The sequence below is a fragment of the Streptomyces sp. NBC_00663 genome, assembly GCF_036226885.1.
Classification (GTDB): Bacteria; Actinomycetota; Actinomycetes; order Streptomycetales; family Streptomycetaceae; genus Streptomyces.
Map to the genome: position 1 here is coordinate 5471073 of NZ_CP109027.1, position 114544 is coordinate 5585616.

The window sequence follows — 114544 nt, forward strand, 5'->3', positions numbered from 1 at the left end:
CGCCACGGCCGGGGCCCGCTGCCCCGCTTCCGTGACCGCCAGGCGACGCCGACCGTGGCCTGACCGGCGGCGATGGCGGCGGCGAGGTGCGCGACGGTGGCGCAGGAGCCGCCGCCCCCGTACCCGACCCGGCTGAAGTAGGTGAGATCCCCGAACCCGACGGCCTTCGCCAGCTCGACCTCGTCCGTCTCCTCCATGGTGAAGGAGGCGAGGGCGTCGACCTCGCCGGGGGCGATGCCGGCGTCGTCGAGGGCGGCGACCACGGCACGGCAGGCGAGGGTGCGTTCGTCCTCGGGGAGTTGCTTGGCGAAGGCGGTCTGTCCTATCCCGACGATCGCGGTGGCGTCCTTGATCCCGGCCATGCGCGCACACCTCCACACTGCTGAAGGGCTGCTGACAGGCCGTCAGGGTACAGCTAATCTGACGGGTAGTCAGCTCCGGGGTTGGGAGGCCTGCGATGCGCGGTGATCTGGAATGGGGCGGCATTCCGGGACTCGTCCGGTCCGCGGTGGAGCGGTACCCGGACGTCGAGGCGGTGGTGGAGGGCCGTACGCGGGTGTCGTACGCCGAGTTGGGCGCCCGTGTCGAGCGCGCGGCGGCGGCCTGTCTCGCGAACGGCGTCGAGCCCGGCGACCGGGTCGCGATCTGGGCGCCGAACAGCCTCGACTGGATCGTGGCGGCGCTCGGCGCCGTGTCGGCGGGCGCGGTCCTCGTCCCCCTGAACACCCGCTTCAAGGGCATGGAGGCGGCGGACGTGCTCCGTCGCAGCGGGGCGCGGCTGCTGTTCGTGACGGGGACGTTCCTGGGGACGTCGTACGTGGCCTCGCTGCGCCGGGCGGTGGGGGAGGCGCTGCCGGCGCTGGGCGGCTCCCTGGAACAGGTGGTCGTCCTCTCGGACGACGCCCCGGCGGAGTACCGCACCTGGAAGGACTTCCTGGCGAGCGGGGAGGGGGTGGGGACGGCGGAGGTGCGTGAGCGGGCCGCCGGGGTCGACGGCTCCCGCCCCTCGGACATCGTCTTCACGTCCGGTACGACGGGCCGACCCAAGGGCGCGGTGATCACCCACGCGCAGACCCTGCGGGCGTACGAGATCTGGAGCGACCTCGCCGGCCTCCGCCAGGGCGACCGCTATCTGATCGTGAACCCGTTCTTCCACACCTTCGGCTACAAGGCGGGCGTGATCGCCTGTCTGATGCGGGGCGCGACGATGATCCCGCAGCCGGTGTTCAACGTGGACACCGTGCTGGCGAACGTGGCGTCGGAGGGGGTGTCGGTACTGCCGGGCCCGCCCACCCTGCTCCAGTCCCTCCTCGACCACCCGGCGAGGACGTCGTACGACCTCTCGGCCCTGCGCCTGGTGGTGACGGGCGCCGCTGTCGTCCCCCTGACCCTGGTCGAACGTCTGCGGGACGAGCTCGGCGTGGCGACCGTCCTGACCGCGTACGGCCTCTCGGAGGCGAGCGGCATCGTCACGATGTGCCGCCGCGGCGACCCGCCGTCGGTGATCGCCTCGACCTCGGGCCGCGCGATCCCGGGCACGCAGGTCCGCGTCGAGGCCCCGCTCGGCACACCCGGCGAGGTCCTGGTCCGCGGCTTCAACGTCATGCGCGGCTACTTCGAGGACGCGGCGGCGACGGCGGAGGCGGTCAGCCCGGACGGCTGGCTGCGCACGGGCGACGTGGGAGTCCTCGACGCCGCCGGGAACCTGCGGATCACCGACCGCCTGAAGGACATGTTCATCGTCGGCGGCTTCAACGCCTACCCGGCGGAGATAGAGCAACTCCTCGGCCTGCACCCGGATGTCACCGACGTCGCGGTGATCGGCGTACCGGACGCCCGGCTGGGCGAGGTCGGCAAGGCGTACGTGGTCCGGCGCGAGGGCGCTGTGCTGACCGGCGACGACCTGATCGCCTGGGCGCGGCGGGAGATGGCGAACTACAAGGTGCCGAGGGCGGTGGAGTTCGTGGGGGAGCTGCCGCGGAACGCGAGCGGGAAGGTGGTGAAGGGGGAGCTGCGGCGGGTGTCGGCCGGCTGAGCCGGCTCCGGGGCCCGGCCCTCGGCGCCGCCTGGACATGCATCGGCCGCGGCGGCTCCCCCTCCGCGCCGCCGCGGCCGATCCCCGTGTGGGAAAAGGTTCGTGTGGGTCAGGCCGGGTTGTCCGTGGCGTGGACGTTGTCCGTGGTGGCCTCGCCCGTGTCGCCGCTCAGCTTGAGCGGGTCGCTCGTGGCGTGCACGTTCTTGATGGTGACGGGCTCCGTGGTGGCGTGGACGTTGTCGGTCGTCGCGTCGCCGGTCGGCTCGTCCGTGGCGTGCACGTTGTCCGTGCCGGTCTCGTCGCTCATGTCGCTGGCTCCCCTGACAGTGTGGTGCGATGGATGGGCTGGGTCCGCCCGGCGACTCCCCCGAGTGTTTCCGGGCGGACCCAGCTGGGCCGGTTCACCTTAGAGGCCCGGCCCGTTGTCGCTCCGTCTGCCCCCCGACGCGACGGCTCGACACAGTTGAGAGTGCCGGGCGGCGATAAACGAATGATGAACGTGCGTTCTCGCCGGTCAGGGCGGTCCGGCTCGGCTGACTCAGGCAACCGCCCTCGGGTGCAGCAGGCTTCGGGCCTCTTCCGCCTCCGCCGAGCCCAACGCCTCGAAGATCTCCAGGGCTTCACGCCAGCACACCTGGGCCCGGCCGAGCTGCCCGATCCCGGCGAGGGCCCGGCCGAGCACCGTCAGCACGTTGCCGTGCCGCCACTCGCCGCCGATGCCGCGCAGCAGACTCAGTGCCGTCTCCGCGTGTGCCGCGGCCTGAGCCGGCCGCCGGGCCGCCAGGTCGAGCTCGGCGAGCCGGAACAGCGCCATGCCCTCCCAGAGGCGCTGCCGGCTGTCGCGGAACACCTGAAGGGCCTGCTGGAGGCACTCGGTCGCCTCGGTCAGCCTGCCGCTCTGGGTGAGGGCGAGGCCCAGGGCGTACCGGCCGTTGGCGCCCTTGAAGGCGTGGTCCATGTCGTCGTACATCGCCGTGCCCTGCTGCGCCAGCTCGACCGCGCTCTCCGTCCGCCCGGTGGCCAGATGGATGCGCGACAGGTTGCACAGGGCGCTCGCCTCGCCGGGACGGTCGCCGAGGGCGCGGAAGCTCTCGATGGCATGGGTGAAGTACGCCATGCCCTCAACGTTCCGGTTCTGGTAGAGCGCGATCACACCGCCGATGTTGGCGGCCCAGCAGCCCGTGAGCGGGTCCTCGGCCTCACGGGCCAGTTCGGAGGCGCGCTCCGCCTCCTGGGAGGCGATGTCGAACCTGCTGTCGGAGTGCTGGTGGACAAAGGCGAGCGCCACCGAGGCCCGTGCCTCGGTCCGTGTGTCGGCGGATTCCTGGGCGACCTCCCGCAGCAGCGCCGCGACCGCCTCGTACTCCTTGGAGTTGGCCCCCGACTCCGCCAGGTCGACGGCCGCCCACAGGACGTCGACGGCGCGACGCAGGGTGTCCGGCCGTGCGGACTGCCGTACGCAGGCGAGCAGGGGCACCGCCTCCGCGTACAGCCAGTCCTGCGCCGCATGCCGGTCCGAGAACGTCAGCCCCGGATAGCCCGCCGGCTCCAGGTGGTCCACCAGCCGGTCCCCGGGGCGCTCGATCAGGTAGACCCCGCCGACCGTCGCCAGATAGAAGTCCAGCAGCCGCGAGAGCGCCGCCCCCCGCTCCTCCGGCGGCCACTCGTCCCGTTCGGCGCACGCACGCGCGTAGAGCCGCACCAGGTCATGGAACCGGTACCGGCCGGGAGCCGCCGACTCCAGCAGGGACGTGTCGACCAGGGACTCGAGTACGTCCTCGGTGTCCTCGACGCCCAGGTTCAGCATCGCCGCCGCGGCGGCGAGGGAGATGTCCGGGCCGTCCGCCAGGCCCAGCAGCCGGAACGCGCGGGCCTGGGCGGGCTCCAGGGCCCCGTAGCCGAGCTCGAAGGTCGCCTTCACGGCGAGGTCGCCGGCCTGGAGCTCGTCCAGCCTGCGGCGTTCGTCCGCGAGCTTCGCCGCCAGCACCGACACCGTCCAGGTGCGGCGGGCCGCCAGCCGCGACGCGGCGATGCGGATCGCGAGGGGCAGGAAGCCGCACGCCGCGACCACGTCCAGCGCCGCCTCCCGTTCCGAGGCCACGCGTTCCTCGCCGACGATCCGTATGAACAGCTGGAGCGCCTCGTCGGGGGACATCACGTCCAGGTCGACCAGATGGGCGCCGGCGAGGTCCACCATCCGCACACGGGACGTCACCAGCGCAGCGCAGCCCTCCGTGCCGGGGAGCAGGGGGCGGACCTGTGCCGCGTCCCGCGCGTTGTCCAGCAGGACCAGCACCCGTCTGCCGTCCAGGACCGAGCGGTACAGCGCCGCACGCTCCTCCAGGGAGTCGGGGATCGCCGAGTCCGCGGTGCCCAACGCCCGCAGGAACGCGCCCAGTACCGTCTCCGGTTCCGCGGCACGCTGGCCCGCGCCCTGGAGGTCGACGTACAACTGGCCGTCGGGGAAGGCGGAACGGGCCTGGTGGGCGACGTGCACCGCCAGGGTCGTCTTGCCCACGCCCCCGATGCCGGCCAGCGCCGACACCGCCATCACCCGGCCCTCGGAGGACGCGAGGACGTCGCCCAGTTCGGCGACGAAGGAGGCCCGCCCGGTGAAGTCGGGGACGGTCGCCGGGAGTTGCGCCGGGCGGACCGGGGCGGCGGCGGGCTCCGCCTTCGGGGAGGACGGTTCCGCGAGGCCCGGGTCGGCCTGGAGGATGCGCTGCTGGAGCTCCTTCAGTCCGGGCCGCGGGTCCACGCCCAGTTCGTCGGCGAGCAGGCGCCGCGTGTCCGCGTACACGGCGAGGGCCTCCGCCTGGCGGCCGCTGCGGTACAGCGCCAGCATCAGCAGCTCGCGCAGGCGTTCACGGAGCGGGTGCGCCGCGGTCAGTGCCGTGAGTTCCGAGACCGCCTCGGCGTGGCAGCCCTGCTCCAGGTCCATGTCGAGGCGCGTCTCGAGGAGTTGCAGCCGCCACTCCTCAAGGCGGACGCGCTGCGAGGACGCGTACGGGCCCGGTACGCCCGCCAGCACCTCGCCGTCCCACAGGGCCAGGGCGCGGCCCAGCACCTCGCGGGCGTGGCACAGATCCCCGGCGGCCCGCGCCTTCTCCGCCTCCGCCGCCCACTCCTGGGCCACGGTGACGTCCAGCGCGCCCTCGCCGAGCGAGCGGATCGCGTAGCCGCCCGCGTCACTGGCCAGGACGCCGGGGTCGAGGACCTTGCGCAGCCGGGACGCGTACGTCCGGACCGCGGCGAGGGCCTGCGACGGGGGCTCCTCGCCCCACAGGGCGTCGATCAGCTCGGCCGCGGTGGCCGTCCGGCCCTCCCTCAGCAGCAGGGCCGCGAGCAGGGCCCGTTGCTGCGGGGAGCCCATGGCCAAGGGCTCGTCGCCGCGCCAGGCGCGCACCGGTCCGAGCACGCTGAAGCGCAGCGGCAGCATGGGCTCCGTCGCGGAGCCGGGGCGCCGCTGCTCAGGCACCCGCGGTACACCGTCCATCGCCGTCCCCTCAGACACAGTGAGCAACCCGGTCAGACACAGTGAGCAACCTCGCCAGACACAGTGGGCAACCCCGCCAGTTTGCCTTGTTCATGGCAGATGCGTCAGCTGTGGAGAGAGTGATCACAGGTAGGCGCGCGGTAAATCACAAGCCCCTCACGCTCCCTCCGCACAATTCCGCGCACAAACCATCATGACCGGGCACCGTCACCGCAGCTGACGGGTCGTCAGATCGGCGCTACCGTGGCTCACATGGAGACCACCCCGGAATTTCCGAAGATCATCTCCGTCGACGATCACACGGTGGAGCCCGCCGACGTCTGGCAGAACCGGCTTCCGAAGAAGTACCTGGACGTCGGTCCCCGCATCGTCCGCGCCCCGCTGAGGGAAATGACCTTCCTGGGCGGCCGGTTCAAGCCCGTCATGGGCCGCCGGGGTGAGGAGGGCCCGCTCGGCGACTGGTGGGTCTACGAGGATCTCCACCGCCCCCTCACCCGCCTCGACACCGCCGTCGGCTACAGCAGGGACGAGATCAAGCTGGAGGTCATCACCTACGAGCAGATGCGGCCGGGGTCGTACGACGTCCCGTCCCGCCTCGCCGACATGGACGTCAACCACGTCCAGTCCGCCCTCTGCTTCCCCACCTTCCCGCGCTTTTGCGGCCAGACCTTCACCGAGGCCAAGGACCACGAGCTGGGGCTGCTGTGCGTCCAGGCCTACAACGACTGGACGGTGGAGGAGTGGTGCGGACCCCAGGCCCACGGCCGTCTCGTACCGCTCACCCTCATCCCCCTCTGGGACGCCGAGCTGGCCGCCGCGGAGGTCCGCCGGATGGCCGCGCGGGGCGTCCGTGCCGTCGCCTTCTCCGAGATACCCCCGCACCTCGGTCTGCCGTCCATCCACACCGACGCCTGGGACCCCTTCCTCGCCGCCTGCGACGAGACCGGCACGGTCATCGCCATGCACATCGGCTCCTCCAGCCGGATGCCGTCCACCTCCGCCGACGCCCCGCCCGCCGTCGGCTCCACCATCACCTTCGCCAACTGCTGCTTCTCGATGGTCGACTGGCTGATGAGCGGTGCGTTCGAGCGCTTCCCGAACCTCAGGGTCATGTACGCGGAGGGCCAGATCGGCTGGATCCCGTACATCCTCGAACGCGCCGACGTGGTCTGGGAGGAGAACCGCGGCTGGGGCGGGGTCGCCGACAAGGTCCACCGCCCGCCCTCCGAACTCTTCGCCGAGCACGTCTACGGCTGCTTCTTCGACGACGCCTTCGGCCTCCGGAACCTGGATGCCATCGGCGTCGGCAACGTCCTCTACGAGACCGACTACCCGCACTCCGACTCCACCTGGCCCAAGTCGAGGGAGGTGGGCGAGGCCCAGATGGGTCACCTCGCCCCTGACGTGGTCGAGCGGATCGTCCGGGGCAACGCCATCGAACTGCTCGGGCTGACCCCCGACGGACTCTGGGGCGGTCCCCGGTGATCGAGTACGGCATTCAGCTCCCCGTCCAGTCCCAAAGCACGATCTACACCGAGCCCTGGGAGACCGCCGCCGGCCCGGACGACCTGGTCGCCGTGGCCCGCGCCGCCGAACGCGCCGGTTTCGCCTACATCGCGAGCTGCGACCACGTCGCCGTCCCGCGCCGCCTCGCCCCCGCGATGAGCACGGTCTGGTACGACCCCGTCGCCACCCTCGCCTACCTGGCCGCCGCGACCGAGGACATCCGGCTGCTGAGCCATGTCGCCGTCGTGGGGCTGCGCCACCCCCTCCTCACCGCCAAGCAGTACGCCACCCTCGACCACCTCTCCGGCGGCCGGCTGATCCTCGGGGTCGGGGCCGGGCATGTGGCGGAGGAGTTCGAGGCGCTGGGGCTCGACTTCCGGCAGCGCGGCGCCCTGCTCGACGAGTGCATGGACGCACTGCGGGCCGCGCTCGGCCCCGAGGAGTTCCCCGAACACCACGGCAAGTTCTACGACTTCCAGGGCCTGGGCCAGCGCCCCCGCCCCGCCCAGCCGCGCGTCCCCCTGTGGGTCGGCGGCTCCTCGCCCGCCGCCGTCCGCCGGGCCGCGCTCAAGGGCGACGGCTGGCTGCCGCAGGGCGACCCGAGGGACCGGCTGCCCGCGCAGATCGCCGAACTGACCCGGATCCGCGAGGAGGCGGGCATCGGGGAACCGCTGACCGTCGGCGCCCTCACCGAGCCCCTCCACATCGGCCGGCCCGCCTGGGACGTCGGCCGCCGCACCCTCACCGGCAGCCCCGAGGAACTCGCCGAGTCCCTGCGCGCCTACCGCGCGATGGGCGTCCACCAGATCCAGGTGCGGTTCCGCTGCCGCGACCGCGCCGAACTCACCGACCAGATCGAGGCGTTCGGCGCCGACATCGCCCCCGACCTCTGAGGAGACCCCGCATGGGCAAGCTGGACGGACGCGTCGTCATCGTCACCGGCGCGGCACGCGGACAGGGGGAGCAGGAGGCACGGCTGTTCCGGGCGGAGGGGGCGGAGGTCGTCGTCGCCGATGTGCTGGACGAGCAGGGAGAGGCGCTCGCCGAGGAGATCGGGGCGCGGTACGTCCATCTCGACGTCGGCGAGGAGGAGCAGTGGCGGTCCGCGGTGAGCGCGGTCAAGAACGCCTTCGGCCGCGTCGACGGCCTCGTCAACAACGCCGGCATCCTGCGCTTCAACACCCTCGTCGACACACCCCTCGACGAGTTCATGCAGGTCGTACGGGTCAACCAGGTCGGCTGCTTTCTCGGGATCAGAACCGTCGCACCGGTGATGGAGGACGGCGGCACCATCGTCAACACCGCCTCCTACACGGGGGTGACCGGCATGGCGGCCGTCGGCGGCTACGCCGCCACCAAGCACGCCGTCCTCGGCCTCACCCGGGTCGCCGCCCTGGAACTCGCCGACCGGCGCATCCGTGTCAACGCCCTGTGCCCCGGCGCCATCGACACCGCGATGTCCAACCCGGCCCAGCTTGACCCGGGGGCCGACGCGGAGGGGATGAGCCGGGCCCTGGACGAGCTGTACCGCAAGCTCGTGCCGCTCGGGCGGATCGGGCGCCCGGAGGAGGTGGCACGGCTCGCGCTGTTCCTGACGTGCGACGACTCGTCGTACATCACCGGGCAGCCGTTCGTGATCGACGGGGGGTGGCTGGCGGGGGTCAGTGTCGTCTGACCATCGTCTGACTGGCCGTCAGGTATTGACCTTTCTGACGGTACGTCAGAAAGTCGTAGGACTCAGCAGCCTCACCTGACGTGGAAGGGTGAACCGCCGTGGAATTCGGGCTCTTTGTACAGGGATACGTGGGCAAACGCGCCGAGACCGACCCGCTCGCCGAGCACAAGGCGCTGATGGAGGAGACCGAGTACGTCATCCAGGCGGACAGGTCGGGCTTCAAGTACGCCTGGGCCTCCGAACACCACTTCCTGGAGGAGTACTCGCATCTGTCGGCGAATGACGTCTTCCTCGGGTACTTGGCCCACGCGACGGAACGGATCCATCTCGGCTCCGGCATCTTCAACCCCCTCGCCCAGGTCAACCACCCCGTGAAGGTCGCCGAGAAGGTCGCCATGCTCGACCATCTCTCCGAGGGGCGCTTCGAGTTCGGGTCGGGCCGCGGGGCCGGCTCGCACGAGATCCTCGGCTTCCTGCCCGGCATCACCGACATGAACTACACCAAGGAGATCTGGGAGGAGACCATCGCCGAGTTCCCCAAGATGTGGCTCCAGGACGAGTACGTCGGCTTCCAGGGCAAGCACTGGCAGCTGCCGCCGCGCAAGATCCTGCCGAAGCCGTACGGGAAGTCGCACCCGGCGATGTGGTACGCGGCCGGGTCGCCGCCGTCGTACGCGATGGCCGCGAAGAAGGGGCTCGGGGTGCTGGGGTTCAGCATCCAGAAGGTCTCCGACATGGAGTGGGTCCTTGAGCAGTACAAGAACTCCGTCGTGAACGCCGAGCCGGTCGGGGACTTCGTCAACGACAACGTGATGGTGACGACGACGGCGATCTGCGCGCCCACGCACGACGAGGCGATCTCCATCGCCGTGAACGGCGGGCTGCACTATCTGCCCTCGCTGGTCTTCCGCTACCACGACACGTTCCCGCGGCCCGAGGGCTTCCCGGTGTGGCCGGAGACGCTGCCCGAGTACACCGCGGAGTTCGTGGAGCTGCTGATCGAGGAGGAGCTGCTGATCTGCGGCGATCCGGCGGAGGTGCGGACGCAGTGCAAGCGGTGGGAGCAGGCCGGGGCGGATCAGTTGAGCTTCGGCTTGCCTGTGGGGGTGCCGAAGGAGGAGACGTTGCAGACGATCCGGCTGATCGGGGAGCACGTGATTCCGGAGATCGACACGGATCCGGTGCATCGGACGTCCCGGTTCCGGGCGGCTGCTTGAGCGCCGTTGCGGGGTGCGGGTGTGTGGGGGCTGGTCGCGCAGTTCCCCGCGCCCCTGGGTGGATCACCGGACCGTACGCCTAGGAGGCAACCGGCATGTTCGATCACGTCATCAAGGGCGCCACCGTGGTGGACGGCACCGGGGCGCCCGGCCACACCGCCGACGTCGGCATCCGTGACGGGCGTATCGCCGCGATCGGAGAAGAGATCACCGGCGAAGCCGCCACCACCGAGGACGCCACCGGGCTCGTCCTCGCGCCCGGGTTCGTCGACCCGCACACCCACTACGACGCCCAGCTCTTCTGGGATCCGTACGCCACGCCCTCCCTCAATCACGGTGTGACGACGGTCGCCGCCGGGAACTGTGGGTTCACGCTGGCCCCGTTGAGGGCGGGGGACGCGGACTACACCCGGCGGATGATGTCCAAGGTCGAGGGCATGTCGTTGGTCGCTCTCGAAGAAGGGGCGCCCTGGAGCTGGGAGTCGTTCGGGGAGTATCTCGACGCGCTCGAAGGGCGGATCGCGGTCAACGCCGGGTTCATGGTGGGGCATTGCGCGCTGCGGCGGTATGTCATGGGGCCGGACGCGGTGGGCGGGCAGCCGACCGATGAGCAACTCGCCGCCATGCTCCGGCTCTTCCACCAGGCCATGGACGCCGGCGCCTGGGGCCTGTCCACCACCCAGTCGAGCACGCACTCCGACGGCGACGGGAAGCCCGTCGCCTCCCGGCACGCGCTGCCCGCCGAACTCGTCGCCCTCGCCAAGGCCGTCGGCGAGCACGAGGGCACGCAGATCGAGGCCATCGTCGCCGGGTGCCTCGACCAGTTCAGCGACGCCGAGATCGATCTGTTCGTGGAGATGAGCGCGAGCGCCGGACGGCCGCTCAACTGGAACGTGCTCACCATCGACGCCACCGTCCCCGAACGCGTCCCGCGGCAGCTGTTCGCGAGCGAGCAGGCGCGCAAGGCGGGCGGCCGGATCGTGGCCCTCACCATGCCGATCCTCACGCCGATGAACATGTCGCTGGGCACCTTCTGCGCGCTCAACCTCATCCCCGGCTGGGGACCGATCCTCGGCCTGCCCGTCCCCGAGCGGATCGAGAGACTCCGCGACGCGGACGTACGGGCCGGGATGCTGGAGCGCGCCCGGTCCAAGGAGGCGGGCGTCTTCCGGCGGCTGGCCGACTTCGGGCGGTACGTCATCGGCGACACGTACAGCGAGGCGAACCGCGGGCTCGGCGGGCGGGTGGTCCGGGACATCGCGGCGGAGCGGGGGCAGGACCCCTTCCACTGCCTGGTCGAGATCTGCGCCGCCGATGAGTTGCGTACGGTCCTGTGGCCCATGCCCACCGACAACGACCCCGCCTCCTGGGCGCTGCGCGCCGAGACCTGGCGGCACGAGGACGTGCTGCTGGGCGGCTCGGACGCGGGGGCCCATCTGGACCGGATGTGCGGGGCGCCGTACACCACCCGGTTCATCGGCGACTGTCTGCGCGGACGCAGGCTCGCGACGCTGGAGCAGGCGGTGAAGATGCTGACCGACGATCCGGCTCAGCTGTTCGGACTCAGGCAGCGCGGCCGGATCGAGGAGGGCTTCCATGCGGACCTCGTGCTCTTCGACCCGGAGCGCATCGCCGCGGGCACGGCCACCCTGGTGCACGACCTGCCGGGTGACAGTCCGCGGCTGGACTCCAGGGCGATCGGGATCCGGGCCGTGTGGGTCAACGGGGTCGAGGCGATCCGGGACGACGTGGTGAGCGGGGCGGTGCCCGGGAAGGTGCTGCGGTCCGGGCGGGACACCCGGACGGTGAGCACCCGGTGAGCGAGCGGCTGTTCATCGGGGGCGAGTGGACCGAGCCGGAGGGCGGCCATTACGCGGTCGTCGACCCGGCGACCGAGGAGCCCGTCGGGTGGGCGCCGGAGGCCTCGCGGGATCAGGTGCACGCGGCGTGTGCCGCGGCCCGCGAGGCCTTCGGGCCGTGGTCGCGTACGTCGGCCGAGGAGCGGGCGGCGATCCTGGGCCGGGCGGCCGACGTCATCGCCGACCGCTTCGGCCCGTACGCCGAACTCGCCCAGGCGGAGACCGGCGCGACGACCGGCACCGCGCGGGCCATGCAGGTCGGGGTGGGCGTGGCCCGCTTCCGCCGGTACGCGCGCGTGGAGAGCGCCGAGTGGGCGATCCCGCCGCAGATCAACGAGGCCGGGCCGATGGGGAGGGCCGGGGTGATGGGCGCGCTGGCCGTCCGCCAGCCCGTCGGGGTGGTCACCTGCATCACCTCGTACAACAACCCGTGGGCCAACCCGGCCGGCAAGATCGCCCCCGCCCTGGCGATGGGCAACACGGTCGTGGTGAAACCGGCCCCGCAGGACCCCCTGTCGGTCTACCGGATGGCGGAGGCGCTGGAGACGGCCGGGGTGCCCAGGGGGGTGCTCAATGTGGTCTCCGGCCGCTCGGCCGAGGTCGGCGAGGCGGCCGTGGACTCCCCGGACGTCGACATGGTCAGCTTCACCGGCTCGACGGCGGTCGGACAGCGCATCGCCGAGGTGTGCGGGCGCGGGATGAAACGGCAGCTGATGGAGCTGGGCGGAAAGGGCGCGGCGGTCGTCCTCGACGACGCGGACGTCGGATCGGCGGTGGCCGGTATCGGGACCACCTTCTCCTTCTACAGTGGCCAGATCTGCACCGCACCGACCCGGGTCCTGGCCCAACGGGGGGTGTACGACCGCCTGGTGGCCGGTCTGGCGGCGTACGCGGCACGCCTCAAGGTCGGCGACCCACGCGACCCGGCCACGGTCGTGGGCCCGGTGATCTCGGCGGCCCATCGCGAACGGGTCGAGTCCTACGTGGAGTTGGGTCGCAAGGAGGGCGCGACGCTGGTGACAGGCGGCGAACGCCCGCCACTGGACCGGGGTTTCCACGTCACCCCCACCCTCCTCGCGGACTGCACGCCCACGATGCGCGTCGCCCGCGAGGAGATCTTCGGCCCGGTCGTCTCCGTCATCCCCTTCGACGACGAGGAGCAGGGCATCGCCCTCGCCAACGACTCCGAGTACGGCCTCATCGACTACGTCTGGTCCGGCGACATCGCCCGAGCCTTCCGCGTGGCCCGGCGGCTGCGGGCGGGCGGGGTCGGCGTGAACACGGTCGGGCGCAACATGGAGGCGCCGTTCGGCGGGTTCAAGAAGAGCGGTGTCGGACGGGACGTGGGCTCGTACGCCCTGCACGCGTACAGCGAGGTGCAGGCGATCGTCTGGCCCGGGTGAGGCCGGACCGGCTCGGGGCCACCGTTCAGAGCACGGCGAGCCGGTCGACCAGCAGTTTCACCCTCTGCTCGGTTTCCTCCGGTGGCAGCCTTCGTGTGCGGGTCAGGGTCGCGATGCCGTGCAGGGACGCCCAGAACAGTTCCGTGAACAGCCCGGGTTCCACGCCGTCCCCGGCGACCTGGGCGAGAGTCTCCAACAGTGCGGCGAAGGCGTCCTTCAGCGGCTCGGGGGTGTCCTCCTGCGCGTACGGCAGGCCGCCGTCGAGCTGGAACAGGGCGTCGTAGACCGCCGGGTTGCGCTCGGCGAAGTCTAGGTAGCCGCGGGCGAGGGCGGTGACCCGCGCGCGCGGGCCGTCCGCGGCGGCCGTCGCGGCCCGTAGCGCGACGGCCAGCTCGGTGGCGCCCTGGAGGGCGACGGCACCGATGATCTCCCGCTTGCCCCGGAAGTGGCTGTAGAGGACGGGCTGGCTGTACTCGATGCGCTCGGCGAGCCTGCGGGTGGTGACCGCGTCCCAGCCCTGCTGCTCGGCGAGTTCACGGGCTGTGGCCACGATGAGGCGCTCCCGCTCCGCCCGTTCGCGCTGCTTGCGTTCCTGTACCGACATGACTGGATCCTAGCATCGCTAGACAATCGAGCGGCAGTAGGTCTAGCGTTGCCTCAACAGCTAGCGGCGCTAGATTCGCCCAGCGCCCAGCGCCCAGCGTCCGGCATTTCAACAGGGGGTCGTCATGCTCAGCACACTCGAGGTCGTCACAGTCGTGGTCGTCGGTGTGATGGTGGGGGTGGAGTTCGCCGTCGCCTTCGTCATGAACCCGATACTCAACGCCCTCCCGGAGGACAGCGGCCAGCAGGGCCACGCTCACGGGGGCCGGATGCTCGGCGCGGTGATGCCGGTCTGGTACATCGGCTCGCTCGCCCTCGTCGCGCTCTGGGCCGTCGCCGGACGGCACCACGACGGCACCGGTCTCGTGGTGACCGCCGGCGCGCTGCTGGTCCTCAGCGTGGTGATGTCGATCCTGCTGCTGGTCCCGATCAACAACCGGAACAAGACGTGGACCGCCGAGAACCGGCCCGCCGACTGGAAGCAGCAGCTGAACCGCTGGCTGCGCTGGCACTACGTCCGCGTGGCCGTCATCGTCACGGCCTTCGCCCTGCTGGCCGCCGCCCTCGTCTGAGCCCGCCCCGGCCCGTCCCTGACTCGTCAGAACAAGGAGAAGACAGTGTCGCTGAAGAAGATCAACACCGTTCTGTCCGCCGCCTTCATCCTCTTCATCCTCTGGTTCGGTACGGGGTTCATCCTGGACCCGGAGACGTCGGTGCAGGGCTTCGGCCTGCCGCACCCAGCGACCGGCGACGGAGGCGGCTTCCTGGTCGTCAAGGGAATCCGCGACGTCGTCCTGGCCCTGGTCCTGGGCGTCCTGCTGGTGACGGGTCACCGCCGGGCACTGGGCTGGGCGCTGCTGGTGGAGTCCCTCGCCGCGTACGGCGACATGGCCACCGTGCTCGGCCACCACGGCTCCGTGGCCACCGCGCTGGGCGTCCACTGCCTGACCGCGACCGTGATGGCGGGCAACGGCCTGCTGATCCTGCGCGAGACCCGCAAGGCCGCGGCCACCGCCGCTCCGACGGCGAGGCCCGTTCCGCAGCCGGTCTGACGCCGACGCGGGTCAGTCGGTCAGATCGACCCGCACCGTCAGCAGCCCCGCCCCCATGGCCCGTACCCCCACACTGTTCACCCGGGGCAGACCGCGCAGCCGGGCGACCGGGTCGTCGTCGGGGAGCAGATGGGCGACACCGGTGTGCCAGCGCCCGCGCAGCCGCACCCGCACCCGCGGATCGGCCTTGATGTTGCGGACGTACTGCGACCGCTCCCCGAACTCCGAGACCAGCCAGAAGGAATCACCGACCCGCCGCCCGCCGAGCGGGGTGCGGCGGGGGAGTCCGGAGGTGCGGCCGGTGGTCTCCAGGAGGGTCTGGGTCGGCAGCCGGCGCATGACGGCGTTGAGCCTGCGCTGAAAGGCGGAGACGGCTCGATACTTGCGTTCGTTGTGACGGGGCATGGTTACCAAGTCTGCTGTAGGGGCTGGTGAGGTGATCGTGCGGGTCGTGACGTGGAACCTGTGGTGGCGGTTCGGCCCGTGGGCCGAGCGGCAGAAGGCGATTCTCGCCGTCCTGCGCGACCTGCGCCCGGACGTGGTCGGTCTACAGGAGGTGTGGGCGGACCGCCGCACCGGCGAGAACCTCGCGGAATGGCTGGCCGCCGAACTGGACCTGCACTGCGCCTGGGCGGCGTCCCCCGCCCCCGAACGCTGGCGGCGCCGCATATCCGACGACTCCGTGGACATCGGCAACGCGGTGCTGAGCCGCTGGCCGGTGACGGACCAGGCGGTGCTGCGCCTGCCCGCCCCGCCGGACCTGGACGACGGCCGACTGGCCCTGTACGCCCGCCTCGACGCGCCGGGCGCCCCCGTCCCCTTCTTCACCACCCACCTCACCTCCCCCCTCCACGCCTCGGCGACCCGCCGCCAACAGGTCACGTCCCTGGCGGAGTTCGTGGCCGCGCATCGCGACAGCACCCCCCACCCGCCCATCGTCACCGGCGACTTCAACGCCTGGCCCGACTCCGACGAGATCCGCCTCTTCGGCGGCACCCGCACCTCCCCGGCCGTCCCCGGTCAGGTGTTCTTCGACGCCTGGGAGTACGCCGCCCAGGGCACCCCCGGAGCGACCTGGACCCCGGAGAACCCCTACGTCCACCCCGGCCTCGGCCCGGGCGTCCGCGTCGACTACATCCACGTGGGCGCACCGGCGGGCCCGGACGGCGAGGGCACGGTACGGGGCGTACGGCGGGCCGGGCACGGGCCGGTGGACGGGGTGTGGCCGTCCGATCACGCGGCGGTCGTCGCGGACTTGCAGGGCGCGGAGTAGCGCGGCGGGAAGGACGGGGCGGCGCGCGCACGTCACTGCGTGAAGAGCGACGCCGGATGGCGGGGGTTCGCCGAGCAGACGTACAGGCCCGCGTGCCCGCCCCGCCCGACCGTCATCCCCGTCGGCTCACGCGCCGCCCGGCCCGCTTCCGACCGGGGGTCCAAGTGCCGTTCCTCCAGCGGGCGGAAGCGATCATCGGCATCCATGTCGTACTCGTACGTGTCCAGTTGGAGGAACAGCTCCAGCGGCGCCCGGCACCGCCCGCACTCCATCGTCCCCGGCAGGTCCGTCACACCCCAGCGCATGCTGCCGCCGAGCTTGCAGCCGGGGATCGTCGAGACGTCGTCGTACAGCCCCCGTTCCTCCAGCCAGGCCTCGTGGCGGCCCGCGAGTCCTGGGGGGAGTTCCTCGTGCCAGGGGTACTCCGTCAGCCGCTCGGGGTGCAGTACGCACGCCCTCGGGACCATGTCCTCGTCCTCGCCGGGGTCCGGCCGGCCGCCGGGCGGGCCGGCCACGTCGTCCGCCCGGCGCCAGACGAGGACACACGCCTGACCCCACCCCTCCGGATGCGGCTGGTCGTGCCAGTCCGTGCACCACAGCACCTGCACCAGGTCCGTACCGTCCGGGAAGCGCAGCTCCGGAAAGTCCGCCGCCGTCAGCTGGGCCACCGCGACCAGCGGGTAGGGGCCCAACTGCCGTCCGTTCACGTCCCGGTGCTCCCCGCACGACGGCCACGGCTCGGCGGCCGGCCACCACAGCGGGCCGCCGATGTGACTGTCCCGGGCCCCCGGCACACCCCGGCGCGGGTGCAGCCGTACCGTCGTGCGGGCGTACGGCGCGAGCTCCGGGATGTCACGGGCGGGGTCGTGAGAGGCGGGGCCGGTGGTGAGGATCATGCCGGCGACCCTAGGTCCTCCTCGCCCCAGACCTCCTCCCCCTCCTCACCTGCCCAGGAAGATCGGGTTCGTGAGGGCCGCCAACGCCCCCGGCAGCGGACCCGCCGCCGTCTCGTGCCGCACCTCGGCGCGGACGTACGCCGCGTAGGCCGGAGTCGTCCGCCACTCCACCACCCCGGAGCCGGTCACCGGCAGTGCCGCGCCGGTGAACAGCACCCCCTGGTCGGTGACGAACCGGACGGTGCAGCGCGGTGCGCCCGTGACGTCGAGGCGGACGGTCACCGGGGTGTCCGCCGCCGCCTTCAACCGGCCGCCGATGCCCGCGTGTTCGCCCTTGCCGCCGACGGCGGTGAAGTCCAGCGAGATCCGCGAGGACTCGGCGATGTACGACCGCCCCGCCCGGATGCCCTCCTGGATCGCCTCCCGGGTGAGGTCGTCGGCCAGGACGACGGTCTGCGGCGAGCCGACCACGTCCGGATCCCGGTGCGCGTCACTGCTGCCCATCGCGGGAAGCCACGCACGCCCCTCCCGCGTGGAGGCGACCAGCACGCTGTCCCAGTCCGCCAGCGCCACCTCGTCGTCGGGCGTGTAGGGCCCGTTCCAGACCTCCACCGCGTCCGCCTCGCCGAAGCCGAACCGCCATCCGCACCCCACGCAGGTGGCGTGCGGATGGGCCGGTACGACCAGGCCCCCCGCCCTGCGGACACGGCGGGCGAAACGGCCGAAGCGGTTGTCGCGGGCCCGGTAGCGCCAGTCGATGAAGGTGCCGGGGTCCGTGCCGAGGGCGACCACATGGCCGTTCCTCGTCGTGATCTCCTCACCCAGCATCACCAGCAGGTCGTCACCCGCCACGTCCGCCCAATGGGCGTGCGCGGAATGGGTGTTGTGCTCGGAGGTGTTGATGAAGTCCAGCCCCGCGGCACGGGCCAGCGCCCCGATCTCGGCGGGGGTGCGGCGGCCGTCGGAGTGCCAGGAGTGGAGGTGGCAGTCGCCGCGGTACCAGGCCCGGCCCCGCCCCTTCGCGCGCTGCGGCGGATAGACGGGCTCGACGACCTCACCGGGCTCGCCGTACGTCAGCGTGATCGTGATCTCGTACGACAGGCCCTGCGGCGCCACCGTGTACGGCCCCAGCGCGATCGACCAGGTGCCTTCGCGCACCGGGCCCGGGATGTACCCCGGCGTCGCGTCGTCGGCCCGGATGAAGAACTCGGTCCTGGCCCCTCCCGACCAGCCCCGGAAGCCCTCGCCGCCCAGTTCGGTGCCCCGTTCGTCGAAGACGCCGATGTCCAGGGCGTTGCCGGCGGTGCCCGTCGGGACGGCCGGGCGGTCGTAGGTGTAGGCGACCTTGAGCTCCCGTACGCCGGACGGGACCTCGACCGGCACGTACACGAAATCGGGGGACCCGGTGGGCAGCGTGCCCCGGATCGTCCGCGTCTCCTGCTCGCCGTCCGCCGCTGAAGCGAAGGTCACGCTTCCCAACGTAAGTGCGGCGGCGGCTCCCGTCACGACGAGTGTGCGTCTTTTGATGTCGTGCTCGTCATCACACATGCGCTCCACTCTCGGGTACGACCGTGAACTCCCGTGGAAGAAAAGGGAATCAGCGGCGGCCGGGCGCTTTCGCCGTCGATGCCGACCAGTCGGTATCGACATCTCTCATCCGGCGCGGTAGAGATGCGGTCATGCGTATCTCCGCCACGATCTTCCTCACCGACGAGACCATCACCCCGACCCGGCTCGCCCGTGAGCTGGAGCAGCGGGGCTTCGCCGGCCTCTATCTCCCCGAGCACACCCACATCCCGGTGGAGCGGACCACCCCGTACCCGGCGGGCGGCGACCTCCCGCCCGAGTACGGCCGCACCCTCGACCCCTTCGTCGCCCTCGGCCAGGCGGCGGCCGTCACCGAGACGCTGGGCCTCGGCACCGGCATCACGCTCGTCGCCCAGCACGACCCGATCGACCTCGCGAAGCAGATCGCCACGGTCGACCATCTGTCCGGTGGCCGCCTCACCCTCGGCCTCGGCTTCGGCTGGAACGTGGAAGAGGCCGCCGACCACGGAGTGGACTGGCGTACCCGGCGCGAGCTGGTGCGGGACCGGATGGCGCTGATGCGGGCGCTGTGGTCGGAGGAACCGACCGCCTACAAGGGGGAGTTCGGCAGCGTCCGCGCCAGCCATGCCCACCCCAAGCCCATTCGAGGCCACCTCGGTCCCCGCACCCTCATCGGCGGCGCGGCCGGCCCGAAGCTCTTCACCCACATCTGCGAGTACGCCGACGGCTGGATGCCGATCGGCGGACGGGGCCTGACGGAGACGCTGCCGGTGTTGCGCACGGCATGGGAGGAGGCGGGCCGCGAGCCGGGCGCGCTACAGGTCGTCCCGTACGCGGTGTTCCCCTCACCCGGCAAGCTCGCGCACTACGAGGAGCTGGGTATCGAGGAGATCGTTGTCCAGCTGCCCCCGGCGGGGGAGACGGAGGTGCTGCGGACGTTGGATGAATACGCCGGGCACCTGTAACCCCCCAGGGGCGCGGGGAACTGCGCGACCAGCCCCCACGCACCCGCACCCGGCAAAACCCCACAGCACCCCTGATCACCCCGAACGTATGCTCAAACAATGACGACTTCCGCGACCGGAACCGGCCCCACCGAAAACTCCATGCGGCGCGCCCTCAAACGCGCCCGCACCGGCGTGGCCCTGGACGTCACCGAAGCCGCGGTCCTCCTCCAGGCCCGCGGCGAGGCTCTGGACGACCTCACCGCGACCGCGTCCCGCATCCGGGACGCCGGCCTTGAGGCCGCGGGCCGCCCCGGCGTCATCACGTACTCGAAGAGCGTCTTCATCCCCCTCACCCGGCTGTGTCGGGACAAATGCCACTACTGCACCTTCGTCACCGTCCCCGGCAAGCTCCGCCGTGCCGGCCACGGGATGTTCATGTCCCCGGACGAGGTCCTGGACATCGCCCGCAAGGGCGCGGCCCTCGGCTGCAAGGAAGCCCTCATCACCCTCGGCGACAAGCCCGAGGACCGCTGGCCGGAGGCGCGCGAGTGGCTCGACGCGCACGGCTACGACGACACGATCGCGTACGTCCGCGCGATATCGATCCGCATCCTGGAGGAGACGGGCCTGCTGCCCCATCTCAACCCCGGGGTGATGTCCTGGACGGACTTCCAGCGCCTCAAGCCGGTCGCGCCCAGCATGGGCATGATGCTGGAGACCACGGCCACCCGCCTCTGGTCGGAGCCCGGCGGCCCCCACCACGGTTCCCCGGACAAGGAGCCCGCCGTGCGCCTGCGCGTGCTGGAGGACGCGGGCCGCTCCTCGGTCCCCTTCACGTCCGGGATTCTGATCGGGATCGGTGAGACGTACGAGGAGAGGGCCGAGTCCCTCTTCGCGCTGCGCCGCGTGTCCCGCTCCTACCATGGCGTCCAGGAACTGATCATCCAGAACTTCCGCGCCAAGCCGGACACCGCGATGCGCGGCATGCCGGACGCGGAGCTGGACGAGCTGGTCGCCGCCGTGGCGGTGGCCCGGCTCGTCATGGGCCCGGCGGGCAACATCCAGGCCCCGCCGAACCTCGTGGACAGCGAGTACGAGCGGCTCATCGCGGCGGGCATCGACGACTGGGGCGGGGTGTCCCCGCTCACCATCGACCACGTCAACCCGGAACGCCCCTGGCCGCAGATCGAGGAACTGGCGGCGAAGTCGGCGACGGCCGGGTTCCAGCTGCGCGAGCGCCTCTGCGTCTACCCGGAGTTCGTCCAGCGCGGCGAGCCCTGGCTCGACCCCCGGCTGCTGCCGCACGTGCGGGCGCTGGCGGACACGGAGACCGGCCTCGCGCGCGAGGACGCGGTCGTCGAGGGACACCCCTGGCAGGAGCCGGAGGAGGTCTTCGTCCCCTCCGGCCGCACCGATCTGCACACCACCATCGACACCGAGGGCCGTACGGCCGACCGTCGCGACGACTTCGACGTGGTCTACGGCGACTGGGGCGCCCTGCGGGAGGCGGCGGCGCCGGGGATGGTGCCCGAGCGCATCGACACGGACGTACGCCAGGCGCTGGCGACGGCGGCCGACGACCCGACGAAGCTCACGGACGCCGAGGCCCTCGCGCTGCTGCACGCGGACGGTCCGGCGCTGGACGCCCTGACCCGCATCGCGGACGACGTCCGTAAGTCGGTGGTCGGCGACGACGTGACGTACATCGTCACCCGGAACATCAACTTCACCAACGTCTGCTACACCGGCTGCCGCTTCTGCGCGTTCGCCCAGCGCCGCACGGACGCCGACGCCTACACCCTCTCCCTGGACCAGGTCGCCGACCGTGCCCAGCAGGCGTGGGAGGTCGGCGCGGTCGAGGTCTGCATGCAGGGCGGCATCCACCCGGACCTGCCCGGCACGGCCTACTTCGACATCGCCAAGGCGGTGAAGGAGCGCGTCCCCGGCATGCATGTGCACGCCTTCTCGCCGATGGAGGTCGTGAACGGCGCCACCCGCACCGGCCTGTCCATCCGCGAGTGGCTGACGGCGGCGAAGGAGGCGGGCCTGGACTCGATCCCCGGCACCGCCGCCGAGATCCTCGACGACGAGGTCCGCTGGGTCCTGACCAAGGGCAAGCTGCCGACGGCGACCTGGATCGAGGTGATCACGACGGCCCACGAGGTGGGCATCCCGTCGACCTCGACCATGATGTACGGCCATGTCGACCAGCCCCGCCACTGGCTGGGCCACCTGCGCACCCTGGCCCGCATCCAGCAGCAGACGGGCGGCATCACCGAGTTCGTGACGCTCCCCTTCATCCACACGAACGCCCCGGTCTACCTGGCCGGCATCGCCCGCCCCGGCCCCACCATGCGGGACAACAGGGCGGTGACGGCGATGGCCAGGCTGCTGCTCCACCCGCACATCCCCAACATCCAGACGAGCTGGGTGAAGCTCGGCACGGAGGGCGCGGCGGAGATGCTGCGCTCGGGCGCGAACGACCTGGGCGGCACGCTGATGGAGGAGACGATCTCGCGCATGGCGGGCTCGTCGTACGGGTCGTACAAGTCGGTGAAGGACCTGATCGCGGTCGCCGAGGCGGCCGGCCGCCCGGCGAAGCCCCGCACCACCCTCTACGGCGAGGTCCCGGAGGAGCGGCGGAAGGCGGCGGAGGTGTCCGACGGCCATCTGCCGCAGCTGCTGCCGGTGCTGGACTGAGAAGAAGAGGGCGGGCGCACGGCAGTACGATGATCCGACGCTGTCGGTGAGCTGAGGAGATACGTGCCGTGCCTGCCTCGAAGGTCTGGGTGACCGGTCTGACGGTGGGAGCGATAGCCGTGGTCGCCGCTCTCGCCGTACAGGCGGACAAGGGCGCGAAGCCCGAGGCCGCGGCCACCCGCCCCACCGCCTCGGCGTCCGCGCAGCCCTCGGCCGGGCCCACGAAACCGGCGGCGACCGCCGTGCCGGACAGCTCCGGCACCGGTCGCCGGATCGTCTACTCGCTCGGCGAGAAGCGGGTGTGGCTGGTCGACGCGAGCGACGCGGCCCGCCGCACCTTCGCGGTGTGGCCCGGGACGGTCTCCCCCGACCCGGGCGCATACACGGTCGGGACCCGCTCCGGGGACCCGATCACCGGCTCCGACGGCGTCAAGATCGAGCACGTCGTCTACTTCGCCGCGAAGTCCGGCAAGAACATCGCCTTCTCCAACGCCGTCGACGGCTCCTCCCCGCCCCCCGCCGCGTCCGGCACCCAGACCGGCGGCATTCGCATGAAGAAGGCGGACGGGTCGGCGCTGTGGACGTTCGGCGAGACCGGCACCGCGGTTGTCGTGGTCAAGTAGCCGCGTACGGCGTGTACTTGGCCCGCCCGGCTCCGTACGGTGACCGGATGGACAGCTCTGTCGTCTTCAACATCGTCACCACGGGCATCGCGGTCGTCGCCGTGGTGACCTCCGTCGTCTTCAGCGCCCGGCAGGCCCGGATCGCGAAGCACGCCAACCACATATCCGTGATGATCGACCTGCTCGCGGAGTTCCGGTCGGTGGAGTTCCACGACCAGCACGACTACGTCACCCAGCGCCTCGGCGCCGAGAACGACCCGGCGGCCGGGGTGCGCGGCCTGCCCGCCGAGCCCAGGGCCGCCTTCTACAGCGTCGTGTACTACTACCAGTCCTTCGCCAACCTCGCCGTCTTCGGACTCCTCGACGAGACCCTGCTGGCCACGGTCCTGCGCACCCGGATCGTCTCGGTCTGGCAGGCGGTCCGGCCCTTCGTGGAACGCGAGCGGGAGCTGCGCGGCGAGGCGGGTGGCGGCACGTACATGTCGATCTTCGAGGAGCTGGCCCGGCTGGCGGCCGAGCTGCCGCCCGAGCACGTCCGCGACCGGATGACCGAGAACCGGCGCAGACGGCCGCGCGCGCTGAGCTGAGTCAGGCCTCCCGCGCCCCGGCGGGCAGCTGTACGACGATCAGCACCACCCCGCTCAGCACGAACACCCGCAGCGCGGCGTCGAGCCCGTTCCAGTCCTGCGACTGCCACATCGAGAACCACTCCCCGCCGATCGCCATGAACCCGGCGCCGAAGAGCAGCAGGACCATGAGCAGTCCGTACGTCGAGAAGCGCCGGGCGCGCAGATCGTCGCGCCGGGCGTAGAGCCAGGTGCCGAAGACCAGCACCAGCGCGGCCACCGTCTCCCAGACGATGATCGCGACGTACGCCGCGTCCTGAAGTCCCTTGCTGGTGACGGCCCGCCACATCAGGTCGTCGTCCTTGAAGGTCGTGTCCATCGCGAGGACATGCCGGACGAACTGCTGGTTCGTCCCGAAGTCCGTGATGTTCCCGAAGGCCACGAGGGCCATGTACAGGGCGACGGTCGCGGTGAGGAGGGTGCTGGTGAGGTGGAGTGCGCTGCGTGGGGGTGTGGTGGCCATGGCGATCATTTTTCCCTGTGAGGGTGAAGTCGCGCCGTACGCATTGAGCCAGAATGAAGGAGAGACGCCACGACGAGGGGGACGTACGGGGATGGCGCAGTCGTCTGGGCGTGAGCCGGATGAGGGTGGATTTGTCGGCCGGGAGGCCGAACGGGCCCTGTTCCTGAGGAACTTGAACCTTCCCCCGGACGATCCAGGCCACCGCCGCCGCTTCCACGTCCGTGGCGACTCCGGCGTCGGAAAGACCTTCCTGGTGGAGGAGTTGAAGCGGCTCGCCCGGGAGCAGGGGGCGCTCACGGTGTATGTCGACGAGGACACCGGAAGCGTGCCGGACGCGCTGGAGGCGATCTGCCGTCAGTTCGCCGCGCGGGGACGGAGACTGAAGCCGCTGGAACGCCGGCTGGCCGTGTACCGGGAGCGGCGGCGCGAGGCGGAGGCGGCGATGCGCGCACAGGATCCACCCGCGTCCGCCGGGAGCAGGGCCGTCGTCCAACTGGGCATGGGCGCGCTGGAGACCGCCGTACCGGGGTCCGCCCTGCTCACCCGGGCGCTGCCGGCCGATCTGATCGCCCAGGGCGCCGACCGGCTGCGCGCCGGTCTCAGCGCCCGCTTCCGCAACGCCGACGACATCGACCTCGTCCTGCACCCGGAGGCCGCGCTCACCCCGGTCCTGCTCCGCGAACTGCGCGCCGCCGCCTCCGCGGTGCCGCGGATCGTCCTGTTCTTCGACACCTACGAACAGACCGGACCGTTCCTGGACCCGTGGCTGCGCGGTCTGTTCCGGAAGGAGGACGAGCACGGCGGTCTGCCGGACACGGCCGTCGTCGTCACCGCAGGGCAACTGCCGCTGCCGTCAGGCCGCTGGAACGGTGCCGTGGAGCTGCCACTGACCCCCTTCACCGACGCCGAGACACGTCAACTCCTCGCCGGGAAAGGGGTGGTGGCCGAGCCGGTGGTCGCCGAGGTGCTGCGGGTGACCGGCGGGCTGCCCGTCCTCGTGTCGACCCTCGCCGAGAAGCGGCCCGACGGCCCGGAGCAGGTCGAGGACCCCAGCGCCGACGCGGTGGACCGGTTCCTGAGCGCCGAGCCCGAGGTCCGTCATGACGTCGCCCGGCTCTGCGCGCTGCCGCGCTGGCTGGACGGCGACGTCTTCCGCGTCCTGATCGACCTCCCGGACGGTGAACTCGACGCGCAGTACCGGTGGTTGCGGGGGCTGCCCTTCGTGGGGGAGCGCGGCGGACGGGTCCGGTACCACGATGTCGTACGGGAGCCGATGCTGCGGCAGGAGCGGCTGCACTATCCGCGCCGGTGGCGGGAGCGGCACCGGAAGCTGGCGGCGGCGTTCGCCGAGTGGCGCGAGGACGTGGCGGAGGACCGCGAGGGCGACGGGCTCTGGTCGGACGAGGAATGGCGCGCCCTGCGCCTGGAGGAGACGTACCACCTGCTCTGCGCCCGCCCGACGGCCGCCCTCGCCGACGCGCTGCGGCTGTTCGTCGAGGCCTGCCGCGAGGACGAGGCCGAAGGACGCCGCTGGGCCCGGATGCTCCAGGACGCGGGCGGCGCCACGGACCACACCCAGTCGGCCGACTGGGGACGGGAGTTGGGTGAGGCTCTCGACGACGAGGCGGGCCTGGCCCGCGCGCTGGACCTGCTCCTGACCCGCCCCGGCCTGGACCCGCGCGGCCGGGCGGCGGCGCACGCGCTGCGGGGCCGCGAGTGGCGCCACGAGCGGGAGTACGGGCGGGCGCTGGAGGAGTACGACCGGGCCATCGAGCTGGCCCCCGACACGGTCCTCGCCCACTACGGCCGGGGCCTCACCCTCCAGCTCATGGACGACTACCCTGCCGCCCTGATTGCCTTCGACCGCGCCGACGCCCTGTCCCCCGACACCGGCTGGATCATCGCCGAACGGGCCGAGACCTACCGCCTGGCGGCCCGCTACGACGAGGCCCTCACCGACTTCGACCGCGCCCTCGCCCTCGACCCGACCGACGCGGGCGCCCTGACCGGGCGGGCGGTGTGCCGGCACGTCCTCGGCCGGTACGACGAGGCCCTCGCCGACTTCAACCGCTCCCTCGCCATCGACGACGACCTGTGGACGCTGGTCCGCAGAGCCCGACTGCGGCGCAGCAGAGGGGAGTTGACGGAGTCCTTCGCCGACTTCGACCTCGCGGTCGCCCGTGCCCCCGACGCGGCCTGGGTCGCCTCGGAACGCGGCGACTCCTACCGGCTCGCGGGCCGCTACGACGACGCGGTCACCGAGCTGGGCCGTGCGGTCGCCCTGGACCCGGACCACGCCTCGGCATGGGCCAGCCGGGGCGCGGCGCTCGGCGAACTCGGCCGGGGCGAGGAGGCGCACGCCGACCTGGACCGCGCGATCGAGCTACGCCCGGGATACGCCTGGGCCCTGGTCATGCGGTCCCGGGCGAAGTACATGACCGGCGACGAGGCGGGCCACTTCGCCGATCTGGAGGCGGCGGTGGCGGCGGCCCCGGACGCCCTGTGGATCCGCCGCGAACTCGGCTCGGAGTACCTGGACGCGGGCCGCCACGAAGAGGCGACCGCCGCCCTACGCCATTGCCTGGAGCAGGAACCCGAGGACGCGAGCTCCTGGGCGATCCTGGGCGCCGTCCACCGCGCCCGCGCGGACCACACCGAGGCGCTCCGGCACCTGGACCGCGCCCTCGCCCTGTCCCCCGACTACGGCTGGGCATACGGCCAGCGCGCCCGTGTAGGCCTCGCCACGGGCCGCACGGACCAGGCACTCGCGGACCTCGACCGCTGCGCGGCCCTGAACACGGAACCGACCTGGGCCCGCCGCACAGCCGTGGAGCTGCTGATGCTCTGCGAGCGCTGGACCGAGGCCGAGGCCCGCCTCACCGACGACATGGACGACTTGTCCTGCGAATTCCACCGGCACGCGGGCCGTTGGGCCGAGGCCCGCAGCGCCGCCGAGAAGCTCCGTCAGGACGACGATCCGCTCGCGGGCACGTTCGAGCTGGCGCTGACCGTGAGCCGATCGGAGGGCCTGTCGGCAGCGGCCCCGCTCTGGCGGGACCTGGTCCGTACGGCGGAGAACATGACCCTGACTCCCCTGGAACGCGCCCAGGCCCACTGCTTCACGGGCTGCGCCCTCACCGACCGACCCACTGCCGAACAGGGCCTCGCGGAGATGCTGGCCCTGAACCCCAGCTGGCTGGAGCTGGCGACCCTGGCGTCCATCCTCAGGGAACTGAAAGCGAGCCCGGGCGCGGACGCCTCCCTGATCACCGACTGTCTGGAGGGGGCGCGTTATACGGAGTAGGCGGTGAGGAACGTGGACCAGGCGCGGTCGGTGACGGTGAGGTGGGGGCGGGCTGTGTCCTTGGAGTCGCGGATGTGGACGGTGGCGTGGGTGGGGGATATAGCGACCTCGACGCACGCAGGGCCGTCATCGCTGCTGTAGCTGCTCTTGAACCACTCCAGGGCGGAGGTCATGTCTCTTCTTCTCCCAGGACTTTCTCGATGAAGGCCAGCGACTCGCGTGGCGTCAGGGCCTGCGACCGGATCATTCCATAGCGCATTTCCAGGATCTGGACTTCCCGGGGATCGCTGATCACTCGGCTGTGCAACTGAGCCTCGGAGTGCCCCAGCGTCTTGCCATCCCGAAGTTTCAGCAGCTGAAGTGGCCCGCTCATACCTGAGTGATCCTCACAGTCCGTGGGCATCACCTGAATCTTGACGTGCCTCAACGCGCCCATCTCCAACAGGTGTTCGAGCTGTCGCCGGAGCACCATTCTGCCTCCGATGGGCCGCCTCAGCGTCACCTCTTCCTGGATGAAGGTGAGCAGTGGGGCGGGCGTCCGCTCGAAGATCCGCTGCCTTGCCATGCGTGCGGAGACCTGGCGGTCGATCTCATCCTCGGAGAACGCGGGCTGCCTGTTCGCGAACAATGCCCGTGCGTACTCCGGTGTCTGGAGCAGGCCGTTCATGTTGTGGTTGTCGTAGGCCCCGAACTCGACGGCCTCGTCCTCCAGCTTCGCCAGATCGCGCACCTTCTTGGGGTAGCGGGCCTCCTCCAGGTCCTTCTTCATCGCGGAGATCTTCCCGCCCGCGCCGAGCACCTCATCGGCCTTGTCGAGGAAGTCCGGCTTGGGGCTCCGCCGACCCCGCTCCACCGACGAGACCATCTCCCCGCCGTACCCGATCGCCTCGCCGAACTCGGGCTGCGTCAGTCCGGCGGCCTCCCGCCACATCTTGATCTGCCGCCCGACAGCCTTGAGTACGGCTGCGGCCTCCTCGTCCTCCATGTCACCCCTCCACGCGTACCAGCCGTACGGCTACGCCACGCACCCGGACAGTTCCGCTCCGTACCGGAGTCGTTGCTGTTCAGAGTAGGTACGCGCGACCACTCTGGGTGACGTGAATCAGAAATCTCCACCCCAAGTCACCGCCCCGACGCACTACTTCACGGTGCTGCTGTCCGCGAACCGAAGAGGCGCCCGGCGCGCCCGCGAGCACACGGTGCGCCAACTGGGGTGCTGGGGCGTGCCGTACGAGGCCGCCGCGCACGTCGTGGCCGAGCTGGCGTCGAACGCCGTGCTGCACGGCCGCGTCACCGGGCGGGACTTCCGGCTGAGGCTGAAGCTGTACGCCGATGACGGGGTCCTCCGTGTCGAGGTGACCGACGCCCGGGGCGACCGGATCCCGCAGCCCCGCGACCCGGTGGCGGACGACGCGGAATCGGGGCGTGGCCTGCGGATCATCGAGGCGTACGCGGAGCGTTGGGGCGTGGAGGCGGCTCCGGCGGGCGGGAAGACGGTGTGGGCCGAGGTGGCACCGGATCTTGGGGATGCGTGACCCGGTCGTTCCCGACGCCAAGAACCAAAGAACTGGGGGAAAGAACCAACCCCACCCCCACCGCCCCCGTCGATCACCCGCAGGGGTGAACATCGCCAACTCAGCTGGCGCGGCGAGGGAGTTGTGGTGCAGCGTCTGCCTCACAGAGCGCAACACAACCGCCCACATGCATCGGCCCCCGCCGGGACGGCAATCCCAGTGCGAGGGCCTGATCACCGAGGAAGAGGAAACCTTCCCGATGACTGACCAGCAGCCTAGCGCGCCCGCGCGCGCCAAGTCCGGCCGTTTCACCCGTGGGGTCGAGCACGTCAACGAGCCCCACACGGACAACTTCGTCGTGGTCGGAAACCACCTGGCCCAGCACCCCGAGTTGTCCCTGATGGCCATCGGCCTGGCGGTCCACATCCAGTCGCTGCCCGCGGGAGCCTCCGTCGGCATCAAGGTGCTGGCGGGGAAGTTCCCCGAGGGCGAGATCAGGATCGCGGCGGCTTTGCGGGAGTTGGAAGAGCACGGGTACCTGGCGCGCCCCAAGGAGCGTCTTCATTCGGGCCGATACGTGACCCGGACGCTGTCGTACAACAAGCCGAGGTCGGCAGTGCTCCAGGCAGCGGCAGAGCCGGAGTCTGAGCCCGAGCCGCACGTCTCCCCGCCGCCGAAGCCCTCGGCCGCCGCAGCCAACCTCCTCGCCGAGCTGCGCACGTACGACTCCCGCCTCCTCCTCACGGAACGGGACGTACAACGCCTGACCCCGGCGGCCGACGCCTGGCTGGAACGCGGGGTCCCCGCCAGCGCCGTACTGCGAACTCTGGCGAGCGACCTCCCCACCGTCCCGATCAAGCACCCGGCGGCCCTCCTGGCCCACCGCCTCAAGGAACTCCTGCCCCCGGCGCTCCCCGCCCCTGAACCCCTCCCGGCCCCGGCCGGCCGCCCGGACCCTTGGCAGGACTGCGACGGCGACTGCGGCCGCGTCTTCCGCGCACCGGAACCGGGACGGTGCCGGGACTGCCGTCCGGCGTCGGCAGCGGCGTAGCCGACCCAGAGCCTGGCCCCGCTACGGGCTTTCGATCGTGCGGATCTCCGGATACGGGCGACAACTGACCACCCAAGCCCAATAACGACCACTCCGGGCACATCCCGCATACCGTTCCGCCCCCTGAACCGACCGTTCCTGGTCGATTACAGTGCTGAGCTGTCGTATGCGCGGACGGTCGCCATGGGAGGTCTTGGTGGGTGTGACAGCCGGGGCCGTCTGGGGGCGGGTCGAACAGCAGGACTTCCGGAGCCGGGTGCGGGGCACGCTGCTCGGGGCCGCCGTCGGGGACGCGCTGGGCGCACCGGTCGACGGGCTCTCGCTGGAGGAGATCCGGGAGGCGTACGGGGCTGAGGGGATCGTCGATCTCGTTCCGGGGTACGGGCGGCGCGGCGCCGTCTCCCATCTCACCCAGCTCACCCTCTTCTCCGTCGACGGACTCATACGCGCCCAGGTCCGCCGCGACACCGGCGCCTGGCATCCGCCCACCGACCTCCACCGCGCCTATCTGCGGTGGGCCGCCACCCAGCGGGACTGGGGGCCCGACGAGCGACGCAAGGAGGACGGGTGGCTGGCGCGGGAGGAGTGGCTGTACGCGCGGCGTGACCCCGCCCGCTCTCTCCTCATCGGCTTCGGCGACGAGAACATGGGCACCCTCGACGCCCCCAAGAACCCCGGTGAGGCCGGGGCCGAGGCCGCCGCCCGGTCCGGGCCCTTCGGCCTGCTCGTCGGGTGGGAGCCGCAGCTCGTCGTACAGCTCGCCGTGGAGTGCGCCGCGCAGACCCACGGGCACCCCGTCGCCTACCTCGCGGCGGGCGCGTACGCCGCGATCGTGCACGGCCTCGCGCGCGGCGAGAGCCTGGACGCGGCCGTCCAGCAGACGCTGGCCCTCATCGCCGCCAGACCAGGACACCAGCCCGTCTCGGACGCCTTGCAGCACGCGCTGGGCGCCGTACGGCAGGGGATGCCGACGCCCGCGAGGGTGGGGGAGCTGATCGCGGACGGCACCGCCGAGGGGCTGCTCGCCGGTGCCGTCTACTGCGCGCTCGTCAGCGAGGACGTACGCCACGGGCTCTGCCTCGCCGTCAACCACGACGGCCCCTCCGCCGCGGCCGGTGCCCTCACCGGCGGCCTCCTCGGCGCCCTGCACGGCGAAACGGCCCTCCCGCCGGCCTGGCTGGCCGAGCTGGAGGGCCGTCCCACGCTGCTGGAGCTGGCCGACGACTTCGCGATGGAGATGACCCAGGGCCCGGCCCTGCACGGCCCGGCGGGGTCGTCGCCGGGCTGGCTGGCCCGGTATCCGCGGGGCTGAGGCGCTCGCGGTTCGGTTCGGTTGTGGGTCGGGGCCGCGCCGGGGGTGTCCGTCCTCGGAACGGCGCGGAATCGGTCACTCAATAGAGCGCGCCCGTGCTGACGCGCCAACCGCTGCGGGCGGACACCCCCCGACACGACCCCTCACGTTCGAACGCGGCTGCGGTCGTGCCGCCCAGGGGCGCGGGGAACTGCGCGACCAGCCACAGCGCACCCGCACCCGCCGACGAACCGCCGTCACGTCTTCGTAGGCACCGGCTCAGCCAGCGCAGCGACCCCGTCTCCGTCCGTGTTGATCTTCTCGATGATCGCCAGCCGCTCCGGGGTGTCCTCCGGCTTGATGAAGCCGATCAGGATGTACAGGACCAACGACACCGCGAGCGGGATCGAGACCTGGTACTGGAGCGGGACGCCGCCGTCCACGTTCCAGTTGATCGGGTAGTTCACCAGCCAGAAGGCCAGCAGCCCCATCGACCAGCTGGTGAGCGCCGCCGTCGGGCCCGAGCGGCGGAACGGGCGGAGCAGACCCAGCATCATCGGGATGGCCATCGGGCCCATCAGCCCGGCGACCCACTTGATGACGACGGTGATGATGTCCTTGAAGGTCGGGGAGTTGACCTGCGTCGCCGCCGCCATGGACAGGCCGAGGAAGACGACCGTGGTGATACGGGCGACCCGCAGGCCCTGCCCCTCGCTCCAGGTCCGGGCGCGGCGCCAGACCACCGGCGCGCAGTCACGGGTGAAGACGGCCGCGATGGCGTTGGCGTCGGAGGAGCACATCGCCATCGTGTGGGAGAAGAAGCCGACGATGACCAGGCCCAACAGGCCGTGGGGCAGGAGCTGTTCGGTCATCAGACCGTAGGCGTCCGAACCGTCCGGCTTCTGTGACTGCACCAGCAGCGGGGACAGCCACATCGGGATGAAGAGGACCACCGGCCAGACCAGCCACAGCGCCGCTGACAGCCGCGCGGACCGCTCCGCCTCGTGCGCGCTGCCCGTGGCCATGTAGCGCTGGGCCTGGTTGAGCATGCCGCCGTTGTACTCGAAGAGCTTGATGAAGAGGAAGGCGAGGAGGAAGACCGTGCCGTAGGGGCCGACCAGCGGTTCGCCGTGGCCCTTCAGCTGCGGCTCGTCCCAGGCGCCCCAGAAGCCGATGCCCTTGTCGTTCAGCTCCAGGACCACGGCGATCAGCATGGCCACACCGGCCAGCAACTGGATGATGAACTGGCCGAGTTCGGTCAGCGCGTCCGCCCACAGACCGCCGATCGTGCAGTAGACGGCGGTGATGCAGCCGGTGATGAGGATGCCCTGGTTCAGGGAGATGCCGGTGAAGACCGACAACAGGGTCGCGATCGCCGCCCACTTCGCGCCCACGTCCACGATCTTCAGCAGCATGCCGGACCAGGCCAGCGCCTGCTGGGTTTTGAGGTCGTAGCGGTTCTTCAGGTACTCCAGCGGGGAGGCCACATGGAGCCGGGAGCGCAGCCGGTTGATGCGCGGCGCGAACAGCTTCGAGCCGATCGCGATGCCGAGGGCGATGGGGAAGGACCAGGTGACGAAGGAGGTGACGCCGTAGGTGTACGCGATGCCCGCGTAGCCCGTGAACATCACCGCGCTGTAGCCCGACATGTGGTGCGAGATGCCGGAGAGCCACCAGGGCATCTTGCCGCCGGCCGTGAAGAAGTCGCTGACGTTGTCCACGCGCTTGTGCGACCAGACGCCGATGGCCACCATGACGCCGAAATAGCCGATGAGCACGGTCCAGTCGAGACCGTTCATGTGCGCCCTCCCAGGGTCGACCCGGCGCTCATCGTGGGCGCTCCCGCGTGAACACGACAAGCAGGCGTAAGGTCAAGGGGAGGTAAATTCATTCGGCATACTGGTCTTGGTTCATCTACATGAACGTCACCGCATCAGCTCCCCGGCGTTGACCAGCAACGACTGCCCCGTGATGGATCGTGCCCGGTCCGACGCCAGGAACACCGCCGCGTCCGCCACATCTGCGTCCGTCGCGAGATCGGGCAGCGCCATCCGGTCCGTCAGCCGCTTGAGCACCTCGGCTTCCTCCGCCCCCTCCGTGTGCGCGGTGAACTGGACGTACGCCTGCACCGGCGGCCCCCACATCCAGCCCGGCAGCACCGTGTTCACCCGGATCCGGTACGGGCCGAGCTCCCGGGCCAGCGAGTACATCGCGCTCGTCAGCGCCCCCTTCGAGGCCGCGTACGCCGCCTGCCGCACCTGCGAGGGCGCCGCCACCGAGGACTGCGTACCGATGAAGACGACCGAGCCCCCGCAGCCCTTGAGCGCCGGCAGGCACGCCCGGGTCATCCGCAGCGACCCCAGCAGGTTCACGTCGATCACCGACTGCCAGGTGGTGAAGTCGGCGTCCTCCAGGCCGCCGAAGTAGCTGTCCCAGGCGGCCACATGGACCACCCCGTCGATCCGCCCGAACCGCTCCATCGCCAACTCCGCGAGCGCCGCGCACTGTCGCTCGTCGGTGATGTCCGTCGCCCGGTACGCGGTGTGCGACCCGTCGGGATCGATGTCGGAGGCGGACTTCGCCAGGTTCGCCTCCGTACGCGCCCCGAGCACGGCGTTCCCGCCGTCCCGTACGACGGCGGCGGCGACCTGATGACCGAGGCCGGCCCCTACGCCCGACACCACGACGGTCTTCCCTGAGAGCAGTGATGACATCGATGACCCTCCCGGCGGCTCGACTCGGACTCTGGCGCATTATCTGACGGGGCGTCAGAGTAAGGGCGACCGGAGGAAAGGGGAACCGCATGAGCGACGACACCCGCAGCGAGACGTACGCCGAGCTGGCCGCCGTAGGGCCGTACGGAGTCCACCCGGGCCATGCTCTGATCACCATGGTCGAACCGCACCCGGGCCATGAGTACGCGTACAACCGCTGGTACGAGGACGACCACTACTACGCCGGTGCGATGGCGATGCCCTGGATGTACGCCGGGCGCCGCTGGGTCGCCACCCGGGACCTCCAACTCCTGCGCTACCCCGAGAAGTCGGCGGTCGCCCAGCCGGTCACCGCCGGGTGCTACCTCTCGACGTACTGGATCACCGACGGCCGCTACGCCGACCACATGAAATGGACCGTCGGGATCAACAAGCGCCTCAACCGCGACGGCCGGGTATACCAGGACCGCACCCATGTCTTCACGGCCTTCCAGGACCACGAGGCGACCGTGTACCGGGACGGGGCGGCCGGGCCGCGCGACTACCACGCCCTCGACCACCCCTACGCGGGGCTGGTGATGGAGGTCATCGACGCCGAATCGGCCGAGCAGCGAGCGGAGTTGCTGGAGTGGCTGCGCTCCCGCCGGCTGCCGAAGCGCGTCGCCGGGTCACCGGCGGCGATGGTGACCGTCTTCCGGCCGACGCCGCTGCCCGGCGACCGGATGACGTACGTGAAGCAGGTCGAGGGCGTCGACACCCGGCTGACCCTGCTGTGGTTCCTGGAGGCGGACCCCCGGGAGTGCTGGGAGGCGTACTTCACGGGCCTGGACGGGTCGGTGGCGGAGGCGGGCCTGGGGCGGGTGGAACTGGTCGCGCCGTTCGTCCCGACGGTGCCCGGGACGGACACGTACGTGGACCGGCTGCGCTGAAGCCCCTGTCAGGGCACAAGCCGAGCCCCCTCGGCAAGGACGGCGAGCTGGACGAGAGGGCTCTTCAGTGGTGCTTGTGCAGTTGAGTAGTGCTGTTCGGTCACTGCTGTTTGATCACTCGGTCGTCTACGCCTTGACCGAGCCGACGAAGGCGCTCCACGCGTCCGCGGGGAAAGCCAGGGTGGGGCCGTCCGTGACCTTCGAGTCCCGGACGGCCATCGCCGCGAGAACCGGGGACTTGATCTCGACGCACGCGCCATTGCCCTGGGAGTAGGAGGACTTGACCCACTCGTCCGTGACGCCCTGCTTGATTGCCATGTTCTCTCCGATAGCCAGTTGCTGAGTTGCTGTCACCGCGCGGTGCGTTTGTCTCCGTCTGCACGACACGGTTTGCGCCAACGTTGTTGCCTCGATGGCGTGATCGACGCTACTCGCCAACATCGGAGTGCGGGGGAGGTATTCACCCGGCCGAGTGGCATATTCCAGTGGGGTCTTCCATCACGGCCGGGCTTAGGTGTACCTTTCGGCGCCCCGCCTTACAGAGTGGCCTCGCGTGCGTAGTCCTTCGCCACCTTCGCGATGAATTCCCGGCTTTGGTCCGCGTTCAGGGCCTGTGCCCGCAAATGCTCGTACATCACGCTGTACTTCTGCACGTCCTGCGCCTTCTCCAGGTACAGGTCGCTGGTCACGCCCTCGATGTAGACCACGCTGGAGTCGGCGGCGTCGGGGAACTCGAGGATCGCGTACTGCCCGCTGACCCCCGGGTGCGCGCCCATCGTGAACGGGATCAACTGCACGGTGACATGCGGCAGCTGGGACATCTCGATCAGATGCTCCAGCTGCTCGATCATCACCTGCCGGTTCCCGACCTCGCGGCGCAGCGTCGCCTCGTCGAGCACCGCCCACAGCCGCAGCGGGTTGTCGGCGGCAGAGATACGTTCCTGTCGGCGCAGCCGCACCTGTACGCGCTTGTCGATGTCGGTCGGCGTCGCCTCGGGGAGCGCGCCGGAGATCAGCGACTCGGCGTACGTACGGGTCTGCAACAGCCCCGGGACGACCTGGGGGTCGTACACCCGCAGACTCGCCGCGTCCGTCTCCAGCCCGATGTAGACGCTGTAGGGGATGTCCCCGAAGGAATGCCACCACCCCTGCTGCCGTGAGTCCTTGGCCATCTGCATCAGCGAGTCCACGATCCGGTGGTCCTCGACCTCGTACACCCCGCACAGGTCGCGGACGTCACGCTGGCTGATGCTGCGCCGTCCGTTCTCCAGACGGCTGATCTTCGACTGCGACACCAGCAGCCGTTCGGCGACCTCTTCGGCGGTCATGCCCTTGAGCTCGCGGAGCCGGCGCAGCTCCTGGCCCAGCCGGCGCCGCCTGACGGTGGGATTGACATTGGTCGCCACGAGAACGTGCACCTCCGGCTGCGTGCCTTCGAAAACTGCCACTTTGCGTATCTGCTGTTGAGCAGACTGCCACCAAGGTGGTTTCTACCGCTGGGAAACCGTGGATATGCGCTGCCCAGGCGCCGGTTCGCGGTGAACGGCGGTGACACGCGCGCCGTTGAGAGTGTGTGGAGGCAAAAAAAGCGCGCGGGACGGCGGGACCGTGGTGTCGTCCGGACACACGGTCCCGCCGCCCCGCGCGGACCAGCGGCTCCCGATACCGGGTCTCGGATACGCCGGAGTTGCGTGGTACGGCTCGGTTCCCTCAGCGGTGTCGTGGAACTGCGGCTCAGTGAGCCACGACACGCGCCATGGAACCGTGGCGCGGTTGCACCGGAACACCGCGAGCGGGTTCCGCTGCGGCCCTGCCACCGGCCGCGGCCGGACGGCCGGGTGCCGGAGCGGGGCTACGGCGTGGCTGTGCCGCCACACCGTTCTGGACGTCCATCACGGCGTGCGCGACGAGACCGCCCATGGGGTCGTGCCTGATCAGATCCCGCAGCCGGGACCTCGAGGACCTGCCCTCGTTGCCCGGATACAGGTGCTTGCCGAGGCCGACCGCGTGGGCCAGGGCGGCCAGCGCCGCGGTCCGCGGGTCCGGCGGTACGCCGGTGCGGATCGCCGAGTCCAGTCGGGCTCTGATCTCCCGGCTGATGGCGTTGTCCGTCGCCTGATAGCGAGTCGTCGGCAACACCCCGCACATCTGACCGGCGACGGCATGCACCATGCCGCACCGCTCGAGATGCGAGAGGTAGGTCTGGCGCAGCCCCAGCCGGGGTCCGCCAATCCAGTTCACCGCCCGCACGGGAGCGCCACGCCTTCGCAGCAACTCCAACGCGCAGTCCAAAGTCGGATCTCCAGTCGGCCGTGGGGCTACCACGGCGATACGATCCCCGTCAGGGGCTATCCGTCCGGCCAGCGCCAGCTCCACTAGCTGCGCTCCGGCCAGACCGAGGTCGAGCGACTGCGGCTGTGCGGTGGTACCCGTGGTCGGGTCCAACGCCAGCAGCAGAAGCTCCTCCGGAAGTGTTCTGCGGCTCCTGCCCATCCATGCCTCCCCGCGTGGATGAAAGACAGGGTGACCCCTCTCACATTGGTCTGTCGAGGGTGCGTGACCTGTTTGTAGTGGAACCGGTAGGTATGTCGTTCTCGTCTACCGCAGGAGCCAAGCCCTCACACAGGACACTGGTACATGGTTCGGACAGTGCGGTGGACCGTGATCCCGGGCAGGCGATCGGATAAAGCTTCAAGGATCCCCGGGTTCCCGGATCCACGCGTTCACGGTTTAGGAGGCATCGGTGGCGGGCGAGTCCCCCGACAGGTCGAAGCAGCGCGAGTCGTCGGCAGAACCGACGTCGGGGAGCGCGGGTCCGGTTCCCGAGGCCAGGACCGAGGCCCGCGATCCGCGGCTCGCGGTCGCCCGGGACTCCACCGAGAGCACCGCTTCCGGCACGGAGTCCCGCGGCGCCGGCAGCGTGGACACGGCGACGCGAGTGTTCTCGGTACGCGACGTGGCAAAGGCGAGGGAGTCCGCGGCACGGGCGGGGGAGGTTGGTGCCGGGGCTTCGGGGGCTTCCGGGGCTTCCGGGGCTTCTGAGGCTTCCGAGGCTGGGCGGGCTGAGGCGCGAGGTTCCGGGGCGGCCGGGGCTGGGCGGGCTGAGGCGCGGGGCTCTGGGGCATCCGGGGTATCCGAGGCTGAGCGGGCTGCGACGCGGGGCTCCGGGGCATCCGAGGCTTCCGAGGCTGAGCGGGCTGCGACGCGGGGCTCCGGGGCATCCGAGGGCAAGCGGGCTGAGACGCGGGGGGCCGGGGCATCCGGGGTATCCGAGGCTGAGGCGCGGGGTTCCGGGGCGGCCGAGGGTGAGCGGGCTGAGGCGCGGGGTTCCGGGGCGGAGGACTCGGAGGCTCGGGAGCCCGCTGCCGAGGACGCCGAGATGCCGGAGACTCAGGGCTCCGAGACCGAGGGCGAGACCGAAACCGAGGGCGCCGCGGCTGCGGAGGCTCAGGGTGCCGGGCCGGACACGGGCGGCGACGCGCGGCTGCGGGCCGCGGTGGCGGCGTGGGTCCGCTCGGGCGACGGAACGCCGGGGGCGACGGACGCCGGGGCCGATGCGGAGTCGGACGCAGAGAAGGCCGCCGAGTCGGACGCAGCGTCCGACGCCGGAGGCGACGCCGATGCCGATGCCGAGGACGCGGCTGTGGAGGCCGGTGGCGACGCCGAGGCGGCGGAGGGGCCCGAGGGTGCCTCGAAGGCCCTCGACGCGCCTGAGGCGGACGCTGAGGCCGCCGGCGCGGGTGAGCGGACGGACGGGGCCCCGAAGGCCGACGCTGCCGCCGAGACGGGGCGGGAGGCCGAATCCGGGTCACGGGCCGACGCCACCACCACGTCCGCCGAGCGAGGCACCGACGAGCCCGCTGACGCACCGAGGGACAAGCCGGCCACCATCAGCACCGGCGCCGCCCCCAAGGCCGACGAGCCGCGCGACGCTCAGGACACCCCCGAGCCCGCCGACAAGCCCGCCGCCGCGACCCCGAAGCCCGACCCGCGAGCCGCGGCTTCCACCGACGCGCCTGAGGCCGCCGAAGGCGACAAGGCCCCGCAGGGGTCATCCGCGCCCGGCGACGCAGGCCGCGCCACCGACCCCACCGACGCCCCTCAAGCCGCCGAAGGCGAGAAGGCCCCGCAGGGAGCACCCGCACCCGGCGACGCAAGTCGCGCCACCGACCGCACCGACGCTTCTCCCCCCGCCGGCACGCCTCAAGCCGCCGAAGGCGACAAGGCCCCGCAGGGGTCATCCGCGCCCGGCGACGTAGGCCGCGCCACCGGCCCCACCGACCCCACCGACGCCCCTCAAGCCGCCGAAGGCGAGAAGGCCCCGCAGGGAGCAGCCGCGCCCGGCGACGCAAGTCGCGCCACCGACCCCACCGACGCCCCTCAGCCCACCGGCGTCTCTCAGCCCACCGACACGCCTCAAGCCGCCGACGGTGACAAGGCCCCACAAGGGCCACCCGCACCCGGCGACGAGAGTCGCACGGGTGGTGCGGGTGGGAAGCAGGGCGAGGCCGATGGCGTAGCCGAGGCCGGGCGGCAGGTGGATCAGCCGACCACCATGCTCAAGCTCCCCCGGGCCACCCCCGCCGCAGAGCGCACCAGCAAGTTCGTCGCGCTCAAGCCCGACGTCACCACCCCCGTCCCCGTCCCGGTCCCCGTCCCCCACGTCGGCCCCGAGCGCACCACCCAGCAGCCCCTCCCGCCGAAGCCCCCGCTGGACCTGCTGGCCGAGCTCACCAACACCCCGCGGCCCCCGGAGACCCCCCTCCGCACCACCGTCCGCCGCGTGAAGATCTGGACGCCCCTCGTCCTCCTCCTCGCGGTCATCTTTGCGGTCGTACAGTCCGTACGCCCGCTGCCCACCCCCACCCTCCAGCTCACCGCCGAGGACAGCTACTCCTTCGACGGCAGCAAGGTGGACATCCCCTGGCCCGCCGACGGCCAGGGCGCCCTCGACGTCCAGGGCATCGGTTCCTTCGGCTCCTCCGGCGACCAGAAGCCCGTGCCGATCGCGAGCGTCGCCAAGGTCATGACGGCGTACCTCGTGCTGCGCGACCACCCGCTCAAGAGCGGCGCCAAGGGCCCGAACATCAAGATCGACCAGACCGCTCAGGACGAGGGCGCCGCCAAGAGCGACGAGTCCAAGGTCTCCGTCACCGCCGGCGACGCCCTCTCCCAGCGGGAGGCGCTGGAGAGCATCCTCATCGCGTCCGCGAACAACATCGCCCGTCTCCTCGCCCGCTGGGACGCTGGTTCCGAGAAGGCCTTCGTCGAGAAGATGAACGACGCCGCCGAGGACCTCGGGATGACGAACACGACGTACACCGACCCCTCCGGGCTGAACAACACCACCGTCTCCACCGCCGTGGACCAGGTGAAGCTCGCCAAGAAGGCGATGGAGTACCCGGCCTTCCGCGAGGTCGCCGCGATGATGTCGTACGACGACTACAAGGGTCAGAACCACCCCAACTGGAACCAGCTCGTCGGCAAGAACGACGTCGTCGGCATCAAGACCGGCACCACCACCTCCGCCCTCGGCAACCTCGTCTTCGCGGCGAAGAAGGAGGTGAACGGCGAGACCCGCACCATCGTCGGTGCGGTGCTGCGCCAGCCGGCCGGTGGCCTCGACAACACCATCCTCAGCGCCGCCCTCACCGCGGGCGATCAGCTGATCCGGGCCGCCCAGGGCGCCCTGGAGTCCGCGACGATCATCAAGAAGGGCGAGGTCGTCGGGTACGTGGACGACGGGCTCGGCGGGCACACTCCCGTCGTCGCGACCAAGGACGTCACCGCCGTCGGCTGGTCCGGGCTGACCGTGAAGCTGACGTTCGCCGCCGATGACGTACCGCACACCGCGAAGGCCGGCACCAAGGTCGGCACGCTCACGGTCGGTGACGCCTCGGCCGGTGCCGTGGCGGTCCCGGTCGCGCTCCAGACGGATCTCGCCGAACCGGGCTTCACGGACAAGCTGACCCGCCTGGGCTGATCGACGGCCGAAGAGCCGGTCCCTGCCCCGCCGCCGACGCCCCCGCCCGGGGGCCCGGCGGCGGGCTGCGTGCTAGCGTCACGAATCGGGGCAGGTCGCCGGTCGCGCACAACGCGACCGTGAACGAGGCCGGAACATCACACGGCCGGGAAAAGAAGACGGGACACGGGGAGTTGCCTTCAGGTGGCCACTGCGGAGCCGACACGCGCAGACGACGCCGATCCGGGCTCGGACATGAGCCCGCGAATACGCGTGCCCGCACCGCGCACAGAGAGCACGGGCGACAGCAGCAGAGAGCGCGGCAGCAGCGAGAGCAGCAGCAGCGAGAGCAGCGGCAGCCAGAGCAGCAGCGGCGAGCTCGGCAGCGGCGGCGACAGCCGTCGTACCGACACGTCACCCAAGCCTGAGCCGTCGCCTCCGGTGCCCTCCCGCTCCCTCACCGCGTTCCTCGCCCTGCGCGAGCGGCTGCTGCGGCACCCCGTTCTCTCGCTCACCGCCCTGTCCGGCGGCCTCCACATCATGTGGTTCTTCGTGTTCGCGAACAGCGGCGGCGACCTCGCCGCCCAGGACGCCTGGGCGGAGTTCGTCGGACGGCACCCGGACTCGGCGTACAACCTCGCCTGGTACGGCGGCATGCACCCGGTGTCGTACAGCGTGGTCTCGCCGTATCTGATGTCGGTCCTCGGTGTCCGTACGACGATGATGATCGCCGGCACCGTCTCGGCCGGGCTGCTCACGCTGATCCTGCTGCGCAGCCGGTCCGTGAAGAACCCGCTGTGGGCCTCGCTCGCGGGCGTCGTCGCCTTCTTCTGCAACGCCGTCTCGGGGCGCGTGACCTTCGGCCTCGGCACGATGTTCGCGCTCGGCGCGGTCGCCGTCGTGTTCTGCTGGCCGTACCGCTGGCGCTACAAGCGGTGGGCGAAGGCGCTGTGCGCCGCGCCGCTGGCCGCGCTCGCCACGATGGCCTCGCCGGTCGCGGGCCTGTTCGTGGGCCTGGTCGCGGCGGCGCTGTTCCTGCAGAAGCGGCGGCCCGGCGCCTGGGCGCTGGGCATCGCGCCGACCGTGGTGGTCGCGGTGTCGGCGTGGCTGTTCCCGTTCTCCGGCACCCAGCCGATGATCTTCGGTTCGGTGATCCTGCCGTTCATCTACGGCGCGCTCGTCTACTTCCTCGTCCCCAAGGGGTGGAAGACGGTCCGGCTGACGGCCGCGGTGTACGCGCTCGCCGTCGTCCTCGTCTGGCTGATCAGCTCCCAGATCGGCTCCAACATCTCCCGGCTGCCCATGCTGTTCGCCGGGACGGTGCTGGTGGCGGCGCTGCCCTTCACGGTGCCGCGCAGCCGCAAGTGGTACGCGATCGTGCTGGCCATCGCCGGGTTCGGCGGCTGGATCGGCTTCAAGTCGGTCGACGACGTCCTCAACACCACCCCGGCCGCCTCCTGGGCCCGCGAACTCGCCCCGCTCGTCAACGAGCTCCAGGAGGTCGGCGCCGAGAAGGGCCGCGTCGAGGTCGTGCCGGCCCGCTCCCACCGGGAGGCGTCCGCGCTCGCCCCGTACGTCAACCTCGCCCGCGGCTGGAACCGCCAGGCCGACATGGAGCGCAACCCGCTCTTCTACGACGACACCCTGAACTCGGCGAACTACCACGAGTGGGTCAAGCGCTGGGCCGTGCACTTTGTGGTCGTCTCCAAGGACGAGCCGGACGGGGACGGGGCCAAGCGGGAGCGGGACCTCGTCCAGCGCGGCATGCCCTATCTGAAGCAGGTCTGGGGCGACGCCAACTGGCAGCTGTTCAAGGTCACCGACCCCACCCCGCTCGCCGAGCCCAACGCGGTCGTCGACCGCGCCGAGCAGGGCGAGATGACCCTCCAGGTGAAGAAGGCCGGCCGCATCCTCATCCGGATCCCGTACTCGCCGTGGCTGAGCGTCGTCGACGCCGACGGCAAGAGCCTGGAGCCGCCGAAGGAGACCCAGGCGTCCAAGGACCGGGCCGACGGGGAGCCGAAGACGTACGACAACGTCAACGGCTGCCTGATGGAGACGGAGGAGGACGCCCAGGGCGACAAGTGGACCGAGCTGCTCGCGCCGAAGGCGGGAACCTACCATCTGGCGGCGCCCTATCAGCTGCCGCGGGGCACGCCGTGTCCGGACGAGCTGAAGTAGGGCCGCCTACCTGACCGGGAAGGCGACGTCGCAGACGGGGTCCTCGGGCCCCGCCGCGTCCCAGTCCGCGAAGTAGATCTCCCGGCAGGGCCCCGCCTGCTCCAGGCCCTGCCCGGCGATCCACTCCTCCACCGCCTCGAAGGCGGCCACGATCTGCGGATGGGCCACCTGGGCCTTGGTGATACGGGTGTACGCGAACCGCTGGGCGGGCTCCACCCGTACCGCCGTCTCCCAGGCCCGTCCGCGCTCCGCCGCCCACGCCCGGGCCGCGGCCTCGTCGGCGACGGGCACACAGGACTCGGCGGGGCCGTCGCTCTCCATGGAGACCTCGGACTCATAGAGCACGAACGGCGCCGCCGTCACGCCCCCGCACTCCCGCGCGGCCTCCTCCAGGCGCCCCAGCGACGCCCCGATCCACGCCGGCAGCTCATCGGCCAGCGTGTGCCGCTTCTCGGTGATCACCACCTGCTCCGGCAGCTCCACCGTCTCCACCACGAACTTCCCGTACATCTCGGAGCTCCTCCCCGACAGTCGTCCACGGAGGTACTCGGCGAGCGTCCGCTGCCCGGCCAGCCGGGTCTCCACCCCGGCCCAGTACGCGGCCAGCACGTCCGCGCCCGCGACCCCGCCCGCCTCGACCACCTCGGCGATCCGCGCCAGCGGCATGTCGAGCTGCCGCAGCATCGCCACCAGCCGGGCGCGTTCCACCTGACCGGCCCGGTAGTAGCGGTAACCGCTGGCCTCGTCGACATGCGCCGGGGTCAGCAGCCCGAGCCGGTCGTACAGCCGCAGGGCCTTGGCCGAGAGCCGGGCCCGCGCGCCGAACGCGCCGATGGTGAGCAGGTCGTCGTGGGTCGGGTCGTCGTGGGTCGGGTCGTGGTCGGTCACGGGATCATCCTCGTCCTCCGTCACCGGACGGGTCTTTCCGCCCGGTGACGAGGAGGCTCTTCCCTGCCCCAGGGGCAAGGTCAACCGGCGAGCTGCGCCTCAAGGGCAGCGACCAGCTCGGCCGCCTCCGGCTCGGTCTGCGGGGAGAAGCGGGCTACGACGGTGCCGTCGCGGCCGATGAGGAACTTCTCGAAGTTCCAGCGGATGTCACCGGTGTGCCCCTCGCCGTCGGCGAAGCCGACAAGGCGGTCGTACAGCTCGTGCCGGCCCTCGCCGTTCACCTCGACCTTCTCGGTCAGCGGGAAGGTCACGCCGTACGTCGCCGAGCAGAACTCCGCGATCTCCTCGGCGCTGCCGGGCTCCTGGCCGAGGAACTGGTTGCAGGGGACGCCGAGGACGGTGAAGCCCTGGTCGGCGTACTGCTTCTGGAGGTTCTCCAGGCCCGTGTACTGCGGGGTCAGCCCGCACTTGGAGGCCACGTTCACGATCAGCACGGCCTGGCCGGCGTACTGGGAAAGGTCGGCGGCGCCGCCCTGGAGGGTGCCGATCTCGACGGAGAGGGGGGAGGCGGGGGAGTTGCTGTCAGCAGTGGTCATAAGCGGATGCTAACTCCGGTAAGTGTCGGGCCGACGTGAGGCCTCCACGAGCACGGTCCCGGCCGCCGTCCGCTCGTACAGCACCGACCGCCCCGCCCGCCGCCGCTCCACCAGCCCGGCGTCCCGCAGCACCCGCAGATGCCGGCCCACCGACCCGAGCGCCTGCCCGGTGACCGCGACCAGCTGCGTGGTGCTCAGGGGCGTCCCCAGCAGCACCAGCAGGCCGGCCCGCGCGGTCCCGACGAGCGCCCCGAGCCCCGCCGGAACGGGCCGCCGGTCGTGGTCCTCGGCGAGCACCCCGAGACACGGGTAGACGACGGCGTACCGCTCCCGCCCCTCCCACGACACCCAGCCGTTGCCCGTCGTCACCGGGACGAAGGCCAGCTCGGCGCCGGAGGCGATCTCCCGCGGCGGATAGGCGTGCGGGTTGACCTGGAACCGGCTCTCCCCGAGCCAGCGGGTCCAGGGCCGCAGCGAGTCCAGTACGGCCGCCCAGCCGCCGTGGCTGACCTGCGCGGTCCGGGCGACCACGTCGGCCTCCAGAATGCGCCGCCGGCGGTCCCAGTACGGCCGTACGGTCTCCGCCCAGACATGGGTGAGGAGCGCGGTCGCCCGCTCGGGCAGGTCGTCCCGGTCCAGGAGCGCGGGGAGCGGTCCGGCGAGGGAGACACGGAGGTTCGCGCGGGCCGCGTCGGAGCCGGCCGCCCGCACCCGGGCCACGGTCGCCTCGAAGCTCTCCCCGGCGACCGGGGTGGGGCAGACGAAGTCGGCGATCCAGGACCTGAGCGCGGCGTCGACGAGCGGGCCGGCCACCGGGTCGGCGGCGAGGAACGCGCGGTAACCCGGCAGATGCGCGCGCAGCCAGGCCTCCTCGCCCGGGTGGGCGGCGGTCCCGGCGTGCAGCAGCTTCAGACACGCGAACGTCTCGGCGAACGGGGAGAGCAGGAACCGGCTGCGGGCGAGGGTGTCGGTGCCGATCAGCCACAGGCCCATGCGTCGCAGGCCCCCTCTCCTGTGCGCGTACGACCTTTCGTATGTCGGCGAAAGATTAACGACCGGCCGGTGATCGCTCCGAGACTCCGCCGTATGCGCAGTTACCGACAGCTGTTCCGCACCCCGGAGTTCACCCCCTTCTTCCTCTCCTACGCCGCCTTCAACGCGGCCCTGACGATCGGCGGGCTCTCGCTCGCCACGCTGGTCTACCGGGCCACCGAATCGCCGCTGCTGTCGGCGCTGAGCATGTTCGGGCCGCAGCTGGCGCAGGTGCTGGGCGCGACCTTCCTGCTCTCGGGCGCCGACCGGCTGCGCCCCCGGTCGACGCTGGCCGGCACGGGTCTCGCCTACGCGGCCCTCACGGCGCTGCTCGCGCTGCCCGCACTCCCGGTCGGGGCGGTCTTCGTCGTCGTCCTCGCCCAGGGCCTGATCGCGTCGCTGGGCGGCGGAGTGACCGGCGGCCTGCTCAACGAGATCCTGCCCAAGTCCGGTTTCGTACTGGGGCGTTCGGTGTTCAACATGGCCTCCGGACTGATGCAGGTCCTCGGCTTCGCGCTGGGCGGCGGACTGCTGGCGCTGCTGTCACCCCGCACCTGCCTTCTCCTCGCGGCGACCCTCTACGCGCTCCAGGCCCTGGGCTACCGCCTGGGCCTGACCGACCGCCCCGCCCGCGCCAAGGGCCGCCTCTCGGTCCGGGCGACCTGGCACACCAACGCCGTCCTGTGGTCCTCACGCCCTCGCCGCCTCACCTACCTGGGCCTGTGGATCCCCAACGGCCTGGTGGTCGGCTGCGACTCCCTCTACGTCTCCTACGCCCCCGACGCCGCCGGTGTGCTGTTCGCGAGCGGGGCGCTGGGGATGTTCGCCGGGGATGTGGTGGTCGGCCGTTTCGTACCGCCCGCCCTGCGTCCCCGCCTTGCCACCCCGCTGCTCCTGCTGCTGGCGACGCCGTACCTGATCTTCGCCCTGCACCCGCCGATCCCCCTGGCCGCGGTGGCCGTCTGCCTCTCCAACGTCGGGTTCGCCGCGAGCCTGGTCCAGCAGGAGCGGCTGATGTCCCTCACCCCCGACGACATGGCGGGCCATGCCCTGGGCCTGCGGTCCTCCGGGATGCTCACGATGCAGGGCGTGGCGGCGGCCCTCGCGGGCACGGTGGCCCAGGTGACGTCCCCGGCGGCGGCGATGGCTATGACGGCGGGCCTGTCGGTACTGGTGACCTTGACGCTGGTGGCGGCCGGCCGACGGGAGGTGTCCGCGGCGGCTATGGAGCCGAGTCGGGCTCGCTGAACACCTCGGGGACCTTGTTGTCGAGGACGACACGGGAGAGCAGGGCGGCGAGGCGGTCGCGTTCGGCGGGGGTGAGGTGGGCGGGCAGCGCGTCGACGCGGCGGCAGGTCTCCTCGTAGAACTCCGCGGCGATCCGGGCCCCTTCGTCCGTCAGCCGGACCCGTACGGCGCGACGGTCACGGGGGTCGGGTTCCCGCCGGACGAGACCTCGCTGCACGGTCCGGTCGACGAGCCCGGTGAGGCTGGACTTGGCGAGGCCGAGGGTTTCACCGAGCTCGGTCATGCCCTGAGGATGCGACATCAGGACACAGAGGAGCTGGCCCTGCTGCGGGGTGAGGTGAAAGGCACGACTGGAGTCGGCGTACACGGCGTTGATGAGGAACGCGGAACGGACCAGGGCGGGGACTATGCCCAGGGGGTGGCCGACGGGGGTGGTGGGTGGGTTGGGCATTGGGGCAGCTTAGTCGGGGGGTTGGGCGGCTTGGCGGGCCTGGGCGAGGGTTGTGCGGGTGGCCTCGGTCTTGGGGTGGGTCCCACCGAAAACAGATTCGTGTTGGGCGAGGACGGCTTCCAGGACGGGGATGCCTCGGTCCAGGTCCCCGCCCCGGACGTAGGCGACGCCGAGGTTGTTGCGGCAGGTGAGGCTGAGCGGGTCCATGAGGCCCAGGGTTTCTTCGAGACGGGCGAGCGTGGCCTCCAGGAGAGGGACGGCTCGATCCAGGGCCAGGGCTGCGGAGAAGGCGAGGGCGAGGTTGTTGCGGCAGGTGAGGCTGAGCGGGTCCATGAGGCCGAGGGATTCTTCCAGCAGGGCGAGGGTGGCCTCCAGAAGGGGGATCGCCCGGTCCGGGTCTCCGGCCTCGACGTAGGCGATACCGAGGTTGTTGCGGCAGGTCAGGGTGTTCCGGTGAGTGTCCCCAAGAGCTGATTCGTACTGCGCGAGGACGGCTTCCAGGAGGGGGACGGCCCGGTCCAGGTCCCCGGCTTCGCCATAGGCGCTGCCGAGGTCGCAGCGGGCGATGAGGGTTGCCATGGCTGTGTCACCGAAGTCCTGCTCGCATTGGGCGAGGACCAGCTGACGCAAGACGACGGTCTGGGCATCGCGCTGCTGGTGGAACAGGAACTGGGCGGCTGCGAGGTAGGCGTGGGCCATCTCCTGGGACGGGACGCTGTGGGGCGGGCTGCTCTCGGCCAGCGCGTCGATGTGGGGGAGGACCTCCTGCCACTGGTCCGCGTCGGAAGCGTCGTCCTCGCCGAGCGACAGCACGGCTTCCTGAAGCACGTGCTCGGCATCCAGCCGCCCTTCAGCCCGCCCCCGCAAAACCGTCTGCACCAACCGATGCACACTCACGAACCGCTGCCCGCTGAACCCCACCATGTTGTACGAGTGCAGCACCCCGAGCGCCCGGTTCAACGCCACCGCGTCCCGCGCCAACGGCTTCAACAACCCCCGCGGAATATCATCCGGCGCCATCCAGGCCATAGCCTCCAACAACCGCACCGCCGACGGATCCCGCCCCGAGATCGCCCCCAGTGTCTGGTCCCAGATCCTCGCGATCGTCCGCTCCGGATCGATCCCCGCGCTCACCTCGTCCAACACGAGTCCCAGCGACCGCCGATACTCCTCCAACCCGGCCCCGGTCTCGTACACATACGCACCCGCCTGCTCCAAGGCCAGCGGCAGACACCCGAGCACCCGCGCCAACTCCGTCGCCGCACCCCACTCCTCATGGGTCGGAGCCCGGCCCAAAAACGCGAGCCGGGTCAGCAGATCGACGGCCTCCTCCAACGGCAGCAGCCCCAGCGCCATGGACGGAGCCACCGCGTGCCAGCCCGTGGCCTTACGGCTCGTCGCCAGATGGTGGCCCCGGTGCAGTGTCCCCACGTACGGCTTCAGCACCCCCGGATCCTCGACGTTGTCGAAGACCAGCAACCACCCCGCGTGCTCCTGCAACCACAGCAGCGCCCACGCGGCCCGCTCGTCCGGCCCGGCCGCCCCCGCCCACTGCGGGCACAACGCCATGGCCAGCCCGCCAAGGCCCGTGACGATCGACTCGGCCGTCTCCGCGGTGATCCACCACACCAGCGTGTACGCGTCCCGATAGCGCGCGGCGTACTGCAAGGCCAGCGTGCTCTTGCCGACGCCGCCCAGGCCGTGGATCGCCCGCACGGCCGTCTGCTGGGTCACCGCCGCCGTACCGCCACCGGTCAACAGCGAGCGAAGTTCGGCCAGTTCGTCCTCCCGGCCCACGAACACCCCGGACGCCGATCCGGGCAGAAACCCCGCCCCCGCCGGTGCCTCCACCGTCCGCGCCCAGTGGACGGCCGCCGCCGGCAGGACGACGACACGCGCGTTGTCCCCGCTGACGGCGACGCCGATCGACTCGCCGGCCGCGATGGCCCGTTCCCCGGACGCCGAGGGACCCGGACCGTGCTCGGTGTTCACCGCTTCGCGGGACCGGGCCCGTCACCGGTGATCGCGACGCCGATATCGCGACCCGCGGCGATCGACCGCTCCCCGGACGCGACGACGACCACCGGACCGCCGCCGCCGTCGCTCGGCAGCAGCGCCGCCAACTCGCCCTCCAGCGCGGGGTCCTTGCTCAGCGCCTTGCGGATCACCTGGCGTAGGGCGCCCAGGGCGTCCTCGCTGCCGGGGTCGGCGACCGCGTCCGCCACAGCCTCCGCCAGCGCCTCCCGGACCCGTTCGTCGGCCCGCTCGTGGGTGGTCCGGAGGAGGCTGCGACCCACCTCCGCCGGTCCGCTCACCACCGGCACGCCGTCGCTGTCCAGCACCTGTTCCCCGTGCGCCCCCAGCGACTCCCGCAGAAAGGGCGTCATCCCGTCCACGAACCCGGCGTCCGCCATCCCAAGGCCCCCAATCTCCCGCTAGCAGTAATACAGGGCGTGACGCGCGGCCGGTGATGAAGAGCCCAATCCGCACGTTTCCGTTATGACAGGCACCCTTGACAGCGTGCGTACTGTTTCGCGACGTTTGAGCCCCACCGCGGGACGCGGCCGGCGCGTCATGGGGGGAACTGGGGGGAGCGATCGCCCATGCGATCCATGAGCAACTCCATGAGGAACCAGAGAAGTCAGAGAAGCCAGAGAAGCCAGAGAAATCAGGGAAGCCAGATCACGATCCACAGGCCCGAGGAGCTCAGCGGCACGCTCCGCGCGGCCTGGCACCGGGTGATGGACGAGTCGCCGGACTTCGGAAACCCGTTTCTGGCACCCGAGTTCGCGGCCGGGGTGGGCCGCCATCGGGGCGGGGCCCGGGTCGCGGTGCTGCACGAGGGCGCGGAGGCGGTCGGCTTCTTTCCGTACGAGCGGGGGGCGTTCGGGGTCGGGCGGGCGATCGGTCTCGGGCTCTCCGACTGCCAGGCCCTCGTCCACCGCTCCGGAGTCACCTGGGACACCGGGGAGTTGCTGAAGGCCTGCGGGCTTTCCGTGTTCGAGTTCGATCATCTCGTCGATGAGCAGAAGCCCTTCGGCCGGTATGTCACGGGGACGTTCGCCTCGCCGGTCGTGGATCTGAAGGCGGCCGAGGGCAGTTACCCGGAGTGGCTGCGGGCCACCTATCCCGGCCTGGCGAAGACGGTCCTGAAGAAGGAACGCCGGCTGGCGCGCGACCACGGTGAGCTGCGGTTCGTCTTCGACGAGCGGGACCCTGAGGTGCTGCGGCAGCTGATGCGCTGGAAGTCCGCCCAGTACCGGCGCACGGGGCGCATGGACCGGTTCGCCCGCCCCTGGATCGTCGACCTCACCGAGCATCTCTTCCATGTCCGCGAGGACCACTTCACCGGCGTCCTGTCCGCCGTCTACGCCGGTGACCGCCCGGTCGCCGCCCACTTCGGCCCGACCTCGCGCACCGTCTTCGCGGCCTGGTTCACGGCGTACGACCCCGAACTGCGCTACTACTCCCCGGGCCTGCTCATGCATCTGCGGATGGCCGAGGCCGCCGGGCGCGAAGGGGTGCGGGTGCTGGACCTGGGGCGGGGGGACAAGGAGTACAAGGACTGGCTCAAGACCCGTGAGCTGCGGGTCGGCGAGGGTTTCGCGGTCCGCCCGCATCCGGTGGCCGCGGCGCACCGCATGTGGCGCAGACCGGTCCGGGGCCTGCGCAACACGGTCCTGGCCCACCCCCGGCTCCGCGATCCGGCCGACCGTCTGCTCAAGACTGTCGGCGGCCTGCGCACGCCACCACCGGCGAAGTAGCCGATGACGCCCCCGCCACAGACATTGCGGCCTTCCCAGACGAGGTGACGATGCCGTACGGATCGCGGCTCGCCGCGACGATGACGCGGCGGCTCGGCCGGGAGTGCGTCTACACGCCCTCGGCCCGGCTGGCCCTGTACCTTGCCCTGCGCCGCTGGTGCCGCCCCGGTGGACGGGTGCTGATGTCCCCGGTGAACGACGACGTGATCCTCTTCGTCGTCCTCGCGGCCGGTCTGCGCCCCGTGATCGCCCCGGTGTCCCCCTGGGACGGCAACATCGACCCGGCGGCCGTACCGGAGTCCACCTGGCGCTCCCTGGACGCGGTGCTGACCACCAACCTCTACGGCATCCCGGACCAGGTCGGCGAACTCCGCAGGCGCTGCGACCAGTTGGGCATCCCGCTCATCGAGGACGCGGCCCACGCGATCGGCACGCACGTGGCCGGACAGCCCGTCGGCACCTTCGGCGCTGCCGCCGCCTTCAGCCTGTCCAAGCATGTCGCGGCGATGGCGGGCGGCTTCCTCGCGGTCGAGGACGCCCGCACCCGGCGGGAGCTGGAGCTGCTGCGGGACGACCTCCTCACCCCGGCCCGGCTCCGCGCCGACCTGGAGGTCACCCTGCGGCCCCTGGCCCGTTCGACGGTCAAGGCCCTGCACCTCGTACGCCCCACCTGGCGGGCCATGCAACGCCTCGGCCTGCTGGAGCGCGACGCGTTCCGGATGCCGCTGCACGCGCCGCGGCTGTCGCTGGCCGCGCACGAGGCGCCGGGCCTGCCGCCGTACGACCCCTGGATCCGCGTCGACCTGCATGACTATCGCGTCCGCCACGGGGCGTTCGTGCGCGCCCAGTTGAACCTCCGGCTCAACCGCCTGGACGCCGACCTCGCCCACCGCAGGGCGGGCGTCACCCTGCTCGCGGGCACCCCCTGGGCCTCCCCGGCGGTGCGCGAGCGGGCCGGGGGAGAGGGGCCGCTGCCGCTCTTCCGGGTGCCGCTGCTGGTGGACGACCGGGACGCTCTGGTGGAGCGTCTGGTGGGGTACGGCGTGGTCTCCGGGTATCTCTACGACCCGCCGCTGGACGACTACGCGGGCGCGGAGTTCGTCGACCCGGCGCCGGACCCGGAGCCCGCCCGCTGGTTCGCCTCCCATGTACTGCCGGTGGACCCGCTGCTCGCCCGCCGGGTCACCAAGGCGCTGACGAAGGAGCGGGCCCGGACAGCCGAGCCGGGCGCGGCGGTCACGGCACGATCGACACCGCGCGGTAGTCGTATCCGTCCTGTTTGAACCCCGGGGCCTCCCAGGTGAGTTGCACCCGCTGGCCGGGGGCGAGGTTGCGGAAGGAGCCCCGCCCGGCCTGGATGTCGGAGTAGTGGGCGAAGCAGCCACCCGGGGTCTCGGGGGAGTCGAGGACGCCCCAGCCTTCCTCGTCGTACCAGTCGCGGACGATCGCAGTCACCATGGACCGGACCCTACCGGAGCGACGCCTGCTGTATGACTACTCACTGTTACGGGTGACGTCCGTGCTCGCCGTGCTTGCGCAGGTCGGAGGGTGGGAAGGCAGCGCGTGCACCGTCCAACCGCCGCCCCCAGAGGTCTCCTTGCGACGCTCCGTCACTCTCGCCCTGTCCGCCGCGCTCACCGCGCTCGCGCTCACCCCCGCCCCGCCCGCTGACGCCGTTGCTGCCGCCGCTGCCGCCGCCGTCCAGCCGGGGCACGTCTGCTTCTGACCCCAGCCCGGCGAGATGGGCGGCGGCTGGTGCTACGACGCCAACCGCGGCGGGTACGCCGAGCTCGACAACGCGGTGCGCAGAAACGCGAAGTCGTTCAGCTCCCAGGTCAACCGGACCGCCTACGTCCTCCACTTCCCCCGCTCCGGCCCCTGTCTGCAACGCACGGTCTACGGCGGCGACTACTCCGAGAACTGGGAGTGGGCGGACAAGGTCGACGCGATCGACACCACCCCGCACTCCGACTGCCAGCCGGGGTGAACCGCCGCGTCCGGCGCGCCCTCGCGACGCTGTCCCTGGCCGTGTGGGCGACCAGTTGCGGCGGCCCGCGGGAACCGGCCGTGTCACTGACCCCGGCCGACACCCTCAAGGCGGCCCAGGTCCTGCTCACCGACCGCTGTCTGACCCGCCAGGGCCTCACTCCGCCCCGGCCGGGCGGCCCGGCCGTCTCCGGGGCCGTGGACCGCGCCCTGTTCGGCACCGGCCGGGCCGAACTCACCCTGACGCTGCCCGGGGGACAGGTCGTCGGCCATCACACCGACGGCTGTCTCGCCGCCGCGGAACGCCGTCTCTACGGCGACCAGCGGCGCTGGTTCCACGCGGTCACGCTCGTGAACAACCTCAAGTCCCGGGCCCCGCGCGAAGACCGCGCCGCCTACAAGGAACTGCGCGCCCACGGCCTCACCGAGGCCCGGGCGTTGCTGAGCGCGTCGTACCGCCATCCCTAGCCCGGCTGTCGGCGCATCGCACAACCACCCCTGGAAAGGCACTACTTGTGAAGCAGTACGTCTCCCTGCTCGTCGCCGCCGTCCTCGCCACCGGCACGGGCCTGGCCACCGCCTCGCCCGCGTCGGCCGCGGAGTGTCCGAGCGGCAACTTCTGCGCCTGGACCGACGCGAACTTCGGCGGGCAGCGGATGAACGCCTCCGGTGACGACGAGTGGTGGGAGAGCTGGATCGCCGACGAGGACTCCTCGTGGGCGAACCACGGCATCTCCGGCCCCGGCGTCAAGGACCACGTCAAGGTCTACGAGTCCGCGATCCAGTTCCCGTCCACGGGCGGAGCCATGACGATCTGCCTCCGCCCGGGCGACGAGGTGGGCTACAACGCGACCGCCAACGACCGCGGCGACGCCCATGTGTGGGCGATGGGCTGCTGACCGCTTCCGTCGCTCAGCGCACGTCGACGTAGTCGCCGCTCGCGGTGGCCGCGGAGGTGGTGGCCGTACCGGCGAAGTTCCAGCGCCAGTAGCCGTCCTTGCCGGCGGTCACCGTCGTCCTCAGCTTGCCGGTGCTGTCGCTCGTCACGGTCTTGACCGTGGTGTAGGTGTCGCTGCCCTTCGGCCGGAACTGGAGGCGCACCGGCTGCCCGGTGTAGCCGGCGTAGACGTACTTGTCCCAGTTGGCACGGGCCAGCTTGCCCGTCACCGTGATCGCCTTGCCCTTGCTCACCGGCTCGGGCGAGGCGTTCACGGAGAGCGTGCCGCGGCGCTTGACGGGGTGGGTGCCCCAGTCGCCGCCGTAGTAGTCCCCGTCCTTGGCCTGGAACTGGACGTACACGTCCCAGGGCCCGGCGAGGGTGTTGCGGGGCAGGTCGATGTCCTTCTCCAGCTGCACGGTCAGCTTGCAGGTGGATGTGGTGGAGCTGACGGCGGTGCAGGTGGGCTCGCCGTGGAAGGACCAGTAGTCGTCGCCCTTCTCACGGTCGATCTTCAGGAACGCGAGGTCCTTGCTGATCCCGGAGTCGTCGGAGACGGTCGCCGAGATGGTGAACTTCTCCGTCCGGGACGTACCGAAGACGATGGACTTGCCGCCGTTCACCGACACCTTCTCGATCACCACGCCGGTCTCCGCGGCGGACGCGGACGAAGCGGTGAGAGCGGTCCCGGACAGGACGAGGGCGCCGGTGAGCACGGCGCTCAGAGATGCTGCACGCATGAATCCCCAGGTGGTTCGAGCCGGCCGGCGACCCTGGATCGGATCCCCCCAGGTCACGGGCGCGGCGAGTGCCGTGAGGATACGACATCCAGGGCGCCCGGCAGCAGGCGCGGCGACCATCGGCGGGGTCGCCGCGCCCTGGTGGGTCAGGCTGTACTACAGGAGACCGTGGGCCAGGTGTAGTTGCCGTTGTGCTGGATGGTCACGCCCCAGGTGTTGCCGCTGCCGTTGGGCTTGGCGGTCAGCACCTGTGCGCCGGGGTAGCTGACGGTGGCGTTCCAGGTGGAGAGGACCTTCGCGGGCGAGGGCACGTTCATCGTCACGGTCCAGTTGCTGGACCCCGAGACCGAGACGTTGAGGTTGTACCGGTCGCTCCACGAGGACCCGGCGGACAGCGTGGCCGTACAGCCGGTGTTGCCGCCGCCACCACCGCCACCGCCGCCACCGGGGGCGACGGCCCGGCCGGTGGTCGGCGAGATCATCCCGGCGCACAGCCCGCGCGCCGCCAGCCCCTGCGCTATCCGCGGGATCGCGGCGAGCGTGTTGGCGGACCAGTCGTGCATGAGGATGACCTGGCCGTCAGTGAGCCGTCCGGCGGCGGCGACGATGGCGTCCGTACTGGCGCCGTTCCAGTCCTGTGAGTCCACGTTCCACAGGATCTCGGTCAGCCCGTACTTGGCCTCGACCGCCTTCACGGTCGCGTTGGTCTCGCCGTACGGCGGCCGGAACAGCGTCGGTGTGCCACCGCCGGCCGCGGCGATCGCCTGCTGGGTGCGGGAGATCTCCGAGTCGATCTGGGCCTGGCCGAGGGTGGTCAGATGGGGGTGGGTGTAGCTGTGGTTGCCGACCCACATACCGGCGCTGACCTGGGCCTTCACCAGGGACGGATTGGCGGCGGCGTACTGGCCCTGGTTGAACATCGTGGCCCGCAGCCCGTTCTGGGTGAGCGCGCTCAGCACGGCCGAGGTGTTGCTGGAGGGCCCGTCGTCGAAGGTGAGCCCGACGTACCCGGTGCAGGCGGCGGCGACCGCCTGTGCCGGGGCGGCGGCCTGGACGGTGAGGGTGCTCGCTGCTGCCATGGCGAGGACGGCCAATCTGCTGAACAGGGAACGGAGGGGACGGCGGAGCTCACGGCTGCTCATGCCCTCACCCGCTGACCGTGATGTTGGAGCTGCCACTGCTCTGGTAGCCCTCCGTCGCCATGATCATGTAGTAGCTGAAGTTGCCGAGCGGCATCCCGACGCGGGACCAGGCGTCGAAGTGGTTGCCGGTGGTGATGGTGCCGCCGGTCCGCCTCGACTGGCGCACGCTCCAGTACTGGTTGAAGGTCCTGGTGCCTTCCACGGACGGGGCGTTGTAGCGGGTGGTCTGGTAGATGTCGTAGGTGCCGCCGTCGCTGGTGACCGTGCCCTTGTACGTGCCGGTGGGCCGGTAGGTGCCCCAGTTGTCGACGATGTAGTACTCGACGAGCGGGTTCGAGGTCCAGCCGTACAGCGCCAGGTAGGCGTTGCCGGACGGGCTGAAGCTGCCCGAGTACGTCACGTTCCTGCGGGAGCCGTTGCTCCAGCCCTTGCCCGCGACGAAGTTGCCGGTGTTGCGCCAGGAAGTGCTGTAGTTCCCACCGGAGTTCAGGGTCATCGAGACGGTGCCCTGGGCGTCGGTCCAGAAGGAGTAGTAGTACCCGTTGTTGGTCCCGGTCTGGTTCGTGGTGACGACCGTGGCGGCGTGAGCGGTGCCGACGGCACCGGGGAGGGTCAGCGCGGCACCGGTGCCGAGCAGGAGGGCGCAGACATTGCGGCGGGTGGGGGCGGAGTTGTTGCTGGGTGCGGGTGCGTCGTTCATGGACGTGTTCCTCCTCGTCCTCGGAGAGGGCGGTGGGGGGCCGGAGGGGGGAGCCCCGTCAACGCATGCAGTGTTGGTCTGTCCCCGACAAGTGTCAATGGTTTCGGCACAGTTGACGAAACAGTCGCAGGTGGCTGACGTGCGAGGGTGATGAGGGGGGTGCCTCTCGATCGAGATCGACTTTCGATCGTGCGCATCGAATGTTTCGAGGAATTACCGGTCGGTGCGGCCCGGTTCCTTCATCCTCCCCACGCGTCCCGCACCTTCGCACCTTTCTGTAACCGTTCCAGTTCGCACCGTTGACACCACGCGCACCTCCCCTTACCGTCACGCCAATATTCCGCACGTATGTCGAGATTTCGAACGCTCGGAAGGCGAGTCCCCAGTGCATTGCCGGGATCGGCCCGTAGGTGACCTGAACGCCGTGGCGCAGCCTGACGTATGGGTAGGTGCACACCCCCCGGCACAGGGATCACGGGCGCAGGCGCGCCCCGAACGCCCGGCCGCAGCAAGGAACTTGGACGCCTGACCAGCGTCCCCGCAACTCCCGCTCAAGAACGGCCAGTTGCTCCCCCCTCTGGAACCCGTGAACCTCGCTGAGCCGATCCTCGCGTCGTTCGTACGTCACCGTTCCACCGCTCGGTCGCTCCACCGCACCCCCTCGCCCTCACCCCTCGACATCCGACTCGCACGCCGTCATCCCCTCAACGACGAGAAGGACAAGGAACCATCACCGTGCTCGATCGAAGAACCGTCCTAGCCGGAGCCGCCTCCCTGGCCCTGACCCTGTCCGCCTGTGGCCTCGAGAGCGACACCTCCGACACCGGCTCCGGCAGCTCAGAGGGCGGCACCGTAGGCATCGCCATGCCGACCCGGTCCTCCGATCGCTGGCTCACCGACGGCAAGAGCGTGGTCGCCAACCTGAAGGCCAAGGGGTACAAGACCAAGCTGGTCTACGGCGACGACGACCCGAAGGCCCAGGTCGCGCAGATCGAGAAGCTGGTCGGGGAGGGCGTCGACGCCCTGATCATCGCGGCGATCGACAACAAGTCGCTGAACGCCGTGCTGAAGAAGGCCGCCGACGCCGACATCCTGGTGATCGCCTACGACCGGCTCATCATGGGCACCAAGAACGTCGACTACTACGTCTCGTTCGACAACGAGATGGTCGGCCGGATGCAGGCCCACCACATCATCGAGAAGCTCGGCTTGGACAAGGGCAAGGGCCCGTTCAACATCGAACTGTTCGCCGGTTCTCCCGACGACAACAACACCAAGTACTTCTTCGACGGTTCGATGGCCCTCCTCCAGCCGTACCTGGACAGCAAGCAGTTGGTGGTCCCGTCCGGCCAGACCGAACTCGACAAGATCACCACCCTGCGCTGGGACGGCCCCACCGCGGAGAAGCGCATGAACCGCGTCCTGTCCAAGTACGCCGGCCAGAAGCTCGACGCGGTCCTCTCGCCGTACGACGGCATATCGAGGGGCGTCCTGTCCTCCCTGCACTCGCACGGCTACGGCACCACCATCAAGCCCCTCCCGATCGTCACCGGCCAGGACGCCGAACTGGAGTCCGTGAAGTCGATCATCGCGGGCCAGCAGTCGGAGACCGTCTACAAGGACGTCCGCAAGCTCGGCGACGCCGCCGCGACCGTCGTCGACGACGTGCTCAACGGCCGCACCCCATGGGTCGACAACGCCATCGGCTACAAGAACGGCGTCAAGCCCGTCCCCGCCGTCCTGCTGCAACCGACGAGCGTCGACAAGTCCAACTACGAGATCCTGATCAAGGACGACTACTTCACCGAGGACGAGCTCAAGTAGCGGCCCGGTCGCCGCACACGGCCACATCGCCACACGGCCGCACCGCCGCACGGCCTCATGCGAAGAGCGTCTACGGATCTCCGTAGGCGCTCTTCGAGTTCAGCGGTACTCCGCACGCGCCTTCAGCAGTTCCAGCAGTGCGTCGAGCCGGTCGAAGCCGGCGGGCAGCGCCTGCGCGAGCGCTCGCCTGACCTTCTTCTCCTTCATCGCGTTGCCCACCCACGAGTCGGGCTTGGTGTCCAGGACGGTGGCGTCCACCACCGCGGCCTGCTCCGGTGCCTGGTCGAAGAAGTCGATCAGGGCGCGGCGGGCACCGTTGTCGGCCCACTGCGGGTACGCGGTGTCCGAGTCGCCCCTGCCGAGGCGGGACGCGGTCTCCAGCAGTCCCGACAGGTACGCCTTGTAGTCCAGAGCGCCCTGCCGTCGCTCCTGGAGCAGGGCGTCGAGCAGTTCCGACATCCGGTCGTAGTACTTCGGGTTCATCGGGCGCTCATCGACGATCACCTTGCGCAGGGTGTTGGTGAGCGTCCCCGCCATCGCCTCGGGGTCCTGCTTGATGCCCGTGGGAAGCCGGTCGAGTGCTCCGGCCCCCTTCTCGGCGATCAACCGGATCAGTCCGGCTTCCTGGAAGTCGGCGACCACCTCGGAGGGACGGGCGCTGATGTACGTGTCGAGCAGGTGCCGCATGCCGGCCTCGTACTGGGTGAAGTCGACCTTCTCGCCGGCGCCGAGTCTGACCTCTTCGCGTACGTCGGCGTAGTGGGCGATCTCCTTCCTGATCGCGGCGGCTTCGGCGTCGCTGTACCCGGTGGCCCGCATCTCGTTGGCGAGGTCGCCGTATGCGCGGGTCACCGCCGCGACGGCCTTGTAGAGCGCGACCCGCTTGGCTTCGTTGGCTCTGAGCTGCCCGGCGTCGCCCTGTTCGGCGGCGCAGAAGTACCGCTGGTACTGGAGGGTGCCCTTGGGCGCCGCCACCGGCCCACAGAGTGCCCGGATCTTCTCCAGGGCCGCGTCGAGATCGTCACGGGCCCTGTCGAGCCGGTCCGACAGCAGCCCCTCGACGTCCTTCGTCTCATAGCCTTCGAGGGCGCCGCCGGCGTAGTCCGTGATCGCGGACTCCAGGGAGTTGAACAGGTCGCGGTAGTCGACGACGTAGCCGTACTCCTTGTCCTCGCCGTCGAGGCGGTTGACCCGGCAGATCGCCTGGAAGAGGCCGTGGTCCCGCAGCTGCCTGTCGAGGTACAGGTATGTCGCGCTCGGAGCGTCGAAGCCGGTCAGGAGCTTGTCGACGACGATGAGCAGCCGCATGCGGGCCGGGGCGTTGACGAAGCGTTCCTTGACGTCCCTCTCGAACTGCTCGACCTTGCCCATCGCCTTGTCGGCGGGCTCGTCGAAGTGGTCCGCGAGCATCCGCCGGTAGATCTCGTACTGGCGCAGCCGCTCGGTGGCTCCGTGGCCGGAGTCCTCCTTGGAGATGTCGCCCGCGTGGGGCGTGTACGACGTGACGACGGCGCACTTGAGCCCGGCCTGGGTGAACAGCTCGTAGAACCTGCACGCCTGGTAGATGCTCGCACTGACGAGGATGGCGTTGCCGCGTCCGTCCGACAGACGCGGTTTGGTCTCCATGTCGAGCAGGATGTCGTCGACGATCTGCCGGGCGCGCGGCTCCGAGCCGGCGACTTTCCGGACGGTGCTCCAGCGTTTCTTGAGCGCGGCACGGGAGAGGTCGGTCATGCCGCGGGTCCTGGCCTCGAACCACTGGTCGACCTTGGCCTGCGAGGTCAGGTTCTGGTCGATGGTGCGAGCCTCGTACCTCAGGTCGAGGACGACACCGTCCGCGACACCTTCGTTGAACCTGTAGGTGTGGATGAAGCTGCCGAACCGCTGGACGGTGGTGTCCTTGTCCTCCTGGAGGAGCGGCGTACCGGTGAAGCCGATGAACGTGGCATCGGGCAGGAGCGCCTTCATGGCGTCGTGCAGCTTGCCGGACTGGGTGCGGTGGGCTTCGTCGACGAAGACGAAGATGTTGCCCTTGGCGTGGAAGTCCTTGGGTACGGTTTCCCTCAGCTCACGCACGAACTCGCTCTCGGCCTCGTCGCGGGCGCCCTCGTCCTCCGGGCCACGGAACTTGTGGACCAGCGAGCAGATCACCCACTCCTGGCTCGCGTTCAACGTGGCGAGGAGGTCGCCACCGCTCTTCGTGCGGTAGACGGACTCGTCGACTCCCTGGAAGACCTTCGCGATCTGATCGTCCAGTTCGGTCCGGTCGGTGATGAGGAGCACGCGGGCGTCCGGCTGGTTCTCGCGGATCCACTTGGCGAGCCACACCATCGTCAGGGACTTCCCGGAGCCCTGGGTGTGCCAGATGATCCCGCCCTCGCGCTCGGCGATCCGCTGCTGCGCCGCCCTGACGCCGAAGTACTGGTTGTGCCGGCAGGTCTTCTTCTGCCCCGTGTCGAAGACCATGAAGTCATGCACCAGCTCCAGCAGCCGCTCCTTCGAGCAGAGCTGGGTCAGGGACCGGTCGAGCGGGCCGGCGATGTCGGAGGGCTCACGCCATGCGAGCCAGTACTTCTCCGGTGTGCCGACCGCGCTGTAACGCAGCCCCTCCACGTCGTTGCCGGCCATGACGAGCTGCACGGTCGTGAAGAACGATCGGATGAACTCCGGACGCTGGTTCCCGATGCTCTGCCGGATGCCCTCGGAGACGGCGACCTTCGAGCGCTTGAGCTCGATCGTCCCGAAGGCGATGCCGTTGACGTACAGCACGATGTCCGGGCGCTTGGTGTGCCGCCCCCGCACCGTCACTTCCTCCGCCAGGGCGAAGTGGTTGGCTTCGGGGCGCGCCCAGTCGACGAGCCACACCGTCTCCGTCTGCTCGCCGGCACCTGGCTTGACCTTCACCCCGTACCGGAGCAGGCCGTAGACGTCCCGGTTCGCCTCGTACAGATCACGGCCGCCGCCGAGCGAGGCGTCGCTCCTCAGCTTGTCGATGGCTTTGCTGACGAGGTTGTCGGCGTAGCCCCGCGCACGGAGGTTCCGGGTGAGCAGTTCGACATCGACGTTGGCGTTCGCCGCACGGTGTCCCCAGTCGCCGAGGTACTCGTAGCCCAACGAGTCGCGGAACAGGGCGATGACACGGTCCTGAGTCCCGCGCTCGGGTTGCCCGACGTCGCTCATACCGCGGTCACCGCGTTCTCCTGGGCAGGCAGGCGGGTACGACCGGTCAGGAGCTGTCGCATCATGCCCTGCTTGACCTGCTGTGCCTTCGTGAGCCGTCGGCGCAGGACCGTCAGCTCGCCGTCAGCGTCATCCAGCGCCGCGGCGATCGCCCGCTGTTCGTCGTGGGGAAGAGCGGGAACGCCGGTGTTCCTGACCTGCGCCAGACTGATCTGCGGATACGCCTGACCGGTCACGATGGATTCGTAGTACTCCCGCATCGCATGCTGCGACAGGTAGTGGTACACGTAGCCGGGGTCGAATCTGCCGTCCTTGATCCGCACCCTGGCGATGTGCTGGTTGATGTTCGCCTCGCCCGTGTTCACCAAGCGGACGACGCGGCCGACGTAGCCGGTGATCGTCATCAGGATGTCTCCGTCGGCGATCCGGCTCCGACGCAGGGCGTGATGGGCGGCCGGTGAGATGAACATCGACTGCCGCATGTCCAGGCCGCGCTCGGAGACGCACTCGCTCCGCAGGAACGGGATACCGCTGGACTCCCAGGCGAACCCGTAGGTCGTGGGGGTCGCGCCCTTCGTGATGGACGCCGAGATCTCTCCCAGGCGAACGTCCGCCTGCGGATCGGTGCGGCCGGCGGGGCGGGTGCTGTTGGTCAGGAGGTGCTGCGTCATGCCCAGCTTGATCGCCTGCTTCTTGGCGAGCATCCGCTCGATGACGGACATCAGGGCGTCCACATCGCTGAGACTCTCCGCGATGAGGCGCTGTTCGGGCAGCGAGGGCAACGCGATCTCGAACGCCGCGAACTCCGTCTTGTTGACCAGGGGCACCGCCTGTTCGCCGGCGCGCTCGCGAACGAGTGGCGACAGGGCGCTGACGGCGTAGTACAGGAACTCCGGGTCGACCTGGCCGGCCGGGACGACCGCGTTGATCTGCTGATTCGTGGCCAGAGCGCGACCGGCGAGCCCGACCTTTCCGATCGTGGAGCCGATGCACACAAAGAGCGTCGAGCCCGCGGGAACCCGTCTCGACCGGGAGAATCCGCGGGCGGACAGCATCTTGCCCGACGCCGTCACATATTTCGTCCGGCCGAGATCCCCGGGACTGACGAACAGGAACTCATGGCCGTAGTTGGAGCGGTCGCCGGTCGACGGCGTACTGCCCGTCACCACCGTGCCGACCGAGCCGACGCGCGCCCGGCTCCAACTGGGCGGAAGTGCCGCCCCCGCGCTCACCGGCCGATCCCCATCGCGGCAAGATGGCCGGCCACCTTGGCTTCCCACTGTTCCAGCTCGGTGGTGATGTCCCCGACCGTCTCCGCGTAGCGCTCGCCCAGCTGCCGGATACGTCCGACGAGCGTGAACGTCAGGGAGTCCGCGACACCGGCCACCCGGTCCGCGATCGTGGCATGCCACTTGTCGTCGAGGACGAGCTGCCTGATCTCAGGCTCGTCGAGGTCGCCGTACTTCCTCAACGTCGCCAGATCGAGGGCGGCCTGGGCTTCCCTGACGGCCTTCTTGGCGCCGGCCTCCTCGTCGTACAGCCGCACCAGGTGCCGCAGTGCCCTGACCTCCTGCGCATCGACTTCCGCAGGTCCCTCTGGTCGAGCCGCTTTGAGGCGCGCCGCCGCGAGGGCCTTGGTGATCTTGCCGTCGTCCATCGCCCCGGCGAGCAGGCCGTCCTCCGTGGCGTGCTCCTCGATGTACTCCTCGACGGCGCGGCTCGTGTCCGCCGCTGCCGCGTGCAGCGCGTCGACCTTCGCCTGCCCGTCCGCGAAGTACCGGGCGACGACGAGCGCCGGCGGGACGAGGTCCGTCTTGTGCTTGGTGGCGCCGCGCCCGGAGCCGATGACGAGGTCCGGGGTCTCGGAGAGCTTGCGCTCCTTGTCCTCGATGGTCCGGCGGGGCTTCGCCGCCTGGCACCACCCTTCGTTCATGACGAGGAAGACGTCGTCGTGCATGACGTCGTGCCAGTACGTCATGAGCTGTTCGTAGACGTCGTACTCGTCGAGCAGCGGGGTGTTCCTGAACCGGGCCAGCAGATCGTCGCTGATACCGGCGATCAGGTCCTTGGGGACCGTGTCCGGGTCGAGCGCTCGCAGGGCCGGCCGGTGTGCGGCGAACCAGTCGTCGACCCGGCCGCGGGCCTCAGCGGCGAACTTCTGGAACTCCTCGGAATCCAGGACGGCCTGCTGTACCTCGGCCACCCCGACCGCCAGGTCGCTGTAGCCCGGGCGGTTCGGCCGGAAGAGCGTGGCACGAAGACTCGGGAACGCCTCCCAGTACCTGCTGAGCGCGTCCAGGTCGCGGTCCGGGATGCCGCCGTGCACATGCGCGTGCAGGTCCTGGATGTCCTCCGGCTCGGAGGAGTCGATGTACCGCGGGATGTTGAGGTTGTAGTCGTTGTTCGGGCCGGCGATCTCCTGGAGCGGCACCATGCGTGCGTAGCGCTCGATCTCGGTCTGCTTGGTGAAGACGTCGACGATCTTGTGGATGTCCTGGCTCCGGAGGCGGTGCTTGTTGCCGTCCTTCATGAAGCCCTGGGAGGCGTCGATCATGAAGACGCCGGTTCGCGTCTTGGCGTCCTCCTTGTCGAGAACGATGACGCAGGCCGGGATGCCGGTGCCGTAGAAGAGGTTCGCGGGCAGGCCGATGACGCCCTTGATGTAGCCGCGGTCCAGCAGTTCCCTACGGATGGCGGCCTCGGCGTGGCCCCGGAACAGCACACCGTGCGGCAGGATGACCGCGGCCCTGCCGTTGTCCTTGAGGGACGTGAGGATGTGCAGCAGGAAGGCGTAGTCGCCGTTCTTCTGCGGCGGCCGGCCGAACTCGAAGCGGCCGTAGTCGTTCTCCAGGCCGTTGCTCCACGACTCGGTCGAGAACGGCGGATTGGCGACGGCGAAGTCGAAGGTCCGCAGCTGTGCGCCCGGGGTGAACTGCGGGCTGGTGAGGGTGTCGCCCTTGCGGATGTCACGGTCCTCGTAGCCGTGGAGGATCATGTTCATCTGGGCCAGCGCCCAGGTGGCGTTGTCCTTCTCCTGGCCGTAGACGGTCAGGCCGCGCGGGGCCTCGTCGGCCACCGTGAGGAGCAACGAGCCGGAGCCGCACGTGGGGTCGTAGACCGTGTGGTCCTGGCGCGTGTCCGCTCCGATGCCGAGGACCTTGGCGAGTACCCGCGAGACCTCGGCCGGGGTGTAGAACTGCCCCTTCGACCTGCCCGACTCCGTGGCGAAGTGGCGCATCAGGTACTCGTAGGCGCCGCCCAGCAGGTCGTCGCCCTCGGCGCGGCTGCCGCGGAAGTCGAGATCGGCGAAGATCGTCACCAGCTTGGAGAGCCGGTCCTGCATGTCCTTGCCCTCGCCGAGCTTCTCCTCGTCGTTGAAGTCGGCCAGGTCGATGACCTTCTCAAGCCCGTTGGCCTCGGCGAGCCGGCGGATGATGTCGTTGGTCTTCTTGCCGATCTCCTTGTCGCCCTTGAGGGCGACCATGTCGTCGAAGGACCCGCCGGCGGGGACGTCGATCAAGGAGTGCGGGTCGGACTTGGCCTTGTCCGTCACGTACTTCACGAACAGCAGCGTCAGGACGTAGTCCTTGTACTGACCGGCGTCCATGCCGCCGCGCTGCTCGTCGCAACTCCGCCACAGCGAGCGGTACAGATCCGACTTCTTGAGAGCCACTACCGTCCTTCACGCGACACCGTGTGACGGTTGCGTCACTGGGCGATACTCCAAACGAGTGTCTCAACGATAGCGCCGGGCACTGACAGGAGCCCTGACCATGGGCCAGGGCTCCACCAGTTGATCAGGCCGAACGTCGACGGGGTACGCCGCTTCGGGGCTCAGCGCATCCCCGTCATCGAAGATCGGCACCTTGTCGAGGAAGATCCATTGCCGGCCATGGGCGTCGGTCGGGCGCACCTCGACAAACCCGGGACAGCTACCGTCGTCAAAGGGCCAGTTCGAGGGGATCAAGCCCCTGAACTGGCCCTTGGTCACGTGCCCCCGGCAGGATTCGAACCTGCGACACCCGCTTTAGGAGAGCGGTGCTCTATCCCCTGAGCTACGAAGGCAGGGCGGCGTGGATCTCGGTGAGATCCGGCGACCAGCCTAGCGGATAAGGCGTGGGCGGTGGGAAGGTTCGCTTCCGCGCAGGTCAGGTGGGGAGGGGCGGAGGCGTCAGGCCGTCGGTACCCGGGTGAAGCGGCCCGCCGTGTGGAAGTCCTGTTCGATCGCCGTAGCGGTCGCCCGGAGTTCCGGGAGCAGGTCGCTCACGCATTGCGCGGGGGTGCGGCGGGTGGTGTGCATGGCGGTGTTCAGGGCCGCCACCACCCGGCCCCGGTGATCGCGCACCGGGACCGCGATCGAGCGCAGGCCCGCCTCCAACTCCTCGTCCACCAGGGCGTACCCCTGCGCGCGGACCTCGGTGAGGAGCCGGTCGAGGGCCGCGCGGTCCGTGAGGGTGCGCGGGGTCAGCGGGCGCAGCTCTCCGGGGTTGCGGCGGGCCGGCGGGAGGTCGGCCAGCAGGACGCGGCCCATGGAGGTGGCGTAGGCCGGGAGCCGGGTGCCGACGGCGAGGTTGACGCTCATCACCCGGTTCGTGGCGACGCGGGCGGTGTACTGGATCTCGTCGCCGTGCGCGGTGAGCACCGCCAGCGACGCCGACTCGTGGATACGGGCGGAGAGGTCCGCCAGATGCGGGGTCGCGATCTCGGACAGCGTGGTGCGGGCCAGGGGCGGGAAGCCCAGGGACAGCACCCGGGGCGTGAGGGCGAAGGTGCGGTGCCCGGTCGCGGTGACGAGGCCCAGGTGCTCGTAGGTGATCAGGGCGCGGCGGGCCGTGGCGCGCGCGAGGCCCGTCGCCTTCGCCACCTCCGTCAGGGTCAGGGCGGCCCGGCCCTCGCCGAACGCGGTCAGCACGGTCAGCCCGCGGGCCAGGGACTCCACGAACCCCCTGCCGAGCTCCTGCTTGGACGCCCCGGTCCAGATCGCGAGACCGGACGGCCCGGACCCCGCCTCCGCTACGGGCGTCTGCCGCAGCTCCCGTTCCATGTCCGCCACCGCCGCCCGCAGCCGCGGCAGCAGGGTGTCCCGCAGTCCGGCCGCCGTGTGCCGGCTGGTGTGGCTGACGACGCTCGCCGCACACGCGATCCGCCCGGTGTGCGGCTCCCGTACCGGTACCGCGACCGCCACCAGGCCCGGTTCGATCAGCTGGTCGTCCAACGCCCAGCCGTCGACGGCCGCTTGTGCCGCCCGGCGCTCGAACTCCTCGTCCGGACCCGGGTGTTCGCGGGGCGGTACGGCCGGAAAACCCCGGTCCTCGGGGTCCGCCGCCCGGCGTTCCCGCCAGGCCCGCCGGTCCGCGTCCGTCCACTCCGTCGCGAACAGGGCGCCCGGCGCGGTGCGTTCGGCCGGCAGGAGGTCGCCGATACGGAAGCTCAGGGACATCGCGCGGCGGCGGGTGGCCTGGTGGATGAAGCGGATGCCGTCGCGGTCGGCGACCGCCAGGGACACCGACTCGTCGAGTTCGTCGGCCAGTTCGTCGGCGCGCGCGTCCAGCAGGGCGGGCAGCCGCAGGGCGGCCAGATAGGCGTTGCCGAGGTCCATCAGCCGGGGGGTGAGGACCACGTCCCGGCCGTCGAGGCGGACGTATCCCATGCGGGCGAGGGTGGCGGTGATGCGGTCGACCGTGGACCGCGCGAGGCCGGTCGCCCGCTCCAGCGCGCTCGGGCTCAGCGCGCCGCCCGCCTCGGTCAGCTCCCGCAGTACCGCGATCCCGCGGATCAACGGCGTGACCGCCTCCGCCGGCACGGCGGCAGCGGCCGTCGGCGCCACGGCGTCGTCCATGGTCGTGATCGTCTTCGCGGGCATTCGCTCTCCGGTACGGCAGTCGCGGGAGCCCTACGGTAAGCCTGCACGGGCTGTCCGGGTGGGCGTACCGGTGCCGGTGCGGCGTAGCCGCTCGGCGCGGCTCGGCTCAGTCCCGCGTCACGCGTACCCGGTAGTCGCCCGACGGGTCGACCCCCGCCACCTCGATCCGGATCCCGTGTCTGCGGTCCTTGAAGACCTGGCCCGGGGCGAAGGGGGCGTCGGAGAGTTCCGCGTGGACGTTGGGGCTGCGGGTGCAGCCGCCGCTGTCCCGGCGGGAGTCGTACACCGTGACCGGGCCCATCCCGGTGTCGACGTCGGCGTCCACCTTGTAGATCAGCGCCCCGGGCCGGCACACCGCCTCGTCGTTGCCCTCGCGGGTGCGCAGCTCCACCGCGTATCCGGTACGGCCGCTGACCGGCACGAAGAGCAGCTTGGCGCCGCCGGTCCTGGCCATCGGGGTGAGGGCGTACTCGGTGGTGCCGCGGGCGGTCGCGCAGGTCACCTGGGAGGCGTCCAGCCAGCCCAGTTTCCACTTGTGCCAGCCGAGGAGGTCGTTGTTGGCGCCCCAGTCCTCGCTCATGATGTCCCAGTGGCCGACCGAGCCGCCGCCGCCCGCCGTGTAGAGGTCGGGCAGCCCGAAGACATGCCCGTTCTCGTGCGGCAGGACCCGGTAGCCGGTCTGCGCGTAGGAGCCGGAGCCGTCGTCCTGGCGGGAGTAGACGAAGGACGCGTTGGCGACCGGGACGCCGTCGGCGACCGGGGCGTCCGGGTTCCCGGCGAAGGTCACCGACAGGACCGTGTCCAGCGCGGAGGGCCCGGCGTTCGGGGTGACCAGCACATTCAGGAAGTCGTACGACCGGAAGTCCACCTTCGGGTCGGCGGCGGCCACGATGTCCTGGACCAGGTCCCGGTAGCCGGGGTCGAAGGGCGCGCCGCGCTCTATGCCGTACGCCGCGAAGGACTTCGGCATGCGCAGCCAGGTCGGGATCGGCGTCTCGGGGCGGTAATCGAGGCGGCCGTAGGAACTGGTGCGGAACCAGTCCTGGGTCTGCGGGAAGAACTCGCGGAATCGGTCGAGGGCGGGGCCGCGGCCCCGCGCGTCGGAGAAGTCGATCATCAGGGTGAGGGCGCGGACGGTGCCGGTGGAGCGGGAGTAGCCGCCGGTGGTGGGGACGCCCTCGGACATCTGGATCGCGGAGCCGCCGCGGATCAGACAGGGGCCGTGGGCGGAGGTGCGGGCCAGCGCGACCGGTCCGGCGCCCGCGGGTGCGGGGGCCGCCGTGAGGTGACGTGTACCGGCCGAGGTGCTGACCGCGAGGGTCAGCGCGGTCACGGACACGAGGGCGGCGACGCGGCGCGGGCGTATCCGACGGCTGGTCTGCTGCGCTGCCCGGCTGGTCTGCTGCATGCACGGCCCTCTCCGTCCACGGCAGCCGCAGGTCCACGGGCTGCACCCTTTCGATCACCCTGTGTCGTGGGGTGGGCGGGCGCGCGCTGGAGAGGCCGAACGTGGGTTTCTCGGCCGAGGCGATGTGAGTCAGGTCACAGCACAACTTCCCCTCAACCTGAAATAACCGGGGAGCGTCTCCCCGTTTAGACCTGTGTTCGCGCGAAACGGGGAAAGCCTCCCCGGATCGCCAGACCAGCCGACCGAGGAGTACGCCGTGACCGTGACCGCTGTGCAGAAGAAGGTGACCCGGCCCCGCGCCGACGCCCTGCGCAACCGGGAGCGCATCGTCACCGCCGCCCTGGAGATGTTCGTCGAGTTCGGCCCCGATGTGCCGCTCGACGAGATCGCCCGCCGCGCCGGTGTCGGCAACGCCACGGTGTACCGCAACTTCCCCGACCGTGACGCGCTCGTCCGCGAGGTCGTCTGCTCCGTCATGGACCGGACGTCCGAGGCGGCCGAGATCGCGCTCGCGGAGAGCGGGGACGCCTTCGGGGCCCTGGAGCGCTTCGTGCACACCTCCGCCGACGAGCGGATCAGCGCGCTGTGCCCCATGGTGCAGAGCACCTTCGACCAGCACCACCCCGACCTGGAAGCATCCCGCGAACGCATCGAGGAGCTCGTCGGCCGGCTGATGGACCGCGCCAAGGCGGCCGGTCAGCTCCGCGACGACGTGGGCGTCGGTGACGTGATGGTGGCCGTGGCCCAGCTCAGCCGGCCGCCGGCTGGCACGGGATGCCTCAGCGCCGACCGTTTCGTCCACCGCCATCTACAGCTGTTCCTGGACGGACTGCGGGCCCCGGCCCGCTCCACCCTGCCGGGCACGGCCGTGACCATGGAGGACCTCCGCCAGTCCTGACCGAATAGTCGACCGACGAGTCGACCACCGGGTCGACCGATTAGTCCAGAGCTCCACCGCAGTCCATAACGCAACGACTCTCACCGGCCGTCACCGATGACGGACCGTCCCCGTTACTCGTCCTTTTTCCGTCACGAAGTCCTGAAGTGGGTAGACCCATGTCTCAAACAGCCGCAAAGGCTCCCGGCGCACCGGCCCCGTCCGGTGACGCCAACCGCTGGCGGGCGCTCGTCTTCATCGCGCTCGCCCAGCTGATGGTCGTCCTCGACGCCACCATCGTGAACATCGCCCTGCCGTCCGCCCAGGTGGACCTCGGCATATCCGACGGCAACCGGCAGTGGGTCGTCACGGCCTACGCCCTCGCCTTCGGTGGCCTCCTCCTCTTCGGCGGCCGGATCGCCGACCTGTGGGGCCGTAAGAACGCCTTCGTCGTCGGCCTGATCGGCTTCGCACTCGCCTCCGCACTCGGCGGCGCGGCCACCAACCAGGCCATGATGTTCGGCGCCCGCGCCCTCCAGGGCGTCTTCGGCGCGCTGCTCGCGCCCGCCGCGCTCTCCCTGCTCGCCGTGATGTTCACGGACGCCAAGGAGCGGGCCAAGGCGTTCGGCATCTACGGTGCCATCGCCGGTGGTGGCGGTGCCGTGGGCTTCATCCTCGGTGGCGTGCTGACCGAGTACATGGACTGGCGCTGGACGTTCTTCGTCAACATCCCGTTCGCCATCGTCGCCGCGCTCGGCGCCTACTTCGTCATCCGTGAGCCCGAGGGCGGCCGCAACCGCAACCCGCTCGACATCCCCGGCGTCCTGCTCTCCACCCTGGGTCTGGTCGCGCTGGTCTACGGCTTCACCCGCGCCGAGTCCAACGGCTGGGGCGACTCCGTGACCGTCGGCATGTTCGTCGCCTCCGCGGTCCTGCTGCTCGCGTTCGTCGTCACCGAGGCCAAGGTCAAGGCCCCGCTGCTGCCGCTGCGCGTGGTCACCGACCGCAACCGCGGCGGTATCTACCTCTCGCTCGGTATCGCGATCATCGCGATGTTCGGCACCTTCCTGTTCCTGACCTACTACCTCCAGGTCGTGAAGGGCTTCTCGCCGATCAAGACCGGCTTCGCGTTCATGCCGATGATCGTCGGCATGATGGTCGGCTCGACCCAGATCGGCACCCGTCTGATGACCCGGCTGCCGGCCCGCATGCTGATGGGCCCCGGCTTCCTGGTCGCCGCGGTCGGCATGCTGCTGATGACGCAGCTGGAGATCGGCTCGTCGTACGCCTCGACGATCCTGCCCGCGATGCTGCTGCTCGGTCTCGGCATGGGTACGGCGTTCATGCCCGCCATGTCCCTGGCCACGTACGGCATCGAGCCGCGTGACGCCGGTGTCGCCTCCGCGATGGTCAACACCTCGCAGCAGGTGGGCGGCGCCATCGGTACGGCCCTGCTGAACACGATCGCCGCCTCCGCCACCACGTCCTACGTCGCCGACCACATCGGCTCCGCGACCTCCAAGTCGCAGCAGCAGCTGGTGGCGCTGGAGGGCCAGGTGCACGGCTACACCAACGCGATCTGGTTCGCCGTCGGCATGCTGGTCCTGGCCGCGGCCATCGTGGTGACCCTGGTCAACGCCGGCCGTCCCGACACGTCGGCCGTGGCCGGTGCCGGGGAGGGCGCGGAGGACGAGCTGCCGGTCCCGGTCGTCGCCCACTGACGACGACCGGACGGTCGTACCCCTTCGGGCCTCGTACGTACGGGGACGGGGACGCTCCGTACGTACGAATGTGAGGGCCCGGCTCTCACGGGATCTGCCCTGGCTCAGCGGAGCCAGGGCAGATCCGCACCCGCTTCGTTGGGCTGAAGTCCCTCGGCGACGATCTCCATGATCTCGCCGAGGGACTTCTGCTGTTCCGGGGTGAGCCGGTCGAACATCGCCTGGCGTACGGCGGTGACATGGCCGGGCGCCGTGCGGCTCAGTACGGCGTGCCCCTCGTCGGTGAGGATCGCGAACTGGCCGCGCTTGTCGGAGGGGCAGTCCTCGCGGCGGACCCAGCCGTTCTTCTCCAGGCGGGAGACGGCGTGCGAGAGCCGGGACCGGGTGATCTTCGCCTTCATCGCCAGCTCGGTCATCCGCAGCCGGCGCCGCGGCGCCTCGGCGAGGGCGACGAGCAGCCCGTAGTAGATGTGCGGCATGCCCGCGTCCCGCTGCAACTGGCGGTCGAGGTGGTCCTCCAGAAGAGTGGTGGCGTGCATGTAGGAGCGCCAGACGCGCTGTTCCTCGGCGGTGAGCCAGACGGGTTCTTCGGCCATGTCGTCCACTGTACGAGAAGGCTCCTTGAAAGTTAAACAAGTTCGGAGTATGTTCAGGAAGGTAGAAGTTTTAGAGTTCAAGTAACACCTGAAAAACTGTGTTCATATAACACCTTTCGGAGGGAGCCGCGCCATGTCCGCCGCAACCCAGGAGCGCACACCCCTGGAGCGCATGCCCGCGCTCTACCTCAGTCACGGCGCGCCGCCGCTCGCGGACGACCCGATCTGGCCCGGCGAACTCGCCGCCTGGTCCGCGGACCTCCCGCGCCCCAAGGCGATCCTCATGGTCTCCGCCCACTGGGAGGAGGCCCCGCTCGCCCTCGGCGCGGTCGAGACCATCCCCCTCGTCTACGACTTCTGGGGCTTCCCCGAGCACTACTACCAGGTGACGTACGGCGCCCCCGGCGCACCCGCGCTCGCCGAGTCCGTCCGCAAGCTGCTGCGCGCCCCCGGCGTTCCCGTCCAGGACATCCCGGACCGCGGCCTCGACCACGGCGCCTACGTGCCCCTCGTCGAGATGTTCCCCGAGGCCGACATCCCGGTCCTCCAGATCTCCATGCCGACCCTCGACCCGGTCAAGCTCATGGACATCGGCCGCAAGCTGGCCCCGCTGCGCGACGAGGGCGTCCTGATCGTCGGCTCCGGCTTCTTCACCCACAACCTCGCCGCGCTCCGGCACACCGGCGGGGGAGTGCCGAGCTGGTCCTCCGAGTTCGACGACTGGGGCCGCCGGGCCCTGGAGACCCGGGACTGGGACGGGCTGCTCGACTTCCTCCACAAGGCCCCGGCCGGCCGCTACGCCCACCCGCGCACCGAGCACTTCGCGCCCCTCTTCGTGACGATGGGCGCGGCCGAGGTCTCCGGCGAGCTGGACACGCAGCGCTCGGTGATCGACGGGTTCTGGATGGGGATGGCGAAGCGGTCGGTGCAGTTCGGCTGAGGCGGTACGCCCCGCGGGGCATAAGGGCCGGATGTGGTGTAGCTGTGAATTCCGTGGGAGTGCGCTGACCTGGCAACCATCGGGGGGTGCCGGCCGTCTTCTGGGGCAGGGGACGACCGACGGCGGCGGCTTTTCCGGTCCCTCACCCGGACCGGACGGCGGTCCATTCCAGGGTCGGACGGCCACGCCGAGTGTGACGGGCGTCTCATGGGAGCAGGGGCGGGAGGGGTTCATGAGGAGCCGGGGATCGGTCTCGACTCATGGCCTGACCTGCGGCTCCGTGGAACCGGTCGGTACCGTCGCCGACCGTGTGGCCGCGCAGGATACTGCATGATCAGAAAAATAGGGGGACGGGTTGGGAATTCTGTCCTGATTCCAGTCGTTGTTTCCATCGGAAGCAGGGCACCCGAGGAGAGTCCGGACCGGACAGTGCCGGACCGGATCGGGACCAGGCATCCAAGGACCACCCGCCAGCCCACATCGCAAGGGAGCACACGCATGGCAACCCGTGCCGTCGCCCGTCGTCAGTCCGCCTCCGGTGGGGCCGTCGACAAGGCACGCAGTGTTCGCGCCCACGCCGGCGAGATCGCCGACCGCGACCTGGTCGGCATGTATCTCGACGAGATCGCGCGTACCCCGCTGCTCGACGCCGCCAAGGAAGTCGAGCTGTCCCAGATGATCGAAGCGGGTGTGTTCGCGCGGCAGGTTCTCGACGGGTACGAGGAGTCCAAGGCGGACGCCACCCGCGAGGAGCTCGAAGCGCTGGTCGACGAGGCCGAGCGGGCCAAGGACGTCTTCATCCGGTCCAACCTCCGCCTCGTGGTCGCGGTCGCCCGCCGCTACCCGCGCAGCGGCCTCCCCCTCCTCGACCTGATCCAGGAGGGCAACGCGGGCCTGGTGCGCGCGGTGGAGAAGTTCGACTACCGCAAGGGCTTCAAGTTCTCCACGTACGCCACCTGGTGGATCCGCCAGGCGATCACCCGCTCGATAGCCGACCAGTCGCGCACGATCCGCCTCCCCGTCCACCTCGTGGAGGAACTCGGCCGTATCCGCCGGGTCCAGCGCGAGTTCAACCGGGAGAACGGCCGCGACCCGGAGCCCGCCGAGATCGCACAGGAGCTGGGCTCCACCCCCGAGCGCGTGACGGACGTCCTGGACTGGGCCCGCGACCCGGTCTCGCTGAACATGTCGATCGACGACGACGGCGACACCCAGTTCGGCGACCTGCTGGAGGACACCTCCGCGGTCTCGCCCGAGCAGTCCGTCCTGACCCTCCTGCGCAGCGAGGAACTGGACGACCTGATCGGCCGCCTCGACCAGCGCACGGCGTCCATCATCAAGATGCGCTACGGCATCGACGACGGCCGGGAGCGCACCCTGACCGAGGTCGGCAAGGAGCACGGGCTGACGCGCGAGCGCATCCGCCAGATCGAGAAGCACGCCCTGCTGGAACTGAAGAAGCTGGCCCGGGACACGGGTTTCGACGCGGCGGCGTAGGGCCGACCGCAGCGGCGTGGGCGTGCCCGCGCACGCCGGGTGTCGCAACGCGGCGCAAACATGGCTGTGTTGGGTCGCTTCAAGAGGCAGGACCCTGGGAACAAGACTTCAGGGTCCAAGAGTTCAGGTACATGAGTTCGAGAACGCGAGTTGTACGAGTCCGGTCTTCTGTCGAGGGCCGGGCCCCAGAGCCAAGTCCCGACGCACTCCCCCCGGCGCCGGGACTCTCCCTGAGCCGGACTTCGGCGCCCTCCCCCCGGGTGCCGGGGTCCGGCTCTGCTCTTTGCCCTTCGTGCGCCTGGTCGATGCGAGGGCATGCTGGACGGCGGGCCACCCCGTACCTGAACCCCGGGGTGGCCCGCCGGATGGCAGATTGTGTCACATGGGCATAGCCTGCCGATGTGAGCAGCCCCACCCCAGCATCGCGTTCCACCAGTTCCGCCGGTTCGGCCGGCTCCTCCCGTGCGTCGTCGTCGGCGCCGGTCTCGCTGACCGAGCGGCGCAAGGCCGAGACGCGGATGGACATCGCCAGGGCGGCGGCGGGGCTCTTCGTCCAGCGCGGGTTGCGCGCCACGCGCGCCGAGGACATCGCCCAGGCCGCCGGTATCGCGCCGCGCACGTTCTACCGCTACTTCGCGACCAAGGAAGAGGCCGTCGCCCCGCTCTACGCGGCAGGCGCCCAGCGCTGGGCGGAAGCGGTGCGGGAGGCACCGGCGGAACTCTCCGTGCCGGAGGCCCTGGAACACGCGGTACGCCGGACCCTCACGCCGGGTGTCGGAGTCTCCGCCGCCTCCTGGGAATGGGTACGCACCTTGATCCGCCTGGCGGAGACCAGCCCGGCGCTGGGCAAGGTGTGGGCGGAGGTGTGCCGGGATGCGGAGGGGATGTTGGGGGAGGTGTTGGAGGAGCGGGGGGCGCGGGGCGGTGGGGTGACGCAGGGTGCTGACAACGTTGCCGATGCCGACGCAGATTCCGCCGGCTCAGCCGTCACCGCTGAGATCCGCTTCGCGGCGGCGGTCGCGAGCGCGGCGGTGCGGACGGCGGTGGAGGCATGGGTGGCGGGCGACGCGCGGGTGAGCGGGCCGGGGGGACCGGCGGAGTTGGCGTTGCGGAATCTGAGGGTGTTGGAGGGGTTTCCCTGGGGGCGCCCGTAGCTCGGTGGGCGCGGTGGCGAGCGAGCCCCCCGCCCAGCCCCCACCCCGGGCACCTCACGACCGGGTCAGTTCACCCGCCCGCGGCCCGAACCATCCGCTCCCCCAACCCCCGTACACATTCCACCAGTTCACTAGGCGATTCCACCGTGAAGTCGACCCCCGTCATGGCAAGCCGAATCGCCAGCCACTCCACCGCGTCCCCCGACTCCCCACGCAGGCGACAGCGGGCCTCACCGGAGTCACCCACCTCGCCCACCGCCTCCGGCGTCCCCACCCACCCCGGCACCCGCGCCGCGACCACCTCCGCCGAAGCGGCGAACGTGACGGCGAACTCGTACGTCTCCTGCCGCCGGTACATCGACTGCCGCAGATACTCCGCCGCGCTCCCCGTCGGCAACTCCCGCGGAGCGAACCGCGCCCCTGTGGCGAACGGCTCGCTCACCCGGTCGACCCGGAACGTACGCCAGTCGTCGCGATCGAGGTCGTACGCGACGAGGTACCAGCGCCGCCCGGTGGAGACCAGCCGATACGGCTCCGTCACGCGCCGCGACTCGGTCCCGTCCTTCGTGCGGTAGGCGAACCGCAGCCGCTCGTGCCCGGCGACGGTCGAGGCCATGACGGTCAGCGTCTCGGGCGCGATGCTCGCCCCGTCCCCGCTGGTCAGCGGCGTGGTCGCGGCCTGGAGGGTGGAGACACGGTGCCGCAGCCGGGACGGCAGCACCTGCTCCAGCTTGGCCAGCGCCCGTACGGACGCCTCGTCGACCCCCTCGACCGCGTGCCCGGCCCCCGCCCGCAGCCCGACCGCGATGGCGACCGCCTCCTCGTCGTCGAGGACGAGCGGCGGCATCGCCTTGCCCGCGACGAGCCGGTAGCCGCCGTCGGAACCCTTGCTGGCCTGCACCGGGTAACCCAGTTCGCGCAGCCGGTCGACGTCCCGCCGCACGGTACGGCGGGACACCCCGAGCCGGTCGGCGAGCTCGCCGCCGGGCCATTCGCGCGGGGTCTGGAGGAGCGAGAGGAGGTGGAGAAGCCGGGCCGGAGTATCCGTCGTCATGAGTTCGAGGATGCCGTAGATCTAGGACACGATCTGACCTAATGCGGTCGTAGCTTGAGCACATGACCTCCACCGAAACCGTGGTTTCCACGCCTGCTCCTACGCCTGACCGGCGCCGCTGGTTCGCTCTCGCGATCGTGATGACCGCGGCCTTCATGGACCTCGTCGACGTCACGATCGTCAACATCGCCATCCCGTCCATCCAGGCCGAGGCGGGCGCGAGCGTCAGTCAGATCCAGTGGATAACGGCCGGCTACGCGCTCGCCTTCGCCGCCGGCCTCATCACCGGCGGGCGTCTCGGTGACATCCACGGCCGCAAGCGGCTCTTCCTCATCGGGATCGGCGGCTTCACCCTCGCCTCCGCGCTGTGCGGCCTCGCCGCGAACCCGGAGATGCTGGTCGCCTCGCGGATCCTGCAAGGCGGGATGGCGGCGCTGATGGTGCCGCAGGTGCTGTCGATCGTGCACGCGACGTTCCCGGCGGAGGAGCGCGGCAAGGTCTTCGGGCTGTTCGGCGCGATCGTCGGCCTGGGCGCGGTGTCGGGTCCACTGCTCGGCGCCCTGCTGACGGAGTGGAACATCCTCGGCCTGGAATGGCGCCCGATCTTCCTCATCAACCTCCCGGTCGGCATCGCGGGTCTGATCCTCGGCAGCCGCTACATCACCGAGTCCAAGGCGCCGCGCGCCCTGCGCCTTGACCTGGTGGGCGTCGCCCTGGTGACCCTCGGACTGCTCATGCTGCTCTATCCGCTGACCCGGGGCCGTGAGCTGGGCTGGCCGCTGTGGGGGTACCTGTCGATGGCCGGCGCGCTCGTCGTCTTCGCCGCGCTGGTGACGTACGAGAAGCGCAAGGCCGCCCGCGATGGCTCCCCGCTCATCGAACTCTCCCTGTTCCGCGTGAAGAGCTTCGCCGCCGGCATCGCCGTCCAGACCGTCTTCGGCATCGGCCTCGGCATCTTCTTCCTGGTGTGGACGCTGTACATGCAGGTCGGACTGGGCTGGCGTCCGCTGAAGGCGGGGCTGACCGGGGTGCCGTTCTCGATCGCGGTCTCCCTGGCCGCCGGGCTGTCGGTGCAGAAGCTGGTGCCGCGCGTCGGAGGCCGTGCGGTCCTCCAGTCCGGGGCGCTGACCATGACCGCGGGTGTGCCGCTCTACCTCTGGGAGGCCGGCCGGTACGGCACCGCCATCGCTCCCTGGCAGATGGCCCTCCCGCTGGTCGTGATGGGCCTCGGCATGGGCCTGATCTTCGCCCCGCTGACCGACATGGTGCTGTCGGGCGTACCGCGCGAGCACGCCGGATCGGCGTCCGGCCTCATCAACACCGTGCAGCAGATGGGCAACGCGCTGGGGCTCGGCCTGGTGTCGGTGGTCTTCTTCAACGAGATCCCGGACGCGCTGCGCCCCGAGCAGGTGGGACCGGTCTTCGTCGACGCCTTCCAGCACGCGCTGGGCTGGGTCGCGGCGGTCATGGCCCTGATCTTCCTGCTGATGTTCGCGCTGCCCAAGCGGGGGGCGCAGCATCTGGAGGGGGCGGGGGAGGAGCCGGCGGGCGTGAACGAGAAGCAGCCGGAACTCGTCTGACCTGAGCGCGTGGATCCCTGAGCAGGTGAGTACGTGGATCCCTGAGTACGTAAATCACTGAGTATGTGGAGAAAGGCCCGGCGCCCCTGTGCGCGCCGGGCCTTCCGCATGTCCTGACCAGGCCGGAAGTCCGTTCATGCCCGAATCGGGCCCGAACCTGTTTACTTTCCAGAAATCCGGGCGTAGCCTCCAGGCGAAACCACAAGTTCGGGCATCAGTCGGAAACGACCGGACATCGAGTCGGAGGCGAGCGGACATGTACGCACCGGAGCGGCAGCAGGAGATCCTCCGGCTCGCGCGTGACGGCGGGCGGGTGGACGTGCTCTCACTGGCCGAGGAGTTCCAGGTCACCGCGGAGACGATCCGCCGGGACCTGAAGGCCCTCGACCGCGCGGGCCTGCTGCGCCGCGTGCACGGCGGAGCCATCCCCGCCGGGCGCCTCGACTTCGAGCCGGACCTCGCCGAGCGCGAGACGACGGCGGCCGACGAGAAGGACCACATCGCCAAGGCGGCCGTCGCCGAACTCCCGACCGAGGGCACGCTGATCCTCGACGCCGGCACGACGATCGCCCGCCTGGCCGGCGCCATCCCGCTGGAAGCCGCGCTCACCGTCGTCACACACAGCCTGCCGATCGCGGCCCGCCTCGCGGACCACCCCGGCATCCAGCTCCACCTCGTCGGGGGGCGCGTACGACACCGTACGCGCGCCGCCGTCGACGCCTGGGCGCTCCGCGCGTACGGCGAGATCCGGGCAGATGTCCTTTTTGTGGCGGCCAACGGCTTCTCCGCCGACCATGGCCTGACCACCCCCGACCTCGCCGAGGCCGCGGTCAAGCGCGCGGCGATCGCCGCCGCCCGCCGTGTCGTGCTGCTCGCCGACTCCTCCAAGCACGGCCAGGAGCACTTCGCCCGCTTCGGCGACCTGAGCGACGTGGACCTGCTGATCACCGACAGCGGGCTGAGCCCCGAAGACGCCACCGCCATCGAGCGCGGCGGCACGGAGGTAGTGCGCGCATGATCCTCACCGTCACCCCGAACCCGTCCCTGGACCGCACCTACGAGGTCCCCTCGCTGGAGCGCGGCGAGGTCATCCGCGCCACCGGCGAACGCATGGACCCGGGCGGCAAGGGCGTGAACGTCTCGCGCGCGGTGGCGGCCGCGGGCCGGCGCACGGTCGCGGTTCTGCCTCTGGGTGGTGCGCCGGGGGCGCTCGTCGCGGATCTGCTCGACGCGCAGGGCATCGAGGTCGCGCCGGTCCCGGTCGCGGGCGCCACCCGCTCGAACATCGCGCTGGCCGAGTCCGACGGCGTACTGACGAAGATCAACGCTCCCGGCCCGGAGCTGTCGGCGGAGGAGCAGGAACTGCTCCTGGAGACAGTGCGGGCGCAGTCGCGTGACGCCGACTGGATCGCGTGCTGCGGGAGCCTGCCCCGGGGGCTCGCGCCGTCGTGGTACGCCGACGTGGTCGCGCGGGCGCACGCCGGAGGTGCGCGCATCGCGCTGGACACCTCGGGGCGTGCGCTCCTGGAGGCGCTGCGCGAACGCCCCGACGTGGTGAAGCCGAACGCCGAGGAGCTCGCGGAAGCCGTCGGGCGCCCCCTGTCCACGGTGGGCGACGCGGTGAAGGCGGCCGAGGAGTTGCGCGAGATGGGCGCACGCGCCGTGCTCGCGAGCCTGGGCGCCGACGGACAACTCCTCGTGGACGGCGAGGGCGCCTGGTACGCCAGCGCACGCGTCGACACCGTCCGCAGCAACGTGGGCGCCGGCGACTCCTCCCTCGCCGGCTTCCTCATCGCCGGCGGCAGCGGCCCGGAGGCCCTCGCCTCCGCCGTCGCCCACGGCGCCGCCGCCGTACAACTCCCCGGCAGCGTGATGCCGACCCCGTCCGACCTGGACCCGGCCGCGGTGACGGTGACGGCGGAGGTACCGGTGGACCGCGCACTGAAGGAGCCGGTGTCATGACGAACCGTTTCGCTCCTACGACGGTGAGGGCGCCGGTGGCGTGCGCCTCCAGCTCCGCTTCTACGACGGTGAGGGCGCCGGACGCGCGTGGCGCATCGGCGATGACGTCCCCGGCGAGGCGCGCCTCCGTGCCGGCTGTGGCGACCTGCGCGGCAGCGCGCGCCACCGCAACGGCCAAGGCGCCCGGCCCGGCTCGCTGGGCGCTCTCCACTCGTCCGGCACCCCTCAGTGGACCGGCCATGAAGCGGCGAGGCTCCCCGTTACTCGCCGCGGCCTGCGGGCGGCAGGGCCACCTGAGCCGCCCTGCCGCCCGGTGGGGGCGAGGCTTCCCCGGCCTCGCCCCCACCACCCCGGAGCTCATCCCCGAGCCCACCCCCATGACCCCCCACTGCACCCCCGTCCCCACCCTCGTCCCCGCCCCCGCCCACTGCACTCCCCGGGCGATACGCGTGCGAAGGAGCCCGCGATGAGCGACATGATCACCGCGGACCTGGTCGATCTCGACCTGTCCGCCGACACCAAGGAAGCGGCGGCACGCGCCCTCGCCGAACGCATGGTCACCCTGGGCCGGGTGACCGACCTGGAGGGCTTCCTCGCCGACGTGGCCGCTCGCGAGGCCCAGATGCCGACCGGCCTGGACGGCGGCATCGGCATCCCGCACTGCCGCAGCGCGCACGTCACCGAGCCGACGCTGGCCTTCGGACGCAGCGCCGCCGGCATCGACTTCGGCGCGGCGGACGGCCCCGCCGACCTGATCTTCCTGATCGCCGCGCCCGCCGGTGCGGACGACGCCCATCTGACGATCCTGTCGTCGCTGGCGCGGCAGCTGATGAACGCGGAGTTCACCGACGCGCTGCGCGCGGCGGGTGACGCGGCGACAGCGGCGGCGCTCATCCGCGGGGATGCGCCGGAGGCGGACGCGGCCGGCGCCTCCGCGGACGTATCCCCGGGCGCCCCCGCGGGCGCCTCATCGGACTCCGTGGCGGTGTCGGGGGCGGCCTCCGCCGATACCGCCACGGGTACCGCGGCCCCGGCGCCGGGCGGCCCGACCGCTCCGGCGCCGGGCGCCACGGACGCGAGCGGGGCGGACACCGCCGACGCGCGCCCCTTCCGTATCGTCGCCGTCACCTCCTGCCCGACCGGCATCGCCCACACCTACATGGCGGCCGAGTCCCTGGAGAACGCGGGCCGTGAGGCGGGCGTCGAACTCGCCGTCGAGACCCAGGGCTCGGCCGGCTTCACACGGCTCGACCCGGCCGTCATCGCGGCGGCGGACGGCGTGATCTTCGCCCACGACGTCCCCGTACGCGACAAGGACCGCTTCGCCGGCAAGCCGACCGTCGACGTCGGCGTGAAGGCGGGGATCAACCGTCCCGCCGAGCTCATCACCGAGGTACGTGGGAAGGCGGCGCGCGGTGAGGTGACCGGGGCGCCCGGAACCGGCTCCACGCCGGTCGAGCGCGCGGGCGACGCCGGTGACAGCTACGGCACCAAGCTCCGCAAGTGGCTGATGACCGGTGTGAGCTACATGGTTCCGTTCGTCGCGGCGGGCGGTCTGCTGATCGCCCTCGGCTTCGCGATCGGCGGCTACCAGATCAACGAGGCCAAGCCGGTCATGGAGCACTTCGACTGGGGCCAGGTCGACAGCTGGGGCGCGCTCCTCTTCCAGATCGGCGGCATCGCCTTCGGCTTCCTCATCCCCGTCCTCGCCGGCTACATCGCCTACGGCATGGCGGACCGGCCCGGCCTCGTGCCCGGCTTCGTCGGCGGCATGATCTCCGTCAACATCGCCGCAGGCTTCCTCGGCGGCCTGGTCGCCGGTCTGCTGGCCGGTGCGGTCGTCCTCGGCATCCAGAAGATCAAGATCCCACCGGTGCTGCGCGGCATCATGCCGGTGGTGGTGATCCCACTGGTCTCGTCGATCGTCGTCGGCTTCCTGATGTTCATCGTGATCGGCAAGCCGATCGCCGAGGCCCAGAAGGCGATGACGGACTGGCTGAACGGCCTCTCCGGCACCAACGCCATCCTCCTCGGCATCCTCCTCGGCCTGATGATGTGCTTCGACCTGGGCGGCCCGGTCAACAAGGTCGCCTACGCCTTCGCCACCGCCGGCATCGCCGTACAGGACCCGAGCGACTCGGCGATGAAGGTCATGGCAGCCGTGATGGCGGCCGGCATGGTGCCGCCGCTGGGCATGGCCCTCGCGACGACCGTGCGCAAGAAGCTGTTCACCGAGACCGAGCGCGAGAACGGCAAGGCGGCCTGGGTGCTCGGTGCCTCCTTCATCTCCGAGGGCGCCATCCCGTTCGCCGCCGCCGACCCGCTGCGCGTCATCCCCGCCTCCATGGCGGGCGGCGCGGTCACCGGTGCGCTGACCATGGCCTTCGGCTCCACCCTGCGCGCCCCGCACGGCGGCATCTGGGTCACCTTCCTGATCGGCAAGCCGTTCCTGTACCTGCTGGCCATCGCGGTCGGCACGGCGGTCACGGCGGGCCTGGTGATTCTCCTCAAGGGTCTGCGCAAGACGGCCCCGGGAGAGACCGCCGCCGCCCCCGACGGCACCGCGGCGGCTTCGACGACGGAGACGAAGCAGCCGGTCGCGGCGTAGTAGGAGACCCACCGACTCCCGTCATCGCCATGCCCCTTTGGGCGGCTGTGAGTTGTTCACGGCACCTGCGAGATACGTCACGGTCCGGGACCAAAGTCCCGGACTGTGGTGTCTACTGGGGCGCATGCCTGAGCACGTCTCGATCTTCCAGATGGCGGGAATGGCCGTCCTCGCCCTGGCGACCGTCGTCTGGGCGATCGGCCTGACCCGCGTCCTGCGCCGCGGCCGAGAGGCCGCCCTGTGGGGAGCCGCCCCCACCCTCGGGGGCCTTCCGTACCAGCGGCAGGCGGGCCCCGACCTGGAGTCCGTCCAGCTCACCCCGGCGGAACGGGACGCCTTCGCGGGCCTGGTACGACAGCTCAGCGACGGCCGCTGAAGCCCAAGAGCTCACCCGCTCGTCATGCGGGCGCGCGTCACGAAACGCGCGCCGCCCGCCGCTCCATCGCATCCCGGGCGGCGTCCTCGGAGACGTACACCTCGCACATGTGCCGCCCGTCGGGCGTGGCCGTGTGCTCGACCTCCCACAGGGAGATCTCCTCGCCGTCACGCAGCAGGAACGCATGCTCGTAGAGCGAGAAGCACAGTCCGATGCGCCCCGCGCGGCACGGTCGTCCGAACGCCTGCGTGATCTGGTGCGCGCACGCGTCCGCCAGCAGCGCCGCCGTCTCCGCACCCGGCCGGTCCGGGTTCTCAGCGCGCCGCAGCAGCCGACGCGCGTGATCGGCGGAGTCGTCGGGCATGTACGCGTGCCGGGGCGCGGGGATCGGCGACAACTGCACCGTCACCGGCAGCTCGAAGTCGGGAGTGTCCGCGGGCAGCGGCAGCCGGGCCGTGGCCGCGCGCAGCTCCTCGTCGTCCACGTACACCTCGTGCTGCGGGTCGCTGCCCGGCACGGTGTTGTGGACCAACTCCCAGAGCGTGAGCGCGGAGCCGTCGGCGAGCAGCCAGGTGTGGCGGTAGGTCTCGCGGTGCAGCCCCGCGCTGTGGTGCGCGGAGTGCAGTGAGCTGTCGTGCGCCAGTGCGCAGTCGAGTCGCTGTATCGCCTCGTCGGGCAGCTCGAAGGAGTTCAGCGCACGGCCGAGGAGTCGCGCGAGGTGCTCCTCCGGAGACTCGGGCGACTCGCGTGGCTCGTACGCTGCTGTCTCGTACGGAACGCTCAAGGTTTCTCCCGGCGTTGCTGCATGTCACCTTGTGGGTGCATACCGTAGCCCCTCGGTCGGACATCATGTCCGGGAACCGAGAAAACGTGCGCACAGAAAACTCGCGGGCCGTGTGAGAAGTTCCCACGCGGCCCGAAGATCCGTCAAAAACAGCCGGTCAGAAGGCACTTGGCGGGCAGGAACTCACGCGGCGCTGCCGGCGGTCCACTGGCTCCACGACATGTTCCAGCCGTTGAGCCCGTTGTCCGGTGCCACCGTCTTGTCGGGCGAGTTCTTGACGATCACGACGTCCCCGAGGATGGAGTTGTCGTAGAACCACTTGGCGCTCGTCGCCCCCGAGCCGCCCTGCGCGTCCTGTAGTCCCACGCACCCGTGGCTGGTGCCGGTCTGGCCGAAGGGGGGATTGGCCTTGTTGTACCAGTAGTTGCCGTGGATGAACGTCCCCGACTGGGTCAGACGCATCGCGTGCGGCACGTCCGGGATGTCGTAGGCGTTGTCGAGCCCGACCGTCCGGCTGTCCATCCGCAGCTTCGGGAACTTCTCGGAGATCACCATCTGTCCGTTGTAGGTGGTGAACTCCGCGCTGCCCGCCGAGATCGGCACCGACTTGAAGGTCTTGCCGTCCCGCACGACCGTCATCGTCTGCGTCTTCACGTCGACCGTGGAGACCTGCGACCGCCCGATCGTGAAGCTGACGGTCTTCTTCTGTACCCCGACGACGCCGTTCGCGCCCTTCACGCCGTCCAGGTCGATCTTCATCGTGACCTTGGAGCCGGCCTTCCAGTACTCCTGCGGCCGGAAGTCGAGCCGCTGCGACCCGAACCAGTGCCCGACCACCTGCTGCCCGCTGCTGGAGGAGACCGTGATGTGCGACTGCACGGCCTTCTTGTCGCTGATCGCCTTGTCGAAGCTGAACGACACCGGCATCCCGACCCCCACCGTCGTACCGCCGTCCGGCGTGTACGTCCCGATGAAGCTGTTCGCCTTGCTGACCGTGGTGAAGGTCGAGTCGTCCGAGACGGCACGCCCGTCGGCGTCCTTCGCGGTCGCCGATATCTCGTACTTCGTCTCCCGCTCCAACTGCTCCTTCGGCTTCCAGCTGGCCCCGTCCGCGGAGAGCGTGCCCGGCACGTCCTGCCCCGTCCCCGCCACCTTCATCTTCACGACGGTCAGCTCGCCCCCGCTGACCTTGACCCCCGTCGTGTTGATCGACGCGCCCGTCGAACCGTTCTTCGCCGAGATGACGATCTTCGCCGCCGACGTCTTCGGGGAGTCCCCGGCGCCCTTGCCGTCGTCCTTGCCGTCGGCGCCGCCGCCACAGGCGGTGAGAGTGAGGGCGCCGACCGCCAGAACGGCACAGGCCCCCAGTGCGCGCCTCGTTGCTATGTCCGGCGTTGTCACGAGCTGCTCCCGGTTCGTGTGATGTGCGTGATCCGCTCCAGTGCGTGGAGAAAGAGCGCATCCATGACCGGTCGGGTTCCCCCAGTCGACGGTGAACGCCATCACGTGACACAACCGGGACAATCCCCACACGAAACGCGCCACCCCGGAGCACAGGCCCCCGGCCCCCGTCCCGTCCCTGTCACCGACCCCCGTACAACTCCCCGTACGACAGCCACTCCCCACCCGGTCCGCGCACCGACTCGGCCGCGCGGACGGCGCGCACGATCGCGCGGGTCACCATGTCGGCGCCCGCCGCGAGGAGTTCGTTGAGCGCCAGGGGGTGCTCGGCGTCCAGCGCGCGCTCTCCCGTCGCCAGCGTGAACACCGTGTCGCCGTCGTTGAGAAGGTGCACCGGCCGTACGGCGCGCGCGATGCCGTCGTGCGCCGTGCCGGCGAGCTTCTGCGCCTGCGCCTTCGACAGGTCCGCGTCGGTGGCGACGACCGCGAGCGTGGTGTTCAGAAGGGGAGCCGCGTTCTTGGCCGCGGTCTCGGCGAGCCGCCGACGCGCGGCCTCATGTACATGCGCCTCCGGATAGTCCACGCGCCCCTGGAACAACTCCCCGTACAGAACGCCCGTTTCCGGATCCAGTACGGCGCCCGCCGCGTTGGCCACCACCAGCGCGGCGACCGTGATCCCCGACCCGAGCACGACGCTCGCGCTGCCGACCCCGCCCTTCAACGACCCGACAGCGGCGCCCGTACCCGCGCCCACGCCCCCTTCTTGCACGCGCGTCCCGGGCGCGCTCGCCGCGGCCTCCTCGACCGCCGTCCGGCCCACGGAGGCATCCGGCCTGGCCCGGAAGTCGCCGCCCCGCCCGAGGTCGAAGACGCAGGCGGCGGGCACGACGGGCACGACGTGCGTCGGATCCGGCCCGACACGCACCCCGCGCCCCTGCTCCTCCAGCCACGCCATCACGCCGGTCGCGGCGTCGAGTCCGTAGGCGCTGCCCCCCGTCAGAACGATCGCCTCGACCTTCTGCACGACGTTGCGCGGGTCGAGGGCGTCGGTCTCCTTGGTGCCGGGGCCACCGCCGCGCACGTCCACGGCGGCGACGGCGCCGCCCTCCGGGGCGAGCACCACGGTGGTGCCGGTGAGCCAACCGTCGCCGGTGCGCGTCGCGTGCCCCACGCGCACACCGGCGACGTCCGTCAGAGCGTCAACTGTCATGGCCCCAGTCTCGTCCAGGCCACCCCGACACCCGCCCACCGGCGCGACGCTCGCACCGGCACCGACCGACCGGCGCGGAACCGGCACTGACCGCCGGAATCCGCGCCGGCGCCCATCACCCGACCGGCGCCGGTGCCGCCTGCTTGCGCTCACGGGTCGCCATCCGCGCCGTCAGCGTCGTCCCCGTGGCCACCGCGAGTGCCGAGACGATGCCGGCCGCGAGCACGGCCCAATCGCCCAGGAACGTGCAGGCGATCACCAGCAGCGCTGTGACCGGCAGTACCAGCTGCTGCGCGGTACCCACCTTGAAGTAGCGCGAGTGCAGGGCCCAGACGGTGAGGAGATAGAGCGCCGTCGGCAGCGTCACCGCGGCCGACGCGGCCAGCGTGGAGATGTGCGCCTCGCCGACCGCCTGCTCGACCGCCACCTCCAGCCCGGCGCCGATCGCGGCTGCCGAGGCGAAGATCAGGTAGTGGCCGTAGCCCCACAGGAACGCCTGCTTGCTGGTGCGCAGCCTGCCGTGGATCGGCACGACGAAGTAGATCCACCACGCCGCGAACACGATCAGCAGCCCGCCCGCGGCGATCGGCAGCAGTTCACCGAGCGCGTCGTTCTCGTCGACGGCGGACTTCACGGCGACCGTGGCCGCGGCGATCGTCTCGCCGAGGACGATGATGGTGAACAGCCCGTACCGCTCGGCGATGTGGTGCGGATGCCAGGAGGAGGTGAAGTCCTTCTCCGCGTACGCCGGCACGCACATCTCGACCACCGCCATCACGAGGAACACCCAGGGCCTCGCCCCCACGGGCAGCACCACAAGCCCCAGCCAGCCGACCATGCAGAGCAGCACGCCACCGGCGTACCGCAGAGCCATCGTCCGCTCCGCGCCCTCGCTGGACAGCGCCACGCGTATCCACTGCGCGGACATGGCGAGCCGCATGATCACGTAGCCCAGCCAGACGGTCAGGAAGTCGTGGTCCTCGAAGGCCCGCGACACCCCGGCCGCGAGCACCAGCACACCGGCGATCTGGACCAGGGTGACGACCCGGTAGAGGACGTCGTCGTTGTCGTACGCCGAGGCGAACCAGGAGAAGTTCATCCAGGCCCACCAGATGGCGAAGAAGACCATCGCGTAGTTGAGGATGCCTTCGCCGGCATGTCCCTCGGCGATCGAGTGCACCAACTGCACGCCCGCCTGGGCGATGGCCACGACGAAGCACAGGTCGAAGAAGAGCTCCAGGGGCGAGGCGACCCGATGCGCCTCGTCGCGCCCGCGGGCGCTGAGCCTCCGCAACGGACTACGGGGGGCGTGCGCGTCGGAGGGCGCTGGGGACGGAGTCGAACTGGACGTCATGCGTCCAAGCACAGCAGATACCGGCCAGAAATTCTTGTGCACGCTTTCACAAGCGGGCGAGGGTCCAAAGCCTCGGAAGAAACTCCAGGTCAGCCGAGCCCGGGACGCGACGCCATCGCCGTCCGCGACTCCGTCCAGAGCAACTACGCCCACGTCCGCTGGGGCCGGGCCGTACCCTGGACCCATGAGTACCGCCCCCGACCCGGCGCCCCGCGCTCCCAAGCCGTCGCTGATCTTCGACGACCCGCTGGACCAGCAGTCCTCGGACGACACGGACCGCGGCTGGGGCGAGCGGGGCGGCGCGGACAGCGCGGCGGACCTGAAGCGCTTCCTCGACGAGAAGCCGCCCCACCACCTCTGAGCCGCCCGCCGCACGGCCTGCCAGAACCGGCAGGCCGTGGCGGTCGCTACCGCTCGTCGTGGCCCGAGCCGCGCTGGGCGACCAGTGCGTCGCGGATCTCCTTGAGGACCTCCAGCTCGGTGACCTCGATGATCTCGTGCGTCCCCTCCTTCGCCTTCCTGCGGGCTTCCTGTCGCGCCAGGTACTTCGACATCGGCAGCACCATCAGGAAGTACACGACCGCCGCGGTGATCACGAAGCTCAGCGTCGCGCCCAGCACGGTGCCCCACATGATCTGGATGCCGCTCTGCACCGTGCCGTCCGCCGCGACCTTGCACGGGTCCTTCAGGCACGAGCTGTAGCCGTCGAGGTTCTTGGTCCCGATCGCCCCGACCAGCGGGTTGATCACGCCCTTCACCACCGAGTTCACGATGTTGGTGAAGGCGGCACCGATGACCACTGCCACGGCCAGGTCGACGACGTTCCCGCGCATCAGGAAGGCTTTGAAGCCATCCCAGACGTTCGGCTTCTTCTCGCTCACCTAGGGGACTCTCCTCGCAGGCACAGGTTGTGGAACAAACAGCTCCGCAACCTACGTCAACGCGAGGTGACCCTGTCCAATTGGGTAGCTCGAAAGGGGTGCTTGGCAGAAGGCCGCGCAACAGGCGGATCACACGGCTCAACACAGCGTCACCGCCAGTCGTGCCGTCGCGCTCGCACCCGCGAGGCGTGCCGCGATGGAGCGCGGCACCGAGAGCACCACCAGAGCGCCGCTCTCGACAGCACCCTCCAGCGGTTCGGGCACCTTCTTCACCCGCGCCCCGCGCGCGATCACCTGTGCGTCGCCGCCCGTCGCCGTCGATTCGGCGGCGATCACGTCGACCCGGTCTCCGGGCCGCAGCAGCAGAACCGTGGCCCCGTCGGCGATACGCACCGGCGCCGTCACCATCTCGACGGCACGGTGCTCCCGTACCGGCGCGGCCGTCGGGTGCCCGCGGGCCCCGTCCGCCCCGTCCGGACCGACGGCCAACAGCGCCGCGGCCGTCACGGCGAGGCCCGCCGCAAGGGCCCGCCTGCGATGCCGTACGAGCCGGGCCAGTTGACAACGACCGCCCCGCACCCGCACCGGAGCGAAGTGCGGCACCTCGCACGTGGCGGGGGCATCGCTGCCCGGCGGGCGCGGAACGAGAGGAGAGGGAGAAGGAGCGAACGACACGGGACCACCACCTGTGACAAGGAATCGGCTGGCAAGGCCACGATGAGGCCTCGCGCCGAATCCCGCCGAGACAGGTGGACGACCGACTGGTTGTGGAAAACTCCCGCACCCGAACGGGGAGTTCCGCCCTTCCGTCGCGGGGTACGGCGCCGTGTCAGGGCAGTTCGAAGCCCGGATCCATGCCACCGAGCGCCGTTGTGCACAGGCAGTCCCGCTCGTCGTTCGCCGGCAGCGCGGCCACCGCGTCGAACAGGACACCCCGCAGCCGGTCCACGTTCGCCGCGAACACCCGCAGCACCTCGTCGTGCGAGACGCCCTCACCGGTCTCGGCGCCCGCGTCGAGGTCCGTGACCAGGGTCAACGACGTGTAGCAGAGCTCCAGTTCACGAGCGAGCGCCGCCTCGGGATGACCGGTCATGCCCACCACCGACCAGCCCTGCGCCTGGTGCCACAACGATTCGGCGCGCGTCGAGAAGCGCGGCCCCTCGATCACCACCAGCGTTCCGCCGTCCACCGCTTCCCAGTCCCGCCCGCGCGCCGCCTTCAACGCCGCCGTCCTGCCGACCGGGCAGTAGGGGTCGGCCAGCGACACATGGACGACCTGGGGCACCTCGCCGCCGGGCAGCGGCAGCCCGTCGAAGTACGTCCCCGCACGGGACTTCGTACGGTCGACCAGCTGATCCGGCACCAGCAGCGTGCCGGGCCCGTACTCGGGGCGCAGCCCGCCCACCGCGCAGGGACCGAGGATCTGACGAGCGCCCACCGACCGCAGGGCCCACAGATTGGCGCGGTAGTTGATCCGGTGCGGCGGAAGATGGTGGCCGCGCCCGTGCCGGGGCAGGAACGCGACCCGTCGGCCCGCTATGTCACCGAGGAAGAGGGAGTCACTGGGCGGGCCGTAAGGGGTGTCCACCTGGATCTCGGTCACGTCGTCGAGGAACGAGTAGAAGCCCGAGCCGCCGATTACGCCGATCTCTGCGTTCGCCATGACCAGCACAGTAGCTGGCCCCGGGCAGCGGGCCGGAGCGGGCTTCTGAAAACGCCGAGGACCCCGCCGTCGTACGACGACAGGGTCTGCGGGTGAGTCCTTAAGCGGCGGAGGTGCTGCTGGAGGAGCCGCTGCTCGACGGCTTCGAGTCCGAGGACGACGACGTCGAAGAGGACGGCGTCGTCGTGGCGGACGTCGACTTCGACGACGTAGCGGGCGAGCTGCTCGACGAGGAGCCGCGGCTGTCGTTGCGGTAGAAGCCAGAGCCCTTGAAGACAATGCCGACCGCGGAGAACACCTTCTTCAGGCGGCCACCGCAGTTGGGGCACTCGGTCAGAGCGTCGTCGGTGAACTTCTGCACCGCCTCGAGGCCCTCGCCACACTCGGTGCACTGGTACTGGTAGGTCGGCACTTGTCTTCCTCCTGGCACTCTCACTCAATGAGTGCTAACGACGGTCCATAGTGACGTATTCCTGAGGATCAGTCCACCGTCACCGGCACGCGGTGACCGACGCCACGTGCGACCGTACGGCTCCGGGGGCGCGCCGCGAGCCGTGAACGCAGGGCGAGGAGGGTCGCCAGGGCGAGCAGTGTGCCGACCATCGGGACCAGGAATCCTGCACCGTCCCAGAAGCGGTCCTCCAGCTGCCCGGCGACCGTGACGGCGCCGGCTTGGCCCAGTGCCACCGCACCGGTCAGCCAGGTGAAGGCCTCGGTCCGGGCGCCGGCCGGCACCAGGTCCTCGACCAGCGTGTAGCCGGTGATCAGCGCGGGCGCGATGGACATGCCGACCAGGAGACCGAGTCCGGCCAGCGCGAGAACGGAGTGCGCGGCCCACAGGCCGGAGGCGGTCAGCGCGAGCGCGGCGTACCCGACCACGAGGCGCCGCTGCGGAGCGACCTTCCACGCGATGGCGCCGCAGGCGATGCCGGAGATCATGTTGCCCGCGGCGAAGACGCCGTACAGGACACCGTTCAGCCCGGGCTCGCCGATCGACTCGGTGAACGCGGCCAGCGAGACCTGCATGCCGCCGAAGACGGAACCGATGCCCAGGAACGTCACGATCAGCACGCGCACGCCGGGTATGCGCAGCGCGGAGCCGTGCTCCACGCGCGCGTGCCCGTCCAACGCGACCTGGGGCTGTGTGCCCTTCTGCGCGGCGAACAGCAGGCCGCCGATCAGGGTCAGCGCGGCCTCCGTCATCAGGCCGGCGGCCGGGTCGACCGCGGTGCACAGGGCGGTGGCCAGGAGCGGGCCGACGACGAAGGTCAGCTCGTCCGTGACCGACTCGAAGGCCGCCGCGGTGCTCATGAGGGGGGAGCCCTGGAGCTTCACGCCCCAGCGGGCGCGCACCATGGGGCCGATCTGGGGCACCGAGGCGCCCGTGGGCACGGCGGCGATGAACAGCGCCCACAAGGGCGCGTGGGAGAGCGCGAGCGCCGTCAGGGTCAGCCCCGACAGGGAGTGCACCAGCACACCGGGGATCAGCACGATGCGCTGGCCGTGACGGTCGGCGAGGCGGCCGCTGTAGGGCGCGAACACCGCCATGGAGACACCGGTGACCGCGGCTGCGGCGCCCGCCGCTCCGTACGAGCCGGTGGTGTGCTGCACGAGCAGCACGATGGAGATCGTCAGCATCGCGAACGGCTGCCGCGCGGCGAAGCCGGGGAGCAGGAACGTCCAGGCGCCGCGCGTGCGCAGCAGTTGCCCGTATCCGGGGCGGGAGGAAGCCGACGAGTCCTTCGACGGCTCGGTGGTGACCGTGGATGCCACGGCCCGTGCCTTTCTGCCGCCTGGTAGCGCGCCCGTGCGGGGGCGCCGAGAGCTGTCCTCGTGCGCGGAACTGCGGTAGATACCGGCGCCCACTGCGAGGGGTGTCCCGGCCGCCATACGGTCGCGCCAGCTCTGCGTCAGGCAGAGTTGGTTCGATCAAAGTGCGCCTTCATCGTACAGGGATCAATGGCTGATGTTCCTGTGAAAACGAGCACCATTGGGGTCGTTCACCTGCGATTGATGAAGGTGTGAACCGTGCGAAACATGCCCTTAACCGGCGGTCACTGTCAATGCCCCGGGGTCGCGCCGTCCGTCCCCAGCCATCCGGCCAGCTTGCCCCCGTGCCCCACCGCGCGCAGCCGCTTCTCCGCCGCGTCCCGGACGGGGTCCGTGGCGACCACGAGCAGTTCGTCCCCGCGGCGCAGCACCGTCGTGGGCAACGGAACGAACGATTTTCCATCGCGGACGACGAGGGTGACGGCGGCCCCGGCCGGCAGACGCAGTTCGTTGACCTCGACGCCGTGCATCTTCGAGGCGTCCGGGATAACGACGGACAGCAGGTGTCCGCGCAGCCGCTCCAGGGGCGCCGACTCGATGCCGAGGTCGGCGGCCTCGGCGTCCTGGCCCAGCCGGAGCTTGCGGGCGAGCCAGGGGAGCGTCGGCCCCTGGACCAGGGTGTAGACGACGACCAGGACGAAGACGATGTTGAAGATACGGCGGCTGCCGTCGACGCCGTTCACCATGGGGATCGTCGCCAGGATGATGGGCACGGCGCCGCGCAGCCCGGCCCAGGACATGAGGGTCTGCTCCTGCCAGGGCACCCGGAACGGTGTCAGGCACAGCACGACGCTGAGCGGGCGGGCGACCATGGTCAGCACCAGCCCGATGACGAGCGCGGGCCACACGTCGTCGCCCAGTTCGTGCGGGGTGACGAGCAGACCGAGCAGGACGAACATGCCGATCTGGGCGATCCAGCCGAGCCCGTCGGCGAAACCGCGCGTGGCGGGCCAGTGCGGGAGCTTGGCGTTGCCCATCACCATGGAGGCGAGGTAGACGCCGAGGAAGCCACTGCCGTGGGCCAGTGCGCCCGCCGCGTACGCCGTGACGGCGATCGCCATGACGGCGATCGGGTAGAGGCCGGAGGCGGGCAGGGCGACGTGCCTGAGCCCCCAGGAGCCCAGCCAGCCGACCGCGAGGCCGACGGCCGCGCCGATGGCCAGTTCCAGGGCTATCTCACCGATCAGCAGGTACCAGTGCTCGACGGGGCCCGCCGTGGAGAAGGCGACGACCAGGATGACGACCGGGGCGTCGTTGAAGCCGGACTCGGCCTCCAGCGTGCCCGTCACGCGCGCGGGCAGGGGGATCCGCCGCAGGACCGAGAAGACCGCCGCCGCGTCCGTGGAAGAGACGACCGCCCCGATGATGAGCGCCTGCCGCCACTCGAGGCCGATCAGGTAGTGGGCGGCCGTCGCCGTGACCCCGACGCTCACCGCGACGCCGGCCAGGGCCAGGGCGGTGGCGGCCGGCAGGGCCGGCTCGACCTCCTTCCACTTCGTGCCCAGGCCACCCTCGGCCAGGATCACGACCAGGGCCGCGTACCCGATGACCTGGGTCAGTTCGGCGTTGTCGAACTTGATGTCACCGATGCCGTCCTGGCCCATGGCGATGCCGATGCCCAGGTAGACGAGCAGGCTGGGGAGCCCGCTGCGCGAGGAGATCCGGACCGCTGCGACGGCGACGAGCAGGACGAGCGAGCAGACGAGCAGGAGCTGGTTGAGGTCGTGGACGGTCAGCGGCTGTTCCCTTCCCAGGCCCACGGGCATCACGCGCGCGTGGGCTCACGTACATAGGACACGAAGTGGCGGTTCTTCGCACCCAAGTACTTCGTTACCTTACCTAACTCTTGACGATTTCTTGACACTCCTCAGGGCAAGATCGAACGCTCGCCCGTTCGGGTTCCCGACTCCGCGTCAAGTGGCGTCAGGCCCTGCGCCTATGGTTGCTCCAGCGCTCATTCAAAAGGACAGCCCGCCCTGCCGCTCGCGTTAGGACAGCAAGGACAGCGATGCCCCCCAACACCACCGCCTCATCGGGTCAGCAGCCCGGCAAGTCCGGCAGGAAAAAGGGGCGCAAAGCCCGTCTGATCGTCCTCGTCCTGGTATTGGCCATCATCGGGGGCATCGCGTACGGGGCGTACTGGTCCATCAGTACCGTCCGTGCCTCCCTCCCGCAGACCAAGGGCTCGATCACGCTCGAGGGCCTGTCGGGACCGGTCGACGTGAAGCGCGACGGCAACGGCATCCCGCAGATCTACGCCTCCACCGACCAGGACCTGTTCATGGCGCAGGGCTACGTCCAGGCGCAGGACCGGTTCTACGAGATGGACGTGCGCCGCCACATGACCTCCGGGCGCCTGTCGGAGATGTTCGGCAAGGGCCAGATCAAGAACGACGAGTTCCTGCGCACCCTGGGCTGGGACCGGGTCGCGAAGAAGGAGTACGACACCAAGCTGTCGGCCTCCACCAAGAAGTACCTCCAGGCGTACGCCAAGGGAGTCAACGCCTACCTGGAGGGCAAGGACGGCAAGGAGATCTCCCTGGAGTACGCCGCCCTCGGCTTCACCAACGACTACAAGCCCGAGCAGTGGACCCCCGTCGACTCGGTCTCCTGGCTGAAGGCAATGGCCTGGGACCTGCGCGGCAACATGCAGGACGAGATCGACCGCGCCCTGATGACCAGCCGTCTGGGCCCCAAGCAGATCGCCGACCTGTACCCGGAGTACCCGTACAGCCGCAACAAGGCGATCGTCCAGGAGGGCCAGTACAACGAGCTCACCCAGACGTTCGAGCAGGACGGCTCCACGTCCGCCGCGGGCTCCACCAGCGGCGCGACGGGCACCACCGACACCTCCACGGCCTCCACGTCCCTCCAGAGCCAGCTGGCGGGCCTCCAGGACGTCCTGGACGACGTCCCCACGGCCGTCGGCGTGAACGGCAACGGCATCGGCTCCAACGCCTGGGTCGTCTCCGGCAAGTACACGATCACCGGCAGCCCGCTGCTGGCCAACGACCCGCACCTGTCGGCCTCGCTGCCGTCCGTCTGGTACCAGATGGGCCTGCACTGCCGCACCGTCTCCAGCAAGTGCCAGTACGACGTCACCGGTTACACCTTCGCGGGCATGCCCGGCGTCGTCATCGGCCACAACGCGAACATCGCCTGGGGCATGACGAACTCCGGCGTGGACGTCACCGACCTGTACCTGGAGAAGCTCAGCGGCAGCGGCTACCTGTACGACGGCAAGACGGTGCCGTTCACCACGCGCGAGGAGACCATCAAGGTCGCCGGCGGCAAGTCCAAGACGATCGTCGTCCGCGAGACCAACAACGGCCCCCTGCTGTCCGACCGTGACGACGAGCTGGTCAAGGTCGGCAAGAAGGCCACCGTCGACACCGCCGCACCCGACCGCGGCGACGGCTACGGCATCGCCCTGCGCTGGACGGCCCTCCAGGCGGGCACCAGCATGGACGCCGTCTTCGCCATGGACAAGGCGGCGAACTGGAACGAATTCCGCGCCGCGGCCACCCTGTTCGAGGTGCCGTCGCAGAACCTGGTCTACGCCGACAGCAAGAACATCGGCTACACGCTGCCCGGCAGGATCCCCACGCGCGCGAAGGGCGTCGACGGCTCGATCCCGCAGCCGGGATGGGACTCCGAGTACCGCTGGACCGGTTGGATCCAGCAGGACGAACTGCCCTACGAGTACAACCCGTCGCGCGGCTACATCGTCACCGCCAACCAGGCCGTGATCGACCAGGACAAGTACCCCTACACGCTCACCACGGACTGGGGCTACGGCACCCGCAGCCAGCGGATCACCGACCTGATCCAGTCGAAGATCGACGACGGCGGCAAGATCTCGACCGACGACATGCGTCAGATGCAGGTCGACAACAGCAGCGAGATCGCCAAGCTGCTCGTGCCCAAGCTGCTGAAGATCGACATCGAGGACAAGGACGTCCGCGAGGCGCAGAAGCTGCTGGAGGGCTGGGACTACACCCAGGACGCCGACTCCGCGGCGGCCGCCTACTTCAACTCGGTCTGGCGCAACATCCTCAAGCTCGCCTTCGGCAACAAGCTGCCCAAGGAACTCCGCGTCGAGGGCCAGTGCCTGTGGGTCGAGAAGGCCGACAGCACCGGGCCGGTGGACGAGGAGACCGAGGTGCGCGAGTGCGGTCAGCGCGACCCCGACCAGGCGCAGCCGGACGGTGGCGACCGCTGGTTCGAGGTCGTGCGCAACCTCATGGACGACGAGAAGAGCGACTGGTGGAAGACGCCGGCCGGCGTCGGTGACCGCCCCAAGGCCGAGAACCGCGACCAGCTGTTCAAGCGCGCCATGATCGACGCCCGCTGGGAGCTGACCGCCAAGCTCGGCAAGGATATCGACACCTGGAGCTGGGGCCGGCTGCACCGCCTGTTCCTCAAGAACCAGACCCTCGGCACCGACGGCCCCGGAATCATCCAGTACATCCTCAACCGCGGCCCCTGGAAGCTCAGCGGCGGCGAGGCCACGGTCAACGCGACCGGCTGGAACGCCGCCGGCGGCTACGGCGTCATCTGGGTGCCGTCGATGCGGATGGTGGTCAACCTCGGCGACCTCGACAAGTCGAAGTGGATCAATCTCACCGGCGCCTCCGGGCATGCCTACAGCGCCCACTACACCGACCAGACGAGCAAGTGGGTCAAGGGCGAACTCCTGGACTGGTCCTTCTCGAAGGACGCGGTCGACAAGAGCACGAGCGACACCCTGGTGCTCAAACCGTGAGCCGCTGAAGCCGGCTGAACCCGAGCAATCGAAGGGCCCCTCCACGCGCGTGGAGGGGCCCTTCGCGTACGCCGGGCGGCGTTCAGCGATCCGCCGTCTGCGGCTCGTCCCGGAAACGGCGCACGCCCGAGGGCGTCACCACCGCGTCCACCGGCCGGTCGTGCGCCTCCTCCGGGACGCGCTCGACGACCTCGGAGTCGTAGAGCAGAACCACCAGCGCGGGATGCGCACCCGCACGCTCCAGGCGCGCGAGCACGCGGTCGTACGACCCCCCGCCGCGCCCCAGACGCATACCGCGCGCGTCGACCGCGAGGCCGGGCAGCAGTACCACGTCGGCGGCGGTCACCGCGTCCGGCCCCAGGCGCTCGCCCGCGGGCTCGAAGAGGGCCATCTTCCCGCCGTGTTGGACGCGCGCGAGGGAGCCCTCCCCGGTGTACGCGCCCCAGTCCAGGTCGTTGTCGGGCAGGAGCGCGGGGAGCAGGACGTGCACGCCCCGCGCACGCAGCGCGTCCAGCAGCGCGAGCGTGCCGGGCTCGCCCCCCACCGAGACGTACGCCGCCACCGTGCGCGCCCGCACCAACTCGGGCAGCCCAAGCGCCCGCTCCGCCAGCGCGACCGCGGATTCCCGCACGTCATCGGCCGTCAACCTGCTTCTCACCGCGAGGAACTCTCGCCGCAACATTCGCTTGTCAGGCTCGTCAGGACGTCCGCTGTGACTCAAGGGTCGCTCCCGTATCCTTCTAATCCGCTCATACCAGAGCTAATTAACCGGAGCTTCAGATTCCTTGCAAAGGCACCGGATAAGGTTGCGGCCATGACTCAGTCGCACCCTCGGATCAGCAAGGCTGTCATCCCAGCAGCAGGCCTCGGCACCCGGTTCCTGCCGGCCACCAAAGCCACTCCCAAGGAGATGCTGCCGGTCGTGGACAAGCCGGCGATCCAGTACGTGGTCGAGGAGGCCGTCTCCGCGGGCCTCGATGACGTCCTCATGGTGACGGGCCGCAACAAGCGCCCCCTTGAGGACCACTTCGACCGCAACTACGAGCTGGAATCCGCCCTTCAGAAGAAGGGTGACGCCAACCGGCTCGCGAAGGTGCAGGAGTCCAGCGACCTCGCGACGATGCACTACGTCCGTCAGGGCGACCCCAGGGGCCTCGGCCACGCCGTGCTGTGCGCCGCGCCGCACGTCGGGCACGAACCCTTCGCGGTCCTCCTCGGTGACGACCTGATCGACCCGCGCGACCCGCTGCTCCAGCGGATGGTCGAGGTCCAGGAGCAGCACGGCGGCAGCGTCATCGCCCTCATGGAGGTCGCCCCCGAGCAGATCCACCTCTACGGCTGCGCGGCCGTGGACCCGACCGACGACGGTGACGTGGTCAAGGTCCACGACCTGGTCGAGAAGCCCGCCCCCGCCGACGCGCCGTCCAACTACGCGATCATCGGCCGTTACGTCCTCGACCCGCACATCTTCGAGATATTGCGCAAGACCGAGCCCGGCCGCGGCGGCGAGATCCAGCTCACCGACGCCCTCCAGCAGCTCGCCGCGGACGAGAAGGTCGGCGGCCCCGTGCACGGCGTCGTCTTCAAGGGCCGCCGCTATGACACCGGGGACCGTGGCGACTATCTGCGTGCCATTGTCAGACTCGCGTGCGAACGTGAAGACCTGGGCCCGGACTTCCGGACCTGGCTTCGCAGTTACGTAGCCGAGGAGATGTAGCAACGTTGAGCAGCGCCGCGCCCCGCACCACCGGCCAGGACCACCTCTGGTCGGTGGACGAACACCTGGAGGACATCCTCGCGACCGTCCGCCCCCTCGAACCCATCGAGCTGCAACTCCTCGACGCCCAGGGCTGCGTCCTGGTCGAGGACGTCACGGTGCCGGTCTCCCTGCCGCCGTTCGACAACAGCTCCATGGACGGGTACGCGGTACGGGTCGCCGATGTCGCGGGCGCGAGCGAGGAGTTCCCCGCCGTCCTGGACGTCGTCGGGGACGTCGCGGCGGGCCAGGCCGAGCTGCTCCACGTGGGACCCGGCCAGGCCGCCCGCATCATGACCGGCGCCCCGTTGCCGCCCGGCGCCGAGACCGTCGTACCGGTGGAGTGGACCGACGGAGGCCTGGGCGAGGGTCCCGTGACCGGCATGCGCGCCCGCGCGCTCGCCCCCGAGGGCGCCGAAGGGCACGTGCACGTGTACCGCCCGGCCGAGGCACGCGCCCACGTACGCGCCACCGGCAGCGACGTGAAGGCCGGAGACCGCGCCCTCGACGCCGGTACGGTCCTCGGCCCGCCGCAGATCGCCCTGCTCGCCGCGATCGGCCGCGGCACCGTACGCGTGCGCCCGCGCCCGCGCGTGGTCGTCATGTCCACCGGCAGCGAGCTGGTCCAGCCCGACGAGGACCTCGGCAGCGGCCAGATCTACGACTCCAACAGCTTCGCCCTCACCGCCGCCGCCCGCGACGCCGGCGCCATCGCCTACCGCGTGGGCGCCGTCGCCGACGACGCCGAGACCCTCCGCGACACCATCGAGGACCAGCTCGTGCGTGCCGACCTCATGGTCACCACGGGCGGGGTGAGCGTCGGGGCGTACGACGTCGTCAAGGAGGCCCTCTCGCACGTTGGCGACGAGGACGAGGCAGGCAGCGGTGTCGAGTTCCGCAAGCTCGCCATGCAGCCCGGCAAGCCCCAGGGCTTCGGCTCCATCGGCCCCGACCACATCCCGCTGCTCGCGCTCCCCGGCAACCCGGTGTCGTCGTACGTCTCCTTCGAACTGTTCGTGCGCCCCGCGATCCGCACCCTCATGGGCCTGGACGACGTCCACCGGCCGCACGCGCGCGCGAAGCTGACCGCCGGCAAGGCGCTGACCTCGCCGAAGGGGCGCAGGCAGTTCCTGCGCGGGGCGTACGCCGACGGCGCGGTGACGCCCGTCGGTGGCGCCGGCTCGCATCTGGTCGCGGCCCTCGCGCACGCGAACGCGCTGATCGTCGTCCCGGAGGACGTGGAGAGCGTCGAGCCCAACGCCGAGGTCGAGGTGGTCCTGCTCGGCTGAGTGCTCCTGGTTGGCGGTACCGTGTCGCGCACAGCAGGCCCCTGCGCCGCACCGCGAAGGGCCGAGACCGGGAGCGCCACACAGCATGAGTACGCAGGACCGACTGACGCACATCGACGAGGCGGGCGCCGCCCGCATGGTCGACGTATCCGAGAAGGACGTGACCGCGCGCACCGCCCGTGCCAGTGGCCGCGTCCTTGTCTCGCCCCGCGTGATCGAGCTGCTGCGCGGCGAGGGGGTCCCCAAGGGTGACGCCCTCGCCACCGCGCGGATCGCGGGGATCATGGGTGCCAAGCGCACCCCGGACCTGATCCCGTTGTGCCACCCCTTGGCGGTGTCCGGTGTGAAACTGGATCTGTCGGTCGCGGACGACGCCGTGGAGATCCTCGCCACCGTCAGGACGACGGACCGCACGGGCGTCGAGATGGAGGCCCTCACCGCGGTCTCCGTCGCCGCGCTCACCGTGATCGACATGGTCAAGGCGGTCGACAAGGGAGCGGTCATCACGGACGTGCGCGTGGAGGAGAAGACAGGCGGCAAGTCGGGCGACTGGAGCCGGGCGTGAGCGCCGGGGTGCCTGAAGCCGGGCCCGCGCCGTATCGCGCGCTGGTCGTGACCGCCTCCAACCGCGCCGCCGCCGGTGTCTACGAGGACAAGGGCGGTCCCCTCGTCGCCGCGGGGCTGAAGAGCTTCGGCTTCGCCGTCGAGGGGCCCCAGGTCGTGCCCGACGGCGATCCCGTGGAAGCGGCCCTGCGTGCCGCCGTGGAGGCCGGTTACGACGCCGTCGTCACCACCGGCGGCACCGGTATCTCGCCCACCGACCGCACCCCCGAGGCCACCCGCAAGGTGATCGACCACGAGGTGCCCGGCATCGCCGAGGCCATCCGGGCGTTCGGACGGGAGAAGGTGCCGACCGCGGCGCTCTCGCGCGCTCTGGCCGGGGTGGCGGGCCGGACGCTGATCGTCAATCTGCCGGGTTCCACCGGCGGGGTGAAGGACGGACTGGCCGTCCTGGAGCCCCTGCTGGCCCACGCCGTCGAGCAGATCCGCGGCGGCGATCACCCCAGACCCGGCGCCGGCAGTGGGGGTGCGAGCTGAACAGCCCATCCTGGCCCGTCGTACTCGCGGACGGCGATGTCGTCCTGCGGCCGATAAAGATGCGCGACCAGCGGGCCTGGCGCGAGGTCAACCGGCGCAACCGCGACTGGCTGCGCCCCTGGGAGGCGACCATTCCGCCGCCCACGCCCAGCGGGCCGATCGCGCACCGGCCGACCTACCGGCAGATGGTGCGGCATCTGCGGTCCGAGGCGAACGCGGGCCGGATGCTGCCGTTCGTCATCGAGTACCAGGGGCGCCTGGTCGGGCAGTTGACCGTCGCCGGGATCACCTGGGGCTCGATGTGCTCGGGGCACGTCGGCTACTGGGTGGACGAGTCGGTGGCCGGCCGTGGCGTGATGCCGACCGCGGTGGCGCTGGTCGTCGACCACTGTTTCCGGACCGTCGGCCTGCACCGCATCGAGGTCTGCATTCGTCCCGAGAACGGGCCCAGCCGACGGGTCGTGGAGAAACTCGGATTCCGCGAGGAGGGGATCAGGCCCCGTTATCTCCACATCGACGGAGCCTGGCGCGACCATCTCGTCTTCGCGCTCACGGCGGAAGAGGTGCCGGAGGGGTTGCTCGCCCGCTGGCAGCGGGCACGCTCACAGAAGGCCCCGCACACCACGCCCCGGAACCCGCAGAACACCCCAGGGAATCCCGCATAGCGCCGGGAAATTGAATAAGTGTTCGAGAATGATCGGTCGGTGACCGTCTGGGGCATTAAATTCGCACCCTCGGCGGCCTGCTGATCGCATCGGTCACAAAAAAAGCTCGAAATATCAGCCAGATCGTGCGACACACCGGCCCAATTGGCGGATGGCCTCACGCAAACCCCTCTACCGTGTGAGGCGTGAGCAGCAGCGGCCTCATCTACGCAGTCATTGTCGGGGCCTGGGCCGCCTACTTGGTGCCGATGTGGCTCCGTAGGCAGGACGAGCTGAACGAGGCCCGTCCGACGGAACGCTTCAGCACCGCCATCCGGTTGCTGTCCGGACGGGCGGGGATGGAGCGCCGATACGCCAAGGACCTGCGGGCGCGCTCCACCGACGAGGGGGAGCCCAGCGCCGTCGCCCCGGACGTCGTCACCGACTCGGTGGACGTCCGGGCCTTCGCCATGCCTCCGACGCGCCCACAGGCGCGCGCGGACGTCCAGGCGCGCACGGAAGCACCGGCGCCGGGGCGCAGGGAATCGGTGCGTGAACCGGCGCGCGAACGGGCAGCCGAGCCGGCGCCCGCTTCCGCACCCGCACCGGCGCACGCATCCGGATCCGCGCCCGCGCGCAGACCCGTACCCACCCCTCGGCGCTCGCCCGCGGCGGAAGCCGCCGCAGCGCGCGCCCGGCGCACGAAGGCGCTCGCGCGCCGACGGCGCACCACCGTGGCGCTCTTCCTCGCTTTCACGCTCGGCGCGATCGTCGCCGCCGTCGGAGGGCTCACGTTCCTCTGGGCGCCCGGCGTCCCCGCCGTGCTGCTCAGCGCCTACATCGCCTACCTGCGCTCCCAGGAGCGCCGGCGCTTCGCCTACCAGATGGACCGTCGCCGCGCGGAGGCGGCGGCGCAGCGTCTGAAGGAGCGTGCGCGGCAACCGCGCCGGCGGCCGTCCGCGGACACCGCCGCCGACGCGGACGAGCCGGACGAAGGACCAGAGCCCGAGCAGCAGGACCACGGACTCTCGGCGCTCGCCGCCGACCGGCGTGCGCTCGTCGAGCAGACCGATCACGCCGAGTGGGTCGACCAGCAGCGTGAGCGGCAGCGCAGGCCCGGGCACGGGGACAGCTGGGAGCCGGTGCCGGTGCCGTTGCCGACGTATGTGACGGCGCCGGTCGCCCCGCGGGCCACGTCCGATGTGGACCTGGGGGCGCCGGACGCGTGGAGCTCGGCGCGGTCGAGCTCCGTCGCCGGGGACCGGGACGCTCAAGGAGGCGCCGCCGAGGCCGGGGACGGGCAGGACGGTGCGGGGTCGGACGCCGAGCCGGGGGATTCCTCCCGCGCGGAGGACAGGACGGACGGGGGCGGCCGCAGTGACGCCCGCCGGGCCGCGTCCGCGCGGCGGGCCCGGGAGCGGGGGCGCACGCCGCTGTTCGACCAGTACGAGGACGGGGAGCGGCCGCGCGCGGCCAACGAGTAGACGAGGAAGCCCCCACCTGTGGGTTGCCGCTTCGGCGGGGCAGGGAACGGATTTCCAAGCACCCCGAGAGGGGTGCTAAGGTTTCACTCGTTGCAAGGGCCTGTGGCGCAGTCTGGTAGCGCACCTCGTTCGCATCGAGGGGGTCTGGGGTTCAAATCCCCACAGGTCCACGCAGCATAGAGCCCCTGTCGGGTAATCACCGACAGGGGCTCTTGCCATGCCTGGAGGTGATCGTCTCCCTCAGCGGCGGCTACCGACAGGATCCCGTAGCGCCAGACCTGCCGGCACCACCGCCGCGGCGACGGCGAGGAGAGCGCAGGCCATGGTCGTCGCGCCGAGTTCCGGCCAGGGGACGTGGATCGGGGACCGTACCGACTGGAGACCCAGGGCGGCCCACATGCCGGTGAGATTGAGGGCGGTCACCAGCAGACCCAGGAGCGCGCCCACGGCGACCACCGTCAGGGACTCCAGGGCCACGAGACGGAGCACCTGGGGGTTCGTCGCTCCGGCCAGCCGCAGGGACGCCAGTTCACGGGTGCGGTCGGACGTCGCCATCAGGAGCGTGCCGGCGACGGAGAGGGCCGTGTAGAGGAGAGCGATGCCGAGGACCAGGAAGTGGCCGAGGCGGGTGGTCGAGTCGGCGGACGTGAAGCCGGCCGTGGGGTAGGCGGCGGACAGCCACGCCGCGCGCGTGAGCAGCGTCGCCTCCGGGGCCGCCGAGCGCAGCGCCGTCCGTATCGCCGACACCTCGGCCCCCTCCCTCACCTTCACCTCCACCCGGTCGAACACGGCCCCGCGCGCGTTGGCCGGTGTGATGTACACCCCGTTGTCGCCCGTCCCGGTCGGCATCACCGCGGCGATACGAAGGGATCTGCGGGTGCCGTCGCCCAGCCAGACGGTGACGTGTTCGCCGACCTGGTGCCGGGCCCACTCCTCGTTGACGACGATCGAGTCGTCGGAGAGGTCGGCGATCCTGCCCGCCGACAGCGGCACGGCGGTCGTCGCGGCCAGCCGCTCCGGATCGGCCGCCCTGGCCTCGGACTTGATGAGGGCCACGCCCTCCTCCAGGACGTACACCGCGCTCGACGCGGTCGGCGAGACCTCGGCGCCCCGGACCGCGCGCAGACGCTCCAGCGTGCGCGCGTCCAGACCCGTCGCGGACGTCATCACGAAGTCCGCCCGCGTGCGCTCGCGCGCCTCCGTCGCCCGCGCGTCGCTCAGGGTGGCCGTCGCGCCCAGCAGCGAGCCCGTCAGCGCCACCATGACCAGGACGGGAGCGGCGAGGGCGGCTGTGCGGCGGAGGGCGGTCGTGGTGTTCGCGCGGACCAGCGTGCCGCGGGGCGTGAGGAGCCTGATCAGCGGGCGGACCAGGAGGGGGGACAGGAGGGCCGTCGCTGTGATCAGCAGCAGCGGGCGGCCGGTGTACGTCTTGCGGTGCAGCAGGTCGCCCGGGTCCGTCAGCAGCGCCAGGGCAAGCGTGATCGCCGCCGTCAGCAGCAAAGCGATCCCGCACAGGAGTCGGGTCAGCGTCAGGGGGTGTTCGTCGGCCGTGGCCTCGCGCAGGGCCTGGGTCGGGGCGGTGCGGCCGGCCCGCCAGGAGGCGGCCGTCGCCCCGCACAGCGCCACCAGCAGGCCCGTCCAGAACGCGACCTGATACGGCCAGACATGGTCGCCGATCGTGAACCAGGCCGGGGCGATGCCGCTCTCGACCACTCGTTCCGCCAGCCACGGGGCGGCGTACGACCCCGTTGCGCAGCCCGCCGCCGACGCGAGGACGCCCACGAGCAGCGCCTCCGCCAGTACCGTGCGGCGGACCTGGCCCGGCGTCGCGCCCACGGTCCGCAGCAGGCCGAACTCCCGGCGGCGCTGGGCCACCGCGAAGGCGAAGGTGGACGCCACGACGAACACCGACACGAAGCCCGTCACACCGCCGGCGGTGCCGAACAGGGCGTTCAGGGTCGTCAGGGCCTCGGCGTCGCGGTCCGGGTCCGTGTCCGCCAGCCGTCGTTCGGCGCCGACCAGGACCCGCGCGCCCGATCCCGAGGACGCCACCACCCGTCGTACCGCCTCCGGCTCGGCCTCCACCACGAGTTGTGTGCTCACCGGCGCCAACTCGGCGGCGCGCGCGTCCGTGTAGAACAGCGCGCGCTCGAAGACGGGAGCGCGCGCCACGCCTCTCGCGCCCAGCGCATCGACCGTGCGCGACGGGCCGGCCCCGCTCCCCGTGTCCGCAACCCGCGCCGTGCCGACCACGCGCACCGTCCCGTGCGCCGTCCGCAGGCGTTGTCCCACGGTCGTCCCGGCGCCCGTGGCCACCACTTCGTCCGCCGCGCGGGGCGGGCGGCCTGCCGTGAGGCGGTACGGGGCGAAGGCCGCGGTCGACCAGGGGTGGCCGATCAGATCGTCGCCCACGGCGACGGTGCGGTCCTGGGTGACCTTGCCGAGCGCGCGGAGCGCGGCCACCGTCCGGGCCGGTACCGGGCCTGGATGGGCGAGGGGCTGGGTGCGGTCGCCGATCCGGGTCGGCACGTGCAGGGTGTCCTGGGCCTTCACCACGACCGGCGCCGCCGCGAAACGTTCCGGGCCGCGTGCGGGGGCGTCGACGGAGGAGGCGAGGGCCAGGCCCATGACCGTGAGGAGGGCGACGCCGAGGGACAGGGCGACGAAACTGCCGGTGAAGGTGGTCCAGCGGGAGCGCAGGGCGCTCAGGGCGAGGGTCAGCACGGGACCGCCTCCAGGGAGGTCATACGGGCCGCCACGTCGGCCGCCGACGGGTCCGTGAGCTCCCCGTTCACTCGGCCGTCGACCAGGAAGACGACGCGGTCGGCGTACGAGGCGGCGACCGGGTCGTGGGTGACCATGACGATCGTGCGGTCCTCGGTGTCGACCAGTTCGCGGAGCAGGGACAGCACCTCGCGGCCCGTACGCGAGTCCAGGGCGCCGGTCGGTTCGTCGGCGAAGAGCACCTCGGGACGGGTGATCAGAGCGCGCGCCAGGGCGACGCGTTGCTGCTGTCCGCCGGACATCCGGTCCGGGCGGTGCCGGGCGCGGTCGCCGAGGCCGACTCGTTGCAGCGCCTCACGCGCGCGTGCTCTCGGCACACGCCGGCCGGCCAGGCGCAGGGGCAGGGCGACGTTCTGCTCGGCGGTCAGGGTGGGCAGGAGGTTGTACGACTGGAAGACGAAGCCCACGCGTTCGCGCCGCAGCAGGGTCAGGCGACGTTCGCTCAGCCCGGTCAGCTCCGTGTCGCCGATGCGCACCGAGCCCGACGTCGGCCGGTCCAGGCCCGCCGCGCAGTGCAGCAGCGTGGACTTGCCCGAGCCGGAGGGGCCCATGACGGCCGTGAACGTGCCCTGGGGGAAGGCGAGCGAGACACCGTCGAGCGCGGTCACACCGTCGTCGCCGGTGCCGTACCGCCTGCGGACGGTGGTCAGTCGGATCGCGGGGTCGGTCGTCATCTGGCCTCATCGCGTCGGGGAGGGCTTCGGCGCCCTCGGCAAGTCGAAGGAAGTGGGCTTCAGCCAACCGTCCGACGGGCCCTCGAAGCAGTGCGGCAGGGACGAGACCTGGGGTAGGGCCAGGCATACCCCAGGTCTCCGGCTGGACGGATTCCGCCGCCGCTCCCCGCCTCCTACCGTGATCTCCATGACGGTGTGGCAGGCGCTCGGCGGGCGCGGATATCTGAGGTCGGCGTGGCCGTGGCGGTCGGTCGCTTTCCTGGCGGGCGGGGCGCTGTTCGGGGCGCTCGTGCTGGTCGGGATCGTCGCCGGGGTCCTTGTGGGCGCGGCGACGGCCGTCGTGCTCGTCGGGCTGCCGCTGCTCGTGCTCACCGCGCTGTCCGGGATTCCGGTGGCCGCCGTGGAGCGGTGGCGGGTCGGGTTGGCCGGGGTGGGGCGGGTGCCCGCGGGAGCGCATCGGGTGCCCGACGCGCCGGGGCTCGCGCGCTGGCTCGCCGTGCGGCTCAAGGAGCCCGACACCTGGCGGGAGTTGGCGTACGCCGTGTTCCTCGCGCTCGTGCTGTGGCCGCTGGACGCGCTCGTCGTCACCTGCGCGGCCGGAGTGCCGCTCTTCCTGCTCGCGACGCCGCTGCTGGTCGCCGTCGACGGGGAGGCGAAGGTGGTGAAGCTCTGGACGGTCGACACCTGGCCGGCCGCGTTCGGGGTCGCGGTGGCAGGGGGCGTGTTGCTCCTGCTGGGGGCGTATGCGCTGGGGGTGGCCGCCGGGGCGCGCGCCGAGGTGGCGAAAGCGCTGCTGGGGGCGCACACGCAGAACAGTGCGCGGGTGACCGAACTCGTGCGCTCGCGCGTGCGGTTGGTGGACGCCTTCGAGGCGGAAAGGCGCCGTATCGAGCGTGATCTGCACGACGGCGCACAACAACGGCTCGTCGCCCTCACCATGAGCCTCGGCCTCGCCCGCCTGGACGCCCCGCCCGGCCCGCTCGCCGACCAACTCGCCCAAGCGCACGGCGAGGCGGAGAAAGCCCTTGCGGAACTCCGCGAACTCATCCACGGCATCCACCCCAAGGTCCTCGCCGACTACGGCCTCGAAGCCGCCGTCGCCGACGCGGCCGACCGCAGCGTGATCCCGGTCGACGTCCGCCTCGACCTTCCCCGGCGCCTGCCCCAACCCGTCGAGTCCGCCGCGTACTTCGTCGTCTGCGAAGCCCTGGCCAACGTCGCCAAGCACAGCGGGGCGAGCCGGGCGGTCGTGAGCGGGGGAGTCGTCACCGGGGTCGTCAGGGGAGCCGTCGGCAGCGGAGCCGTCGACGGGGGACCGGAGAGGGAGCGGCTGACGCTCGAGATCCGGGACGACGGACGCGGGGGCGCGGACAGCGGCGACGGCACCGGGCTCACCGGTCTCGCCGACCGGGTGTCAGTGCTCGATGGCAGACTTTTCCTGTCCAGCCCGCCGGGTGGACCGACCCTGCTGCGAGTGGAGATCCCTTGCCGGCCGACCGAGCCCTGCGCATAGTCCTCGCCGAGGACAGCGTCCTGCTGCGCGACGGCCTCGTCGGCCTGCTCACCCGGTTCGGGCACGAGGTGGTGGCGGCCGTCGGCGACGCGGACGCCCTCCTCACCGCCGTCGCCGAGCACGCGCCGGATGTGGTCGTGACCGACGTCCGCATGCCGCCCGGCTTCCAGGACGAGGGGCTGCACGCGGCGGTGAAGCTGCGCGAGGAGCGGCCAGGACTGCCGGTGCTGGTGCTCAGCCAGTATGTGCAGCGGGCGTACGCCGCCGAACTCCTCGACTCCGGGGACGGCAGCGGAGTCGGCTATCTGCTCAAGGACCGGGTGGGACAGATCGAGGAGTTCGTGGACGCCCTCCACAAGGTCGCGGCCGGAGGGACGGTCGTGGACCCCGAGGTCGTACGGCAACTGCTGCGCCGCCGGCGGGATCCGCTCGCCCGGCTCAGCCCGCGCGAGCGGGAGGTGCTGGCGCTGATAGCCGAGGGCAGGTCGAACGGCGCGATAGCCAAGGCGCTGGTGGTGTCCGAGGCGGCCGTAGGCAAGCACATCGGCTCGATCCTCACCAAGCTGGACCTGCCACCGGCGGACGACACCCACCGCAGGGTGCTGGCGGTGCTCGCCTACCTCAGGGCCTGAGGCCGCCGGCCCTCGGAGAGGTCATGCCGTCACAGCGCCTTCGCGTAGCAGCGGCTCGACTCGTAGTGGCGGTAGTACCCGAACTTCTCGCACGGCTCGTACCCGCTGGAGGCGTACAGCGCGATGGCCTCCGGCTGCTTGTCGCCCGTCTCCAGCACCATGCGCACCCGACCCGCCGCCCGCGCGTCCTCCTCCAGCGCGGCCAGTATGCGCCGGGCGAGACCGTTGCCCCGCGCCTGCTCTATGACGTACATCCGCTTCAGCTCGGCGTCCCCGTCGCGGTACCCCTCGTCATTGGTGTCCTGCGCGCGCCAGCCACCCGTGGCGACCGGGCTGTCGTCCGCGTCGTAGGCGATGAGGTAGACGCCGTTCGGCGGGTCGAAGTCGGACGGGGCCAGGGGGGTGGCATCGCCGTCGTCGCCGTAGCGGACGGCGTACTCGGCCTGGACCTGGTCGTTGAGCTTGATGGCGTCGGGGTGGTCGAAGGAGACGCGACGGATGGCATGCATGTCGGAAACGGTAAGCCAAGAAGGTCCAGAACAGGACTCAGTCCAAGGTGCGGGTAGGGTGCCCTGGTGCTCACTGTGACCTCTGCGAATGTAAACGGACTCCGCGCCGCCGCGAAGAAGGGCTTCGTGGAGTGGCTCGCCGACACCTCCGCCGATGTGCTCTGTCTGCAAGAGGTGCGGGCCGAGCCGCAGCAGCTGCCCGAAGAGGTCCGCGCGCCCGACGGCTGGCACGTCGTGCACGCCCCGGCCGCCGCCAAGGGCCGCGCCGGTGTCTCCCTCTACAGTCGCCGCGAGCCCGACCGGGTGCGGATCGGCTTCGGGTCGAGCGAGTTCGACACCAGCGGCCGGTACGTGGAGGTCGACCTGCCCGGTGTGACCGTCGCCTCCCTCTACCTGCCCTCCGGCGAGGTCGGCACCGAGCGCCAGGACGAGAAGGTCCGCTTCATGGGCGAGTTCCTCGCCTACCTCAAGGGGCTGCGCGAGCGGGCCGCCGCCGACGGCCGCGAGGTCGTCGTCTGCGGCGACTGGAACATCGCCCACCAGCCGGCCGACCTGAAGAACTGGCGCGCCAACCAGAAGAACTCCGGCTTCCTGCCGGAGGAGCGGGCCTGGCTGACGCAGGTCCTCGACGCGGGCGACGGGGGGTACGTCGACGTGGTGCGGGCGCTGCATCCGGAGGTCGAGGGGCCGTACTCGTGGTGGTCGTACCGGGGGCGGGCCTTCGACAATGATTCAGGTTGGCGCATCGACTACCACGTCTCGACCCCGGGCCTGGCGGCCAAGGCGGTCAAGGGGTTCGTGGAGCGGGCGGCCACGCACGCCGAGCGCTGGTCGGACCATGCGCCGGTGACCGTGGTCTACGACCTCTGACCTTCAGGGCTCCTGTCCCGGCCTGCTTTGCTTGCGCAGCCGCCGGTCCAGTGCCAGTGAAAGCTCCGCCTCCACCACGCTCCGCGCCAGCGGGCGCAGGCGTTCGAGGTCGTTCTCGGTGGCGTGGCGGAGGACGAGGTCGGTGAACATCTCCGCGAGTTCGTCGACGTGGTCGCGGACGCGTTTGCCGGCGGTGAGGACCTCCGCGAGGGGGATGCCCTCGGCGACCAGGGCGGAGGAGACGTCGAGGAGACGGCGGCTGATGTGGACGATCTCGTCGCCGTCGGTGCCGAGGTAGCCCAGCTCCAGGGCGGCGGCGAGGTTCTCCGGGGTGACCTGGCCCTCGAAGCGGGCGGCGAGTTCCTCCGGGGTGAGGTGGACCGGTTCCTCTTCCGAGGGGGGTTCGACGCCCAGGAGGTCCGCCACGTCGCGGCCGTTGTCCAGGGCTTCGGCCAGTTCCGCGATGCCCGTCAGGGTGTGGCCGCGTTCCAGGAGCGCCGCGATCGTGCGCAGCCGGGCCAGGTGATGGTCGTCGTACCAGGCGATACGGCCCTCGCGGCGCGGCGGCGGAATCAGTTTGCGTTCGCGGTAGAAGCGCAGGGTGCGCACCGTGATGCCGGCCTGCCTGGCCAGCTCCTCCATGCGGTACTCACGCTTCTCCGTCACGCCCGCAGCCTATGTTGTACCGCCGGTAACTTTCCTTCCCCCGCCCCCTACCCATCGGTACGGAGCTGCTCTACCCTCCCATTGCGCCAGTGTTCACTGGCGGAGTCGGAAAGCGTGGAGGGTTCGGGATGACCGAGCACGAGCATGTGCGGGTGGCGGTGATCGGGTCCGGGTTCGGTGGGCTCGGGGCCGCCGTACGGCTGCGGCGGGAGGGTGTCACCGACTTCGTCGTGCTGGAGCGCGCGGACAGCGTGGGCGGCACCTGGCGGGACAACAGTTACCCCGGGTGCGCGTGCGATGTGCCCTCCCACCTGTACTCCTTCTCCTTCGCCCCCCATCCCGACTGGCCCCGCACCTTCTCCGGGCAGGAGCACATCCGGGCCTATCTGGAGCATGTGGCCGATGTCTTCCACCTCCGGCCGCACATCCGCTTCGACTCCGAAGTGATGAGGATGACCTGGGACGCGGAGCGGCTCTGCTGGGACATCGAGGTCAAGGGGGGCGGGCGGCTCTCCGCCGACTTCGTCGTCTCCGCCACCGGGCCGCTGTCCGACCCCAAGGTCCCCGAGATCCCCGGCCTCGACTCCTTCCCCGGAAAGGTCTTCCACTCCGCGCGCTGGGACCACGACTACGACCTGCGCGGCAAGCGGGTCGCCGTGGTGGGGACCGGGGCCTCCGCGATCCAGATCGTGCCCGCCATCCAGCCGCAGGTCGGCCGGCTCACCCTCTTCCAGCGCACCCCGCCCTGGGTGATGCCCCGCGTCGACCGGGCCATCACCGGCGCCGAGCGGGCGCTGCACCGGGCGCTGCCGTTCACCGGGCAGGCCCGGCGTGGACTGCTGTGGGGGATCCGGGAGTTGCAGGTCTCGGCGTTCACCAAACACCCCGACCAGCTCGGGTTCGTCGAGCAGCTGGCCAAGCGGAACATGGGGCGGGCCGTCAAGGACCCGGCCCTGCGCGCCAAGCTCACCCCCGACTACCGCATCGGCTGCAAGCGCATCCTGCTGAGCAGCACCTACTACCCGGCGCTCGCCCGGCCCAACGTCGATGTCGTCGCCAGCGGTCTGCGGGCCGTGCGCGGCTCCACCCTCGTCGCCGCCGACGGCAGCGAGGCCGAGGTGGACGCCATCGTCTTCGGCACCGGCTTCCACGTCACCGACATGCCCATCGCCGAACGGGTCGTGGGCGCGGAGGGCAAGACGCTCGCCGAGGTGTGGAAGGGCGGCATGGAGGCCCTGCGCGGTGCCTCCGCCGCCGGGTTCCCCAACTGGATGACCATCATCGGGCCCAACACCGGGCTCGGGAACTCCTCGATGATCCTGATGATCGAGTCCCAGCTGAACTACATGGCCGACTTCGTACGGCAGTTGGACGTCCTCGGCGGTCGCGCCGCCCTGGACGCCCGGCCGAGCGCCGTCGGCGCCTGGAACCGGCGGGTGCAGGAGCGGATGAAGCGCACGGTGTGGAACACCGGCGGCTGCACCAGCTGGTACCTCGACGAGAACGGCCGCAACACCACCATCTGGCCGGGGACGACGAGCGAGTTCCGGCGGGCGACGCGACGCGTGGACATCACCGAGTACGAGGTGCTCCGCACGAGGAAGCCGCCAGAGGAAGAGAAAGAGACGGGGAAAGTGACGGGGAAAGAGAAGGGGACAGGGAAAGAGGAGAAGTCGGCGGGGGTGTCCGCGTGAGCCGGCTGATGTCCGTCGGGTCCGGGCCGTACGCCCCGCCCGTCCCCGCCCGAGAACTGACCGCCGTCTCCGCCGACGGGGCCCGGCTGCATGTCGAGGTCCACGGTCCCGAGGGCGCGCCCGTCGTCGTCCTCGCCCACGGCTGGACCTGCTCGACCGCCTTCTGGGCGGCGCAGATACGGGATCTCGCCGTCGACCACCGGGTCGTCGCCTACGACCAGCGCGGTCACGGACGCAGCCCGGCGAGCCCGGCGTGCACCGTGGACGCGCTCGCCGACGACCTGGAAGCCGTACTGGAGGCGACCCTCGCACCGGGGGAGAAGGCCGTGATCGCCGGGCACTCGATGGGCGGGATGACCGTGATGGCGGCCGCCGCCAGGAAGAACCTCCAGGAGCGTGCCGCCGCCGTCCTGCTGTGCAGCACCGGGTCCTCGCGGCTGGTCGCCGAGTCCACCGTCGTCCCCCTGCGGCCCGGGCGGCTGCGGACCTGGCTGACCCAGCGCGTCCTCGGATCGCGGGCGCCGCTCGGGCCGGTCACTCCCCTCGCCCGGCGGATCCTCAGGTACGGGACGATGGGGCCGGGTTCGGCGCCGCACATGGTGGAGGCGTGCGCGCGGATCGTGCACGCGTGCCCGCGCAAGGTGCGGTACGCCTGGTCGCAGGTGCTCGACCTGATCGACCTCGACCACGGCGTACGCTCCCTCGACGTGCCGACGGCCGTCCTCGTCGGTACGGCCGACCGGCTGACGCCGCCGGTGCACGCGCGGGCGCTGGTGGCGGCGCTGCCGCAGTGTGTGGGGCTCACCGAACTGCCGGGACTCGGGCACATGACGCCCGTGGAGGCTCCCGAGCTGGTCACCGGGAAGATCCGGGACCTCGTGCTGACGTACGCGACGCTCAAGGAGGGCGCATGAGCAGGGTCGGTCTCGAAGGACAGGTCGCCGTCGTCACGGGCGCCGCGCGCGGCGTCGGGGAGCTGCTCGCGCGGAAGTTGTCGGCGCGGGGGGTGAAGGTCGCGCTGGTGGGCCTGGAGCCGGACGCGTTGAAGCAGGTCTCCGAGCGGCTGCACAGCGAGAGCGACCACTGGTACGCCGACGTCACCGACCACGAGGCGATGGCGCGGGTGGCGCGGGAGGTCAAGGAGCGGTTCGGCAAGGTCGACATCGTCGTCGCCAACGCCGGTGTGGCGACCGGCGGGCCCTTTGTGGACTCCGATCCCGAGGCGTGGCGGCGGGTCATCGAGGTGAACCTCATCGGGTCGGCCGTCACGGCCCGTGCCTTCCTGCCCGTGCTGATGGAGAGCCGCGGCTATCTGCTCCAGATCGCCTCGCTGGCCGCCATCACGCCCGCGCCGATGATGACCGCGTACTGCGCGTCCAAGTCGGGCGTGGAGGCGTACGCGCACAGCCTGCGGGCCGAAGTCGGCTACAAGGGCGTACGGGTCGGGGTCGGGTATCTGTCCTGGACCGACACGGACATGGTGCGCGGGGCGGACCAGGACGAGGTCATGCGGGAGCTGCGGCAGCGGCTGCCGTGGCCCTCCAACAAGACGTATCCGCTGGGTCCCGCGGTGGACCGGATCGTCGCCGGGATCGAGCGGCGTTCCAGCCATGTGTACGGGCAGTGGTGGCTGCGCGGGATGCAGGGGGTGCGCGGGTATCTGCCGGGGCTCATCGGGACGGTCGGGGTACGCGAGATGCGGCGCTTCGGGGACCGATTGGAGGGCATGCGCTCAGGACTCGTCGGCGCAGGTGGGGCGGCTGATGAGGAGGCGCGCGCTACGCGGCGTGACTGATCGAAATGCGCACTGTGTCCGGTCGTGTGAATCTGGTCGAGGCCCCGGACAGGGGCTCTTCCCTCACCCTCTTCGGGAGTGAACCCACATGGGTATGAAGGACCAGTTCCAGGACAAGTCGGAGCAGTGGCAGGAGCAGGCCAAGCAGAAGGCCCAGCAGGGCCGGGAGCAGGCGAAGCGTGGTCAGCAGGAGCGCGGCAAGCCGCGTGACGAGGAGACGGAGCGGCTCCAGCGCGAGGAGCAGGACCGGCTCGAC

Annotated in this window: 103 protein-coding genes and 2 tRNA genes (2 of these 105 only partly in view); 55 read left to right on the top strand and 50 right to left on the bottom strand. The window is 70.8% G+C overall.

Going from position 1 to position 114544, the window contains the following annotated elements; all coding sequences use genetic code 11:
* Positions 1-362, bottom strand: partial view of a lipid-transfer protein gene (locus OG866_RS24950; RefSeq protein ID WP_329337960.1) — the beginning only. The gene continues 793 nt to the left of window position 1, outside the view; 362 of the gene's 1155 nt are visible here — the first part of the coding sequence; its start codon is at positions 360-362; its stop codon lies beyond the left edge, outside the window.
* 95 nt (positions 363-457) lie between these two features.
* On the opposite strand from OG866_RS24950, the gene OG866_RS24955 reads away from it, so the two are divergent.
* A complete protein-coding gene (locus OG866_RS24955; protein WP_329337962.1) occupies positions 458-2035 on the top strand; it encodes a FadD3 family acyl-CoA ligase in 1578 nt (525 codons plus the stop codon).
* Positions 2036-2144: 109 nt separating this feature from the next.
* Here the strand turns inward: OG866_RS24955 and OG866_RS24960 are convergent, their stop codons facing one another.
* Positions 2145-2342: a hypothetical protein gene (locus OG866_RS24960; RefSeq protein ID WP_329337963.1), complete on the bottom strand. Its 198-nt coding sequence runs from the start codon at positions 2340-2342 to the stop codon at positions 2145-2147.
* Positions 2343-2573: 231 nt separating this feature from the next.
* Complete coding sequence (locus OG866_RS24965; protein WP_329337965.1) at positions 2574-5531, bottom strand: AfsR/SARP family transcriptional regulator; 2958 nt, start codon at positions 5529-5531, stop codon at positions 2574-2576.
* Between the two features lie 252 nt (positions 5532-5783).
* Here OG866_RS24965 and OG866_RS24970 point away from each other — a divergent pair, with 252 nt between their 5' ends.
* The 6 genes from OG866_RS24970 (at position 5784) to OG866_RS24995 (ending at position 13191) form a co-directional block, all read left to right on the top strand.
* Positions 5784-7016 (top strand): amidohydrolase family protein, encoded by a 1233-nt coding sequence (locus OG866_RS24970; protein ID WP_329337967.1) that lies wholly within the window; start codon positions 5784-5786, stop codon positions 7014-7016.
* Positions 7016-7930: a TIGR03619 family F420-dependent LLM class oxidoreductase gene (locus OG866_RS24975; protein ID WP_329344281.1), complete on the top strand. Its 915-nt coding sequence runs from the start codon at positions 7016-7018 to the stop codon at positions 7928-7930. The genes OG866_RS24970 and OG866_RS24975 overlap by 1 nt, the downstream gene beginning before the upstream one ends.
* 11 nt (positions 7931-7941) lie before the next feature.
* A complete protein-coding gene (locus OG866_RS24980; protein WP_329337968.1) occupies positions 7942-8712 on the top strand; it encodes an SDR family NAD(P)-dependent oxidoreductase in 771 nt (256 codons plus the stop codon).
* Positions 8713-8810: 98 nt separating this feature from the next.
* Positions 8811-9929 carry an LLM class flavin-dependent oxidoreductase gene (locus tag OG866_RS24985; protein WP_329337970.1) on the top strand — a complete coding sequence of 373 codons (1119 nt, stop codon included), beginning with the start codon at positions 8811-8813 and terminating at the stop codon, positions 9927-9929.
* A gap of 95 nt (positions 9930-10024) precedes the next feature.
* Entirely contained in the window at positions 10025-11749 is a 1725-nt protein-coding gene (locus OG866_RS24990) for an N-acyl-D-amino-acid deacylase family protein (protein ID WP_329337971.1), read from the top strand.
* Positions 11746-13191, top strand: a complete 1446-nt coding sequence (locus OG866_RS24995) for an aldehyde dehydrogenase family protein (protein ID WP_329337973.1) — start codon at positions 11746-11748, stop codon at positions 13189-13191. The genes OG866_RS24990 and OG866_RS24995 overlap by 4 nt, the downstream gene beginning before the upstream one ends.
* Positions 13192-13216: 25 nt before the next feature.
* On the opposite strand, the gene OG866_RS25000 is transcribed toward OG866_RS24995, so the two are convergent.
* The gene (locus OG866_RS25000; RefSeq protein ID WP_329337975.1) at positions 13217-13795 is read right to left on the bottom strand and encodes a TetR/AcrR family transcriptional regulator; all 579 of its coding nucleotides are present in this window, start codon (positions 13793-13795) and stop codon (positions 13217-13219) included.
* Positions 13796-13919: 124 nt separating this feature from the next.
* Between OG866_RS25000 and OG866_RS25005 the strand changes: the two genes are divergently transcribed.
* A complete protein-coding gene (locus tag OG866_RS25005) occupies positions 13920-14366 on the top strand; it encodes a DUF1772 domain-containing protein (RefSeq protein WP_329337976.1) in 447 nt (148 codons plus the stop codon).
* A gap of 45 nt (positions 14367-14411) precedes the next feature.
* Positions 14412-14846 (top strand): DUF4267 domain-containing protein, encoded by a 435-nt coding sequence (locus tag OG866_RS25010; protein WP_329337978.1) that lies wholly within the window; start codon positions 14412-14414, stop codon positions 14844-14846.
* Positions 14847-14858: 12 nt separating this feature from the next.
* On the opposite strand, the gene OG866_RS25015 is transcribed toward OG866_RS25010, so the two are convergent.
* The gene (locus OG866_RS25015; protein WP_329337980.1) at positions 14859-15251 is read right to left on the bottom strand and encodes a nitroreductase/quinone reductase family protein; all 393 of its coding nucleotides are present in this window, start codon (positions 15249-15251) and stop codon (positions 14859-14861) included.
* 37 nt (positions 15252-15288) lie between these two features.
* Here OG866_RS25015 and OG866_RS25020 point away from each other — a divergent pair, with 37 nt between their 5' ends.
* Complete coding sequence (locus OG866_RS25020; RefSeq protein WP_329337982.1) at positions 15289-16119, top strand: endonuclease/exonuclease/phosphatase family protein; 831 nt, start codon at positions 15289-15291, stop codon at positions 16117-16119.
* A 32-nt stretch (positions 16120-16151) separates the two neighbouring features.
* On the opposite strand, the gene OG866_RS25025 is transcribed toward OG866_RS25020, so the two are convergent.
* Both OG866_RS25025 and OG866_RS25030 read right to left on the bottom strand, forming a co-directional pair.
* Positions 16152-17015 (bottom strand): hypothetical protein, encoded by an 864-nt coding sequence (locus tag OG866_RS25025; protein ID WP_329337984.1) that lies wholly within the window; start codon positions 17013-17015, stop codon positions 16152-16154.
* A 45-nt stretch (positions 17016-17060) separates the two neighbouring features.
* Positions 17061-18563 (bottom strand): CehA/McbA family metallohydrolase, encoded by a 1503-nt coding sequence (locus tag OG866_RS25030; RefSeq protein WP_329337986.1) that lies wholly within the window; start codon positions 18561-18563, stop codon positions 17061-17063.
* 131 nt (positions 18564-18694) lie between these two features.
* Between OG866_RS25030 and OG866_RS25035 the strand changes: the two genes are divergently transcribed.
* The 4 genes from OG866_RS25035 (at position 18695) to OG866_RS25050 (ending at position 23420) form a co-directional block, all read left to right on the top strand.
* A complete protein-coding gene (locus OG866_RS25035; protein ID WP_329337988.1) occupies positions 18695-19528 on the top strand; it encodes an LLM class F420-dependent oxidoreductase in 834 nt (277 codons plus the stop codon).
* A 99-nt stretch (positions 19529-19627) separates the two neighbouring features.
* Positions 19628-22210: a bifunctional FO biosynthesis protein CofGH gene (locus OG866_RS25040; protein WP_329337990.1), complete on the top strand. Its 2583-nt coding sequence runs from the start codon at positions 19628-19630 to the stop codon at positions 22208-22210.
* A 68-nt stretch (positions 22211-22278) separates the two neighbouring features.
* Positions 22279-22833 (top strand): hypothetical protein, encoded by a 555-nt coding sequence (locus OG866_RS25045; protein WP_443063561.1) that lies wholly within the window; start codon positions 22279-22281, stop codon positions 22831-22833.
* 47 nt (positions 22834-22880) lie between these two features.
* On the top strand, positions 22881-23420 hold the full coding sequence (locus OG866_RS25050; RefSeq protein WP_329337992.1) for a DUF4760 domain-containing protein: 540 nt from the start codon (positions 22881-22883) through the stop codon (positions 23418-23420).
* A gap of 1 nt (position 23421) precedes the next feature.
* Here OG866_RS25050 and OG866_RS25055 read toward each other — a convergent pair whose 3' ends face one another.
* A complete protein-coding gene (locus OG866_RS25055) occupies positions 23422-23922 on the bottom strand; it encodes a DUF2165 domain-containing protein (RefSeq protein ID WP_329337993.1) in 501 nt (166 codons plus the stop codon).
* 172 nt (positions 23923-24094) lie between these two features.
* Between OG866_RS25055 and OG866_RS25060 the strand changes: the two genes are divergently transcribed.
* On the top strand, positions 24095-27226 hold the full coding sequence (locus tag OG866_RS25060) for a tetratricopeptide repeat protein (RefSeq protein WP_329337995.1): 3132 nt from the start codon (positions 24095-24097) through the stop codon (positions 27224-27226).
* Here the strand turns inward: OG866_RS25060 and OG866_RS25065 are convergent.
* A complete protein-coding gene (locus tag OG866_RS25065) occupies positions 27214-27399 on the bottom strand; it encodes a DUF397 domain-containing protein (protein WP_329337997.1) in 186 nt (61 codons plus the stop codon). The genes OG866_RS25060 and OG866_RS25065 overlap by 13 nt on opposite strands.
* Entirely contained in the window at positions 27396-28211 is an 816-nt protein-coding gene (locus OG866_RS25070) for a helix-turn-helix domain-containing protein (RefSeq protein ID WP_329337999.1), read from the bottom strand. The genes OG866_RS25065 and OG866_RS25070 overlap by 4 nt, the downstream gene beginning before the upstream one ends.
* A 112-nt stretch (positions 28212-28323) precedes the next feature.
* Here OG866_RS25070 and OG866_RS25075 point away from each other — a divergent pair, with 112 nt between their 5' ends.
* From OG866_RS25075 to OG866_RS25085, 3 genes are all read left to right on the top strand, one after another.
* Positions 28324-28761 (top strand): ATP-binding protein, encoded by a 438-nt coding sequence (locus OG866_RS25075; RefSeq protein ID WP_329338000.1) that lies wholly within the window; start codon positions 28324-28326, stop codon positions 28759-28761.
* A gap of 238 nt (positions 28762-28999) precedes the next feature.
* Entirely contained in the window at positions 29000-29791 is a 792-nt protein-coding gene (locus OG866_RS25080) for a helix-turn-helix domain-containing protein (RefSeq protein WP_329338002.1), read from the top strand.
* A 196-nt stretch (positions 29792-29987) separates the two neighbouring features.
* Complete coding sequence (locus tag OG866_RS25085) at positions 29988-31103, top strand: ADP-ribosylglycohydrolase family protein (protein ID WP_329338003.1); 1116 nt, start codon at positions 29988-29990, stop codon at positions 31101-31103.
* 236 nt (positions 31104-31339) lie between these two features.
* Here OG866_RS25085 and OG866_RS25090 read toward each other — a convergent pair whose 3' ends face one another.
* Both OG866_RS25090 and OG866_RS25095 read right to left on the bottom strand, forming a co-directional pair.
* On the bottom strand, positions 31340-32881 hold the full coding sequence (locus OG866_RS25090) for a sodium:solute symporter family protein (RefSeq protein WP_329338005.1): 1542 nt from the start codon (positions 32879-32881) through the stop codon (positions 31340-31342).
* A 126-nt stretch (positions 32882-33007) separates the two neighbouring features.
* The gene (locus OG866_RS25095) at positions 33008-33796 is read right to left on the bottom strand and encodes an SDR family oxidoreductase (protein ID WP_329338009.1); all 789 of its coding nucleotides are present in this window, start codon (positions 33794-33796) and stop codon (positions 33008-33010) included.
* 89 nt (positions 33797-33885) lie between these two features.
* Between OG866_RS25095 and OG866_RS25100 the strand changes: the two genes are divergently transcribed.
* Positions 33886-34725 (top strand): hypothetical protein, encoded by an 840-nt coding sequence (locus tag OG866_RS25100; RefSeq protein WP_329338012.1) that lies wholly within the window; start codon positions 33886-33888, stop codon positions 34723-34725.
* A 126-nt stretch (positions 34726-34851) separates the two neighbouring features.
* On the opposite strand, the gene OG866_RS25105 is transcribed toward OG866_RS25100, so the two are convergent.
* The 4 genes from OG866_RS25105 to OG866_RS25120 form a co-directional block, all read right to left on the bottom strand.
* Entirely contained in the window at positions 34852-35043 is a 192-nt protein-coding gene (locus OG866_RS25105) for a DUF397 domain-containing protein (RefSeq protein WP_329338014.1), read from the bottom strand.
* A gap of 218 nt (positions 35044-35261) precedes the next feature.
* A complete protein-coding gene (locus tag OG866_RS25110) occupies positions 35262-36131 on the bottom strand; it encodes a helix-turn-helix domain-containing protein (protein WP_329338016.1) in 870 nt (289 codons plus the stop codon).
* 328 nt (positions 36132-36459) lie between these two features.
* Positions 36460-37218, bottom strand: coding sequence for a GOLPH3/VPS74 family protein (locus OG866_RS25115; protein ID WP_329338017.1), 759 nt, complete (start codon positions 37216-37218; stop codon positions 36460-36462).
* Positions 37219-37455: 237 nt separating this feature from the next.
* On the bottom strand, positions 37456-37653 hold the full coding sequence (locus OG866_RS25120; RefSeq protein ID WP_329338018.1) for a hypothetical protein: 198 nt from the start codon (positions 37651-37653) through the stop codon (positions 37456-37458).
* Between the two features lie 451 nt (positions 37654-38104).
* On the opposite strand from OG866_RS25120, the gene OG866_RS25125 reads away from it, so the two are divergent.
* Both OG866_RS25125 and OG866_RS25130 read left to right on the top strand, forming a co-directional pair.
* Positions 38105-40708 (top strand): D-alanyl-D-alanine carboxypeptidase, encoded by a 2604-nt coding sequence (locus OG866_RS25125; RefSeq protein WP_329338019.1) that lies wholly within the window; start codon positions 38105-38107, stop codon positions 40706-40708.
* 183 nt (positions 40709-40891) lie between these two features.
* The gene (locus OG866_RS25130; RefSeq protein ID WP_329338021.1) at positions 40892-42868 is read left to right on the top strand and encodes an MFS transporter; all 1977 of its coding nucleotides are present in this window, start codon (positions 40892-40894) and stop codon (positions 42866-42868) included.
* Between the two features lie 6 nt (positions 42869-42874).
* On the opposite strand, the gene OG866_RS25135 is transcribed toward OG866_RS25130, so the two are convergent.
* The 3 genes from OG866_RS25135 to OG866_RS25145 all read right to left on the bottom strand — a co-directional run bounded on the left by OG866_RS25135 (position 42875) and on the right by OG866_RS25145 (position 45345).
* Positions 42875-43756: a MerR family transcriptional regulator gene (locus OG866_RS25135; protein ID WP_329338023.1), complete on the bottom strand. Its 882-nt coding sequence runs from the start codon at positions 43754-43756 to the stop codon at positions 42875-42877.
* A gap of 80 nt (positions 43757-43836) precedes the next feature.
* A complete protein-coding gene (locus tag OG866_RS25140) occupies positions 43837-44352 on the bottom strand; it encodes a glutathione peroxidase (RefSeq protein ID WP_329338024.1) in 516 nt (171 codons plus the stop codon).
* A gap of 9 nt (positions 44353-44361) precedes the next feature.
* On the bottom strand, positions 44362-45345 hold the full coding sequence (locus tag OG866_RS25145) for an ArsR/SmtB family transcription factor (RefSeq protein WP_329338025.1): 984 nt from the start codon (positions 45343-45345) through the stop codon (positions 44362-44364).
* A 93-nt stretch (positions 45346-45438) separates the two neighbouring features.
* Between OG866_RS25145 and OG866_RS25150 the strand changes: the two genes are divergently transcribed.
* Positions 45439-46632 carry an MFS transporter gene (locus tag OG866_RS25150; protein ID WP_329338026.1) on the top strand — a complete coding sequence of 398 codons (1194 nt, stop codon included), beginning with the start codon at positions 45439-45441 and terminating at the stop codon, positions 46630-46632.
* Here OG866_RS25150 and OG866_RS25155 read toward each other — a convergent pair.
* The 3 genes from OG866_RS25155 to OG866_RS25165 are packed head-to-tail and all read right to left on the bottom strand — an operon-like array spanning position 46607 to position 49497.
* Entirely contained in the window at positions 46607-47083 is a 477-nt protein-coding gene (locus tag OG866_RS25155) for a MarR family winged helix-turn-helix transcriptional regulator (protein ID WP_443063562.1), read from the bottom strand. The two genes, OG866_RS25150 and OG866_RS25155, sit on opposite strands and share 26 nt — an antisense overlap.
* Before the next feature lie 9 nt (positions 47084-47092).
* A complete protein-coding gene (locus OG866_RS25160; RefSeq protein ID WP_329338027.1) occupies positions 47093-49075 on the bottom strand; it encodes a tetratricopeptide repeat protein in 1983 nt (660 codons plus the stop codon).
* Positions 49072-49497, bottom strand: a complete 426-nt coding sequence (locus OG866_RS25165; protein WP_329338028.1) for a hypothetical protein — start codon at positions 49495-49497, stop codon at positions 49072-49074. The genes OG866_RS25160 and OG866_RS25165 overlap by 4 nt, the downstream gene beginning before the upstream one ends.
* A 210-nt stretch (positions 49498-49707) precedes the next feature.
* Between OG866_RS25165 and OG866_RS25170 the strand changes: the two genes are divergently transcribed.
* Together OG866_RS25170 and OG866_RS25175 are read left to right on the top strand one after the other, a co-directional pair.
* Positions 49708-50847 carry a GNAT family N-acetyltransferase gene (locus OG866_RS25170; protein WP_329338030.1) on the top strand — a complete coding sequence of 380 codons (1140 nt, stop codon included), beginning with the start codon at positions 49708-49710 and terminating at the stop codon, positions 50845-50847.
* Between the two features lie 50 nt (positions 50848-50897).
* Positions 50898-52130 (top strand): DegT/DnrJ/EryC1/StrS family aminotransferase, encoded by a 1233-nt coding sequence (locus OG866_RS25175; protein ID WP_329338031.1) that lies wholly within the window; start codon positions 50898-50900, stop codon positions 52128-52130.
* On the opposite strand, the gene OG866_RS25180 is transcribed toward OG866_RS25175, so the two are convergent.
* Complete coding sequence (locus OG866_RS25180) at positions 52084-52305, bottom strand: cold shock domain-containing protein (protein WP_329338032.1); 222 nt, start codon at positions 52303-52305, stop codon at positions 52084-52086. The two genes, OG866_RS25175 and OG866_RS25180, sit on opposite strands and share 47 nt — an antisense overlap.
* 139 nt (positions 52306-52444) lie before the next feature.
* Here OG866_RS25180 and OG866_RS25185 point away from each other — a divergent pair, with 139 nt between their 5' ends.
* The 4 genes from OG866_RS25185 to OG866_RS25200 are packed head-to-tail and all read left to right on the top strand — an operon-like array spanning position 52445 to position 53732.
* Positions 52445-52573 carry a hypothetical protein gene (locus OG866_RS25185; protein ID WP_329338033.1) on the top strand — a complete coding sequence of 43 codons (129 nt, stop codon included), beginning with the start codon at positions 52445-52447 and terminating at the stop codon, positions 52571-52573.
* Positions 52574-52588: 15 nt separating this feature from the next.
* Complete coding sequence (locus OG866_RS25190; protein WP_329338034.1) at positions 52589-52834, top strand: hypothetical protein; 246 nt, start codon at positions 52589-52591, stop codon at positions 52832-52834.
* Positions 52831-53301, top strand: coding sequence for a hypothetical protein (locus tag OG866_RS25195; RefSeq protein WP_329338035.1), 471 nt, complete (start codon positions 52831-52833; stop codon positions 53299-53301). Before OG866_RS25190 ends, OG866_RS25195 begins: the two co-directional genes overlap by 4 nt.
* Positions 53302-53348: 47 nt before the next feature.
* Positions 53349-53732 carry a peptidase inhibitor family I36 protein gene (locus OG866_RS25200; protein WP_329338037.1) on the top strand — a complete coding sequence of 128 codons (384 nt, stop codon included), beginning with the start codon at positions 53349-53351 and terminating at the stop codon, positions 53730-53732.
* A 13-nt stretch (positions 53733-53745) separates the two neighbouring features.
* Here the strand turns inward: OG866_RS25200 and OG866_RS25205 are convergent, their stop codons facing one another.
* From OG866_RS25205 to OG866_RS25215, 3 genes are all read right to left on the bottom strand, one after another.
* Positions 53746-54510 carry a hypothetical protein gene (locus OG866_RS25205; RefSeq protein ID WP_329338039.1) on the bottom strand — a complete coding sequence of 255 codons (765 nt, stop codon included), beginning with the start codon at positions 54508-54510 and terminating at the stop codon, positions 53746-53748.
* Positions 54511-54656: 146 nt separating this feature from the next.
* Entirely contained in the window at positions 54657-55652 is a 996-nt protein-coding gene (locus tag OG866_RS25210; RefSeq protein ID WP_329338040.1) for a polysaccharide deacetylase family protein, read from the bottom strand.
* Positions 55653-55656: 4 nt separating this feature from the next.
* Positions 55657-56352, bottom strand: a complete 696-nt coding sequence (locus tag OG866_RS25215) for a glycoside hydrolase family 11 protein (RefSeq protein ID WP_329338042.1) — start codon at positions 56350-56352, stop codon at positions 55657-55659.
* Positions 56353-57087: 735 nt separating this feature from the next.
* Here OG866_RS25215 and chvE point away from each other — a divergent pair.
* On the top strand, positions 57088-58176 hold the full coding sequence (gene chvE / locus OG866_RS25220; protein ID WP_329338043.1) for a multiple monosaccharide ABC transporter substrate-binding protein: 1089 nt from the start codon (positions 57088-57090) through the stop codon (positions 58174-58176).
* A gap of 99 nt (positions 58177-58275) precedes the next feature.
* Here chvE and OG866_RS25225 read toward each other — a convergent pair whose 3' ends face one another.
* From OG866_RS25225 to OG866_RS25255, 7 genes are all read right to left on the bottom strand, one after another.
* On the bottom strand, positions 58276-61356 hold the full coding sequence (locus tag OG866_RS25225; RefSeq protein ID WP_329338044.1) for a type I restriction endonuclease subunit R: 3081 nt from the start codon (positions 61354-61356) through the stop codon (positions 58276-58278).
* Complete coding sequence (locus tag OG866_RS25230; RefSeq protein ID WP_329338046.1) at positions 61353-62588, bottom strand: restriction endonuclease subunit S; 1236 nt, start codon at positions 62586-62588, stop codon at positions 61353-61355. The genes OG866_RS25225 and OG866_RS25230 overlap by 4 nt, the downstream gene beginning before the upstream one ends.
* Entirely contained in the window at positions 62585-65029 is a 2445-nt protein-coding gene (locus tag OG866_RS25235) for a class I SAM-dependent DNA methyltransferase (protein WP_329338048.1), read from the bottom strand. Before OG866_RS25235 ends, OG866_RS25230 begins: the two co-directional genes overlap by 4 nt.
* Positions 65030-65092: 63 nt before the next feature.
* Positions 65093-65347, bottom strand: coding sequence for a hypothetical protein (locus OG866_RS25240; protein WP_329338050.1), 255 nt, complete (start codon positions 65345-65347; stop codon positions 65093-65095).
* A gap of 1 nt (position 65348) precedes the next feature.
* Positions 65349-65421, bottom strand: a tRNA-Arg gene (locus OG866_RS25245).
* A gap of 106 nt (positions 65422-65527) precedes the next feature.
* Complete coding sequence (locus OG866_RS25250) at positions 65528-67219, bottom strand: IclR family transcriptional regulator domain-containing protein (protein WP_329338051.1); 1692 nt, start codon at positions 67217-67219, stop codon at positions 65528-65530.
* 106 nt (positions 67220-67325) lie between these two features.
* Positions 67326-68627: a M6 family metalloprotease domain-containing protein gene (locus OG866_RS25255; protein WP_329338053.1), complete on the bottom strand. Its 1302-nt coding sequence runs from the start codon at positions 68625-68627 to the stop codon at positions 67326-67328.
* 256 nt (positions 68628-68883) lie between these two features.
* Between OG866_RS25255 and OG866_RS25260 the strand changes: the two genes are divergently transcribed.
* The gene (locus OG866_RS25260; protein WP_329338055.1) at positions 68884-69525 is read left to right on the top strand and encodes a TetR/AcrR family transcriptional regulator; all 642 of its coding nucleotides are present in this window, start codon (positions 68884-68886) and stop codon (positions 69523-69525) included.
* Positions 69526-69683: 158 nt separating this feature from the next.
* Positions 69684-71225, top strand: a complete 1542-nt coding sequence (locus tag OG866_RS25265) for an MFS transporter (RefSeq protein WP_329338057.1) — start codon at positions 69684-69686, stop codon at positions 71223-71225.
* A 104-nt stretch (positions 71226-71329) separates the two neighbouring features.
* Here the strand turns inward: OG866_RS25265 and OG866_RS25270 are convergent, their stop codons facing one another.
* The gene (locus OG866_RS25270) at positions 71330-71821 is read right to left on the bottom strand and encodes a MarR family winged helix-turn-helix transcriptional regulator (protein ID WP_329338058.1); all 492 of its coding nucleotides are present in this window, start codon (positions 71819-71821) and stop codon (positions 71330-71332) included.
* A gap of 133 nt (positions 71822-71954) precedes the next feature.
* Between OG866_RS25270 and OG866_RS25275 the strand changes: the two genes are divergently transcribed.
* From OG866_RS25275 to OG866_RS25285, 3 genes are all read left to right on the top strand, one after another.
* On the top strand, positions 71955-72761 hold the full coding sequence (locus OG866_RS25275; protein WP_329338059.1) for a dioxygenase family protein: 807 nt from the start codon (positions 71955-71957) through the stop codon (positions 72759-72761).
* A gap of 498 nt (positions 72762-73259) precedes the next feature.
* Positions 73260-74258 (top strand): sigma-70 family RNA polymerase sigma factor, encoded by a 999-nt coding sequence (locus tag OG866_RS25280; RefSeq protein ID WP_329338061.1) that lies wholly within the window; start codon positions 73260-73262, stop codon positions 74256-74258.
* A 518-nt stretch (positions 74259-74776) separates the two neighbouring features.
* Positions 74777-75412: a TetR/AcrR family transcriptional regulator gene (locus OG866_RS25285; protein ID WP_329344288.1), complete on the top strand. Its 636-nt coding sequence runs from the start codon at positions 74777-74779 to the stop codon at positions 75410-75412.
* A 70-nt stretch (positions 75413-75482) separates the two neighbouring features.
* Here OG866_RS25285 and OG866_RS25290 read toward each other — a convergent pair whose 3' ends face one another.
* Positions 75483-76466 (bottom strand): helix-turn-helix transcriptional regulator, encoded by a 984-nt coding sequence (locus OG866_RS25290; protein WP_329338062.1) that lies wholly within the window; start codon positions 76464-76466, stop codon positions 75483-75485.
* Between the two features lie 62 nt (positions 76467-76528).
* On the opposite strand from OG866_RS25290, the gene OG866_RS25295 reads away from it, so the two are divergent.
* From OG866_RS25295 to OG866_RS25315, 5 genes are all read left to right on the top strand, one after another.
* Positions 76529-78046, top strand: coding sequence for an MFS transporter (locus OG866_RS25295; protein ID WP_329338063.1), 1518 nt, complete (start codon positions 76529-76531; stop codon positions 78044-78046).
* Between the two features lie 256 nt (positions 78047-78302).
* On the top strand, positions 78303-79064 hold the full coding sequence (locus OG866_RS25300) for a DeoR/GlpR family DNA-binding transcription regulator (RefSeq protein WP_329338065.1): 762 nt from the start codon (positions 78303-78305) through the stop codon (positions 79062-79064).
* Positions 79061-80008, top strand: a complete 948-nt coding sequence (gene pfkB, locus OG866_RS25305; RefSeq protein ID WP_329338067.1) for a 1-phosphofructokinase — start codon at positions 79061-79063, stop codon at positions 80006-80008. The genes OG866_RS25300 and pfkB overlap by 4 nt, the downstream gene beginning before the upstream one ends.
* Positions 80009-80474: 466 nt before the next feature.
* Positions 80475-82616, top strand: coding sequence for a PTS fructose transporter subunit IIABC (locus OG866_RS25310; protein ID WP_329338068.1), 2142 nt, complete (start codon positions 80475-80477; stop codon positions 82614-82616).
* 124 nt (positions 82617-82740) lie between these two features.
* Positions 82741-82992: a hypothetical protein gene (locus OG866_RS25315; protein ID WP_329338070.1), complete on the top strand. Its 252-nt coding sequence runs from the start codon at positions 82741-82743 to the stop codon at positions 82990-82992.
* 37 nt (positions 82993-83029) lie between these two features.
* Here OG866_RS25315 and OG866_RS25320 read toward each other — a convergent pair whose 3' ends face one another.
* The 4 genes from OG866_RS25320 to OG866_RS25335 all read right to left on the bottom strand — a co-directional run bounded on the left by OG866_RS25320 (position 83030) and on the right by OG866_RS25335 (position 87741).
* Positions 83030-83776, bottom strand: coding sequence for a DUF6227 family protein (locus OG866_RS25320; RefSeq protein WP_329338072.1), 747 nt, complete (start codon positions 83774-83776; stop codon positions 83030-83032).
* A gap of 183 nt (positions 83777-83959) precedes the next feature.
* Entirely contained in the window at positions 83960-85177 is a 1218-nt protein-coding gene (locus OG866_RS25325; protein WP_329338074.1) for a L,D-transpeptidase, read from the bottom strand.
* Positions 85178-85358: 181 nt separating this feature from the next.
* On the bottom strand, positions 85359-86387 hold the full coding sequence (locus OG866_RS25330) for a P1 family peptidase (protein WP_329338076.1): 1029 nt from the start codon (positions 86385-86387) through the stop codon (positions 85359-85361).
* A 115-nt stretch (positions 86388-86502) separates the two neighbouring features.
* Positions 86503-87741: a low temperature requirement protein A gene (locus OG866_RS25335; protein ID WP_329338078.1), complete on the bottom strand. Its 1239-nt coding sequence runs from the start codon at positions 87739-87741 to the stop codon at positions 86503-86505.
* 184 nt (positions 87742-87925) lie between these two features.
* Between OG866_RS25335 and OG866_RS25340 the strand changes: the two genes are divergently transcribed.
* A complete protein-coding gene (locus tag OG866_RS25340) occupies positions 87926-88102 on the top strand; it encodes a hypothetical protein (protein WP_329338080.1) in 177 nt (58 codons plus the stop codon).
* Between the two features lie 46 nt (positions 88103-88148).
* Here the strand turns inward: OG866_RS25340 and mscL are convergent, their stop codons facing one another.
* From mscL to OG866_RS25370, 6 genes are all read right to left on the bottom strand, one after another.
* Complete coding sequence (gene mscL, locus OG866_RS25345; protein WP_329338082.1) at positions 88149-88622, bottom strand: large conductance mechanosensitive channel protein MscL; 474 nt, start codon at positions 88620-88622, stop codon at positions 88149-88151.
* Between the two features lie 138 nt (positions 88623-88760).
* Positions 88761-89297 (bottom strand): hypothetical protein, encoded by a 537-nt coding sequence (locus OG866_RS25350; protein ID WP_329338084.1) that lies wholly within the window; start codon positions 89295-89297, stop codon positions 88761-88763.
* A gap of 154 nt (positions 89298-89451) precedes the next feature.
* Entirely contained in the window at positions 89452-90285 is an 834-nt protein-coding gene (locus tag OG866_RS25355) for an S-methyl-5'-thioadenosine phosphorylase (protein ID WP_329338085.1), read from the bottom strand.
* Between the two features lie 100 nt (positions 90286-90385).
* The gene (locus OG866_RS25360) at positions 90386-90697 is read right to left on the bottom strand and encodes an FmdB family zinc ribbon protein (RefSeq protein ID WP_329338086.1); all 312 of its coding nucleotides are present in this window, start codon (positions 90695-90697) and stop codon (positions 90386-90388) included.
* 68 nt (positions 90698-90765) lie between these two features.
* On the bottom strand, positions 90766-92058 hold the full coding sequence (locus OG866_RS25365) for an MFS transporter (RefSeq protein WP_329338087.1): 1293 nt from the start codon (positions 92056-92058) through the stop codon (positions 90766-90768).
* Positions 92059-92345: 287 nt separating this feature from the next.
* Entirely contained in the window at positions 92346-93881 is a 1536-nt protein-coding gene (locus OG866_RS25370) for a potassium/proton antiporter (RefSeq protein ID WP_329338088.1), read from the bottom strand.
* 242 nt (positions 93882-94123) lie between these two features.
* Here OG866_RS25370 and OG866_RS25375 point away from each other — a divergent pair, with 242 nt between their 5' ends.
* Positions 94124-96880: a penicillin acylase family protein gene (locus OG866_RS25375; protein ID WP_329338089.1), complete on the top strand. Its 2757-nt coding sequence runs from the start codon at positions 94124-94126 to the stop codon at positions 96878-96880.
* Positions 96881-96962: 82 nt separating this feature from the next.
* Here OG866_RS25375 and OG866_RS25380 read toward each other — a convergent pair whose 3' ends face one another.
* A complete protein-coding gene (locus tag OG866_RS25380) occupies positions 96963-97562 on the bottom strand; it encodes a 5-formyltetrahydrofolate cyclo-ligase (RefSeq protein ID WP_329338091.1) in 600 nt (199 codons plus the stop codon).
* 132 nt (positions 97563-97694) lie between these two features.
* Between OG866_RS25380 and galU the strand changes: the two genes are divergently transcribed.
* From galU to OG866_RS25415, 7 genes are all read left to right on the top strand, one after another.
* Positions 97695-98597, top strand: a complete 903-nt coding sequence (gene galU / locus OG866_RS25385) for a UTP--glucose-1-phosphate uridylyltransferase GalU (protein WP_329338092.1) — start codon at positions 97695-97697, stop codon at positions 98595-98597.
* 5 nt (positions 98598-98602) lie between these two features.
* The gene (gene glp / locus OG866_RS25390) at positions 98603-99925 is read left to right on the top strand and encodes a molybdotransferase-like divisome protein Glp (protein ID WP_329338093.1); all 1323 of its coding nucleotides are present in this window, start codon (positions 98603-98605) and stop codon (positions 99923-99925) included.
* An 85-nt stretch (positions 99926-100010) separates the two neighbouring features.
* Positions 100011-100490: a cyclic pyranopterin monophosphate synthase MoaC gene (gene moaC, locus OG866_RS25395; RefSeq protein ID WP_329338094.1), complete on the top strand. Its 480-nt coding sequence runs from the start codon at positions 100011-100013 to the stop codon at positions 100488-100490.
* Positions 100487-101023, top strand: coding sequence for a MogA/MoaB family molybdenum cofactor biosynthesis protein (locus OG866_RS25400; protein WP_329338095.1), 537 nt, complete (start codon positions 100487-100489; stop codon positions 101021-101023). Before moaC ends, OG866_RS25400 begins: the two co-directional genes overlap by 4 nt.
* Positions 101020-101688, top strand: a complete 669-nt coding sequence (locus OG866_RS25405) for a GNAT family N-acetyltransferase (RefSeq protein WP_329344290.1) — start codon at positions 101020-101022, stop codon at positions 101686-101688. The genes OG866_RS25400 and OG866_RS25405 overlap by 4 nt, the downstream gene beginning before the upstream one ends.
* 185 nt (positions 101689-101873) lie before the next feature.
* Positions 101874-103151 (top strand): divisome protein SepX/GlpR, encoded by a 1278-nt coding sequence (gene sepX, locus OG866_RS25410; protein ID WP_329338097.1) that lies wholly within the window; start codon positions 101874-101876, stop codon positions 103149-103151.
* 96 nt (positions 103152-103247) lie between these two features.
* A tRNA-Ala gene (locus OG866_RS25415) sits at positions 103248-103321 on the top strand.
* Between the two features lie 70 nt (positions 103322-103391).
* Here the strand turns inward: OG866_RS25415 and OG866_RS25420 are convergent.
* Both OG866_RS25420 and OG866_RS25425 read right to left on the bottom strand, forming a co-directional pair.
* Positions 103392-105875, bottom strand: coding sequence for an ABC transporter permease (locus tag OG866_RS25420; RefSeq protein WP_329338098.1), 2484 nt, complete (start codon positions 105873-105875; stop codon positions 103392-103394).
* The gene (locus tag OG866_RS25425) at positions 105869-106609 is read right to left on the bottom strand and encodes an ABC transporter ATP-binding protein (RefSeq protein ID WP_329338099.1); all 741 of its coding nucleotides are present in this window, start codon (positions 106607-106609) and stop codon (positions 105869-105871) included. The genes OG866_RS25420 and OG866_RS25425 overlap by 7 nt, the downstream gene beginning before the upstream one ends.
* 187 nt (positions 106610-106796) lie before the next feature.
* Between OG866_RS25425 and OG866_RS25430 the strand changes: the two genes are divergently transcribed.
* Both OG866_RS25430 and OG866_RS25435 read left to right on the top strand, forming a co-directional pair.
* Positions 106797-108122, top strand: a complete 1326-nt coding sequence (locus tag OG866_RS25430) for a sensor histidine kinase (RefSeq protein WP_329338100.1) — start codon at positions 106797-106799, stop codon at positions 108120-108122.
* Complete coding sequence (locus OG866_RS25435) at positions 108095-108754, top strand: response regulator transcription factor (RefSeq protein WP_329338101.1); 660 nt, start codon at positions 108095-108097, stop codon at positions 108752-108754. The genes OG866_RS25430 and OG866_RS25435 overlap by 28 nt, the downstream gene beginning before the upstream one ends.
* A 29-nt stretch (positions 108755-108783) precedes the next feature.
* Here OG866_RS25435 and OG866_RS25440 read toward each other — a convergent pair whose 3' ends face one another.
* Positions 108784-109263, bottom strand: coding sequence for a GNAT family N-acetyltransferase (locus OG866_RS25440; RefSeq protein ID WP_329338103.1), 480 nt, complete (start codon positions 109261-109263; stop codon positions 108784-108786).
* 66 nt (positions 109264-109329) lie between these two features.
* Between OG866_RS25440 and OG866_RS25445 the strand changes: the two genes are divergently transcribed.
* Entirely contained in the window at positions 109330-110133 is an 804-nt protein-coding gene (locus OG866_RS25445) for an exodeoxyribonuclease III (RefSeq protein ID WP_329338105.1), read from the top strand.
* Between the two features lie 3 nt (positions 110134-110136).
* Here the strand turns inward: OG866_RS25445 and OG866_RS25450 are convergent, their stop codons facing one another.
* A complete protein-coding gene (locus OG866_RS25450) occupies positions 110137-110775 on the bottom strand; it encodes a MerR family transcriptional regulator (protein ID WP_329344292.1) in 639 nt (212 codons plus the stop codon).
* 152 nt (positions 110776-110927) lie between these two features.
* Here OG866_RS25450 and OG866_RS25455 point away from each other — a divergent pair, with 152 nt between their 5' ends.
* From OG866_RS25455 to OG866_RS25470, 4 genes are all read left to right on the top strand, one after another.
* Positions 110928-112493, top strand: a complete 1566-nt coding sequence (locus OG866_RS25455; protein ID WP_329338106.1) for a flavin-containing monooxygenase — start codon at positions 110928-110930, stop codon at positions 112491-112493.
* A complete protein-coding gene (locus OG866_RS25460; protein ID WP_329338108.1) occupies positions 112490-113407 on the top strand; it encodes an alpha/beta fold hydrolase in 918 nt (305 codons plus the stop codon). The genes OG866_RS25455 and OG866_RS25460 overlap by 4 nt, the downstream gene beginning before the upstream one ends.
* Positions 113404-114288, top strand: a complete 885-nt coding sequence (locus OG866_RS25465; RefSeq protein WP_329338110.1) for an SDR family oxidoreductase — start codon at positions 113404-113406, stop codon at positions 114286-114288. The genes OG866_RS25460 and OG866_RS25465 overlap by 4 nt, the downstream gene beginning before the upstream one ends.
* Positions 114289-114376: 88 nt before the next feature.
* A protein-coding gene (locus tag OG866_RS25470) for a hypothetical protein (RefSeq protein WP_329338111.1) crosses the window boundary here: on the top strand, positions 114377-114544 show its 5' portion. The gene runs 18 nt beyond the window's last position; only the first 168 of its 186 coding nucleotides appear in the window; its start codon is at positions 114377-114379; the stop codon falls past the right edge of the window.

Bases quoted from the DNA above. Each gene is read 5' to 3' on its own strand.
- OG866_RS24955 (WP_329337962.1), top strand. From the start codon at position 458: ATGCGCGGTGATCTGGAATGGGGCGGCATTCCGGGACTCGTCCGGTCC.
- OG866_RS24960 (WP_329337963.1), bottom strand. From the start codon at position 2,342: ATGAGCGACGAGACCGGCACGGACAACGTGCACGCCACGGACGAGCCG.
- OG866_RS24965 (WP_329337965.1), bottom strand. From the start codon at position 5,531: ATGGACGGTGTACCGCGGGTGCCTGAGCAGCGGCGCCCCGGCTCCGCG.
- OG866_RS24970 (WP_329337967.1), top strand. From the start codon at position 5,784: ATGGAGACCACCCCGGAATTTCCGAAGATCATCTCCGTCGACGATCAC.
- OG866_RS24980 (WP_329337968.1), top strand. From the start codon at position 7,942: ATGGGCAAGCTGGACGGACGCGTCGTCATCGTCACCGGCGCGGCACGC.
- OG866_RS24990 (WP_329337971.1), top strand. From the start codon at position 10,025: ATGTTCGATCACGTCATCAAGGGCGCCACCGTGGTGGACGGCACCGGG.
- OG866_RS25000 (WP_329337975.1), bottom strand. From the start codon at position 13,795: ATGTCGGTACAGGAACGCAAGCAGCGCGAACGGGCGGAGCGGGAGCGC.
- OG866_RS25005 (WP_329337976.1), top strand. From the start codon at position 13,920: ATGCTCAGCACACTCGAGGTCGTCACAGTCGTGGTCGTCGGTGTGATG.
- OG866_RS25015 (WP_329337980.1), bottom strand. From the start codon at position 15,251: ATGCCCCGTCACAACGAACGCAAGTATCGAGCCGTCTCCGCCTTTCAG.
- OG866_RS25025 (WP_329337984.1), bottom strand. From the start codon at position 17,015: ATGATCCTCACCACCGGCCCCGCCTCTCACGACCCCGCCCGTGACATC.
- OG866_RS25030 (WP_329337986.1), bottom strand. From the start codon at position 18,563: ATGTGTGATGACGAGCACGACATCAAAAGACGCACACTCGTCGTGACG.
- OG866_RS25035 (WP_329337988.1), top strand. From the start codon at position 18,695: ATGCGTATCTCCGCCACGATCTTCCTCACCGACGAGACCATCACCCCG.
- OG866_RS25040 (WP_329337990.1), top strand. From the start codon at position 19,628: ATGACGACTTCCGCGACCGGAACCGGCCCCACCGAAAACTCCATGCGG.
- OG866_RS25050 (WP_329337992.1), top strand. From the start codon at position 22,881: ATGGACAGCTCTGTCGTCTTCAACATCGTCACCACGGGCATCGCGGTC.
- OG866_RS25055 (WP_329337993.1), bottom strand. From the start codon at position 23,922: ATGGCCACCACACCCCCACGCAGCGCACTCCACCTCACCAGCACCCTC.
- OG866_RS25065 (WP_329337997.1), bottom strand. From the start codon at position 27,399: ATGACCTCCGCCCTGGAGTGGTTCAAGAGCAGCTACAGCAGCGATGAC.
- OG866_RS25070 (WP_329337999.1), bottom strand. From the start codon at position 28,211: ATGGAGGACGAGGAGGCCGCAGCCGTACTCAAGGCTGTCGGGCGGCAG.
- OG866_RS25080 (WP_329338002.1), top strand. From the start codon at position 29,000: ATGACTGACCAGCAGCCTAGCGCGCCCGCGCGCGCCAAGTCCGGCCGT.
- OG866_RS25090 (WP_329338005.1), bottom strand. From the start codon at position 32,881: ATGAACGGTCTCGACTGGACCGTGCTCATCGGCTATTTCGGCGTCATG.
- OG866_RS25095 (WP_329338009.1), bottom strand. From the start codon at position 33,796: ATGTCATCACTGCTCTCAGGGAAGACCGTCGTGGTGTCGGGCGTAGGG.
- OG866_RS25100 (WP_329338012.1), top strand. From the start codon at position 33,886: ATGAGCGACGACACCCGCAGCGAGACGTACGCCGAGCTGGCCGCCGTA.
- OG866_RS25105 (WP_329338014.1), bottom strand. From the start codon at position 35,043: ATGGCAATCAAGCAGGGCGTCACGGACGAGTGGGTCAAGTCCTCCTAC.
- OG866_RS25115 (WP_329338017.1), bottom strand. From the start codon at position 37,218: ATGGGCAGGAGCCGCAGAACACTTCCGGAGGAGCTTCTGCTGCTGGCG.
- OG866_RS25125 (WP_329338019.1), top strand. From the start codon at position 38,105: ATGCCGGAGACTCAGGGCTCCGAGACCGAGGGCGAGACCGAAACCGAG.
- OG866_RS25140 (WP_329338024.1), bottom strand. From the start codon at position 44,352: ATGACCACTGCTGACAGCAACTCCCCCGCCTCCCCCCTCTCCGTCGAG.
- OG866_RS25145 (WP_329338025.1), bottom strand. From the start codon at position 45,345: ATGGGCCTGTGGCTGATCGGCACCGACACCCTCGCCCGCAGCCGGTTC.
- OG866_RS25150 (WP_329338026.1), top strand. From the start codon at position 45,439: ATGCGCAGTTACCGACAGCTGTTCCGCACCCCGGAGTTCACCCCCTTC.
- OG866_RS25155 (WP_443063562.1), bottom strand. From the start codon at position 47,083: ATGCCCAACCCACCCACCACCCCCGTCGGCCACCCCCTGGGCATAGTC.
- OG866_RS25165 (WP_329338028.1), bottom strand. From the start codon at position 49,497: ATGGCGGACGCCGGGTTCGTGGACGGGATGACGCCCTTTCTGCGGGAG.
- OG866_RS25170 (WP_329338030.1), top strand. From the start codon at position 49,708: ATGAGGAACCAGAGAAGTCAGAGAAGCCAGAGAAGCCAGAGAAATCAG.
- OG866_RS25175 (WP_329338031.1), top strand. From the start codon at position 50,898: ATGCCGTACGGATCGCGGCTCGCCGCGACGATGACGCGGCGGCTCGGC.
- OG866_RS25180 (WP_329338032.1), bottom strand. From the start codon at position 52,305: ATGGTGACTGCGATCGTCCGCGACTGGTACGACGAGGAAGGCTGGGGC.
- OG866_RS25190 (WP_329338034.1), top strand. From the start codon at position 52,589: ATGGGCGGCGGCTGGTGCTACGACGCCAACCGCGGCGGGTACGCCGAG.
- OG866_RS25205 (WP_329338039.1), bottom strand. From the start codon at position 54,510: ATGCGTGCAGCATCTCTGAGCGCCGTGCTCACCGGCGCCCTCGTCCTG.
- OG866_RS25210 (WP_329338040.1), bottom strand. From the start codon at position 55,652: ATGAGCAGCCGTGAGCTCCGCCGTCCCCTCCGTTCCCTGTTCAGCAGA.
- OG866_RS25215 (WP_329338042.1), bottom strand. From the start codon at position 56,352: ATGAACGACGCACCCGCACCCAGCAACAACTCCGCCCCCACCCGCCGC.
- OG866_RS25225 (WP_329338044.1), bottom strand. From the start codon at position 61,356: ATGAGCGACGTCGGGCAACCCGAGCGCGGGACTCAGGACCGTGTCATC.
- OG866_RS25250 (WP_329338051.1), bottom strand. From the start codon at position 67,219: ATGCCCGCGAAGACGATCACGACCATGGACGACGCCGTGGCGCCGACG.
- OG866_RS25255 (WP_329338053.1), bottom strand. From the start codon at position 68,627: ATGCAGCAGACCAGCCGGGCAGCGCAGCAGACCAGCCGTCGGATACGC.
- OG866_RS25265 (WP_329338057.1), top strand. From the start codon at position 69,684: ATGTCTCAAACAGCCGCAAAGGCTCCCGGCGCACCGGCCCCGTCCGGT.
- OG866_RS25270 (WP_329338058.1), bottom strand. From the start codon at position 71,821: ATGGCCGAAGAACCCGTCTGGCTCACCGCCGAGGAACAGCGCGTCTGG.
- OG866_RS25275 (WP_329338059.1), top strand. From the start codon at position 71,955: ATGTCCGCCGCAACCCAGGAGCGCACACCCCTGGAGCGCATGCCCGCG.
- OG866_RS25280 (WP_329338061.1), top strand. From the start codon at position 73,260: ATGGCAACCCGTGCCGTCGCCCGTCGTCAGTCCGCCTCCGGTGGGGCC.
- OG866_RS25285 (WP_329344288.1), top strand. From the start codon at position 74,777: ATGGACATCGCCAGGGCGGCGGCGGGGCTCTTCGTCCAGCGCGGGTTG.
- OG866_RS25290 (WP_329338062.1), bottom strand. From the start codon at position 76,466: ATGACGACGGATACTCCGGCCCGGCTTCTCCACCTCCTCTCGCTCCTC.
- OG866_RS25295 (WP_329338063.1), top strand. From the start codon at position 76,529: ATGACCTCCACCGAAACCGTGGTTTCCACGCCTGCTCCTACGCCTGAC.
- OG866_RS25300 (WP_329338065.1), top strand. From the start codon at position 78,303: ATGTACGCACCGGAGCGGCAGCAGGAGATCCTCCGGCTCGCGCGTGAC.
- pfkB (WP_329338067.1), top strand. From the start codon at position 79,061: ATGATCCTCACCGTCACCCCGAACCCGTCCCTGGACCGCACCTACGAG.
- OG866_RS25310 (WP_329338068.1), top strand. From the start codon at position 80,475: ATGAGCGACATGATCACCGCGGACCTGGTCGATCTCGACCTGTCCGCC.
- OG866_RS25315 (WP_329338070.1), top strand. From the start codon at position 82,741: ATGCCTGAGCACGTCTCGATCTTCCAGATGGCGGGAATGGCCGTCCTC.
- OG866_RS25330 (WP_329338076.1), bottom strand. From the start codon at position 86,387: ATGACAGTTGACGCTCTGACGGACGTCGCCGGTGTGCGCGTGGGGCAC.
- OG866_RS25335 (WP_329338078.1), bottom strand. From the start codon at position 87,741: ATGACGTCCAGTTCGACTCCGTCCCCAGCGCCCTCCGACGCGCACGCC.
- OG866_RS25340 (WP_329338080.1), top strand. From the start codon at position 87,926: ATGAGTACCGCCCCCGACCCGGCGCCCCGCGCTCCCAAGCCGTCGCTG.
- OG866_RS25355 (WP_329338085.1), bottom strand. From the start codon at position 90,285: ATGGCGAACGCAGAGATCGGCGTAATCGGCGGCTCGGGCTTCTACTCG.
- OG866_RS25370 (WP_329338088.1), bottom strand. From the start codon at position 93,881: ATGCCCGTGGGCCTGGGAAGGGAACAGCCGCTGACCGTCCACGACCTC.
- OG866_RS25375 (WP_329338089.1), top strand. From the start codon at position 94,124: ATGCCCCCCAACACCACCGCCTCATCGGGTCAGCAGCCCGGCAAGTCC.
- OG866_RS25380 (WP_329338091.1), bottom strand. From the start codon at position 97,562: ATGTTGCGGCGAGAGTTCCTCGCGGTGAGAAGCAGGTTGACGGCCGAT.
- galU (WP_329338092.1), top strand. From the start codon at position 97,695: ATGACTCAGTCGCACCCTCGGATCAGCAAGGCTGTCATCCCAGCAGCA.
- moaC (WP_329338094.1), top strand. From the start codon at position 100,011: ATGAGTACGCAGGACCGACTGACGCACATCGACGAGGCGGGCGCCGCC.
- OG866_RS25425 (WP_329338099.1), bottom strand. From the start codon at position 106,609: ATGACGACCGACCCCGCGATCCGACTGACCACCGTCCGCAGGCGGTAC.
- OG866_RS25430 (WP_329338100.1), top strand. From the start codon at position 106,797: ATGACGGTGTGGCAGGCGCTCGGCGGGCGCGGATATCTGAGGTCGGCG.
- OG866_RS25440 (WP_329338103.1), bottom strand. From the start codon at position 109,263: ATGCATGCCATCCGTCGCGTCTCCTTCGACCACCCCGACGCCATCAAG.
- OG866_RS25450 (WP_329344292.1), bottom strand. From the start codon at position 110,775: ATGGAGGAGCTGGCCAGGCAGGCCGGCATCACGGTGCGCACCCTGCGC.
- OG866_RS25455 (WP_329338106.1), top strand. From the start codon at position 110,928: ATGACCGAGCACGAGCATGTGCGGGTGGCGGTGATCGGGTCCGGGTTC.
- OG866_RS25465 (WP_329338110.1), top strand. From the start codon at position 113,404: ATGAGCAGGGTCGGTCTCGAAGGACAGGTCGCCGTCGTCACGGGCGCC.